At 64.6% G+C, this 85682-nt stretch carries 78 protein-coding genes and 1 tRNA gene; 23 read left to right on the top strand and 56 right to left on the bottom strand.

From position 1 onward, the window contains the following. Positions 1-96: 96 nt before the first annotated feature. The gene (locus B1C78_RS10105) at positions 97-1377 is read right to left on the bottom strand and encodes a nucleotide sugar dehydrogenase (protein ID WP_077279038.1); all 1281 of its coding nucleotides are present in this window, start codon (positions 1375-1377) and stop codon (positions 97-99) included. A 194-nt stretch (positions 1378-1571) separates the two neighbouring features. Here B1C78_RS10105 and B1C78_RS10100 point away from each other — a divergent pair. Both B1C78_RS10100 and B1C78_RS10095 read left to right on the top strand, forming a co-directional pair. Further along, positions 1572-1648: transfer RNA gene (locus tag B1C78_RS10100), tRNA-Arg, on the top strand. 84 nt (positions 1649-1732) lie between these two features. Beyond that, on the top strand, positions 1733-2158 hold the full coding sequence (locus tag B1C78_RS10095; RefSeq protein WP_077279037.1) for a hypothetical protein: 426 nt from the start codon (positions 1733-1735) through the stop codon (positions 2156-2158). A gap of 15 nt (positions 2159-2173) precedes the next feature. On the opposite strand, the gene B1C78_RS10090 is transcribed toward B1C78_RS10095, so the two are convergent. The 3 genes from B1C78_RS10090 to B1C78_RS10080 form a co-directional block, all read right to left on the bottom strand. After that, the gene (locus B1C78_RS10090; protein WP_077279036.1) at positions 2174-4342 is read right to left on the bottom strand and encodes a RelA/SpoT family protein; all 2169 of its coding nucleotides are present in this window, start codon (positions 4340-4342) and stop codon (positions 2174-2176) included. 117 nt (positions 4343-4459) lie between these two features. After that, entirely contained in the window at positions 4460-6955 is a 2496-nt protein-coding gene (locus tag B1C78_RS10085; RefSeq protein WP_077279035.1) for an ABC transporter permease, read from the bottom strand. Further along, positions 6952-7650, bottom strand: coding sequence for an ABC transporter ATP-binding protein (locus B1C78_RS10080; protein WP_077279034.1), 699 nt, complete (start codon positions 7648-7650; stop codon positions 6952-6954). The genes B1C78_RS10085 and B1C78_RS10080 overlap by 4 nt, the downstream gene beginning before the upstream one ends. On the opposite strand from B1C78_RS10080, the gene B1C78_RS10075 reads away from it, so the two are divergent. Further along, the gene (locus tag B1C78_RS10075; RefSeq protein WP_077279033.1) at positions 7649-8314 is read left to right on the top strand and encodes an arylesterase; all 666 of its coding nucleotides are present in this window, start codon (positions 7649-7651) and stop codon (positions 8312-8314) included. The two genes, B1C78_RS10080 and B1C78_RS10075, sit on opposite strands and share 2 nt — an antisense overlap. Before the next feature lie 28 nt (positions 8315-8342). On the opposite strand, the gene B1C78_RS10070 is transcribed toward B1C78_RS10075, so the two are convergent. From B1C78_RS10070 to parE, 5 genes are all read right to left on the bottom strand, one after another. Next, positions 8343-8537: a DUF3330 domain-containing protein gene (locus tag B1C78_RS10070; protein WP_077279032.1), complete on the bottom strand. Its 195-nt coding sequence runs from the start codon at positions 8535-8537 to the stop codon at positions 8343-8345. Between the two features lie 94 nt (positions 8538-8631). Next, entirely contained in the window at positions 8632-9519 is an 888-nt protein-coding gene (htpX, locus tag B1C78_RS10065) for a protease HtpX (protein WP_077279031.1), read from the bottom strand. A 265-nt stretch (positions 9520-9784) separates the two neighbouring features. Further along, the gene (parC, locus tag B1C78_RS10060) at positions 9785-12034 is read right to left on the bottom strand and encodes a DNA topoisomerase IV subunit A (RefSeq protein WP_077279030.1); all 2250 of its coding nucleotides are present in this window, start codon (positions 12032-12034) and stop codon (positions 9785-9787) included. A 123-nt stretch (positions 12035-12157) separates the two neighbouring features. Beyond that, the gene (locus B1C78_RS10055; protein WP_077279029.1) at positions 12158-13087 is read right to left on the bottom strand and encodes an HAD family hydrolase; all 930 of its coding nucleotides are present in this window, start codon (positions 13085-13087) and stop codon (positions 12158-12160) included. A 170-nt stretch (positions 13088-13257) separates the two neighbouring features. Then, positions 13258-15150 carry a DNA topoisomerase IV subunit B gene (gene parE / locus B1C78_RS10050; RefSeq protein ID WP_077279028.1) on the bottom strand — a complete coding sequence of 631 codons (1893 nt, stop codon included), beginning with the start codon at positions 15148-15150 and terminating at the stop codon, positions 13258-13260. 155 nt (positions 15151-15305) lie between these two features. Between parE and B1C78_RS10045 the strand changes: the two genes are divergently transcribed. Further along, positions 15306-18677 (top strand): UvrD-helicase domain-containing protein, encoded by a 3372-nt coding sequence (locus B1C78_RS10045; RefSeq protein WP_077279027.1) that lies wholly within the window; start codon positions 15306-15308, stop codon positions 18675-18677. A 162-nt stretch (positions 18678-18839) separates the two neighbouring features. Continuing rightward, entirely contained in the window at positions 18840-19700 is an 861-nt protein-coding gene (gene trxA, locus B1C78_RS10040; RefSeq protein WP_077279026.1) for a thioredoxin, read from the top strand. Positions 19701-19876: 176 nt separating this feature from the next. Here the strand turns inward: trxA and B1C78_RS10035 are convergent, their stop codons facing one another. The 4 genes from B1C78_RS10035 to B1C78_RS10020 form a co-directional block, all read right to left on the bottom strand. Continuing rightward, on the bottom strand, positions 19877-20602 hold the full coding sequence (locus B1C78_RS10035) for a DsbC family protein (RefSeq protein ID WP_077279025.1): 726 nt from the start codon (positions 20600-20602) through the stop codon (positions 19877-19879). Between the two features lie 211 nt (positions 20603-20813). Further along, positions 20814-21740, bottom strand: a complete 927-nt coding sequence (gene xerD / locus B1C78_RS10030) for a site-specific tyrosine recombinase XerD (RefSeq protein ID WP_077279024.1) — start codon at positions 21738-21740, stop codon at positions 20814-20816. A 113-nt stretch (positions 21741-21853) separates the two neighbouring features. After that, positions 21854-22603: a slipin family protein gene (locus B1C78_RS10025; protein WP_077279023.1), complete on the bottom strand. Its 750-nt coding sequence runs from the start codon at positions 22601-22603 to the stop codon at positions 21854-21856. Then, entirely contained in the window at positions 22600-24084 is a 1485-nt protein-coding gene (locus tag B1C78_RS10020; RefSeq protein WP_245795392.1) for an NfeD family protein, read from the bottom strand. Before B1C78_RS10020 ends, B1C78_RS10025 begins: the two co-directional genes overlap by 4 nt. A gap of 95 nt (positions 24085-24179) precedes the next feature. Between B1C78_RS10020 and mobA the strand changes: the two genes are divergently transcribed. Next, positions 24180-24764: a molybdenum cofactor guanylyltransferase MobA gene (gene mobA / locus B1C78_RS10015; protein ID WP_077279021.1), complete on the top strand. Its 585-nt coding sequence runs from the start codon at positions 24180-24182 to the stop codon at positions 24762-24764. Positions 24765-24878: 114 nt separating this feature from the next. Here the strand turns inward: mobA and B1C78_RS10010 are convergent, their stop codons facing one another. The 3 genes from B1C78_RS10010 to B1C78_RS17630 are packed head-to-tail and all read right to left on the bottom strand — an operon-like array spanning position 24879 to position 28510. Continuing rightward, positions 24879-26207 (bottom strand): sigma-54-dependent transcriptional regulator, encoded by a 1329-nt coding sequence (locus B1C78_RS10010; protein ID WP_077279020.1) that lies wholly within the window; start codon positions 26205-26207, stop codon positions 24879-24881. Further along, on the bottom strand, positions 26204-27652 hold the full coding sequence (locus B1C78_RS17635) for a sensor histidine kinase (protein ID WP_077279019.1): 1449 nt from the start codon (positions 27650-27652) through the stop codon (positions 26204-26206). Before B1C78_RS17635 ends, B1C78_RS10010 begins: the two co-directional genes overlap by 4 nt. A 3-nt stretch (positions 27653-27655) precedes the next feature. Next, positions 27656-28510 (bottom strand): substrate-binding domain-containing protein, encoded by an 855-nt coding sequence (locus B1C78_RS17630; protein ID WP_077279018.1) that lies wholly within the window; start codon positions 28508-28510, stop codon positions 27656-27658. Positions 28511-28894: 384 nt separating this feature from the next. On the opposite strand from B1C78_RS17630, the gene B1C78_RS09995 reads away from it, so the two are divergent. The 7 genes from B1C78_RS09995 to B1C78_RS09965 all read left to right on the top strand — a co-directional run bounded on the left by B1C78_RS09995 (position 28895) and on the right by B1C78_RS09965 (position 36130). Further along, positions 28895-30118 carry a 4Fe-4S binding protein gene (locus B1C78_RS09995; protein ID WP_077279017.1) on the top strand — a complete coding sequence of 408 codons (1224 nt, stop codon included), beginning with the start codon at positions 28895-28897 and terminating at the stop codon, positions 30116-30118. Positions 30119-30132: 14 nt separating this feature from the next. Then, positions 30133-32625 (top strand): molybdopterin-dependent oxidoreductase, encoded by a 2493-nt coding sequence (locus B1C78_RS09990; RefSeq protein WP_077279016.1) that lies wholly within the window; start codon positions 30133-30135, stop codon positions 32623-32625. A 27-nt stretch (positions 32626-32652) separates the two neighbouring features. Further along, positions 32653-33405: a 4Fe-4S dicluster domain-containing protein gene (locus tag B1C78_RS09985; RefSeq protein WP_342745159.1), complete on the top strand. Its 753-nt coding sequence runs from the start codon at positions 32653-32655 to the stop codon at positions 33403-33405. Between the two features lie 17 nt (positions 33406-33422). After that, positions 33423-34625 (top strand): NrfD/PsrC family molybdoenzyme membrane anchor subunit, encoded by a 1203-nt coding sequence (gene nrfD, locus B1C78_RS09980; protein ID WP_077279014.1) that lies wholly within the window; start codon positions 33423-33425, stop codon positions 34623-34625. 113 nt (positions 34626-34738) lie between these two features. After that, complete coding sequence (locus B1C78_RS09975) at positions 34739-35464, top strand: TorD/DmsD family molecular chaperone (protein ID WP_077279013.1); 726 nt, start codon at positions 34739-34741, stop codon at positions 35462-35464. Further along, positions 35448-35651: a hypothetical protein gene (locus tag B1C78_RS09970; RefSeq protein ID WP_077279012.1), complete on the top strand. Its 204-nt coding sequence runs from the start codon at positions 35448-35450 to the stop codon at positions 35649-35651. The genes B1C78_RS09975 and B1C78_RS09970 overlap by 17 nt, the downstream gene beginning before the upstream one ends. Further along, positions 35648-36130 carry an FKBP-type peptidyl-prolyl cis-trans isomerase gene (locus B1C78_RS09965; protein WP_077279011.1) on the top strand — a complete coding sequence of 161 codons (483 nt, stop codon included), beginning with the start codon at positions 35648-35650 and terminating at the stop codon, positions 36128-36130. The genes B1C78_RS09970 and B1C78_RS09965 overlap by 4 nt, the downstream gene beginning before the upstream one ends. Before the next feature lie 207 nt (positions 36131-36337). Here the strand turns inward: B1C78_RS09965 and B1C78_RS09960 are convergent, their stop codons facing one another. The 6 genes from B1C78_RS09960 to B1C78_RS09935 all read right to left on the bottom strand — a co-directional run bounded on the left by B1C78_RS09960 (position 36338) and on the right by B1C78_RS09935 (position 41225). Continuing rightward, positions 36338-37261, bottom strand: coding sequence for a sulfurtransferase (locus tag B1C78_RS09960; protein ID WP_077279010.1), 924 nt, complete (start codon positions 37259-37261; stop codon positions 36338-36340). 256 nt (positions 37262-37517) lie between these two features. After that, positions 37518-38342, bottom strand: a complete 825-nt coding sequence (locus B1C78_RS09955) for a universal stress protein (RefSeq protein ID WP_077279044.1) — start codon at positions 38340-38342, stop codon at positions 37518-37520. Positions 38343-38364: 22 nt separating this feature from the next. Beyond that, positions 38365-39453, bottom strand: coding sequence for an ACR3 family arsenite efflux transporter (gene arsB / locus B1C78_RS09950; protein ID WP_077279043.1), 1089 nt, complete (start codon positions 39451-39453; stop codon positions 38365-38367). A 40-nt stretch (positions 39454-39493) separates the two neighbouring features. Next, positions 39494-39976 carry an arsenate reductase ArsC gene (locus tag B1C78_RS09945; protein WP_077279009.1) on the bottom strand — a complete coding sequence of 161 codons (483 nt, stop codon included), beginning with the start codon at positions 39974-39976 and terminating at the stop codon, positions 39494-39496. Between the two features lie 4 nt (positions 39977-39980). After that, the gene (locus B1C78_RS09940) at positions 39981-40349 is read right to left on the bottom strand and encodes an ArsR/SmtB family transcription factor (protein WP_077279008.1); all 369 of its coding nucleotides are present in this window, start codon (positions 40347-40349) and stop codon (positions 39981-39983) included. Positions 40350-40622: 273 nt separating this feature from the next. After that, positions 40623-41225 (bottom strand): histidine phosphatase family protein, encoded by a 603-nt coding sequence (locus B1C78_RS09935; RefSeq protein WP_342745158.1) that lies wholly within the window; start codon positions 41223-41225, stop codon positions 40623-40625. Positions 41226-41368: 143 nt separating this feature from the next. Between B1C78_RS09935 and mobB the strand changes: the two genes are divergently transcribed. From mobB to B1C78_RS09920, 3 genes are all read left to right on the top strand, one after another. Next, the gene (gene mobB, locus B1C78_RS09930; RefSeq protein WP_077279007.1) at positions 41369-41926 is read left to right on the top strand and encodes a molybdopterin-guanine dinucleotide biosynthesis protein B; all 558 of its coding nucleotides are present in this window, start codon (positions 41369-41371) and stop codon (positions 41924-41926) included. Further along, on the top strand, positions 41923-43182 hold the full coding sequence (gene moeA / locus B1C78_RS09925; protein ID WP_245795391.1) for a molybdopterin molybdotransferase MoeA: 1260 nt from the start codon (positions 41923-41925) through the stop codon (positions 43180-43182). The genes mobB and moeA overlap by 4 nt, the downstream gene beginning before the upstream one ends. 184 nt (positions 43183-43366) lie before the next feature. Next, positions 43367-43618: a hypothetical protein gene (locus B1C78_RS09920; protein ID WP_077279005.1), complete on the top strand. Its 252-nt coding sequence runs from the start codon at positions 43367-43369 to the stop codon at positions 43616-43618. A 142-nt stretch (positions 43619-43760) separates the two neighbouring features. Here B1C78_RS09920 and B1C78_RS09915 read toward each other — a convergent pair whose 3' ends face one another. The 14 genes from B1C78_RS09915 to B1C78_RS09850 all read right to left on the bottom strand — a co-directional run bounded on the left by B1C78_RS09915 (position 43761) and on the right by B1C78_RS09850 (position 58068). Then, on the bottom strand, positions 43761-44537 hold the full coding sequence (locus B1C78_RS09915) for an alpha/beta fold hydrolase (protein WP_175628277.1): 777 nt from the start codon (positions 44535-44537) through the stop codon (positions 43761-43763). 51 nt (positions 44538-44588) lie between these two features. Further along, on the bottom strand, positions 44589-45389 hold the full coding sequence (locus B1C78_RS09910; protein WP_175628276.1) for a universal stress protein: 801 nt from the start codon (positions 45387-45389) through the stop codon (positions 44589-44591). Positions 45390-45489: 100 nt separating this feature from the next. After that, complete coding sequence (locus B1C78_RS09905; protein WP_077279002.1) at positions 45490-47061, bottom strand: AMP-binding protein; 1572 nt, start codon at positions 47059-47061, stop codon at positions 45490-45492. Between the two features lie 55 nt (positions 47062-47116). Further along, on the bottom strand, positions 47117-48556 hold the full coding sequence (gene sauS / locus B1C78_RS09900) for an acylating sulfoacetaldehyde dehydrogenase (protein WP_077279001.1): 1440 nt from the start codon (positions 48554-48556) through the stop codon (positions 47117-47119). Between the two features lie 199 nt (positions 48557-48755). After that, entirely contained in the window at positions 48756-49733 is a 978-nt protein-coding gene (locus B1C78_RS09895; protein ID WP_139349886.1) for a Bug family tripartite tricarboxylate transporter substrate binding protein, read from the bottom strand. 72 nt (positions 49734-49805) lie between these two features. Continuing rightward, a complete protein-coding gene (locus B1C78_RS09890) occupies positions 49806-50255 on the bottom strand; it encodes a tripartite tricarboxylate transporter TctB family protein (RefSeq protein WP_077279000.1) in 450 nt (149 codons plus the stop codon). Then, on the bottom strand, positions 50252-51778 hold the full coding sequence (locus B1C78_RS09885; protein WP_077278999.1) for a tripartite tricarboxylate transporter permease: 1527 nt from the start codon (positions 51776-51778) through the stop codon (positions 50252-50254). The genes B1C78_RS09890 and B1C78_RS09885 overlap by 4 nt, the downstream gene beginning before the upstream one ends. Positions 51779-52115: 337 nt before the next feature. Then, complete coding sequence (gene xsc / locus B1C78_RS09880) at positions 52116-53861, bottom strand: sulfoacetaldehyde acetyltransferase (RefSeq protein WP_077278998.1); 1746 nt, start codon at positions 53859-53861, stop codon at positions 52116-52118. Between the two features lie 309 nt (positions 53862-54170). Then, positions 54171-54992, bottom strand: coding sequence for an IclR family transcriptional regulator (locus tag B1C78_RS09875; protein WP_077278997.1), 822 nt, complete (start codon positions 54990-54992; stop codon positions 54171-54173). Between the two features lie 163 nt (positions 54993-55155). Then, complete coding sequence (locus B1C78_RS09870; protein ID WP_077278996.1) at positions 55156-56337, bottom strand: acetate/propionate family kinase; 1182 nt, start codon at positions 56335-56337, stop codon at positions 55156-55158. 136 nt (positions 56338-56473) lie between these two features. Continuing rightward, positions 56474-56854: a PilZ domain-containing protein gene (locus B1C78_RS09865; RefSeq protein ID WP_077278995.1), complete on the bottom strand. Its 381-nt coding sequence runs from the start codon at positions 56852-56854 to the stop codon at positions 56474-56476. A 129-nt stretch (positions 56855-56983) separates the two neighbouring features. After that, positions 56984-57316, bottom strand: a complete 333-nt coding sequence (locus B1C78_RS09860; protein WP_077278994.1) for a DUF2173 family protein — start codon at positions 57314-57316, stop codon at positions 56984-56986. Next, on the bottom strand, positions 57313-57666 hold the full coding sequence (locus B1C78_RS09855) for a DUF2173 family protein (RefSeq protein ID WP_245795390.1): 354 nt from the start codon (positions 57664-57666) through the stop codon (positions 57313-57315). Before B1C78_RS09855 ends, B1C78_RS09860 begins: the two co-directional genes overlap by 4 nt. 45 nt (positions 57667-57711) lie before the next feature. Further along, entirely contained in the window at positions 57712-58068 is a 357-nt protein-coding gene (locus B1C78_RS09850) for a DUF2173 family protein (RefSeq protein ID WP_077278993.1), read from the bottom strand. Positions 58069-58302: 234 nt separating this feature from the next. On the opposite strand from B1C78_RS09850, the gene B1C78_RS09845 reads away from it, so the two are divergent. Further along, positions 58303-58797 carry an RDD family protein gene (locus B1C78_RS09845; protein WP_077278992.1) on the top strand — a complete coding sequence of 165 codons (495 nt, stop codon included), beginning with the start codon at positions 58303-58305 and terminating at the stop codon, positions 58795-58797. A gap of 112 nt (positions 58798-58909) precedes the next feature. Here the strand turns inward: B1C78_RS09845 and lptG are convergent, their stop codons facing one another. Beyond that, complete coding sequence (lptG, locus tag B1C78_RS09840; RefSeq protein WP_077278991.1) at positions 58910-59968, bottom strand: LPS export ABC transporter permease LptG; 1059 nt, start codon at positions 59966-59968, stop codon at positions 58910-58912. Beyond that, positions 59965-61089, bottom strand: coding sequence for an LPS export ABC transporter permease LptF (lptF, locus tag B1C78_RS09835; RefSeq protein ID WP_077278990.1), 1125 nt, complete (start codon positions 61087-61089; stop codon positions 59965-59967). Before lptF ends, lptG begins: the two co-directional genes overlap by 4 nt. A gap of 150 nt (positions 61090-61239) precedes the next feature. Between lptF and B1C78_RS09830 the strand changes: the two genes are divergently transcribed. The 4 genes from B1C78_RS09830 (at position 61240) to B1C78_RS09815 (ending at position 66693) form a co-directional block, all read left to right on the top strand. After that, complete coding sequence (locus tag B1C78_RS09830; protein WP_077278989.1) at positions 61240-62730, top strand: leucyl aminopeptidase; 1491 nt, start codon at positions 61240-61242, stop codon at positions 62728-62730. Positions 62731-62860: 130 nt separating this feature from the next. Beyond that, entirely contained in the window at positions 62861-63289 is a 429-nt protein-coding gene (locus B1C78_RS09825) for a DNA polymerase III subunit chi (protein WP_077278988.1), read from the top strand. Next, positions 63289-63825, top strand: coding sequence for a hypothetical protein (locus tag B1C78_RS09820; RefSeq protein ID WP_077278987.1), 537 nt, complete (start codon positions 63289-63291; stop codon positions 63823-63825). Before B1C78_RS09825 ends, B1C78_RS09820 begins: the two co-directional genes overlap by 1 nt. A 105-nt stretch (positions 63826-63930) precedes the next feature. Next, positions 63931-66693: a valine--tRNA ligase gene (locus tag B1C78_RS09815; RefSeq protein ID WP_077278986.1), complete on the top strand. Its 2763-nt coding sequence runs from the start codon at positions 63931-63933 to the stop codon at positions 66691-66693. Positions 66694-66843: 150 nt separating this feature from the next. Here B1C78_RS09815 and B1C78_RS09810 read toward each other — a convergent pair whose 3' ends face one another. The 9 genes from B1C78_RS09810 to B1C78_RS09770 form a co-directional block, all read right to left on the bottom strand. Continuing rightward, on the bottom strand, positions 66844-67323 hold the full coding sequence (locus tag B1C78_RS09810) for a hypothetical protein (RefSeq protein WP_077278985.1): 480 nt from the start codon (positions 67321-67323) through the stop codon (positions 66844-66846). Between the two features lie 231 nt (positions 67324-67554). Further along, positions 67555-69150: a peptide chain release factor 3 gene (locus tag B1C78_RS09805; RefSeq protein WP_077278984.1), complete on the bottom strand. Its 1596-nt coding sequence runs from the start codon at positions 69148-69150 to the stop codon at positions 67555-67557. Positions 69151-69407: 257 nt separating this feature from the next. Next, a complete protein-coding gene (locus B1C78_RS09800) occupies positions 69408-69980 on the bottom strand; it encodes a DUF3106 domain-containing protein (protein WP_077278983.1) in 573 nt (190 codons plus the stop codon). Continuing rightward, the gene (locus B1C78_RS09795) at positions 69980-70345 is read right to left on the bottom strand and encodes a hypothetical protein (RefSeq protein WP_077278982.1); all 366 of its coding nucleotides are present in this window, start codon (positions 70343-70345) and stop codon (positions 69980-69982) included. Before B1C78_RS09795 ends, B1C78_RS09800 begins: the two co-directional genes overlap by 1 nt. Next, complete coding sequence (locus B1C78_RS09790) at positions 70342-70905, bottom strand: RNA polymerase sigma factor (RefSeq protein ID WP_077278981.1); 564 nt, start codon at positions 70903-70905, stop codon at positions 70342-70344. Before B1C78_RS09790 ends, B1C78_RS09795 begins: the two co-directional genes overlap by 4 nt. 71 nt (positions 70906-70976) lie before the next feature. Next, the gene (locus B1C78_RS09785; RefSeq protein ID WP_077278980.1) at positions 70977-71423 is read right to left on the bottom strand and encodes a hypothetical protein; all 447 of its coding nucleotides are present in this window, start codon (positions 71421-71423) and stop codon (positions 70977-70979) included. Between the two features lie 186 nt (positions 71424-71609). Beyond that, positions 71610-72077, bottom strand: coding sequence for a ribosomal protein S18-alanine N-acetyltransferase (rimI, locus tag B1C78_RS09780; RefSeq protein ID WP_077278979.1), 468 nt, complete (start codon positions 72075-72077; stop codon positions 71610-71612). A 202-nt stretch (positions 72078-72279) separates the two neighbouring features. Then, positions 72280-72963, bottom strand: a complete 684-nt coding sequence (locus B1C78_RS09775) for a uracil-DNA glycosylase (protein ID WP_077278978.1) — start codon at positions 72961-72963, stop codon at positions 72280-72282. 177 nt (positions 72964-73140) lie between these two features. Further along, positions 73141-74691, bottom strand: coding sequence for a 2-isopropylmalate synthase (locus tag B1C78_RS09770; RefSeq protein ID WP_077278977.1), 1551 nt, complete (start codon positions 74689-74691; stop codon positions 73141-73143). Between the two features lie 670 nt (positions 74692-75361). Between B1C78_RS09770 and B1C78_RS09765 the strand changes: the two genes are divergently transcribed. Next, positions 75362-76024 carry a hypothetical protein gene (locus tag B1C78_RS09765; protein ID WP_139349884.1) on the top strand — a complete coding sequence of 221 codons (663 nt, stop codon included), beginning with the start codon at positions 75362-75364 and terminating at the stop codon, positions 76022-76024. 500 nt (positions 76025-76524) lie between these two features. Here B1C78_RS09765 and pssA read toward each other — a convergent pair whose 3' ends face one another. From pssA to copM, 7 genes are all read right to left on the bottom strand, one after another. Next, entirely contained in the window at positions 76525-77307 is a 783-nt protein-coding gene (pssA, locus tag B1C78_RS09760; RefSeq protein WP_077278975.1) for a CDP-diacylglycerol--serine O-phosphatidyltransferase, read from the bottom strand. Position 77308: 1 nt separating this feature from the next. Beyond that, the gene (locus B1C78_RS09755; protein ID WP_077278974.1) at positions 77309-77944 is read right to left on the bottom strand and encodes a phosphatidylserine decarboxylase; all 636 of its coding nucleotides are present in this window, start codon (positions 77942-77944) and stop codon (positions 77309-77311) included. Positions 77945-78032: 88 nt separating this feature from the next. Then, complete coding sequence (ilvC, locus tag B1C78_RS09750; protein ID WP_077278973.1) at positions 78033-79049, bottom strand: ketol-acid reductoisomerase; 1017 nt, start codon at positions 79047-79049, stop codon at positions 78033-78035. A 109-nt stretch (positions 79050-79158) separates the two neighbouring features. Then, a complete protein-coding gene (ilvN, locus tag B1C78_RS09745) occupies positions 79159-79650 on the bottom strand; it encodes an acetolactate synthase small subunit (protein WP_077278972.1) in 492 nt (163 codons plus the stop codon). A gap of 13 nt (positions 79651-79663) precedes the next feature. Continuing rightward, complete coding sequence (locus B1C78_RS09740; RefSeq protein ID WP_077278971.1) at positions 79664-81358, bottom strand: acetolactate synthase 3 large subunit; 1695 nt, start codon at positions 81356-81358, stop codon at positions 79664-79666. A 335-nt stretch (positions 81359-81693) separates the two neighbouring features. Next, positions 81694-82854, bottom strand: coding sequence for an aldo/keto reductase (locus B1C78_RS09735; RefSeq protein ID WP_077278970.1), 1161 nt, complete (start codon positions 82852-82854; stop codon positions 81694-81696). A 96-nt stretch (positions 82855-82950) separates the two neighbouring features. Next, positions 82951-83334 carry a CopM family metallochaperone gene (gene copM / locus B1C78_RS09730; RefSeq protein WP_077279039.1) on the bottom strand — a complete coding sequence of 128 codons (384 nt, stop codon included), beginning with the start codon at positions 83332-83334 and terminating at the stop codon, positions 82951-82953. Between the two features lie 340 nt (positions 83335-83674). Between copM and B1C78_RS09725 the strand changes: the two genes are divergently transcribed. After that, positions 83675-83992, top strand: a complete 318-nt coding sequence (locus B1C78_RS09725; RefSeq protein WP_077278969.1) for a hypothetical protein — start codon at positions 83675-83677, stop codon at positions 83990-83992. 181 nt (positions 83993-84173) lie between these two features. Here the strand turns inward: B1C78_RS09725 and B1C78_RS09720 are convergent, their stop codons facing one another. Together B1C78_RS09720 and B1C78_RS09715 are read right to left on the bottom strand one after the other, a co-directional pair. Then, positions 84174-84563, bottom strand: a complete 390-nt coding sequence (locus B1C78_RS09720) for a hypothetical protein (RefSeq protein ID WP_077278968.1) — start codon at positions 84561-84563, stop codon at positions 84174-84176. Positions 84564-84571: 8 nt separating this feature from the next. Continuing rightward, positions 84572-85606 carry a lipoate--protein ligase family protein gene (locus B1C78_RS09715; protein WP_077278967.1) on the bottom strand — a complete coding sequence of 345 codons (1035 nt, stop codon included), beginning with the start codon at positions 85604-85606 and terminating at the stop codon, positions 84572-84574. Positions 85607-85682: the final 76 nt, after the last annotated feature.

The raw sequence follows: 85682 nt of genomic DNA, 5'->3' as shown, positions 1-85682 counted from the left end.
AAATATTGGGGCTAGCCCGCCATCCATCTACCGTGGCCGTCGATCTGTGTGCTGTGGCCGAATGTACATACTGCGAACGATGGTTGGAGATGCGCGTTAAAGACTCCAGTATGTGTGGCCGGGCGGCAAGTCTTCCGGCTGCATGGCGGACTTCACATCCACGAACACCCCACCATCCACCAGCATGTCGCACAAACCGCCGGGACCGCGCTCGACGTAGACCCGATGCGGCACAGCCAGGATCAGGCCGTCCAGGTCGTGGGAGGCGTCCAGGGACGTGAGTTCAAGTTCGTACTCGTGACGGGCCTCGTCGGCATCCGCCAGGGCGTCGTGGATCAGCGGCTCGATGCCGAACTGGCGGAGTTCCTTGACGATATCGGGTACGCGCGAGTTGCGCAGATCGGGCACGTTCTCCTTGAAGGTCAACCCGAGGACGCCCACCCTGCCCTGCTTCACGGGGCGGTCCTGCTCGATGAGCATCTTGACGAGCTTCTGGGCGATGTAGGCCCCCATGCCGTCGTTGATGCGGCGCCCGGCCAGGATCACCTGGGGGTAGTAGCCCACGGACTTGGCCTTGGTGGTGAGGTAATAGGGATCCACCCCGATGCAGTGACCGCCCACGAGACCCGGGCTGAAGGGCAGGAAGTTCCACTTGGTGCCCGCGGCGGCCAGCACGTCCTTGGTGCGGATTCCCAGCCTGTCGAAGATCAGGGCCAGTTCATTCATGAGGGCGATATTGAGGTCGCGCTGGGTGTTCTCGATGACCTTGGCGGCCTCGGCCACACGGATGGTGGGCGCCCGGTGAATGCCAGCGGTGACAATCTTTTCGTACGCCCCGGCCACGCGATCAAGCGTCTCGGCATCCTCGCCGGACACCACCTTCACGATGCGCTCAAGGGTATGCTCCCGGTCGCCCGGGTTGATGCGCTCCGGCGAGTAGCCGAGCTTGAAGTCCTTCCCCTGTTCGAGCCCGGACAGCCGCGCCAGTATGGGGCCGCAGACCTCCTCGGTGACACCGGGGTAGACGGTGGACTCGAACACGACGACAGCCCCGCGCGAGAGCACCCGGCCAACGGTCTCGCAGGCGGAGATCACCGGGCGCAGGTCCGGCTGGCGATTATCGTCGATGGGCGTGGGTACCGTGACCACAAAGAAGGTCACGCCTTCCAGGTCGGCGGGATCGGTCGTATAACGGATGGAGACGGCTTCCAGCTCCTCCGGGGTCACCTCACCGGTGAAGTCGTGGCCGCCGCGCAGGGTGGTCACCCGGCGCTCGCTGATATCGAACCCCACGGTGTCCGGGTAATGCCTCGCAAAACCCAGGGCCACGGGCAGCCCCACGTAGCCGAGGCCGATCACACCCACCTTCTCGCTCATTCCATCCGTTCCTTGTGCCGGCTGTGTCGAGGCGAACGATAGCCGAAAGCGCAGGACGGGGCAAAGGCATGGGGCTGGCCGTGCCCGCCACGCCAAGGGCCAGGCTCCCGGGCGGCGGCCAGACCCTCCGCAAGACATGGCCCGACTTTGTCCGGGATGGCCCGAATCGGGTATCCTCCCGCTCTCCTCTACACGCCCCGATAGCTCAGCTGGATAGAGCGTCCCCCTCCTAAGGGGAAGGTCTCAGGTTCGAATCCTGATCGGGGCGCCACCTTCCCCCGTGCTTGTCTGGACCCGCCCTGTTCGTGGCATGATGAATCGGTCCCCGGGAGCCTGTCCGGGGGGAGCGCGTGCCATGAAGGTCACGGAACGATTCGAGATGGGTAAGCCGCTGCGCCGCGAGCCTTCCATGCTCCGGGCCGATACCTACAATCGCGCGCGACTGCTGCTGTCCGAGAGTGGTCAGGAGGCCCTGTTCGTCCCAATACGCCCCATGCAATACCTGGCAGTCATCCAGGCGGGGGAGTTCGTTTTCGTCGACGGCCTGGGCCCCCGAGTGGTGCAATTCATCTGGCACCGGTTTCGCACCGGCGAAAGGCAAGCGCTCACGGACCCGGTCGCGTTCGAACTGGTCTGCTTTCGCCCCGATGCCGGAGAGATCGTGCAACGCCTGCACGTGGAGTTGTCCAGGGCACTGGCCCTGCAGGCATCGCGGCGACGCAGACCTGCCCCGACAGGCACGGTGCTGCCTTTCAGGCGCCAGCCGGTGTCCGACCGGTGAGACTAGTGTCGTGAGTCAGGTGGCGATGCGGCGCACGCTGGTCACGTTGGGCAACGCGCCCAGCTTGTCCATCAGCGCGCTCAACTGCGCGCTGCCCTCCACTTCCAGCGTCAGCTCCATGGTCACGGTCTGGTCCGTGCGGTCGGTGCGCGTGGTGGCTGAAAGCACGTTGATGTGGTCGTTGGCCATGACCCCCGTGACATCCCGCAACAGGCCCTGGCGGTCGAAGGCCTCGATGCGCACGTCCACCGGGTAGGCCCGGGGCTCGGCACCCCATCCCACCTCGACCAGGCGCACCCGCTTCTCCGCCGGCATGCGCAGGATGTTGACGCAGTCCCGCCGGTGGATACTGACGCCCTTGCCGCGCGTGATGAAGCCGATGATGGGATCGCCGGGCACCGGCCGGCAACAGCGGGCGATCTGGGTGAGCAGATTGCCCACGCCGCGGATGTGGATCTCGGACTGGTCGCCGCGGGCCGGTTTCGGGGCACGCTTGCGGCGCCGGGTGCTGACCAGCGATTCCACCGCAGGCGCGACAGGCTGGAGGGCAGCAGCCAACTGGGCCGGACTGATGTCACCGCTGCCGACGGCCACCAGGAAATCCTCCCGGTTGGAGTGATGAAACCGCCGCGCCAGCGCATCGAGATCCGGCTGGCTCACACCCATGCGCTGACATTCCCGCTCCACGATGCCGCGCCCCTCCGCAAGATTGCGGTCATGATCCTGGAGCTTGAACCAGGAACGGGCCTTGGCGCGGGCACGCGAGGTGCGCAGGTAGCCCATGCTGGGGTTGATCCAGTCCCGGCTTGGTCCGCCCTGGCGGGTGGTGAGCACCTCGATCCGCTGGCCCGAGCGAAGCGTGTAGGTCAGCGGCACAATGCGCCCGTCCACCTTGGCGCCCCGGCAGCGGTGGCCCACCTCGGTGTGGATGGCATAGGCGAAATCCAGGGGGGTGGAGCCCTTGGGCAGATCCACCACATCACCCCGGGGCGTCAGCACGAAGACACGGTCCTGGAACAGCTCCGAGCGGAAACTGTCCATCAGCACTTCGTCGTCCTCGCGGTTATCCAGCAACCGGCGCAGCGATCCGATCGCACGCGCCATGGCCAGGTCCTCACGTCCGCCTTCCTTGTAGCGCCAGTGGGCCGCGACACCCAGCTCGGCGAAATCGTCCATCTCCTGGGTGCGGATCTGCACCTCCACCACCTTGGCCTTCGGCCCGATCACGGCCGTATGCAGGGACTGGTAGCCGTTGTCCTTGGGATTGGCGATGTAGTCGTCGAACTCCTGGGGAATGTGCGGCCAGAGACCGTGTACCACCCCCAGCACCGTGTAGCAGGTGGAGATGCGGTCCACGATCACGCGCACGGCACGAAGGTCATACAGCTCCTCGAAATCCAGCTGTTTGCGCTGCATCTTGCGCCAAATGCTGTGGATGTGCTTCGGCCGCCCCAGGACTTTTGCGTCGATTCCTTCGGCCGACAGCGCGGATTCCAGGCGCCCGGTGAAGTCGAGGATATAGGACTCGCGTTCGGTGCGGCTTTCCTCCAGCAGTTTCGCAACCCGGCGGTATTCGTCGGGTTCGAGAATGCGGAAGGAAAGATCCTCCATCTCCCATTTCAACTGACCGATACCCAGACGATGCGCCAGCGGTGCAAACACCTCCAGCGTCTCCCGTGCATAGGCTTTCGCTTCCTCGTCGGGCTCGCGCGCCATCAGGCGCAGGCGCTGCACCCGGTAGGCGAGCTTGATGAGCACGGCGCGGACGTCTTCCACGACGGCCAGCAGCAGCCGGCGCAGGCGCTCGGCCTGCTCCGGGCCTGCCGCCGCGCCGGGGGTTTCCTCCTTGAAGGTGAGCATCCAGTGCACACTGCGCACCAGACCCGCCACCGAGGCCCCGAAACGCTCGCGCATCCCCGCCTCGGAAAGGCGCCCGTGCATGTAGGCGTCCAGCAACAGGGTGGCCACCAGGGTCTCCCGGTCCACGCCCAGCAGCCGCAGCGTCTCGGCCACGTCCAGCGCAACGGGGCGCCGCAGATCGTCGCCACGGTAGGCCGTGGCCAGCTTGAGCGCCTCGGACAACGCCGCGTCCGACGCGTCCCCCTGGGCCGGACCGAAGCGCGCCTCGAGTTCGTGCAGCGGGGCACCGGAGACATGCTTCTTGTGGTAGTGGGAGTGTTTCATAAAAACAGAGCCAAGATACAAGAGCCAAGATACAAGGGGAAATCCAAAGACAAAGGGCGGCTGCGCCACCCCGCGGCCTTTGATTCATCCTTCATCCTTCCACCTTCATCCTTCTGCTCACACGCCCTTGCGCAGGGTGAGCAGCGGCGGTTGACGCAGCACGCCTCTTGCCCCGAGCCAGCCGGCCAGGCCGACGCCGGCCGCACCGCCACCGACGCCGACGATCCACAACCACGGATTGACCGCGAAAGGCAGGTCGAAGATCTGCTGGGCGAGCACGTAGCCTATGAGCGTGGCCCCGGCTGCGGCCAGCACCCCGGCCAGCAGGCCCATGACCATGAACTCGGCAAGCAGCCCGGCCAGCACGTGACGGCGGCCGGCCCCCAGGGTGCGCAACAGCGCCGTCTCCTGCTGGCGCACATCCCGCGTGGCCTGGATGGCCGCGAACAGCATCACCACGCCGGCGAGCAACGTAAACAGGAACACATACTCCACAGCCAGGGAGGCCCTGTCGGTGATGGCGCGCACCCGCTCCATCAGCACGCGCACGTCCAGCACCGTGACATTGGGAAACTGACGCACTGCGGCCGCAAGGAGCCCGTCACCGTCGTCGTCCAGCCGGAAACTGGTGATGTACGTGGCGGGCATTTCGGTCAGCAGCTCCGGTGGCGCCACCACGAAGAAATTCACATTGAACGAATCCCACTGCACCTTGCGCAGGTTGGTGACGGTACCCTCCACCGTCTCCCCGGCAACGCGGAAGCTGAGTGTGTCACCCAGCTCGATGCCCAATGTCGTAGCCAGCCCATCCTCCACCGACCATTGCCGGGGATCGTCCCCCGCCCGCCACCAGCGGCCCTCGACGACGTGGTTGCCCGGCTGGGGCGCATCCCTGAAGGAGAGATTGAACTCCCGGGCGGCCAGCCGCTCGGCGCGGGGGTTGTCGTAGTCCTCCGGATTCACGGCCCGTTCATTGATGGCGATGAGCCGGCCGCGCACCATGGGATGGTAGACCGGCTTTGCCAGCCCGCGGGACTCGAACAGCGCCTGCAGGGGTTCCACCTGATCCGGCTGCACGTTGATCATGAACTGGTTCGGTGCGTCATCGGAGAAGTTCTGCTCCCACGCGGCGAGCATGTCCACCCGCACCAGGGCCAGCAGCAGCAGCGCCATGATTCCGAGACCGAACGCGGAAAGCTGCACCGCGCTGAGGCTGCCGCGGCGGGCCAGGTTGGCCAGGCCGAAACGCAGCGCCACGCCGCCCCGGGTGCGAAGCGGTCTGAGCAGCAGGATCAGACCCCAGGCCGCGCCCCAGAGCACCAGGCCCGTGATCAGCGCACCGCCCAGGACACGCCCCACCAGGCGCAGGTCCCCGATCTGCCACATGAGCAGCACCGCCAGGGTGAGGAACGCAAGACCGAGCACCAGCCACACGGACGGCGGTGGGGCGCCCAGTTCACGGCGCAGCACCCGAAGGGGTGGAACGCGCCCGACGCGCAGCATGGAGGGCAGGGCAAAGCCGACCACCGTGATCAGACCGATGGCCAGGCCCGAGAACACGGGCCACGCGGAGGCCGCGGGCAACCCGCCCGGAAACCACACACCCAGCAGACGCGTCAGCACCGTCTGGGCGGCGAAACCCGCGAGTACGCCGGCCAAGCTGGAGAGGATCGCAATCCACAACAGCCGCAGCGCAAACACCCGGACCACGAAGGCCCGGCTGGCGCCCAGACAGCGCATGACGGCGCCGGCATCGGCCTGACGTTCGCTGTAGTAGCGCGCCGCCACCCCGATGGCACCGCCAGCCAGCAACACCGCCACCAGTGCCGCAAGCCCCAGGAACTGCTCGCCTCGCTCGATGGCCATGCGCAGCTCCGGGCGGGCGTCACGGATCCCTTCCAGGCGCTGGTTGGGTTCGAGGCGCTCCGCGGCCCAGGCCCGATAGGCGTTCACCGCCGGTTCGTCGCCGGCCACCAGCAACCGGTGGTCCACGCGGCTTGCCGGGGTGACCAGGCCCGTGGCCGGCACGTCCTCGACGTTGAACATCACGCGCGGGGCCAGCAGGAACAGGGCGCCGCCCCGGTCGGGTTCATAGGTCAGTACACGGGCCACCCGAAGTTCCGTCTCGCCGACCTGCAGGAGATCCCCCGGTTCAAACTCCATCTGCTGGAACAGCCGTGCCTCCACCCACACCTCGCCGGGGGCGGGGCCCTGCTCCATCTCCTCCTCGGACCCGAAGGGCTGCTCCGAGGTACGCAGCCGGCCGCGCAGGGGATAACCGCCATCCACCGCCTTGAGTTCCGCGAGCTGTGCCGCATCCCCGAACAACACCACGCTCGGGAAGGTGACGAAGCGCGCCGTTTCAAGACCGTGTGCCTGCGCTCCTTCCCGCAGGGCCGGTTCGATGGGTTCGGGAGAGACCACCACCAGGTCCGCGCCCAGCAGTTCGCTGGCCTGCAGCAGCATGGCCCGCTGCACCTTGTCGGCAAAAAAGCCCACCGACGTCACCGCCGCCACGGCAATAACCACGGCCAGGGCCAGCACCTGCAATTCCCCGGCGCGCCACTCCCGCATCAGCGAACGCAGGGAAAAACGAACGGCCCCTGCCTTCATTGGGCCTCCAGGACACCGTCGCGCAGAAACAGGCGGCGGTCGCAGCGTCCGGCCAGTTCCACGTCGTGGGTCACCATCACCAGTGCCGTGCCCAGGGCCTCCTTGAGTTCGAACAACAGCCCGATGATCTGATCACCCGTGACCTGGTCCAGGTTTCCGGTGGGTTCGTCGGCGAACAGTACGCGGGGGTTCGGGGCAAAGGCCCGGGCAATGGCGACGCGCTGCTGCTCGCCACCCGAAAGCTGGCTCGGGTAGTGATGCACCCGCTCCCTGAGCCCCACGCGCTCCAGGGCCTCCAGGGCCGCGCCGCGGGCATTGCCCGGATGCTCGCCCAGTTCCAGCGCCAGCATGACGTTCTCCAGGGCCGTCAGGGCCGGCAGGAGCTGGAAGGACTGGAACACGAAACCCACCCGCCCCGCGCGCAGGCGGGCGCGCACATCCTCATCCAGCGCCCGCAGTGATTCGGACAACAGGCGAACTTCTCCGCCGCTTGGCAGATCCAACCCTGCGAGCAGCCCGAGCAGGGTGGACTTGCCGGAACCCGACGCGCCGAGGATCGCCACCGCTTCCGATGGCGCAACGCGCAGGTCCACGCCCTTGAGGATATCCAGGCGCCCGCCCGGCCCCTGCACGAACTTTGTCAGCCCCTCGGCTTCCACCAGTGCGCCATTGAGCGCGTTAGAATTCGACCCCATGAAACGCCTTCTCCTGTTGCTGATCCTGCTGATTCCGCTACCGGGCCTCGCCTCCGGCGAACGTCCCACGCTGATGGTACTGGGCGACAGCCTGAGCACCGCTCACGGCTTCGCCGAACGCGACGGTTGGGTTGCCCTGCTGGAACGCCGCCTGGCCCAGGACGATTTGCCCTGGCAGGTGGTCAATGCCAGCGTCTCAGGTGAAACCACCCGTGGCGCGCTCACTCGCCTCCCCCGGGCCCTGGAACGCCATGACCCGGCACTGGTGATCATCGAACTGGGAGGCAATGACGGCCTTCGGGGCGTGCATCCGAACCAGATGCTGGCTGAGATGCGCGACAACCTCGCCCAACTGGTCCGCCTGAGCCTGGACCATGGCGCCGACGTGTTGCTGCTGGGAATGCACCTGCCTCCCAACTACGGCAGCCATTTCACCGAGAGGTTCCACGACATCTATCACCAGGTGGCCCGGGAGTTTGACGTGCCCCTGGTGCCGTTCTTTCTGGACGGTGTCGCCGAAGACCGCTCGCTCATGCAGGCCGACGGTATCCACCCCACCGCCGAAGCGCAAGAGCGGATGCTGGAAAACGTCTGGGAGGTGCTGGACGGGATGGTCAGTTGTCCCTCGTCAGTGGTCAGTTGCAGACCGACAACGGACAACTGACTACTGACTACTGACTACTGACTACTGACTACTGACTATCATCAGCCTTGTCATCGTCCAGCTTGATCAGCCCGCGGCGCCAGAGGTCGTAGCACTCGAGGCCACAGAAATGCTGCACGTACTCATCTTCCTCCACGCTGTGGGACTCGTGGGATGGCAATTCGCGCAGGCAGATCTCGCAGGCGATGAGCTCGGGCTCAGTTGGATGCGGCTTGTTGGCCATGGGTGACCCTCACGTCTATCAGGGTTCTCTACAGCATAGAACAAAAAGGCCGCCCGGGGGCGGCCTTGCTGCAACTCATTGAATAAGAGGCGTTTTACCTCTGACCCGTCTTGAGCGCCATGATGCGCTCCTCCAGCGGCGGGTGGCTCATGAAGAGCTTCTTGATGCCCTGTGCCATGCCCCCGCGGATACCGAAGGCGGCAAGCTGGTCGGGCATCTGGCTGGGCTGGTGCACCGCCCGCAGCTTTTCCAGGGCCGAAATCATCTTCTCCCGGCCGGCCAGACGGGCGCCGCCCGCATCCGCCCGGAACTCACGCTGGCGGGAGAACCACATGACGATGATGGACGCCAGGATGGCAAGAATGATCTCCGCCACGATGGTGGTGATCCAGAAACCCGGACCGTGACCGCGCTCGTTCTTGAAGACCACCCGGTCCACGAAATGGCCGATCACCCGGGCAAGGAAGATCACGAAGGTGTTCACCACGCCCTGGATCAGCGCCAGGGTGACCATGTCGCCATTGGCCACGTGACTCACTTCGTGGCCCAGCACCGCCTCCACCTCGTCGGCATTCATGCGATCCAGCAGTCCGGTGCTCACCGCCACCAGCGCGTTGTTCTTGCTCATGCCGGTGGCGAATGCGTTGGGATCGGGCGAGTTGAAGATGCCTACCTCCGGCATGCCGATGCCCGCCTGGCGTGCCTGTCGCTGCACGGTCTCCACCAGCCACTGTTCCGAGCTGTTGCGGGGCTTCTCGATGATATGCACGCGCATGGCCCGCTTGGCCATCCACTTGGAAATGGCCAGGGAGATGAACGAACCGCCGAAACCGAACACCGCCGCGAACACCAGCAGGGCGTTGAGGTTCAGGCCGGTACCGGTCTCATCGAGGATGCGCTCCACACCCAGGATGCGCAGGGTGATGCTCAGCACCACAATGATGGCCAGGTTGGTGGCCAGGAACAGGAAAACGCGCTTCATCGTCTCTCCGATGTATTCAGTTCAGAATCCGGAACCGCGATATTAGATAGGGTCAAAGGTGAAAAATTCAACCTTCGTCCTGTGTCCGGGGACGGGGGAGACTGCCAGGAAAGGCCTTAAGCCACAGAGGGCACAGAGGACACAGAGATAAAGGCCACTTCGTTGGATGTTGCGGTAGATAGCCAGCGGTTCGGACCTTCCGCCGGTGGCGCTTACGGATTTCCTCTGTGACCTCTGTGCCCTCTGTGGCTGACCTTTCGGGTCTTTATCCCTCCACCTTCAGTGCTTCCACCTTCTGGAACCCTCTGGGCAGCTTGCGGCCGCGCTTGCCGCGCTCCCCGGCGTATTCGTCCACTTCGGGGCCCTTCATGGTCTTGAACTTCCTGCCGGCCACCACGGTGAGGGGCTCTCCGTCCTGGACGAGGGTGATCGCGGCCACCCACTCCTGACGGGTCTTGAGCCTTGCGGTGGGCACGTTGATGATCTTGTTGCCCTTGCCCCGCGCCATGCGCGGCAGTTCGGCCAGCGGCGTGACCAGCAGGTGCCCTTCGCTGGTGGCGGCACAAATCCAGTCCTGCTCCAGGTCTCGAACCCTCACGGGCGGCAGCACCCGGGCACCTGCCGGCACCGTGAGCACCGCCTTGCCCGCCTTGGTGCGGCTCTGCATGTCCTCCAGGGAACACACGAAGCCGTAGCCGTGATCGGTGGAGAGCAGGAACAGGTCCGAGGGGGCACCCATCATCACGCCCACGAAACGCGCCCCGTCGGGCGGAGAGAGGCGCCCGGAGAGGGGCTCGCCCTGCCCCCGTGCGGAAGGCAGCGTATGGGCCGGCAGGGTGTAGGTGCGCCCGGTGGAATCGATGAACACCGCCGGCTGGTTGCTGCGCCCGCGGGCAGCCGATAGGAAGGCGTCGCCCGACTTGTAGCTCAGGCCCTCGGCATCCACCTCGTGGCCCTTGGCGGCGCGCACCCAACCCATCTTCGACAGCACCACGGTGAGCGGTTCCGTGGGCACCAGTTCCGATTCGTCCATGGCCTGGGCGGCGGCCCTTGCCACGATGGGCGATCGGCGCTCGTCGCCGAACTTCTCGGCATCGGCCCGGATCTCGTCCCGGATGAGCCGCTTGAGACGCGTGTTGGAGCCGAGCGTCTTCTCCAGTGCAGCCCGCTCCTTCTCCAGTTCGTCCTGCTCGCCGCGGATCTTCATCTCCTCGAGCCTGGCCAAATGCCGCAGCTTGAGTTCCAGGATCGCCTCGGCCTGGGTGTCCGTGAGGCCGAAACGTTTCATGAGCACCGGTTTCGGCTCATCGTTCTCACGGATGATGCGGATCACCTCATCGATGTTCAGATAGGCGATCAGCAGGCCTTCGAGGATATGCAGCCGGGCCAGCACCTTGTCCAGGCGCCATTGCAAGCGCCGGCGCACGGTCTCGGTACGAAAGCTCAGCCACTCCCTGAGCAGCGCAGGCAGGTTCTTTACCTGCGGTCGGCCGTCCAGACCGATCATGTTCAGGTTCACGCGATAGCTGCGTTCGAGATCCGTGGTGGCGAACAGGTGCGCCATGAGCGCCTCCACGTCCACCCGGTTGCTGCGCGGCTGGATCACAAGCCGCGTGGGGTGTTCATGATCGGACTCGTCGCGCAGATCCTCCACCATGGGCAGCTTCTTGGCATTCATCTGTCCCGCGATCTGCTCCAGCACCTTCGAGCCCGAGACCTGATACGGCAGCGCGGTAATGATGATGTCGCCGTTTTCACGCTCGTAGCGCGCGCGCATGCGCAGCGCGCCGTTGCCGGTCTCGTAGATCTTCCGGATCTCGGCCCGTGGCGTGATGATCTCCGCCTCGGTGGGAAAATCCGGCCCCTGGATGTGCTCGCACAACTCCGCCACCGTGGCCTTCGGATTCTCCAGCAGATGCACACAGGCCGCGGCCACCTCGCGCAGGTTGTGGGGCGGGATATCCGTGGCCATGCCCACGGCGATGCCGGTACCACCATTGAGCAGCACGTTGGGCAGGCGCGCCGGCAGCACCTTCGGTTCCTCCAGGGTACCGTCGAAGTTGGGAATCCAGTCCACGGTGCCCTGCCCCAGTTCCGAGAGCAGGAGTTGTGCATAGGGCGAAAGCCGCGACTCGGTGTAGCGCATGGCGGCAAACGACTTGGGATCGTCCGGCGAGCCCCAGTTACCCTGCCCGTCCACGAACGGATAGCGGTAGGAAAACGGCTGGGCCATGAGCACCATGGCCTCGTAACAGGCCGAATCCCCGTGGGGATGAAACTTGCCCAGCACGTCACCCACGGTTCGCGCCGACTTCTTGTACTTTGACGCCGCCGAAAGCCCCAGCTCGCTCATGGCATAGACGATGCGCCGCTGCACGGGCTTCAGGCCGTCGCCAATGTGCGGCAGCGCCCGGTCGAGGATCACGTACATGGAATAATCCAGGTACGCCTTCTCGGTGAAGTCCTTCAGCGGCAGCCGCTCGGCGCCTTCCAGGTTCAGATCAAGACTGCTCATGGTGCCTCAAGTAAAAATCTTTGACAGGATTAACAGGATTTTTGAGGATTCACAGGAATTTAAAGCATTAGGAATTGATCCTGTAGATCCACAAAAATCCTGTTAATCCTGTCCATTAGTTGTTCAGTCCGACAAATGCCGCGGGGCCTTGCCGACCTTGTCGCCCAGAGCACGTTCGCGGTCGGTGACGATGCGTTCGGCGATCTTCTGCACGGCGTCCGTGAGCCACATGCAGGTCTGGGTACCCTGGCGGTAATCCGCGGGGCCGAAGGCCTGAACGCGTCCCTGGCGCTGCAGTTCGTTGACCTGACTGAACTCCTGGCGCTGGCCCGGGTTGTAGACGCCGTAGGTGTAACCTCCGCTGCGCTTGACCACGGAGAATACCGGCACGTCGGACGGACCGTCGGCGATGTAGATCATGTTCTGGAACGGGATGCGCCGCTCGGCCTCCGGTACCGCCGCGTTCACGTCGATCTGCTCCGGGTGCTTGTTTACGCCCTTGTTGATCTCGAACACCGCACGGGTCTTGGTGGTGTTGTCCAGCACGTAACCGACCTGAGCAATCACCGGCGGAGCGGCGTTCAGGTCTTCCAGAAACTCGCAGCCCCACACCCCGTCCAGATACGGCGCGATGGCACTGCCGCGGATGGTGCGCGTGAAACCCGTGCTCACCACGTAATGCTCCAGCGTGATGTCGTGATGGGCGTAGCGCGGCTCACGCTCCACCGTCTCCTTCAACTCGCCGAAGAACTCCGGCAGCCCCGGATAGAACTGGAGGCTCGCGCCCAGCTCGCCCAGTTTCTCGTTGCTCAGATCCTTGAACACGCCGCGACGCACGTACTCGAGGATGTGATTGAGATAGTTCATCTCCCCGGACACCTGCTCCGAACCGCGCTCGCGATAGATCCGCGACAGCTCATTGACCTCGCGCCAGAACTGCCGCTCATCCACCCCGTAATGCTCGAACAGGGGCCCCTGCATGTAGCCCGGGATCAGCGTCTTGTCGAAGTCCCACACCACCGCGATGATGGTCTGGGTGAACAACGTAGCCATTTACCAGTTACCCCGTTTCCGTGAAACGTTGTCTTGGGAGGTTGACGCGGAGGACGCAGAGGCGCAGAGGACGCGGAGTTTGATTTAGGAAAGACGAAACTCTCTGCGTTCTCCGCGCCTCTGCGACCTACGCGTTCCATCACCTACGCCAATCACCGTCGAAATGCCAGTCAAACCTCTACCTCAGCCAGATGCCCCTTGGTCTCGAGCCAGCTCTTGCGGTCGGCGGCTCGTTTCTTGGCCAGCAGCATGTCCAGCAGGGTGTGGGTGTCGTCGCCGGCGTCCACGGTGAGTTGCACCAGGCGGCGGGTGTCCGGGTCCATGGTGGTCTCGCGAAGCTGCATGGGATTCATCTCGCCCAGGCCCTTGAAGCGGGTGACTGACACCTTGCCCTTCTTCTTTTCCGCCTCGATGCGCTCCAGCACGCCCTGCTTCTCGTGTTCGTCCAGTGCGTAGAAGGTCTCCTTGCCCACGTCGATGCGAAACAGCGGCGGCATGGCCACGTAGACGTGACCATGGTCCACCAGCGGCCGGAAGTGGCGCATGAACAGCGCGCACAGGAGCGTGGCGATGTGGGCGCCGTCGGAGTCGGCATCGGCCAGAATGCAGATCTTGCCGTAGCGCAGGCCCTTTAGGTCCGACACACCGGGCTCCACGCCAATGGCGACGCTGATGTCATGGATCTCCTGGGAGCCGAGCACCTGATCCGGCTCCACTTCCCAGGCGTTCAGGATCTTGCCGCGCAACGGCATGATGGCCTGGAACTCCCGATCACGTGCCTGCTTGGCGGAGCCACCTGCGGAATCCCCTTCCACCAGGAAGAGTTCGGTGCGGGCCAGATCCTGGCTGGCGCAGTCGGCCAACTTGCCGGGCAGCGTCGGGCCCTGGGTGACCTTCTTGCGCACCACCTTTCGGCCTGCCCGTGCGCGGCGCTGGGCACTGTTGATGGCCAGTTCCGCGATGCGTTCGCCGGCCCCCGGATGCTGGTTGAGCCACAGGCTGAAGGCATCCTTGACGACACCGGAGACAAACGGTGCCGCCTCGCGGGACGACAGCCGCTCTTTGGTCTGCCCGGCGAACTGGGGATCCTGCATCTTGAAGGAGAGGATGTAGGAGACACGATCCCAGACGTCCTCGGGGGTGAGCTTCACGCCGCGTGGCAACAGATTCCGGAACTCGCAGAATTCGCGTACCGCATCGGTGAGCCCGGTGCGCAGGCCGTTGACGTGGGTGCCGCCCTGCCCCGTGGGGATCAGGTTCACGTAGCTCTCGGTCACCGCCTCGCCGCCCTCCGGCAGCCAGACCACGGCCCACTCGGCTGCCTCGGTCTGGCCGGACATGGCGCCCATGAAGGGCTCCTCGGGCACGCGCTCGAAACCCGACACCGCCTCCACCAGGTAATCCCGCAGACCCGCCTCGTAGCACCAGTCGACGTGCTCGCCGGTAATCTCATCGCGGAAGCTGACAGCGAGCCCCGGGCAGAGCACGGCCTTGGCGCGCAGGATATGCTTAAGGCGGGGCACGGAGAACTTCGGCGAATCGAAATATTTCGGGTCCGGCCAGAAACGCAGGGTCGTGCCGGTATTGCGCCGCCCCACCTCGCCCACGATCTCGAGATCCACTTTCTTGTGGCCGCCGGCGAAGGCCATGTTGTATTCCCTGCCGTCGCGCTTGATCCACACTTCCAGGTGCTTCGAGAGGGCGTTGACCACGGACACGCCCACGCCGTGCAGGCCGCCGGAGAACTGGTAGTTCTTGTCCGAGAACTTGCCGCCCGCATGCAGCGTGGAGAGGATCACCTCCACCCCGGGACGCTTTTCCTTCGGGTGCATGTCCACCGGCATGCCGCGCCCGTCGTCGGCCACGGACAGCGACCCGTCCTTGTGCAGCACCACGTCGATCTTCTTCGCATAGCCTGCAATGGCCTCGTCCACCGAGTTGTCGATCACCTCCTGGGCCATGTGATTCGGCCGGCTGGTGTCCGTATACATGCCCGGCCGCTTGCGCACCGGATCCAGCCCCGACAGGACTTCGATATCAGCCGCGTTGTAGCTGTTGGTCATGGAAGGCGGAGAACCCAAGATAGTGGGGCCAACGGGCCCGGGAGATACAAGATAATGGGCGACATACCCTACAGGATACAAGGCCCTTGAGGTAGGTCCACACCCCCAAAAGCTGTATCTTTACCTTGCCACTTGCCACTTGCCACTTGCCACTGATGTCAGCTACAGATCCCGAACTCAACATCTCCGTCTTCGCCTCGGCCGGCTCCGGCAAGACCTACCTGCTGGTGACCCGCATCCTGCGCCTGCTGCTGGCGGGCGCCCGGGCGGAGGGCATCCTGGCGGTCACCTTTACCCGCATGGCGGCCGGGGAGATGCAAAGCCGCCTCACGGAACGCCTGCTTCACTGGCAGACACTGGACGACAACGCCCTGGACGCTGAACTGGCACGCATGGGGGTGACGGTGGAACCGGCCGTACGGGAACGGGCCCGGCGGCTCTTCGAGACCACCCTGCTGGCCGAGCGCCCCGTGAGGACCACCACCTTCCATGCCTTCTGCCAGGATCTGCTGGCCCGGTTTCCCCTGGAAGCCGACGTACCGCCGGGTTTCGAACTGGTCGAGAACACCGCCGACATCCGGGACCGAGCCTGGGACGCCCTGGTGAGCGAGGCCACCCGGACACCTGATGGCGAACTGGCCGGGGCACTGGAACACCTGCTGACCGCCCTCAACGGTGTGGACAGCGCACGCAAGGCCCTGGATGGCTTCCTCACCCACCGGGAGGACTGGTGGGCATGGACGGAACATGAGGATCACCCGGCGGAATTTGCCCGCTCCCGCATCGCGGAATCGCTGGACGTCAGCCCCGACGCCGATTTCCGTGCCGATTTCCTGACCGACCGGGTCCGCGCCGAACTGGCCGAGTTCGCCGCCCTGCTGGGAAAGGACACCGCCCGGGAAGCCGCGCTTGGACAGGCGCTGGCCGATGCCCTGGCCGGGAATGAGGCGCATGCCATATTCGAGTCCGCCTGCCGCGCGCTGCTGCGACAGGATGGCGCGCCGCGCACGCGCAACCCCACCAAGGCGCGGGCGGGCCGCCTGGGCGGCCCCGAGGCCGAGGCGCGATTCCTGGAACTGCACGGGCAGCTGTGCGAGCACATCCTGGACGCCCTGGACCGGCTCGCGCGCCAGCACAGCCTGCAGCTCAATGAGGCGTGGCTGACCGCCGGCACGCGCTACCTGGCGCATTACGGCAACATCAAGGCGGAACTGCGTACCCTGGACTTCACCGACCTCGAATGGCGCGCCTACCGGTTGCTCAATCACGGCGACCATGCCCTGTGGGTGCAGTACCGGCTCGACAGCCGCATCGAACACCTGCTCATCGACGAGTTCCAGGACACCAACCCCACCCAGTGGCGACTGATCCTGCCGTTGCTGGAGGAACTGGCCGCCCACGGCGACCGCCAGGGGCGCAGCGTGTTTCTGGTGGGCGACACCAAGCAGTCCATCTACAGTTTCCGGCGGGCCGACCCCCGTCTGCAGGTCATCGCGGCAGAGTGGATCCGGGATCGCCTGGGCGGAAGTCCGGAGCACCTGGACCGGTCGTGGCGCTCCAGCCCTGCGGTGATGGATTTCGTCAACCGGGTATTCACGGTCTCCCCGTCCCTGCGATCCGCCCTGGAGGACTTCCAGGAACACGGCACCCACCTCGAGGACCTGTGGGGTCGCGTGGAAGTGTGGCCCCTGATCGAGCCCGATGACCCCGACGAGACGCCGCCCCTCGAGGGCCTGCGCAACCCCCTCACGACCCCCCGCCCCGACACCGGTGAGACCCTGCATGCCCGGGAGGGAGCGCGTATCGCGGCGCGCATCCGGTCCATGGTTGCCGAGGGGCTGGTGGTCGGCCATGGCGAGACGGCGCGGCCCGTGGGTTACGCGGACATCACCATCCTGGTGCGCAGACGAACCCACGTGCAGGCCATCGAAGATGCCTTGCGCGATGCCGGGATCCCCTACCTCAGTGCGGCGAAGGGCGCCTTGCTGGAGTACCTGGAGATCCAGGACCTTGAGGCCCTGCTGCGGGTGCTGATCACCCCCCACGACGATCTGGCCCTGGCCCAGGTGCTGCGCTCACCGCTGTTCAGTATCGGGCACGAGGAACTGGAACGCCTCGCCGAGGCGGGGCGCGGACCCTGGCACGAGCGGCTGGAGGCACTGGCACCCGGCCTGCCTGAAACGCACCCCCTGAGACGCGCCGCGGAAAAGCTGACCCTGTGGCGCACCTGGAGCGGGGCCCTGCCGGTGCACGATCTCCTGGATCGCATCTTTCTGGACGGCAATGTGCTGGCCCGCTATGCAGCCGGCAGCCGCCCGGACCGGGTGCCCACGGTACTGGCCAGCCTGGTGCGCTTTCTGGAACTGGCCCTGGAGGTGGACAGCGGCCGCTATCCGAGCCTGGTGCACTTTCTGGCCCGGCTGCGCGGCCTGCGCGATCAGGCCGAGGGCGCCCCGGACACCCCGCCGGTGCGCGGCTCGGCCGAACGCGTGCGCATCATGACCATCCACGCCGCCAAGGGGCTGGAAGCCCCGGTGGTCTTTCTGGCCGACGCGGCCGCCGTGCCCCAGGACAGGCAGGCCTACGGTACCCTCGTGGACTGGCCCGCGGGGGCGGACCGCCCCCGGTTGATGCAGTTGCTGCCCAGGGCCGCCGACCTGGACCGGACCACCGCGGCCCGCGCCGCCGGCGTCCGGGAAATCCGGGATCGCGAGGACGCCAACCTGCTTTATGTGGCGCTCACCCGGGCCCGGCAGGTGCTGATCATCTCGGCCAGCGGTCGCAGCAACGGCGGATGGTATGCCCGTATCCGCGAGGCCCTTGCCCCGGAGGCCGCAACCGCGCCCGTACCGGGCCGCTTCATGGACGACGGCACCTGGGCCCACGAGGTGGGCACGCCGCCCCCGGTGGCGGCGACGGTCAGGGAACGGCCGCCGCCCGCACCGGTGCCTCCGGAACTCGCTTCGCGTCTTGCCTGCGGCGCACCGGAGGTGGAGATCGCCCCGAGTCGGGCGGCCACCGACACATGGGAGGCCGGTGACGGCGACGAGGATGCCCGTCTGCGGGGCATCGGCATTCACCGCCTGCTCGAGTGGCTGGCAGGGGGATCGGACGATGACGACGATGCATTGCGACGCAGGCTTGCCCTGGAACTGCGTCTGGACCCTGCCCACCCGGAACTGGCAGACTGGCTCGCCGAGGCACGGGCCGTTCTCGCCGCGCCGGCGCTCGCAGACGTGTTCGAACCCCGGGATCGGAGTCTCGATTACTGCGAAGTGCCGCTGCAGTACACGGCCCCGGACGGCCGTACCGTGTACGGCATCATCGATCGGCTCCGCGTAACGCCCGAACACATTCTCCTCGTGGACTACAAGACCCACCGGGTGGCCGACGAGCAGCAGGCCCGTCGGGTGGCACAGGCCTACGCCGAACCCATGGTGCTGTATGCGGAGGGCGTCCGGCGCCTCTGGCCGGGACGCGAGGTGGAATGCAGGCTGCTGTTTACGCACATCCGGGTGCTGGTGTGAACGGATTCAAGATTCAATATTCAAGATTCAAAGGGGTGATGCTCTGTGATTGGTCCTGGACCTTCCCTTTGAATCTTGAATATTGAATCTTGAATCATCCCCAAACCATCCCAACTTGTCTGAATCGACCCATTACATCTCAAGCCAGGAGGAACCCCCCCGATGCCCGATTCCCCTTTCATCATCGACGTCACCCAGAGCAACTTCACCGAGGTGGTGTTGGAGGGGTCGCGGGAACGGCCGGTGCTGGTGGACTTCTGGGCGGACTGGTGCCAGCCCTGCCGGATACTGATGCCGGTGCTGGCGAAGATCGTTGAGGACTTTGCGGGGCGCGTGATCCTGGCCAAGGTGAACTCCGATCAGCAGCAGGCGCTGGCCGCGCAGTTCGGCATACGCAGCCTGCCCACGGTGATGGTCTTCCGCCATGGAAAGCCCGTGGACCAGTTCATGGGCGTTCAGCCCGAGTCCGCCATCCGCACTCTGCTGGAGCGTCACCTCCCCCGTGAGTCGGACAATCTGCGCAGCGCCGCCCTGGAAAAGCTGCGCGCAGGCGATGCCGAGGGGGCTCTGGCCGGTCTGCAGGCGGCGTTCGAGAGCGATCCCGACAACCAGGCCCTCAAGATCGACATCGCGCGGGCACTGGTGGCGTTGGGGCGCGCGGACGAAGCGGACGAGACCCTCAAGACACTGCCCATGGACCTGCACCAGGACGAGGCCGTGCGGCGCCTGGAGGCGCAGGTCCGGTTTGCCCGCGTGGCGGCGCGGGGGGATGAACTCGGGCAACTGGAGGCGGCGGCGGAATCGGGCGACAACCCCGAAGCCATGCACCGGGTGGCCGCGGCGAAGATCCTCGCGGAGGATTACGAGACGGCGCTGCCCCTGCTCCTGCGCCTCATGCAGAAACACCGCAAGTACGGGGACGATGCCGGCCACAAAGGCCTGCTGGCCGCCTTCGAGTTACTCGGCGCGCAGCACCCGCTGGTGAAGGAATACCGGAGGAAGATGGTGAGCCTGTTGTACTGAAAAGGTTGAAGGTTGAATTAACCCGGACGCTCCCCCGTAGGAGCCCGGCCCTCCGGGCGAACGAAACTCCGTGGGAATGTTCGCCCGGAGGGCCGGGCTCCTACGGGAAAAGCATGAAGGGTGAGTTGGAATTGGCTTCCATTCAGCCTTCATCCTTCATCCTTCAACCTTCATCCTTATCTCTTGCTGAGCTGCTCCAGAATCGCAGCCAGTTCATTCACCGGGCGGTAGCCGGGCAGCATCTGACCATTTTCCAGGACCAGGGCCGGGGTGCCCTGCACGCCCAGCTGCTCGCCCAGCGCCATGTGTTCCTGCACAGGATTGTCGCAGCTCTTCGCCGGTATCTCGCGTCCCAGCTTCGCCTCGTCCATGGCGTGATGCTGATCATCGGCGCACCAGATGCTCACCGCCTTGCGATAGCTGGGGGAGTCCACGCCCGTGCGGGGGAAGAGCAGATAGCGGATGGTGATACCCAGATCGTTGATCTCGGGCATTTCCGCGTGCATGCGGCGGCAGAACGTGCAGTCCGCGTCGGTGAACACGGTCACCACATGTCGGGTCTCGCCATTGGCCCCGTAGATGACCATGCGTGATTCGTCCAGATCCGCAACCACCTGTTGCCTGGCCAATGTACGGCTGCTTTCCGTGAGGTTGGTACGGGTCTCGGTATCCACCAGATTGCCCTGGAACACGTACTTTCCGTCCGCGCTCATGTACAGAATCTGCGTGCCGTAGCGTACTTCGTAGACACCGTCCACCGGGGTTTCAACAACGGCATCGGGCACCGCCCCCGGGATCAGCATCTGCATGCGCTCGCGCACGTGCTTCTCGGATGCGGCCACGGCCAGCGACAAGAGGGCCAGCAGCAACACCGGCATGAACACGAGTCGGGTCATTTTCATAAGTCGGGTCCGGAAAGAGCGTAAGGAAATCAGGGTATCGCATGTCTATGACGCGCGATGGTGCAAAAGATTCCATTAGATATGAGATACAAGCCTGGACGGGTGCAGTCCGTCGTCGTGTCGCTACATTTGTTCTTTAGCTTTCAGCATTCAGCATTCAGCATTCAGCGGTCAGCGGTCAGCGGTCAGTGGTCAGTGGTCCTGCGGGTGATCATCCGCGCGGGTGGTGCTGTCCGTGGAGTTCCTTGAGTCTCGCGCGCGCCACGTGGGTGTAGATCTGGGTGGTGGAGAGATCGCTGTGGCCGAGCAGCATCTGTACCACGCGCAGGTCGGCGCCGTGGTTCAGAAGGTGCGTGGCGAAGGCATGGCGCAGCGTGTGGGGAGAAAGGTGTTTGTTGATCCCCGCCTGGTGGGCATAACGGCGAATCAGGTGCCAGAAGGCCTGGCGGGTCATGGCGGCGCCGCGGCGGGTGACGAAGAGGTCATCACTGGCATCCCGACCGCGCAGCAATGCGGGCCGGGCATCGGCAAGGTAGCGGCTCACCCAGGCCGACGCCTCCTCGCCCAGGGGCACCAGGCGTTCCTTGCCGCCCTTGCCGACAGTGCGCACGACGCCATGACGCAGATTGACCTGGTCCACCTTGAGACCAACCAGCTCCGAGACGCGCAGGCCGGTTGCATAGATCAGTTCCAGCATCGCGCGGTCCCGCAACCCGAGGCCCTCCTCCACGGCCGGTGCGGCAAGAAGCGCCTCCACATCGGCCTCGCTCAGGGTGTCCGGTAGCGGCCGACCCAGCCTGGGCGAGTCGATCCGGGCCGTGGGGTCATCCATGCGCCGGCCCTCGCGCACCAGGTGACGGTAGAAACGGCGCAGGCTGGACAGCAGGCGGGCCGTGGAACGCGGACGCGCGCCGGCGGCCACGCGATGGGACAGGTAGGCCAGGAGTTCCGCCCGTTCGGCCTGCTCCACGGCGACACCTCGCCCCTGCAACCAGCGGGCCAGGGCGTTCAGGTCCGCCCGGTAGGCGGCAAGCGTGTGATCGCTCAGACCGTGCTCGGCCCAGATGGCGTCCAGGAAGACGTCAATGGCTCGTGTCGACAGGTCGGCCAATTCCTGATCGTCTGTTATATCAGGCATTCCGAAGGAGGTGGGAAGTTGGAATTGGGAAGCGGGAAAACATCCAAATCCGACTTCTCAAGCTCCTCTTCACATGGCTCCCTTCCAACTTCTCAATTCACACTTCACACTTCTCACTTCGACGAGAGCGCCTTGAATATCTCCGTCAATTCCATGGGCAGCGGGAAGAAGATGGACGAGGAGCCGGTCTTATTGGACATGTCGTTCATGGTCTGCAGGTAACGGAGCTGCAGTGCCGCGGGGTGGCGGGCGATGATCTCGGCGGCCTCGGAGAGCTTCTCCGCAGCCTGCAGTTCGCCCTCCGCATGGATGACCTTGGCGCGCCGTTCACGCTCGGCCTCGGCCTGGCGGGCAATGGCGCGGATCATGCTTTCGTTGAGGTCCACGTGCTTGATCTCGACGTTGGTCACCTTGATGCCCCAGGCGTCGGTCTGGGCATCGAGAATCTCCTGGATATCGGCGTTGAGCTTGTCGCGCTCGGAGAGCATCTCGTCGAGATCGTGCTTGCCCAGCACCGAACGCAGCGTGGTCTGGGCCAGCTGGCTGGTGGCGGCGTAGTAGTCCTCCACCTGGATGATCGCCTTGGCGGAATCCATCACCCGGAAGTAGAGCACCGCGTTGACCCGCACGGTGACGTTGTCCTGGGAGATCACGTCCTGGCTGGGCACGTCCAGGGTGATGATGCGCAGGTCCACACGCACCATCTGTTGAATGCCCGGGATCACGATGATCAGGCCCGGGCCTTTCACCGCCTGGAACCTGCCGAGGAAGAAGATCACGCCGCGCTCATACTCCGGAAGGATCCGGATGGACATGATCAGCAGGCCCACAACCAGGGCCACGGGTACCAGATAGGCAATCATGTGGCAGCTCCTTTGTTTGTGTCGGTTTCTTCAGCCACCGGCTCCACCACGAGCCGCAGCCCCTTCATTCCTGTCACTCTGACCGAATCGCCCTCGTACACGGGGACTGGCGACTCGGCGGACCAGGTCTCGCTGTGCAGCCATACACGGCCCCTGTTACCCGAAAAGTCCTCCTTGGCCGTGCCTTCCAGACCGATCATTTCCTCCTTGCCCGTGACCACCTGGCGCCTTCGGATGCCCACGAGCCGGGTGAGGACCCAGATGAAGAACAGGGCTGAGACCAGCGCCACACCACCGATGAGCGGAATTGAGATTGTCAGCGTAGCTTCGTCCATCAGTATGATCGACCCTATCACGAATGCGGCGATGCCGCCGAAGCCCAATACCCCGAAACTGGGCATGAAGGCCTCCGCTATCATCAGCACAATACCGACGAGAATCAGCGCCAGACCCGCGTAATTGATGGGCAGGACCTGGAAGGCATAGAGCGCGAGCACCAGGCAGATGACGCCCACCACGCCCGGGAAGATGTTGCCCGGATTGGCCAGCTCGAAAATGATGCCGTAGATGCCCACCATCATCAGGATGTAGGCGATGTTGGGGTTGGTGATCACCGACAGCAGACGGCTGCGCCAGTCCGGCTCGATCTCCACCAGCTGCAGATTCTCGGTATCCAGAGTGCGCTCACCGATCTCCATCTTCACGGTGCGACCGTGGATCTGCTGCAACAGATCGTCCACGCTCTCCGCCACCACGTCGATGACGTTCTTCTCCAGGGCCTCGGTGGCAGTCAGGTTGACGGCCTCGCGCACCGCCTGTTCGGCCCAGTCGGCATTGCGGCCGTGGCGCTCGGCCAGCCCGCGGATGTAGGCCACGGCATCCTCGAGCACCTTGCGCTCCATGGGCGTTTCGCCGCGCCGGGGCTCGGCGGGCCGTTCCTCTTGCGCTTCGTCCGCCTCGGCCGATGCATCGCCCTCATTCCGTTCTTCCTCGTTCTTGTCGTCCCTGTCGCGGCTGCGATCCTCACGCTCCGGCTCTTCCGGCACGCCGGGCATGCCGCCGATCTGCACCGGGGTCGCCGAGCCCAGGTTCGTCGCCGGGGCCATGGCGGCGATATGGCTCGCATAGAGGATGTAGGTGCCCGCGCTGGCAGCACGGGATCCGGCAGGATATACGTAGGTGGCGACGGGCACCGGTGAGGACAGAATCTCCTTGATCATCTCACGCATGGCGGTGTCCAGACCGCCCGGCGTGTCCATGCGCAGTACAATGATCTCGGCATTGCGGTCCCGGGCCTCCCGCATGCCGCGCACCACATAGTCGCTGGTGGCCGGTCCGATGGCGCCGGAGATCTCCAGGAGCACCGCGGTGCGCCGCTCCTCTTCCTCGCCCCCCACACCCAGGGCGAGGCCTGCACCCAGCAGCGCGAGAACCCCCCAGAGCCAGAGGCGAAACTTCCTTGCGTGTCGATGCCTGAACATGCCGGTTATCATAGCATTCCATCCAGAATGGGTACCCCGTGGCACCTGCAACGGGGCGTATGGCTCATGTGACCATGTCTGTCCCCAATCATTCAATGTCCCACATCACCGGTGCCGTATTGGCGGGCGGGCGCGGCTCGCGCATGGGCGGAGAAGACAAGGGCCTGCTGCCGCTGGCCGGTACACCCATGATCCTGCATGTCATTCGCGCGCTGAAGCCGCAGGTTGGACAGATCATCATCAACGCCAACCGAAACAGCTCCGCCTATGCCGGGCTCGGTTACCCTGTCGTCGGCGACCACCATGCGGACTTTCAGGGCCCACTGGCCGGCATGGCCGCCGTGCTGCGCCTGGCCACCACCGACTGGGTCCAATGTGCACCCTGTGACACGCCAAACCTGCCTGCAGACCTGGTCGCACGATTATGGCGGGCGGTCGGGGGAACGAACGCCCGCATCGCCCTGCCCCACGACGGCCAACGCATCCAGCCCCTGTTCGCACTGGTGCACCGCGACCTGCTGCCCACCCTCGATGCCGACATTGCCGCCGGACGACTGGCAGTCGGCCGCTGGATGCGGGACCAGCCGCACGTGGAAGTGGATTTCTCCGACTGTCCCGAGGGATTCGTGAACCTCAATACGCCCGAGGAGTGGGCTTCACATCAGTCATGTGGTTCGTAGTCAGTTGTCAGTTGTCAGTTGTCAGTTGTCAGTTGTCAGTTGTCAGAGTCTGATTCCGGCAGAGGGGCTGTCAAAGGGGTTTCCAACAACTGACAACGGACCACTGACAACGGACTAATCAGACATTCCAAGGCGCTTCATGCGCTCCCAGAGGTTCTTCCGGCTGATGCCGAGGTTCGCGGCGGTATGGCCGATGTGGCCGTCGTGCAGATCCAGGGCACGGCGGATGTAGTCCGCCTCGCAGGCCTTGAGGTAATGCGTCAGGCGCCCCCGCTCGTCGGGCTCGGTCCCGGGTTCCGTCCCTGGCTCGTCGAACACGGTCTCTGCCTGGATCAGCGGCCCGGTGCTCAGAATGCAGGCCCGCTCGATGGCGTGCCTGAGTTCGCGGATGTTGCCGGGCCAGGGATGGCGCAGCAGCGCCTGCTCGGCGGCGGCAGTGAGTTGCTTGCGGGGCTCGTTGCGTGCCCGGGCATACTCGTCCAGGAACCGGCCCGCCAGCCACAGAATATCCTCGCGCCGCTCGCGCAAGGGAGGGATGCGCACGTGGATCACGTGGATGCGGTAGTAGAGGTCCTCCCGGAAGCTGCCTTCCCGCACCATCTGCAGGAGATCCCGGTGGGTGGCGCAGATCAGGCGCAGGTTGACGGGGATGGGTCGATCGCCACCGACACGCACCACCTGCCGGTCCTGGATAGCGCGCAGCAGCTTGATCTGCATCACCATGGGCATGTCCCCCACTTCGTCCAGCAGCAGCGTGCCTCCGTGGGCCTGCTCGAACACACCGGCCCGGGAGCGCACGGCACCGGTGAAGGCGCCCTTTTCGTGACCGAAGAGTTCCGCCTCCAGCAGGGTCTCGGTCAGCCCGCCGCAATTGACCGCCACGAAAGGCTGATCAGCGGTGGCCGGGTCCAGACGATGCAGTTCCCGGGCCACGGCCTCCTTGCCCACCCCCGACTCACCGGTAAGCAGTACCGTGCCGGCCTGGGTGGCCAGGCGCGGAAGCAGCGATTCCACCCGGCGCATGGCGGGAGAAACCCCGAGCCGGGCCGTCTGCGCACCGCCCGTCTCACCGCCCTGCACGATCAGCCCGCGGAGTTTCTCAACCAGGGCATCCAGATCGAAGGGCTTGGTGATGTAATCGGTGGCGCCCAGCTTGAGCAGGGCCACGGCCCGGTCCACCGCGCCGTAGCCGGTGATGAACAGCCAGGGGCACGTGACGCTGCCCGCTTCCATCATCTCCTGGAACAGCGCATCACCCTGCCCGTCCGCCAGCCGGATGTCGCTGATGACCGCGTCACACCCGCCCCGCTGAAGGGCCGGGCGGGCCTCGGCCACGCTTTGCAGCCATTGCACGCTGAAGCCTTCCAGTTCGAAACGATCGCACAGGGATTCGCCCATGATGGGGTCGTCCTCGATCAGGCACAGACGCGGGACACCGGTCATGCGGCCTCCTGATCACGCAAGGGGAGGTGCACACGAAACTCGGTCGTCCCGTGCGTGCTCTGCACGTGAATCCGCCCTTCCATCTGCTGCACCAACTGGTAGGTGACCCACAACCCCAGCCCATGACCCCGGCCCGAAGCGCCGAAGAAAGGTTCAAACAGGCGGTTCATTTGCTCGGGCGGGATCGGCACACCCCGATTCCTGACCTCCATGAGCAACCCCCCGTCACGCAGACGCAGTCGACACTTGACCTTGCCCCCGGGTTCGCTGGCCTGGATGGCATTGAGCAGCAGGTTGAGCAGGATCTGGCGCACCTGGGTCGAGGGCAGCGCCAGGGTCTGTGTCACCTGGATATCCCAGACAAGATCCAGCGACTTGGCATGCACGTCCGGCAGGACGAGGGTGTGGATATCATGGAGGTCCTGGGGTGTGAGGGCGTGACCCTCGAGCCTGACCTCCACCAGCAGGGCACCCACCGTTTCCTTGATCTGCAGCAACCCGCGCTCCAGCAGCGAGAGGGTGCGCGCGGTGACGGCGTCCGGATTGCCGTGGCGGCGATAGGTGCTCAGGGCGTTGAGCATGCCACCCAGCGGATTGTTGATCTCGTGGGCAATGCTGGCCGTCAGGCGTCCCACCGCCGCCAGACGCTCGGAGGCCATGACCCCGCGCTCCAGTTCCTGTTTCTGGCGCAGCTCGGAAAGCATGCGCTTGAGCTGCGTTCCGGCACGGCCGATCTCGTCCTTTGACTCGTAGAGCCGACATTCGCTCTCCAGGGGAATCTCGCGCCCGACGCGCCCCATGCACTCAGACAGACGGACCAGCGGATCGGCCATGCGTCGCCCCCAATACCAGGACACGGGCAGCAGCACCACCAGCACCAGCAGCGTGACCAGTGCCGCCCGCCCCACGATGCTGACGAACCGGGGTATGAACAGGGACTTGGGGTACTCCATGACCAGCGTACCCAGATGCACGCCGTCGAACACGATGGGCGCGACCATGTGAAACTGGGCGGCGTTCGGCAGATCGACCGCACGGTGAGTCAGGTCCGGGGCATTCCCCAGCGCCCGGTTCAGATCGGCATAGGCGGGACCCAGTTCATCGAGGGGCACCAGCATGGGATAGTTCCTCGGCTGCGTGGACACATAGACCCGCCGCTGCGTGTCCAGCACCATGATGAGTTCGGCACCGAGCGCGGACTCTTCCCCCTTGAAGGGGGAATCGATGATCTCGTAGGCGCGCCAGACGTCATCGTGCAGAAGGGGTGTAACCAGCGTGTTGGACAGCAGCCTGCCCATGCTCTCGGCGTTCTCGAACAGGTCCCGGCGCACCTGATCATACTCCCGCGCCAGGATCGCACCCGTGATGAGCACGGCGGTAATCAACACGAGCACCGTGGCCCTCAGGGGGATCTTGTAGCGGAAACTGAGGTTACGCAGCAGCACGGGTCAGAGGCGGCCGGTGGCGCGTGCCATCTCGGCGATATCGTCAAAGAGCGCCACGTCGCCTTCGACAAAACCGTCCAGGTTGAGCTTGTGCAACAGCCGCGCCCCGACCTCGTCCCGGGGCATCTCCATGAGCACCGACTGTGCCGCATCGAAGTCCGCCTGTGACAGCGAGACGGACGCCACCAGCGGGGGGAACCCGAACGTCTCGGAACGGGCCACCACGCGAGTCTGCCCGGTGATCTCCGGATGGATCCGTGAGAGCGTGTCCCACACGTAGCCGTCCACCGCCCCACCGTCGGCCATACCCACGGCCACGGCCTCCACCACCCGCCGGTGGGACCAGGTAAAGAACGTCCGGCGAAAAAAGCGTTCCGGGTTCTCCCCGCGCTGCTGCAGTTGATACAGCGTGTACAGATGGCCCGAATTCGAATTGGGATCAGAGAAGGCGAATATCCGCCCTTCCAGATCATCCAGGGAAGCGGACACCCCGTCGTCTCCGGAGACAATGAGGTAGGAGCGATACAGGGGCCGCCCCAGGTAGAGGGGCACCGCCAGCAGGCGCATGCGTGCCTGCTCCCGGACGAACGGGTAGCCGCACACCCAGGCCAGATCGAGCCTGTGCGCCATCACCTCGTCAACGATTTCCCGGTAGCTGGAGCGCTGCACGAAGACCACGGGCCGCCCGAGGCGCGCCGCCAGGTAGTCCCGCCATTCATTGAGAAAGGCGGTCTGATCGTCCAGGAACACCGGTGTCAGGCCGATCCGCAACGGCGCGGCGTCGGCGCCCGCCGGGCGGCCCAGCAGCGTTGTCGCAAGACCAGCGCCCAAGGCGCGCAGGAGCGTCCTCCGATTCATGGTCAGATTACCGAGTCCGTAAAAAACCCCTAAGTAATCTACCAGTTTAGTGCCTGTCAGGTACCGGGGAAAATCAACGCTCCCTAAAGCTTGGGGCGAGTCCGGAACCCGGTCGCCGCATCGGCTCTCGATTCCCGCCACCTACGCACATCCCGTGTGTTACCGATCCGTAACATCAACTGAGCCAGGACCCGCCCGCCGTTACCGTTTGGTAACCACATTTCGGGGCCCCTTGGCTCAGACCCTACGATCCGTGGCGTTTTTGCGCCTCTGGCACAGTGCGTGCAGGCATGAGGTGGAAGAACAGGGGCGGCCTGCAATTCCGTGACGGGCTGCGGGCGCCCTCAAGCGATCAATCGCCGAGCACGGGAGAACGCCAGACAGATGGCCGTGACCGCCACAGTCGAGCCCGTTTCGTCCTATTCGCGCCTTGCCGAAGGGACCGGGCCCTGGGCCAATGAGATGGCCTGCCTCGGCGTGCGCTTCCCGGCAACAGGGTGCCATGCATGCGAAGCCGCCTGCCCCGTATGCATCCTGAAGGTGACACCTCACGGGCTCGAATTGGCCGACGGTTGCACCGGCTGCGGCCGCTGCGCTGCGTCCTGCCCCACCCGGGCCCTCTCCGTTCCTGGTTTCCTCACGGAGCTCCCCGATGGCGGAGGGGAGATCCTTGAGGTGGATTGCGCCAAGGTGCCGGGTGCAGGCGGGTTGGCGGGCGGGTTGCGTGTGCCCTGTCTGGGGGGCCTCAGTCGCAGCCAGTTGATCGCCCTGGTCAGGCTGAACCCGGAACGCACAGTGGTTCTAATGGATCGGGGCTGGTGCAACCAGTGCGCCTCCGGGGGCTGCCCGCATCCCGCCCAGGCCCAGGTCAGCGACGTGAACCGTTGGCTGAGCGCCATCGGCGTGCCCGAGTCCCGGCATATCCGCCATGTATCCCGCCCCCTGCCGCTTCGCCACATGCCTGAGGACATCCCGGATCCCACGGCGTCCCGGCCCATGGACCGCCGGGGCTTTCTGCGCCAACTGGCAGGCCAGTTGGCCATGGCCGCCCAAGGGCCCGAAGACGGACACGACCAAGCCGGCGAGCCGCCGACCCCGGACGGATCCCGCCGGATCCATCCGGCGGAACGGGTGGCCATCCTGACACAGCTTCGGGATTTGGCCGCCGACGGGAACCCGGACCTTCCCGTGGAACTGCTTTACCGGGTCGAGATCGACGACGGGCGCTGCCGTCACCACGCGCTGTGCGCGAGCACCTGCCCCACGGCTGCGCTCAGTGCCTGGGCGGCGGGCGATGAGCATGGCGTCCAGTTCGATCCGGCCACCTGCATCGGCTGCGGGGAATGCGAACGCAACTGCCCGGAGCGGGCCCTGCGGCTTCAAAACAGCGAGTGCCCAACCGAACCGTTTCGCATCCGCATCCTGTCCCGCCATGGCACCCGCACCTGCGCACGTTGCCGCAGGGACTTCGCGGCGCCCAAGGCCGCGCACGACGCGGCGGATTCATCCCTTTGCCCGGCCTGTGCGAAGGACCGGACATTGATGTCGTCCACGTTTGAACATCTGTTTGGTCGAACCCAGCGCTCGGCCGATCCTCAGCAACCCTAGGAGAGAGCAAGCGTATGAATGTCCTGAAGGCACTCATGACACGCCGCCGTTTTCTGCAGGTCAGCGGCGCCGCCGGCGTCGCGGGCGCGGGCGCGGCCAAACTCGTCGGATTCACGGCCGCCACCTCCACACCGAAGACCGCCGGCGCACAGGCCCGCGGGCAGACTCGGGTGACCAAGAACATCTGCCACCAGTGTCCCGCACGCTGCGGCATCAACGTCTACACCACGAACGGGCGGGTCCATGCCATCTACGGCGACCCGGGCAATCCGATTGCCAACGGCAAGCTCTGCCCCAAGGGGCACCTGGGTACCTATTTCCTCTACGACCCGGACCGCTTCAAGGGGCCCATGCGGCGCACCAATCCGCGCAAGGGGCGCAACGAGGATCCGGGCTGGGAGCCGATCACCTGGGAGCAGGCCTACGACGAGATCGCCGGGCGCATTAACGAACTGCGCAAAAACGGCGAGTCCCACAAGTTCGCCCACTTCTACGGACGCGGCTGGGGTCCGAGCGACGCCGGTCTGTACGGCGCCTGGGGCCAGCTCATCGGGACACCCAACTCCGCCATCGGCCACGCGTCCATGTGCGCCGAGGGCTCCAAGCGCGCCAAGGCGGCCACCGACGGCAACAACTCATACAACGCCTACGACTATCGCAACACCAACTGCATGCTGATCTTCGGCGCGGGGTTCCTGGAGGCTTTCCGCCCCTACAACAAGATCATGCAGGACTGGGGACACATGCGCAGCAAGAGCCCCAAGACGCGGGTCACCACCATCGACGTGCGCATGAATCCCACCATGGCGGCCTCGGACCGCTACCTGATGACCAAACCCGGCACCGACGGCGCCATCGCCCTGGCCATCGCCCACCTGATGCTCACGGAAGGCCTGTGGGAGAAGGATTTCGTCGGCGACTTCCGGGACGGGCGCAACCGCTTCCGCGCCGGCCAGACGGTGCGCGCCTTCGAGTTCGAGGAGAAATGGACCCACGGCCTGGTGGACTGGTGGAACAACGAACTCAAGGACCGCACGCCGAGTTGGGCCGAGAGCGTTACGGGGGTCCCGGCGCGGGAGATCATCGAGGTGGCGCGCGAGTTCGGCACCACGCGCCCGGCCATGGCCATCATGGAGCGCGGCCCCACGGCCCACACCAACGGCGTCTACAACGGCATGGCGATCCATGCCCTCAATGCACTGTCCGGTTGCATGTTCGCGAAAGGCGGCCTGTTCTACCAGATGGGCCCGTCCTACGGGCCCGGCCCCGCCAATCCCGCCGATTACATGGACGACATTGCCAACGAAATGAGGGGCAAGTACCCGCGTATCGACATGGCCCGCACGGAGCGCTGGCCGTTCACCGCCCACATGATGCAGGAGTCCGCCCGCAACCATAACGCGGGCGACCCCTACAAGCTGAAGATGGCCATGTTCTTCTCCACCAACCCCATCTGGACGGCACCGGACGCCCCCGAGTGGGAGAAGATGCTGAGCGAGATTTTCGTCATCGACACCTCCCCGTTCCCGGGCGAGACCGCCATGTTCGCCGACATCGTGCTGCCGGAGTCCACCTACCTGGAGCGGCTGCAGGATTCGCCCACCTATCCCTTCGAGGGCTGGCCGATGACCGCCCTGCGGGTCCCGGCCATCGATCCGATCTACGACACCACCGAGTTCGGCAACATGATGATCGAGATCGGCAAGCGTATCGAGGGCCCCACCGGCGAGTACTACCGGCGTATCGACAGCGTCGAGAACCTGCTCCGCCACATTGCCCGGGGGTTTGCCGACAACCCGGGCGACAACGGCGTCAATGACTTCGAGAGCTGGAAGGAGAAGGGCGTCTGGTACAGGAAGCCCTATCACTGGCGCCAGCACCGGGGTGTGTTCTACGAATGGGACGGTGAAGGCTACAACCGGGTGATGAGCGAGGAGGAGGTCAAGGAGAAGCTGATCAAGACCGCTTCCGGGAAGTTCGAATTCAAGTCTTCCCACCTTGAGGGCCACGCCGACTACATCCAGCGTGAACTCGGCATTCCGTCGGCCCGTGTGGGCTACCCCCAGTGGGTGGAACCGAAACACACGGGCGGCAACCGGCCCCTGCATTTCGTCACGCCCAAGACACCGCTCACGGCGGAAGGCCGATCCGGCAACATCCCGCACGCCATCGCGATCCAGCAGCCCATCGTCGGCGGAAACGACCGCACCTACCTGGAGGTGCATCCGCAAACGGCGCGCGATCGGGGCATCCGGGACGGCGACCGGGTCCGCATCCGCTCGGATCTCGGCACCATCGAGGCCTATGTCCGGTTCGTGCCGCAGCACCGCCCGGACACCATCGTCCTGCCCTACGAACACGGCCACTGGGCACAGGGGCGCTGGGCCACCGGGCAGGGCCGCGACCGGACACCCGGCAACCCCAACGAGATCACCGCCAACGTATCCGACCCCATCTCCGGCCTTGCCTGCTACTACACCGGCAAGGTGGATCTGGAGCGGGCCTGAACCGGACTGTCGAGGAGAGATTGAGCTATGGCTAAGTGGGGAATGGTTATTGACCTGGACAAGTGCACGGGCTGTCAGGCCTGCACCACGGCGTGCGGCATGGAGAACAACACCCTCCCGGGTGAGAACTGGCAGGACGTGCTCTTTTACAGCGAAGGCGAGTATCCGAGCGGCCAGATGAAGTGGCTGCCACGCCCCTGCATGCAATGCGAGGACCCTTCCTGCGTGCACGTGTGCCCGACACGCGCCACCTACAAGGACATGAACGCCGGCGGCATCGTGTTCGTGGACTGGAACAAGTGTATCGGCTGCAAGTACTGCATGATCGCCTGTCCGTACGGGGTGCGTTTCTACGCCGACGAGAAGCCGCTGGTGGAGCCTGACCTGAAGAACATCTTCCCCGGCGAGAACGGCCAGCTCTGGAGCCCGCCCTACCAGGGCCCGGACGAGGACTGGCGGCGGGGCATCGGCGTCCAACCCAAGGGCGTGGTCTCCAAGTGCACCTTCTGCTACCACCGGGTCAGCAAGGCACCCGAAGGCGTTGCCGACCTGGACGAGGACGACCCGGAACTCGTGGAGTTCGTGCCGGCCTGCGTGCGCACCTGCCCGCCGAAGGCGCGCTACTTCGGCGATCTGGACAACCCGCAGAGCAACGTCAACCGGCTCATCGGCAACAAGCGCGGCGTGCGGCTCCGGGACGAGACCGGCAACCGCCCGCAGGTCTATTACCTGGGCGCCGGCGCCGGCGTTCCCGCATTCCAGCGCCGTGAGCGCTCCTGACAGGGGGAGAGACGATCATGAACGACGGTAACGTGATGAAAGGCGGCGCCGGCACGGGGCTGCTGGTGATTTCCCTGCTGGTGATGGTGGCCAGCTTCGGCTACGCGGCTTCGAGCCTTGCCACCCATGGCCACGCGGCCTTCAATGCCTCTTCCAACGTGCCCTGGGGCCAGCCCATTTCCACCTATCTGTACTTCGCCCTCGCCTCGTCGGGGCTCGGCCTGCTGGCGGCGATCCCGCTGGTCTTCCGGGTCAAGGCCTACTACCCCATCGCCAAGCGCTGCATATTCCTGGCGTTCATCGTGCTCGTTTCGGGCATGGCGGTGCTGGCCATGGAGCTCGGCCACACCTTCCGCATGCTCTGGGCGATTCCGTTCGGCATGCAGGTCCAGTCGGCCATGTTCTGGATGGGTGTGCTCTACCTGCTGGACCTGCTCTTCCTGATGTGGAAGTTCCAGCGCCTGGAGGGCAAGGACTGGGACAGCAAGGCCGCCAGGCAGATCGGCATCGCCTCCTTCCTGGGCGTGCTGCTGGCCAGCGGCAACCTGGCGCTGATCTTCGGCATGATGAGCATGCGCCCGTTCTGGTTCGACGGCTCGCTGCCCATCTATTTCTACCTGACCGGCATTGCCAGCGGCATGGCCGCCCTGGTCTTCTACACGTACCTGGCCTACGGCTTCAAACGCGAGGCCATGCCGGAGCCGCTGCAGCGGCTGCTGACGGGCAACCTCCCGGTGCTCTTCGCGGCACTGCTCGGCGTCACCCTGCTGTTCGTCCTGGTACGCATGGTCACGGGACTCTACAGCAACATGCCGGAGGTCAGCCTGGTGTGGTCCGACTACATCCTGGCCTCGCCGGTCTATCACCTGTCGCTGTGGGGCGGACTGCTTCTGCCCTTCCTGCTGCTGCTCTCGCCGAATCTGCGGGTGCAGTCCGGCGTCCAGGTGCTGTGCTCGGTGCTGGTGTTCGCGGGGCTGTTCGCCGAACGCTACTTCTTCGTGGTGGGCGGCCAGGTGATCCCGCTGTTCAAGGGGACCTGGGCCTGGGACATCATTCATTACACACCTTCGGCGGCGGAATGGAGTCTCACCTTCATGGGCGCGGCGATGATCTTCGTCCTCTACGTGTTGGGTGAGAAGTATTTCAACCTCTCCGACAGCCCGGTCACCACCGCCGCGCCCGAGACCTCCCGGGCGGCGACGGCCGGGGCGGGTGCATAGCTCAGCATGCTTCACGGTTCCGACGATCGGGCGGAATTGAGGGGCCGGGGTATGCCCCCGGCCCCTCCCTTGTCCGTACCCCTTTATGCCGGTATCCATTCACGGAGAGGAACATGGTGAACCCCGAAAATCAGGATCGTCGCATTCCCGATCCTTCCGAGATCGAGGCCCGCGCCGAACTCCATCTCTGCCTGGGCCACGCGTTTCTCCCCCCCATGGAGGTCGAGACCGAGGAGGCAATGGTGGGCACCCTGCCCCAGGACCTGGAGGCCCTGAACGACCACCTCGACTTCACCGAACGGGGTAATCCCGCCCTGTTCGCCGACGAGGCCCTGGCGGCCTCCCTGCGCCCGGGGGGACTGAAGCGCCTCTACAGCCGTCTCTTTCTCGCCCCGCCCTTCCCGGCCGCCATCAACGCCGGCATTCACCTGGACGGGGCCCTGATGGGCAGGAGCGTGGCCGCCATCGAGGATTTCTACCTGCGCCATGGCCTGGAGAAGGACAAGGCGTTCAAGGACCTTCCCGACCACCTGGCCCTGCAGCTTCAGTTCGTCGGCTTTCTGTTGAGCCGGGCCGCCGAGGCGTTGCGCGGCGGTGATTCCGAAGCGGCCGCGGCCCTGGTGCGGGAAACGGCTGCCTTCGAGTTCCACTATGTGGGCGCCTGGTTGCCGCAGTTCATCGACAGGATGCGTCAGGCGGAAAGCGAGTACGGCTTGCCCGCCCCCTACCGTCATCTGGCGGGCATGACCCTGGACGCGGTTCGCAGCGATCTCGAGGCCTGGACCCGCTGGCCCGGCCCCGCCATCGCCGAGGAGACTCCTCATGCCGCAGCCGGTTGACCAGGTGGCCTGCCGGCGTTGCGGCGCCGAATTCATGCCTGCCGCCGATATCGCCGCCATGGCCGAGACATTGGCCCGGCGCGGCCTGACCACCGACCATCTCGCCCTGTGCCCCGCCTGCCGCGCGTACGAGATGGGCCTGACACCGATGAGCCCGCGGCTGCCGGACAGCGTCCGCCGTCAATGAAGACTCAGAAGGACACCGTGGTCCGCGCGCAATACCGACTGACCACGGAGAGCGATACCGGAACCCCCGGAGAAGAACACGAGGGAGCCATGGTCTATCTCCACGGCTACGGGCAAATCCTGGAAACACTGGAGAGGACCCTGGAGGATGCCCGGCCGGGCGATATCCGCGCCGTCACCGTGCCCCCGGAGGCGGGTTATGGCCAACGCGATCCCAGATTGGTTTTCACGGCGCCTCGCACAAACCTCCCCGAGGGCACGCTCAGGGAGGGCATGATGCTGAGCACCACGGAACGCGACGGTGACGGACGCCGTTTCCCGCTGCGCATCGTGGAACTCACCGAGGACGGTGCCGTGGTGGACGGCAACCACCCCCTTGCCGGCATGACCCTTCACTTCGAGATCACCGTCCGGGAAGTCCGGCCGGCGACTGCGGAAGAGATCCGGCAGCGTCGGGTCATCGAAGGCGGGGCGCCTTAGGCCGCGAGGAGGGACGACCTCAACCACGTCACAGGATCTCTCGCCAAGACACGAAGCACGCAAAGAAACCCTGTGATTCACATCAGTGGTAGGTTGGGGTGAGCGACGCGAACCCCAACGTGCCGGGGCATCCCGATCACCCTTGTTGGGGTTCGCCTTGCTCACCCCAACCTACATAACCTGAATGCGGCGGGACGGACTCCACGGTCATGGAAAATGGGCGGGATCCAGCGGCTCCGGCCCCTCCACCACGGGCAATGAGAGTTCATTGCCCCACTGGGCCCATCCGCCGTTCATGACCCGAACGTCCTCATATCCCAAGGCCTTGAGCTGCATGTAGGCCAGGGTGGAGCGGTAACCGTCGTGACAGTAGGCGTAGATGGTGCTTTCCCGCGGAATCTCCCGGTACATACGCCCCACGTCGGGCATGCCATGCCAGGTCTGGGCGATGCCGTCGGTGGCGTCCAGGCTGACGATGTTGATCGCCCCGGGAATGTGGCCGCCGCGCACCGCGCCGTTGATCACCTCTCCCGTGTATTGTGGCACCGGGCGCAGATCCAGCAGCACCACGGAAGGGTCGCGGCGCGAGTAGACACGGTCATAGACCTCCGTCCACTCGACGATCAGCTCACTGCGGGGTTCGGACAGCGTCACCGTCCCAGGTGTCACCTGCGGGGCCTCCGTGGACATGGGATTGAAGGCCTCCCACTCGATCGTGCCGCCCTCCATGACTTTGACGCGCTCCATGTCGAAGCCGAACAGCGCCATCAGGAAATACAGGCGCGACGCCAGCGCGGTGCGCGAATCATCGTAGATGACCACCAGCGAATCGTCGTTCACACCCCAGGAACGCAGTGTAGCCTCGAAGGCCTCGCGGCCGGGAAAGCGACCGATGGGGGTTTCATGGTCGTGCAGGTCCTTGAAGCGCTGCACCTGTTGCGCGCCGGGAATGTGGCCCACGGTGTAGTAGCGATGGGGATAATAGCGCACCTCGAGCAGGACCAGGTTCGGGTCGTCATGGCGCGCCTCGAGCCACTCGGCGTCCACCAGGAAATCGGGGCGATCTGCCAGGGCCGGATGCGCCATCAGGACCAGCAGGAGCAGGACAGGACTCAAACACTTCAAGAACATGCGCTATACCTCTGAAAGCAGGGACAGGGAGCGTGTCAGAAAAAGCCATCCCCACGTGAAGAGTGGAATAAGGGACGAACCCCAGAGGGCGTCGGCCAGGAAAGGCCCGGGCTGTTGGGGTTCGCGTTGTTCACCCCGGCCTGCAGCACGACATCACCGCGACCGTTCCGCAAACCGGGCACGCATCGGGCGTCCGATGAGCGGGCCCGCGTGGCAATATGACAATCTACCCGTTTCGTCCGTGCCGATCCTTGCCTCAGGTCATATCCGGCACCAGCAGCACGAGTCTGCGGGCGTTGCGGCACACTGCCTCCGCGGTATTGCCCAGCAGCAGGTCCACCATGGGATTGTGGCCGCGCTTGCCGACAATGATGAGATCGGCAGCCCGCTCCTCCGCCACCCGGGCGATCTCCTCCGCGGGCCTGCCCTTGCCGGGCAGCAGGGTCTCGAATGCCCCCGCGGGCACCCGTTCGGCCAGTTCGGCCACATGGGCCTGTATGCGCGCCTGCTCGTCGTCGTGTCCGGAGTGCTCGGCCCACCGTCCCACCGACACGACAAGACCCGGCTGGCAGAGAGACAGCAGATCCAGGAACGCGGCCTCGGCACCGGCTGCGGCGGCGGATCCGTCGGTCGCCAGCAGCGGCCGGCACACGCGCGTACCGGGCAACACCACGGATTCATCGGTGGGGGCCAGCAACAGCGGCCGGTCAGCCTGGCGGGCCAGATCCAGCACGGTACTGCCAAGCAGCAGATCCCGCAGTATGCGATGGCCGTGGCTGCCTGCCAGAATCACACCGGCCTCCCGTTCACGCGCCGCGCGCCTGAGCTCGGCCGCCACCAGCCCTACACAGACCTCGGTCTCCACTTCGAAGTCTCGTTCACGCAATGACTCCGCGACCTGATCGAGGCGCTGCTGATAGTGATCGCGGTGAGTTAATTCCGGTGCCTGCGTGTAACCGGAGGCGATCACGTGCACCAGCGTCAGCCTGCGACAACCCAGGACCCTCAACCGGTCAAGCTGTGCCTTGAGGCGTTCCCAACTCGGAGAAAAGTCCACGGCCACCAGGATATGTTCAAACATGCTCGGCTCCCGGTTCATATGCTCATCCCGGCTGGGGCGCCTCGTGCGCGGGAAACCAGTGCCGCGTGCGGTTGGCGATGCGCACCAGCGCCAGCATCAGGGGCACCTCCACCAGCACGCCCACCACCGTGGCCAGTGCCGCACCCGACTGCAGACCGAACATGGCAATCGCCGCCGCCACCGCCAGTTCGAAGAAGTTGCTGGCACCGATCATGGCGCCCGGCGCTGCCACCGCATGACGTACCTTCCAGGCCTTTGCCCAACGGTAGGCAATATAGAAGATCAGGAAGGTCTGGATGGTGAGCGGCACCGAGATCAGCAGGATGTGCAGCGGGTTGTTCAGGATGGTCTCGCCCTGGAAGGCGAACAACAGCACGAGGGTGACCAGGAGGCCGATGGGTGTGACCGGCGCCAGGCGCTTCAGAAACACGTTGTCGAACCACTCGACGCCCTTGCGCCGGATGAGTACCACCCGCGTCAGGTATCCGGCCGAGAACGGGATGACGATGTACAGCAGGACGGACAACGCCACCGTGTCCCAGGGCACCACGATGTTCGACATGCCCAGCAGCAGCACCACGATGGGCGCGAAGGCAAACAACATGATGATGTCGTTCACCGCCACCTGCACAAGGGTGTAGGCGGCATCGCCGCGCGTCAGGTAGCTCCACACGAACACCATGGCAGTACAGGGCGCGGCCCCGAGCAGAATGGCGCCCGCCAGGTATTCGCGGCCCAGGTCCTCGGGGATCCATGGCGAGAACACCACCATGAGGAAGAACCAGGCGATGACGAACATGGTGAAGGGCTTGATCAGCCAGTTGACCGTGGTGGTGACCGCCAGCCCCTTCGGTTCCCGGCGCACGCCCAGGATGGCGGAGAAGTCGATCTGCACCATCATGGGATAGATCATGGCCCAGATGAGGATCGCCACCGGGATGGACACCGAGGCATATTCCCAGCGCGCCAGGGTCTCGGGAACCACGGGCAGGAACTGTCCGAGCGTCACCCCGGCGATGATGCACAGGGCCACCCACACGGTCAGGTAGCGCTCGAAGAAACCCATGCCCTGGGCCGGGAAGATCTCGCTGTCCTCTTGCATGGCTGTCATGGGCGGATGGCCGGGAACCGATGGGCGGCAGTTGATGCGCTCATGCGTCCCCCAGCCCACCGATGCGGTCCAGTTCCGGTTTCAGGTGTTGCGGGTCCCCCTCAAGTGCATCCAGAGGCTGCTCCAGCAAAGCCTCGATGCGCCGGCGCAGGATCCGATAAGCCTGTTCGAAAGCCGCCTCGATCTCGGCCTCGCTGCCCGTGGCCTTGGCGGGATCCTCGACGCCCCAGTGGGCACGGGTCGCCGAGGCCAGATAGGCGGGGCAGGTCTCCCCGGCGGCACTTCCGCATACGGTGATCACCACGTCGGGGGTCTCGGGGAGATCATCCCAGGACTTGCTGTGCAGGCCTTCCGTGGAGACACCCTCCCGTTGCAGCAGGGCCAGACTGCGGGGATGGACGAAACCGGTCGGCCGGCTGCCGGCACTCATGGCCCGCCATCCCGGCGGCGCCAGGTGGTTGAACACCGCCTCGGCCAGGATCGAGCGACACGAATTGCCCGTGCAGAGAAACAGAACATTCATGGCTTCAGGACTCGCGGGTATGAGGGGATCGGGTCGGGGTCACGTCCTGGCAGCCGGACAGTGCGGGGACGTCGATGCATTGCTCCGGATGACCGGCGCAGCACTCTTCGGTGAGGTAGGCCACCAGGTCGAGCATCGCCGGAAGGTTTGCCCGGTAGCGCTGGAATCGCCCTTCCTGCGTCACGGTCAGCAGACCGGCACGGGTCAGGGTCTTGAGATGGAAGGACAGATTGGTCGGCGGCACATCGAGGGTCGTGGCGATGTCACCCGCCACCATGCCCTCCGGACCCTGGCGCACCAGCAACCGAAAGATGTCCAGGCGCACCGGCGAGGACAGGGACTCGAGCATCCCGATGGCTGCTGTCTGATCCATGTTTCAATGCTACAAGAAGTATTGAACTGATGTCCAGTATTGCAGCAGCAGGAAAGCGGTGACGGTGGCCCGGGAAGAATCGGTGCGCGAATCAACGCAAATGGAGAATCAAAAGCCTTAACGCGAAGGGCGCGAAGGTATGCGCAAAGGACGCGAGGACAATCTCGTTTCAAAATACCCCTTGCGTCCTTCGCGCATACCTTCGCGCCCTTCGCGGTTAGCTTTGCAGACCATCAGGTTGGGTTGATTCGCGTTCATTCGCGGACTATCGAATCAATAATACGACTCCAGTGGGATCTCACCCACCACGTCGAATCCGCCGGTACCGTCGGGCTGAAGGATCACCAGGCTGCCCGCCTCCACGTTCTGGAAGGTGAGCATGTTGATGTTCGGGCGGTGGGTGACCATGAACAGGTTGCCGGGGCCGCGGAAATCGCCGATGCGGTCACGCACGTCTTCCAGCAGGAAATCCACCTCGTCGGCTGGCAAAACATTAAGCAGGTTAAGGGCGTTCCACGTCTCGGCCCCGCCGAAGACCAGTTCCGCCGTCTCCGTGGTACGGCAGAACTCGCCGGTCAGGGCTTCCGCCACCTGCACCCCGTGCTGCCGGATGGCGTCCGCCAGGGCCCGCGCCTGCGCCCTCCCCTCCTCGGAGAGATTCTGTTCCTCACTGCAATCCCCGTGGGCCAGATGCAGGGACCGTTCCGGTTCCGCCTCCTCGGACTCGGTGTGGCGTACCATCACCACCTTGCCGCCCTCGGCCAGGGCCGCCCACAGGGAGTCCTTGGCAAAGGCCGGAGTCGTGGCCAGACCCATGACCAACATGCCCGCAAGCGCGACAGTCACCAAGAGGGGCGTCGTCCGCATCTGTGTCATCCGCATCTTCGTTCTCCTCTGAGGTCGTGTGTCGACGGGAGGCTGTATCAGGTGCCATTCTTATGGATATCCTTATGGAAACTCATGATATCAATCAATCGGACCGGATTCGTCTCCCGGCACCCAGTCGAGACCACAACGCCATGAAACCTGCCCCCGTCCGATGGACGCGCCCCATCCTTGGCTTCGCCGCATGGAGCGGCACCGGCAAGACCACCCTCCTGACGCAATTGATCCCCATGCTGCGCGCACACGGGCTGCGCATCGCCATGGTCAAGCACGCCCACCACGATTTCGACGTGGACAAGCCCGGCAAGGACAGCTACGAATTGCGCAAGTCGGGCGCCAGCCAGATGCTCATTGCATCGAGCCGCCGCATGGCGCTCATGACGGAGTTCGAGCCGCCAGGCGAACCGCGACTGGCCGACCTGCTCAGGCAACTGGTTCCGGAACGTGCCGACCTGGTGCTGGTGGAGGGGTTCAAGGGTGAGCGCTTCCCCAAGATCGAACTGCATCGCCCGGGCCTCGGCAAGCCGCTGATGTTTCCGGACGATCCTGACATCATCGCCGTAGCCAGCGACGCGCCGCTGCCCGTTCCCTGCGACAGGTCGCTCCTGGATCTCAACGACGCCGAGGCGATCTGCGCCTTTGTTCTACAATGGCAGCGCGAATCCGCCAGAGACGACAACCACACACCATGAGCCGCAAACAGCCCGCCACCTGCATGGACGAATTCGACCCGCACGCCCGGACCGTGGAGCAGGCGCTGGCGCACATCCGCGCGCTGACGCAGCCGCTTCGGGGCATGGAACGCGTCTTCCTGCGGGACGCGCTGGACCGGGTGCTCGCCCGGGACGTGCCTGCGCGCATGGACGTGCCGCCGGAACGCAACGCGGCCATGGACGGTTATGCCTTCGCCGGGCGTGATCTGGGCGCCGGGGGCGAAACGCGCCTGAGGCTCGCGGGGCAATCCCTGGCGGGACACCCGTTCACGGGCACCCTCGGCCCCGGGGAATGCGTGCGCATCATGACCGGCGCCGTGGTGCCCGAGGGCGCCGACTCGGTGATCATGCAGGAACGGGTGGAGGTCCGGGGCGAAACGGTCGTCCTGCCCGCCGGTACCGGACAGGGCGAGAACGTGCGCCTGCCGGGGCAGGACGTGCGCCGCGGCGACGTGGTCCTGGCCACCGGGCGGCGCATCAACGCCGCCGACGTGGGCCTGCTGGCCTCCCAGGGGATCGCCGAGGTGGACGTGGTGCGCCGGCCGGTGGTGGCCTACTTCTCCACGGGAGACGAACTGTGCGGTGTGGGTCAGCCCCTGGCACCCGGCCAGATCTACGACAGCAACCGGCACACCCTCTACGCCCTGTTGCGCCGCATGAACGTGGAGATTCGCGACATGGGCGTCATCCCCGACGAACCCGAGGCCATCGTGGCGGCGTTCACCGAGGCCCGCAACACCGCGGACATGGTGATCACCACCGGCGGGGTGTCCGTGGGCGACGCCGACTACGTCAAGCAGACCCTGGAGCAGCTCGGGCGCATCGATTTCTGGAAGATCGCCATGAAACCCGGCCGGCCGCTGGCCTTCGGTCGCCTGGGGGATGCCCTGTTCTTCGGCCTGCCCGGCAATCCGGTGTCCACCATGGCCACGTTCATCCTTTTCGTGCGCCCGGCACTGCAGCGCCTCATGGGCATGGAGCCCCAGGCGCCGCTCACCCTCCGGGCACGCTGCCTCAACCGCCTGCGCAAGGTACCCGGGCGCACGGACTACCAGCGCGGCATCCTGTCCCAGGATGAGACCGGGCGGCCCGTGGTCTCCACCACCGGGCTGCAGGGCTCCCATGTGCTCAGCTCCATGAGCCGGGCCAACGCCTTCATCGTCATCCCGCGGGAGGCGGGGGATGTGGAGGAAGGTGCCGAGGTGGACGTGATGCCGCTGGAGGGACTCCTTTAGCCCGGACTCAACCCCCTCGAATCCGGGCTCTCTTCCTGATTTCTTTTCAATATGTTAGGGACGCGACTTCAAGTTATATCGGCCCAGGGGGACGCCAGCCCCACATGTTGCGGCAGTGCAGCATTTCCGGTATACTGCAGCGCAACAAGCGAGATATCGCGTTTCATTTCTGGAGATTCCGGCCATGTCCCTGAGCTTTCGTATCACCACCCGCAACGCGTCCGAGGCGCGTGACCAGGCCGCACAGCTGGCATGGGCGGCTGCTCAGGAACCGATGCAGGTCAGCGCCGAGGGCGACGAGGTGGTGATCGATGTGCATCACCCCCTGGCGGTGTTGCTGGCCGGTACGGCGCGCCTGGTCTGCTGCGGGTTCGGCCGCGCGTCCCGGCTGCTCTGCCCGGAGAGGGCGGACGACTGCAAGCCTCACGGCGTCTGACCGCCGCCCGCCGGTCGGGTCGTAGGTCGGGCTTCAGCCCGACAGAGGTGCCTGTCGAGGCCGCCCGCGTCGGGCTGAAGCCCGACCTACAGAGATCCAGCACCCCAGCTCACTTCAATTCTGCGCGGCCACCGACTACGCGCTAGAAAGACACACTCATCAGGTGGTCACGCACGATCTCCGACACTTCTCCGACCGCCTTGAAGTGGGCGTCATGCCCCACCCCTTCGATCACGTGCAGGACGCCTCCCAGCTGGGCTGCACCGGCACGCACCCGGGGCAGGAAACCATCCAGGGCGCCCGCGTAGTGACAGGACATCGGCACGCCTCGGCGTGGCGGCAGCGCCGGCCATTCCCGCAGGGCCAGTGACACGGCAGCCAGCGCGCGGGCATCGTTGTCCTGTTCAAAACGCCTGCGAAACACCTGCACGCCGGGTCCTTCCTCGGCCCCGTCCGGGGTGAGTACCCGCCAGAATGCCCCCCAGTCACCCCGGGCCAGCGCCGCGGCCCGGGCCTCCAGGTAATCGGGGCCGTCGTCGTCATCCGGACCGGGGGGGCCTGCGCCGCCGACGATCAGCGAGGCGATACGCTCAGGGGCATGGGCGAGCATCGCCCACGCATTGCGCCCCCCCATGGAGTAGCCCCAGACATGGGCCCGCCCGATGCCCAGCGCATCCAGCACCGCGGTGAAATCCGCGACCCGCCCTGCAGACACGTAGGCGTCCGCCTCCCGGGGACAATCGCTCCCGCCATGACCCAGCGCGTCCACGGCCACGGCCATGAACCCCTCCGGCATCCGGCGGATATAGGGCAGCCAGCTCCGCCCCGAACCGCCGAACTCGTGGAGCAACAGCACGGGCACACCGGTGCCGTGCACTTGGTAACGTATGCGAAACCCTCGGGGGGAAACCGTCTGCATCTGGGGAATCATGCTACGGGAAAAGAAACGACGCGATGCCGCTGGCGCTGCCTATCTAACCACAAGCACCGCGCCGTCAAAATGGCCCACCACCCGCTCCGAGACACTGCCCACCATCAGGCGTGCCAGCCCCGTTCTTCCGTGACTGCCCACCACGATCAGGTCGGCGCCGTGCCGGTTGGCATAGGAGACGATCACCTGATCGGGGCGACCCCGTTCCACGGCGCAGTCGGCCAGCGTGTCGACATCGGCCAGCGCCGTCTTCGCCGCATCCGCCACACGACGGGCACCGGCGGCATCGGGATCGCCTTCCCTGCCGGTGACCACCGCAAGCACCCGCAGCGGAATCTTCAGTTCCTTCGCGAACCAGCCGGCGGTTGCCACGGCGCGCTCGCTGAACTCGGACCCGTCGGTGGCCACCACGATACCGTGCCACGGCACGGACGCACTCTTGGGGACCACCATCACCGGGCACGGAGCGTGGCCGATGACCTTGGCGGTGTTGTCGCCCATCATAAGGCGACTGAGATCACTGCGGTCCCGGCGACCCATGATGATGAGGTCCGCGCCGGTCTCGCCGGCGCGTTCCACGATGACCTGAAACGGGTTCGCGGCAGGTGACACCAGGGGCTGGCACTGGATGCCTTCACCGGCCATGCGCCGGCACAGTTCCGCCATGTGGTCCCGGGCATCCTTTACGGCGGCATGTTCGTCGCCCGGCACCATCAGCGGATAGCCGGTGTCCCCGATCACCGCCTGCAACGCAGACATGCCGGCACCACTTTGTTTGGCAAGCCACGCGGCCGCCGCCTCCGCGGCGCGGCTGTGACGCGTGCCGTCTGTTGCCAGCATGATCCTTTCCAGTCGTTCAAGAGGGGCAGCCATAGTTCACTCCATGCGGATCGCCGTACCGACACCCGGATTCATGCCGCGGGCACGGACGCCGTCCACGTCAGTCCTGGCTCATGTTCGAGGTTTCCGGCGGAGGCGTTGTGCGCAATTCCTCCAGCATATCCGGTATCTTGAGGCGCTGTATCTTGCCGGACGGGCCTTTTGGGACCCAGCGCACCACGCTGACCTGACGGGGCGCCTTGAAGCGGCCGAGCTTCTCAACGCAATAATCCTGCAGCGCCTGCTCGCTCAGTTCCACACCTTCGCTCGGCACGACACAGGCCATGATCTCCTGACCGTAGCGCTCGTCGGGTATGGCGTAGGCCGCGGCTTCCAGTACGCCCGTGTGCTGCAGCAGCACCTCGTCGATCTCGCGCGGCGCCACATTTTCCCCGCCCTTGATAATCAGTTCCTTGATGCGGCCGGTGATGAAGAAGTAATCATCCTCGTCCTGGAAACCCAGATCACCCGTGTAAAACCACCCGTCGCCCTTGAGCGCACCGGCCGTGGCTTCGGGGTTCTTGTAGTAACCGGACATGAGATTGTCGCCGCGCACCGCGAGCTCCCCCACCTCACCGCGGGGCAACTCGTTGCCGTTCTCGTCCACCACGCGTACCTCGTTGCCGTAGGGGATGCCCGGGGAGCCATACTTGCCGGTGGCCGGCGGCAGGGGATTCGAAAGGATCTGCGCCGCCGTCTCTGTGAGCCCCATGGTCTCGACGATGCGGATGCCGAAGGACTCCTCGAAGGCCTTGTGCATCTCCGGCGACAACGCCGACGATGCGCTGCGGCCGAAGCGCACCTGCCGGAAACCTTCGCCGTTCTTCACGTGCTCCGCCGTCTCCGACGCCTTGTCCAGCACATAGGCGATGATGGTGGGCACCACGCTGAACCAGGTACAGTGATAGCGCTCGATCCATTTCCAGAATGCGCTGGTGCTGTACTTGTACGGAATCACCAGGCTGCCGCCGCTGTACAGTGGAGCAATGACCGTGACGATCTCGCCGTTGATGTGATAGAGGGGCAGCACGCACAAGGCCCGATCCTCGGCCGTCAGCGCGTGCGCCTCCACCGTGTAGCGCCCGCCGGCGATTACGCTGCGGTGACTGAGCAGCGCGCCCTTGGGCAATCCCGTGGTGCCCGAGGTGTAGATGAGCAGCCCGATATCTTCGGGTTCAGGCGCTTCGCCACCTGCCTCGGCGGCAGCCTCCCATGGCCATTCGGGCCCCCGCTCCACGTGCGTGGGAATCCGTGTGATGTCCCGATCGATCCCCTGCATGATCGTACCGGCGCGCTCCCGATAGGTTTCCGTCACGAGCAGGACCCGGCTGTCCGAGTGATCCAGCACATAACGCAACTGGTCGTCGCCGGATACCGCGTTGAGCGGGACGATGACACGCCCGCTGGCCATGACACCCACGAACAGAATCGCGGACCAGAGTCCGTTCTCCATCAGGAAGGCGACCTTCTCGCCTCTTTCGATGCCGCCCGCCGACAACCTGCGGTCAATGTCCTCCACATGGGCCAGAAGCTGCGAGAAGCTGACGGTCTCGCCGGTCTCCGGACCGATCAGGAAGGTCTCGTTGCCGCGCTCCTTCGCCCATTTCTCGATGAGTGTCAGAATCGTGCTCATAACAGTGATCCGGTCACTTGATCCGCAGAACTCCGGCCCGCGCGCATCGTCCGCGTCATTCCGGCTCCAGGCCGTGCTTCTTCCAGTACGCTCCGAACAGGTCCTCCATGCTCGGTTCAACCGGAGGAATCGTTCGCGCAATGCGGGTGATGTTCATGTAATGACGGAAATTGAGGTTGTCGGAAATCGGGTTTCCGCCCCAGGTGCCGCAGCCCATGGACAGGGAGAACGGCAGCCCGTTGTCGAAGCTGCCGCCGGTGGCCACGGCATGGGCCTGGTTCACGATCACCCGGCACACGGGCATCTCCAGACCGAGCCGCATGACGTGTGCGTCGTCGCGGGTATGAATGCCGCAGGAGTGTCCCGCGCCCTGGTGCAGGAGGATTTCGTGCACCTTGTCGAATGCCGCGTCGAAATCGGCCACCCGGTAGATGGTCAGCACCGGCGAGAGTTTCTCGCTGGAGAAGGGGTATTCGGGCCCCGCCCCGCTCTCTTCCACCATGAGGATACGCGTATCGTCACGGTCGGCGCGCTCAATGCCCACGGCACGCGCGATCTCCGCGGCGCTCTTTGCCAGCAGCCGGCGGTTCAATGATCCCTGCTGCCAGAGGTTGTCCTGGAGCAGGGCCTTCTCTTCGGCATTGAGCAAGACACCCCCCTGTCCGGCCATCGCTTCAAGCATGGCGTCGTATACGGCATCGACAATGACCAGGCTGTTCTCGGAAGAACAGCTGGTGGCGTTGTCGAAGGTCTTTGAACGAGCGATCTTGGCCGCGGCATCGTGCAGGTCGGCACTGTCGTCGATGATGACCGGAACATTTCCTGTGCCCACGCCAATGGCCGGCGTGCCGCTCGCATAGGCGGAACGCACGTTGTTCTGCGAACCGGTGACCAATACGAGATCCACCTGGCGCATCAGTTCCAGGGTCATTTCCTTGCTGACCGGAGCGGGCAGGAACTGCACCAGGTCCCGGGGGGCTCCCACCCTGTCCAGTTCCTCATGCATGTACCCCACCAGCCGTGCACACACCTCGGCGCCCTTGGGCGACGGCGAGAGGATTACCGCATTGCGGCATTTGACCGCGTTGATGGCCTTGTTGGTCGGTGTCGCGGCGGGATTGGTCGAGGGCACCACCGCACCCACCACCCCCACGGGCCGGGCAATCTCCACCAGGCCCAGTTCGGGCAGTTCGCGGATCACTCCGACCGTGCGCTGTCCGTTGAGGTCGCGCAACAGACCCTTGGTCTTGCGCTCGTTCTTGATGATCTTGTCGCTGACGTTGCCGAGCCCCGTAACCTGCACCGCCAGTTCCGAGAGTTCGCGGTTGCGCTTCGGATGCATCAGCGCCCAGGCGAGTGCCGTCACGGCCTCGTCCACCCGTGCCTGATCGAAGCGCTCAAACACCTGCTGAGCCGCGCGGGCCCGGTCAACTATCCCGGTGACACGTGCTGCAGTCTCGTCGCTTGCCTGATCTTCGACCTGTTGTGAACCCATAAGCCTTGCTCTCTGCCAGGATCCCCACTGTCCGGGAAAGGATTCTGCTCCGGATAGGGAATCCCTTTAAGGACACCGGCCGCGCCGGCACCCGATGATTCAAAATCAGGGGACGGGCCATCCCTGACCCCCCGCTGGCCATCCTTGGCGCACCCCTGTGAAACCAGCCCGTGACGGGTCCAATGGACCTGTCCGGACTTCAGTTTGCCTCCATGCCCTCGAACAGCTGCTCCAGGGTCTGCTGCTGACGATCCCAGAGTGCGCGAGTCTCTTCCCGGTTCATGACGCGCAGCGGTGAACCGCCGGCCGACATGCGGCGCTTGACACGATCGTCGTTGAACATGTTGACGAACGCCTCGGACAGCATCTCGAGGCGGTCGGCAGGCACGCCCTGCGGCGCCATGACACCGCGGAAGTTCACGCTGGTGTCATCCACGTCGAAACCCCGTTCCTTGAGGGTGGGAACATCCGGCAGGAACTCCTCATCCCGCTCCAGATCCGCGATGGCCAGGATCTTCAGGCGATCGCGGGCGCGATAGGCATCTGACAGGTTGTTGAAGCCGGCCATGGACTGGCCGCCCTGCACGAAGCGCATGGCGTCCACGCCGCCGGATGTGGGCACGTAGCGCAGCTCGATACCCGCAGCACGCTCCAGCTGCAGGGTGGCGATGTGATGACCCACGAACTGGCCCGCACCGGAGACCGTCACGCGCCCGGGATTGGCCTTGGCATACTCGACCAGGTCCTCCAGCGTGTCGAACTGGCTGTCCCGCGAGACGATCAGTACCGCCGGATCGGCGCCCCAGTTGGCAACAGGCTCCAGGTTGTCCTTGTTGTACTGAGTGGTGTGCATAATGGACTGGGCGATGAAGTGCGGCACGTTGTAACCGGCCAGTTCAGAGCCGTCCTTGCGGGCACCTGCGGCGAACTGGTTCCAGCCCACCTGACCGCCGGCGCCGGGTCGGTTGATGATCGCCACCGGCTGCCCGAGTTCATCCTCGGAAGGAATCGTCACGATGCGTGCCTGGAAATCCGACGCGCCGCCTGCGGTGTACGGGATCATCATGGTCAGCGGACGATCGGGCCAGTCCGCCTTGACGGTGCCGAGCGCCCCGAGGGCGAACGCCACCGGTACGGCCATCAACGGCATGAGATACTTGCTGAGTCGCTTGATCATGCTTCATTCCTCCTTACATCCCATTGGGTTGGTTTTGGGGCCGGTGCATGGCCGGCCCGCTGTTGGGCTCGTTCAGAACAGCAGGGCTCGCGGCAATTGCACACCAAGCAACAGCACGAACAACAGATACAGACTCACGGTAAAACACGCGGCAATGGCCACCACCAGCGCGATGCGACGTACGCCGAGGCGGTCCGGGCTGAAGACCAGGGCAGTGGCCACGAACACGAGAAACGATGTGGACAGGAAGCCCAGACGCGGTGCGAGATAGGCCATGCCCGCGAGAATGACCAGCATCGGCCAGATGATGCGCATCGGGACCGATTCGATGTCGGCGGGAATCACCACCTTGCCGGGCTTGAAAGCCATCAGCGCAAGCACCGCGGAAAGCACCAGCATGGTCCAGGCCACCATGCGCGGAAACTCGTAACCGGGCCGCGCTTCCGGAGAAGACCAGACGACCAGCCCGGCAGCCACCAGGATGCTCGCAATGGCAATGATCCGTTGCTTCCAGATGGTCATGCCTCGGGCGCCCCCCCGGCTCGCTCACCGGCCCTGCGGCGGCTGCGGATCTTGAGCTCACTGTAGATGCTGTATCCGATCGACATGACGCACAGGCCGATCAGGATCAGGTTGATGGTGCCGGTGAAGAAGTACGGCATCGGGCCGTCCAGCGCGGGCGCGATGATCAGCCCCTGCAGGAGATTCTCCTCCGCGATGGGCCCGAGGATGATGCCAAGCACCACAGGCCCCGGGCTGAAACCGTAACGCATGAAGAAGTACATGCCGGTACCCAGCACGAGCATCACCAGCACGTCAGAGAAGCTGTGCTGCACGCTGTAGGTGCCGAAGATGGCCAGCACGGCCACCGCGCCCGCCATGTACTCCTTGGGAATGCCGATCACGAACCGGCTCAGGGAGCTGATGTACAGGCCGAACACCATGAGCAGTATCTGGGCGCACAGCAGCGCGCCGAGGAAGGTCCACACCACGCTGGCGTGCTGGGTGAAAAGATCCGGGCCCGGGAACAGCCCCTGGATGAGCAGACCGCCCAGCAGTACCGCAGCGGTGGGGCTGCCAGGAATACCCAGGGAAAACATGGGCACGAGCGATGATCCCACCATGGCGTTGTTGGCGCTTTCAGAAGCGATGACACCGTCGGGCTCGCCCTTGCCATACTTCTCCGGATGTCCGCTGAACTTCTTGTCCTGGTCGTATGCCAACAGCCCGGCGATCTGGCCACCCGCGCCCGGTATCAGGCCGACGACGGCGCCCACCACGCTGCCGAGTGAAAGGGAACGCACCCGACGCAGGTTGTAGCGTACGGACTGCCAGATGCTGCGCCCCTCCATCTGGAACTGCTCTCCCGTCTGGCCCCGCCATGCGCTCTCCACCATGTACAGCACCTGGGGAATGGCGAACAGGCCGATGAGGGCGGGGACGATGCTGATCCCGCCCTGCAGGTGACCGGAGAACACGAAGCGTTCGGTGCCGAGGATGGGGTTGAAGCCGATCAGGGAGATCCAGATGCCGAAGGCCCCTGCGATCAGGCCCTTGAGCACCGACGTGCTGCCCAGGGAACCGATCACCGTCACGCCGAGGATGGCCACCCAGAACAGTTCCGACGGCCCGAAGCGCAGTGCGAGTTCCGCCAGCGGCGGCGTGAAGAAGATCAGTACCAGCACACCCAGAATGCCGCCGATGCCGGAACTGATGAAACAGTAATGCAGCGCCTCGGTGGCGCGACCGTTGCGGGCCATGGGATGGCCGTCGAGGATCGTGGCGATGTTGGCGGGCGCACCCGGGATGTTGATCAGGATCGCACTCACCGCCCCACCCGCGACAGTGGAGGCATAGATCACGCCGAGCAGGATCAGCCCGGCAGTGGAATCCATGTGGAACGTAAAGGGGATGAGCAGGGCCACGGCCATGGTGGGGCTGACACCGGGCATGGACCCCAGTAGCAGGCCGATGATGGTGCCCAGCACCAGGATCAGGATATTGACCCCGGAAAACACCTGTGGAAGGTACGTCAGTAACTCCACCCTCACTCCTCCAGCGTATTGGCACCGCCGTCGTCCACCGGCCATGCAGGCTGGTCGACCCGGGGTGCGCTGTTATGCGCGGCCGGATGGCTGCCCCGCCCGGCCCTCTGCAGGGTGTCCGGCGGCGTTCCGGCCTTGCGGATCCGGGGGGCAGTCAGCCCGCCCGTCCGCACATTTGAGTATTGACCTCTTTTCTCCTCGTTGTACGTCCTCTGTTCACTCCGTTACGCCGACACCGAGGGGGCTCCGCCCCGGCTCGATGGTGTGTTCACCCTCTTACCGGACAGGCACCGGTGCGGAACAGCCTTTCGGGAACCCGCACCGGCACCGTCGTCGATCACATGTACTTCTTATACTTGTCCAGCAGGCGCCTGGGTGCCTTGAGCGCATCACGGCGGAACGGATCGCCCAGCTCGCGCGAGACGTTGATCTCGATCACTGTGGTCTTGCCCTGCTTTTGCGCCTCACACGCCGCGGCAAGCGCACCGCCCACCTCGTCGAGCTTGTCGATGGTCACCCCCTCGGCACCCATGGAACGCGCGATGCCCGCCCATGAAGGGCTGTTGAGGTTCGAGCCCACGAAACGCTCGCCGTAGTAATCCACCTGGTTCTTCTTCTCCGCGCCCCACTGACGGTTGTTGAACACCACCGCCGTCACCGGGATGTTTTCCCGAACACAGGTCAGGATCTCCACCATGCTCATCGCCCACGCGCCGTCACCCACGTACGCCACCGCGGGGCGATCCGGCGCGCCCACCTTGCAGCCGATGATCGCCGGCAGCGCGTAACCGCAGTTGCCGAAACTCATCGCCGCAAAGAAACTCCTCGGCTGCTCAAAGCGCAGGTAGGAATTGGACACCGAGCAGATGTTGCCGATATCCGTGGAAACCATGGCGTTGCCCGGCATGGCCTTCTCCAGCTCGCGAAGCACCTGGCGTGGATGCAGTCCGCCATCGCTGTCCGCCACCTTCAGGCTCCACTCGTCACGCTCGTGACTCCAGCCATCGAGCTCCTTCTCCCATTCGGCCTTGGTGGACTCGATGGTGCCGAGGCGTTCGTCGCGGTTCGCGTCGCAGGCCAGCTTGCGATCCTTGAGCCGCGCAAGCAGCGCCCGCGCCACGGCCGCCGCATCACCCAGCAGATCCACGTCCGTGCCCTTGACCAGGCCCAGCATGTCGGGATTGGCATCCACCTGGATGATGCGCGCCTCCCTGGGCCAGTAATCGAGTCCGTGTTGCGGCAGCGTGCCAAAGGGCCCAAGCCGGCTGCCAAGCGCCAGGACCACGTCGGCCTTCGCCATCAACTGCATGCCCGCCTTGGAGCCCTGGTAGCCCAGCGGGCCAGCCCACAGCTTGTGGCTCGCCGGGAAGGAGTCGTTGTGCAGGTAGCTGTTGACCACCGGCGCGCTCAGGCGCTCTGCCAGCGCGACGCAATCCTGAACACCCTCCGAGAGCACTACACCGCCCCCGGAAATGATCACCGGGAAACGCGCCTCCGCCAGCAGCTGCGCTGCACGATCCAGCTCGCGCTCGCCGCCTGCACCGCGCTCGAGACGCTTCGGCCCCGGGATCTCGCACTCGATCTCGCCGTAGAACAGATCCCGCGGAATGTTGAGCTGGGTCGGCGCATTGGCGTTGATCGCCCGGTTAAAGCAGCGCCCCGTAAATTCCGCCATGCGGTCCGAGCGGCTCACGTTGCCCTGGTAACAGGTGATCTTCTCGAAAAACGGCAGCTGCTCCGCCTCCTGGAAACCGCCAAGACCCTGGGAGTTGGTCCCCGTCTCCGGCGTGATCGCCACCACCGGGCTGTGCGCCCAGTACGCCGCGGCAATCCCCGTGACAAAGTTCGTGATCCCGGGTCCGTTCTGCGCGATGCACACCCCGTGGCGACCCGTCACACGCGCATATCCATCCGCCATGTGCGCGGACCCCTGTTCGTGTACCGTGGGAATGAAGCGGATCCCCGCCGGCTCGAAGATGTCCAGTGCATCCATGAACGCCGATCCCACGATACCGAACACGTTCTTCACGCCGTGGGCCACCATCGTCTCCACCAATGCCTCACTCGGGGTCATGCGTTTCATCGGTCTTCTCCCTCGCTAATGGGGTCTGGCGCGCCGCCTGCCGGATCGTTGCACGTCGCTCGCCGACAGGCGCTTCGGGAAGGTGGGCACACCAGACAAATCAACACAAGGGCCCAGTATAGACCATTCCCGAGATATTTCGTCTCATTTTTGTGCGTTTTTGCAATCCTCAGGCAAAATTTTGACGGAAGACGCTGGACCAACGAGCCGGCTCGACGCAGAACACCCTGCACTTTGCCAGCGCGATGAAAGAGTTGCGGGAGAAAGGCAATCCTTTACTCGAATTGCCGGAGGGTCCGGGATGCCGTGTCAGGAGTACATGACGGGTGCCAGAGCCCGCGCGGCTTCACGCAGGTCCGGCAATAATGCGCGCAGATCGTCCAGGGAACGCCGGGGAATGGAGGCATGGATGGATACGGCCACAATGGGCGGGCCCTTGGGCGGGTGGATGGGCACGGCGATACAGGCCATACCTTCGATGAATTCCTCGTTGTCGATACCCACCTCCTCGCGCCGGATGCGGGCGAGTTCCTGCTGAAATGCCTCCAACCCGGTGATGGTGTGAGGCGTCTTGGCCTCCAGCGTCAGGGACGACACCAGCCGATCCCGCACCCGCTTCGGTTGCATGGCCAGCAGCAGTTTACCGGTGGCCGTGCAATGCAGGGGCACGTGGGAGCCCACCTCGAAACGCAGCCTGAGCGGCCAGGCGGAGTCAACGCGGTCCAGGTAGGTGATGCGATCGCCGTCCAGCAGCACGATGTTGCACGCCTCGCCGACCCTTTGGGCCAGCTGCTGCAGGATGAGATGCCGGGGCCCGCGCAGGGCCTCGCACTGAAAGACCCGGTAGGAGAGATCCCGCAGCTGGGGCCCGGGCACGAAACGTCGTCCGGTCTCATCCTTGACCAGGTAACCCTCCTCCTCAAGCAGCGACACGATGCGATGCACCGTGGGCTTGGGCAGGCCCACCAGATCGGAAATCTCGGGAAGCGCCAGGGGCAACCCGGCATGGGTCACCGCACGCATCACCTCGAGCGTGCGGGCCGCCGCCGAACCGGTTTGTCGTTGCTTCCTGACAGTCGTCGCTTCCACCATGCAATACCCTGTGAGGTCGGTACGCCGCGCAGTGGACATGGCGCACCCGGATTTGTCATTCCCGGCGTCTTTGCATCAGCATTTGATCGCATCAGGGGCGATGCCGCAACGCCGGCCTGCCGAACCCGCGCGCATGATTGGCCCCAAAAGGACCATAGCAGGCCCATGTCGACGACGGAAATCCGAGGGCCAGGAGTCCAGGTCAAGGATTCTGCAGACAATCCAGCGTGTGCCGGGCGATCATCAGTTCCTCGTCGGTGGGAATCACCCATGCCGACATCCGGCTCGCCTCAGTACTGATCCGCATATCGCCTCGCGTATTGGCCTCCTCGTCCAGAGACAGCCCCAACCATTGCAGGTGCCTGCAGATGGCGGAACGCACCGGCGCGGCATTTTCGCCCACCCCTGCGGTAAACACGAGGGCATCCAGTCCGCCCATGGCCGCCGCCAGGCTGCCGACCTCCCGCACGGCACGATATACATAATATGACACGGCCTCCGCCGCCGCGGGGTCATTGCTCTCGAGCAACTCCCGCATGTCGGAGCTGATACCGGACAGGCCGAGCAATCCCGATCGGCGGTAGAGGAGATCCTCCAGCTCGGAGGCGCTCATGCCTTCGCTTTGCAGCAGGTAGAGCAGCACGCCAGGATCGATGCTGCCGCAACGCTGGCCCATGGGCAGCCCGTCGAGTGCAGTGAAGCCCATGGTGGTGGCAATGCTGCGCCCGGCCAGCAGCGCACACATGCTCGCACCGTTACCCAGGTGTGCCACCACCGTCCGACCGTGGGTGGCCCGCTCGTCATGATCGGGCAGCACGGACGCGATGTACTCGTAGGACAAGCCATGGAAACCGTAGCGCAGGATGCCCTTCTCCTCATATTCCCGCGGCAAGGCGAAGCGCTGTGCCTCCCTGGGTTGCGATCGGTGTACGGCCGTATCAAAACAGGCCACCTGCGCCAAATCGGGGCGCAGGCGCGCCACCGCGTGGATCGCTTTCAGGTTATGGGGCTGGTGAAGCGGCGCCAGCTGGCTGAAACTTTCAAGCTGCGCGAGGGTATCCGCGTCGAGGCGCACCGGACTGTCAAAGTGCGGGCCGCCATGCACCAGGCGATGCCCGGCGGCCAGCAGCCGCAAACCGCCCAGGTGCTGTTCGAGCCATTGCAATGCGCGATCAAGCGCCTCGTCGTGGTCGGCGCTTTCCCGCAGATCATGGTCCAGCAGGCGGTTGCCGTCAGCGTCGGTGAACCTCAGCCGAGCCTTGCGGCCTCCGAGACCGTCCGCCTGGCCGCGATAGTGAGGAACGAGACTCTGCGCCTGCACCGCGTAGAGCGCAAACTTGATGCTCGAGGAGCCGGCATTGATCACCAGCAGTCCCTGGGTCATGGGGGTCTCTGCATGTCGGTGGAAGGGAACAATCAAATATTCAAGATTCAAGATTCAAGATTCAAGGGAAGGGCACGTGGATCTATCGAGGGGACCCTTTGAATCTTGAATCTTGAATCTTGAATTTGCCCTTCTCTCACTCTCTCCTGAACAACGCGGCAAGGTCCCGATTAAGCAGGGTCTCATCCCCCAGGTTGAGTTCCACGAGACGCTTCAGGTGCTGCGCGCTGTCGAGATCCAGCCGATCTACCACCAGGCCCGTCTCCTCGCCTTCCACCCGCGCCACCCGGGTCTCCATGGAAATGGCGAGGTCCTGCGTCAACGGCACCCTGAGGGTGCAGCGTTGTTGAGGCGCAGGCTGAGCCTCCATTCCCGTCGTGCGAATCAGTGCGCCGTGCAGGGAGAGATCCAGCAGATCGACCTGCGTTTCCGCGCCTCCGTCAAAGGAAACGTAGGCGGATCCCTCGAAACTGATGCGATGAAAACGGCGCTTCTCCGGGTCCTGGATTCGAGTCACTGGCTGATTACCGGGATGATTGAGTGGATTCACTGCATCTTGATCGTCGACGCAGTATAGGAACCCGGATGCGGTTCCAACAAGTTCCTGCCGGAGAACGGGCCGGCAGACCCGCAGACAGGGGCCGGCTCAGAAATGGGACACGTCGTCCAGCTCGCGCATGACCTCATTGAGAGAGGCCTCGGCATTGTTCACCAGGCAGACCAGGTTGCCGATGGAACACACCGAGTGCGCCTCGCCACGCACGATCCAGCCCTTGGGCGGGGTCCAGCCACGCAATCGGGTGAACATGGAGAACTGGTCCGAATTCCCCTGGGTGAAGCGCTTGTAGTCGTGGGCGAAGCGGGCCAGGCGCCACATATGATGCTCATCGAGCAGACCGTAACCCTCCACCAATTGTCCGTCGTCGCGAAAGCGCGCGGCCACCAGGACGCCATCCAGGGCCAGCAACCGCCTGATCATGGACCCTGATCCCCTGCCCCCAGGGCGCGATAGGCGGCTTCCACATCGCCCGAGTCATTGCGCAGAACCACACCATGGCGGCCATTGATGACGGCGGTCCAGTCCATCCCGATCAGGGTGAACCCCTGGATGGGGTAGAAGCCGTTCATGCCCGTCACGCCTTCCCAGCCCCTGGCCTGCATGGATGCCAGGGAGATATTGGCCACGCAGACATGGCTCAGCATGTCCAGGGCCACCGGATCCATGTCCGGGTCCGGCGCCACCGCGTGGCTCACCAGTTCCCCCCGGTCCGAAAACTCGAAGGCCGCAACGGCACCGTTCAACGACATGAGCGTACTCAGTTCGATCATTCCGTCCCCCTTGGAAAATCCCTCACGAACGTGCGTCGACACGTCTCACACCATGTCGATGGCCACCTCGTCCAGGGACTCGTGCATGCATTTGAGGACCGCGTTCATGACACCGTCCCGGTTTTCCAGGATGCAGAAGAAATTGGCCATGACACACACGCTGAAACGCGGCCCCCTCACGGCCCAGCCCCGGGAGGGCACGAGCCCGCAGCCAGGGCAGAACACGCCGAGGATGTCGCATTCCATGTGGACGCCCATATGCGTGGCCCGACACATGATCGAGGCCATGCGGGCCATCTCCCGCGTCAGGTTGCCTTCGTAGGAAAAACGATCACCCCGGTAGGAGTACTCTCCCGCCGCCAGAACACCCGGCTGCGCCATGAGATCGCGGATCAACCCCATGAACCTCCCCCTCTAACATGCACGACCCCGTGACGGCGCCGCACGAATCCGGCAATCTCCTCGCCCTCGGGCGGGGTTGCCTTATAATGTTCCGCCGCGCATGCGGCAGACCTCTGTGTCTGGAATTATTACCACAGGGCCTCCGTACCCGCCATAAAATCCATCGGTGTCATTGAAAAATTTGATAGGGTTCCCGGAATTCTCCCGGGTGCCCCGGCCGCCACAGGACAATCCATGGCCTCCCCCAAGACTGCAACCGCCCCCGTTGGCCTGCCCCGTCGTCTGGCGGCGATGACCTACGACGGTCTGCTGCTGCTGGCCATGATCATGGCAGTCGAGTTTTTCATCGTGGCCGCATTCGGTATCACCGACGAGCACCCGCTGTTTCTGCCGCTGCGCCTGTACATTCCACTGGTGGCCTTCGGGTTCCTGGGATGGTGCTGGACACGCCAACGGGGACAGACGCTGGGCATGCAGGCCTGGAAAATACGCCTGGTGGACATGGCGGGGAAGCAGGTCACCTGGCGACAGGCAGGCATCCGCTTCGGCGTGGCCCTTGGCCAGTGGTGCCTGGTCGTGGCAGCCGCGGCGCTTTACATCCGCGGCTGGTGGATCGCCGCCCTGCCCTTCGTTGCGCTGGTGGCAGCCGGGCTGGCCAGGGCCCAGCGCGATCCCGAACGCCTGATGCTGCATGACCGATTGTCGGGGACGAAGCTGGAGAGGGTTTGAAACAAATTCAAGGTTCAAAATTCAAGATTCAAGGGAAAAGCGGGCGACCCATTACCTTTGAATCTTGAATCTTGAATCTTGAATCTTGAATCTTGAATCTTGAATCTTGAATTCATCTCACTCGCCTCAGCGCCGCCAGCGCCACGCCAAGAAATATGAGCATCGGCAGACTTGCGCTCAGCAGCGGCGGCAATCCGTAGACAATGCCCATGTGATTGAATGTCCGATTGAGCAGGTGGAACCCCACGCCGATGAGCACGCCGATGAACAGCCGCTGCCCCGCGCTGCCCGTGCGCAGCGAACCGAACACGAACGGTATGGCCAGCAGCAGCATCACCAGGCTCGACAGGGGTATGGTGAATCGCATCCAGTAGGCCAATTCATACTGTGCGGATTCCAGGTTGTTCTCGCGCAGGTAATTGACGTACTGGCGAAGCGTCATGGCCGACATCTGCCGCGGCTCCACAGCCAGAACATCGAACAGTTCCGGCGCCAGCAGCCGGGACCAGCGTTCCTCGTCCACGAACTCGCTGGTCACGCCCGCATCGGACAGGCGGCTGCGATGGATACCCGAGAGCATCCATCTGCCGCCCTCATAGCGAGCCGCTTCGACCCTCATGAGGGCGCTCAGGCGCCGGTCGGCATCGAGTTCGTAGATGCGGACATTCAGCAGGCGCAGATCGGGCATCACCGCGCCGACGTTCACGAAACGCTGTCCGTCCTTGGCCCACAGGCCGCGTGTGGTGACATGCATCTCGTCACTGTGAACCATGGCGCGCAGGTTCTGGCCGCGCTGTTCGCCCGCGGGGGCCACCCCTTCGCCGACGATCACAATGCCCACCATCAGGATCAGGCCCGTGCGCAGCGCCGAACCCACGATTCTCGCCACGGACACGCCGGCCGCCCGCATGGCAATGAGCTCGCTGTTGGCGGCCAGTGTACCCAGGCTCAGCAGGCTGCCCAGCAGGACAGCGGTGGGAAACAGTTCATAGGCGCGGCGCGGCACCGTCAGCGCCGTGTACACCAGCGCCTGTACGAGTCCGTAGTGTTCATCCAGGCCGTCGATCTCGCCAATGAAGGCGAACAGGGCGTCCAGCCCCGTGAGCACCAAAAGCACCAGCAGGGTGCCAACCGCCACCTGGCGGCCGATGTATCCGTCGAGCCGCCTCAAGACGGGCTCTCCACGGGGGTGACCCGGCGCCCGAGGCGCAGTCCGCGCTGGCGCCAGAGCAGTACGACGATCACTGCGCCCAAGGCCACGTGTACCCACCACAGCCCCAGCCATGCCGGGGTCTGGCCGCTCTCGTACCAGGACTTGCCCAGAATGAGAAAGTTGGCATAGACGATGTAGATGACGATGGCCGCCGTGAGCTTCGCGAAGCGCCCCTGGCGCGGGTTGGTGGTGTGCGACAGCGGCAGCGCCAGGGCAGCCAGCAGGATCATGGAAATGGGGATGGCGGCGCGCCAGTGCAGTTCCGCCTGCGCCTCGCGTCGATCAGAGCCGATCAGATCCAGGGTCGGCATGCTCCCCACGCCGCCCCGTCGCCGAGCACCTTCGGGGTCAGGCACCCGCATGCCGTGCGTACGGAACTCGATGACGCGGAACTCGCGTCCTCCCGGGTGACCCAGATAGCGGTAGCCGTCGTGAAGCACCAGGTAGCGGGAGCCTGTCACCGGGTCCACCTGGCTGCGTGCGCGCTGCGCGGTGATCACCTCGGTACCCTCCGGTCCGCGCGACTGAATGAACACGTTGCGCATGGACGCACCATCGTCGGTGTAGCCCTCGATGAAGAACACGCGCCTGTCCACGCGGGACTCCATGAACCGCCCGGGCGCCACGCCTGCCAGGTCGGGCCGTTGTTCCGCCTCGGCGCGTACCTGCTCGATGGCGGCGGAGGCCAGCGGGGCGGCCCAGAACACCAGCACCGTGAGCAGGGCCACCATGGGGGCCGTCAACCAGGCAATGCCCCTGTACAGGCGCGCGGGACCCACACCGCAGGCCTGAAGCGCCGTCATCTCACTGTCCTTGTACAGGCGCCCCAGTCCCAGCATGAGCGCCAGAAACAGGGACACCGGCAGCAGCAGGATCAGCCCCTGCACCGAACCCAGCGCCACCAGCGGCAGCAACACATCCGGCGGTATGCGTCCCTCTGCGGCATCGCGCAGGATGCGTGCCAGCGTGCCGCCGACAATGATCAGGAGCAGCACCAGGGTCACCGCCCCATGGGTGCTGAGCATCTCGCGCATCAGGTAGCGATCGAGGACGTCGAAAACCCCCTGCCTCACTGCCATGCGGCCACTCCTTCCCGGACCCGCCCGACGGGGCCCGACACGCGCCGGCGTGGTGATGGCATGGGAACTTGCATAGAATGGGCGTGCCTCATTTATCGATTCTGAACGGCGCCGTCCGGGCGCGTCCCACCAGCATACCCGAGGAGTGGCATGGAATTTTCAGTCAAGAGCGGCAACCCTGAAAAACAGCGCAGTGCCTGCGTGGTCGTGGGGGTCTTCGAGCGGCGCAGGCTCTCAGGCGCCGCCCGCGTTCTGGACAAGGCCAGCGGCGGTATGCTCTCCACCATCCTGCGCCGCGGTGACATGGACGGAGAGAAGGAACAGACCCTCTGGCTGTACAACCTGCCCAACACCCTGTGCGACCGTGTCCTCCTGGTGGGCTGCGGCAAGGAGCGCGAGTTCAACGAGGCCGCCTACCGCAGCGTGACGGCTACCATGGCCCGTACCGTAAACAAGAGCGGCGCCGTGGAGGCAGTGAATTATCTCACGGATCTGCCGGTCAAGGGGCGCGACACCCTGTGGAAGATCAGCCAGGCGGTGACCGTCACCCAGGACACCCTCTACCGCTTCCAGCAGCTCAAGAGCAAGAAGGACGAGGTCCAGCGTCCCCTGCGCCGCATCATCCTGAGCGTGCCCTCCCGTTCGGACCTGTTGCCCGGGGAGGAGGCCGTGCGTGTGGCCTCGGCCATCTCACTGGGCACCCGCTTCACCCGCGACCTCGCCAACCTCCCCGGCAACATCTGCACCCCCACCTACCTGGCCGATCAGGCCCGGCAGCTGAACAAGACCTACAAGTCCGTGAAGGTGGAGGTCATGGAAGAGGCGGACATGGAGAAACTCGGCATGGGCGCCCTGCTCTCCGTGTCCCGGGGCAGCGAGCAGCCGGCCAAGCTGATCGTGATGGAGTATCGGGGCGGAAAGAAGGACAGCAAGCCCATCGTGCTGGTAGGCAAGGGCATCACGTTCGACACCGGCGGTATCTCGCTCAAGCCTGGCGAGGCCATGGACGAGATGAAGTTCGACATGTGCGGGGCTGCCAGCGTGCTGGGTGTCATGAAGGCCATTGCCGAGATGATGCTGCCCCTGAATGTGATCGGCGTGGTGGCGGCCGCGGAGAACATGCCGGACGGCAAAGCCAGCCGCCCCGGTGACGTGGTGACGAGTATGTCCGGACAGACCGTGGAGATCCTCAACACGGATGCCGAGGGCCGGCTGGTCCTGTGCGACGCCCTGTCCTACGTGGAACGCTTCGAGCCGGAGTCGGTGATCGACATCGCCACCCTCACCGGCGCCTGCATCATCGCCCTCGGGCACCAGGCCACAGGCCTCCTGAGCAACCACGGCCCACTGGCCAACGAACTGCTCAACGCGGGCCGGCAGTGCTACGACCGGGCCTGGGAACTGCCGCTGTGGGAGGAATACCAGGAACAGCTCAAGAGCAACTTTGCGGACATGGCCAACATCGGCGGCCGCCCCGCAGGCACCATCACCGCCGCCTGCTTCCTGTCCCGGTTCACGAAGAAATACCACTGGGCGCACCTGGACATCGCCGGCGTCGCCTGGAAGAGCGGCAAGGAAAAAGGCGCCACTGGCCGCCCCGTCCCCCTGCTCATGCAATACCTCCTGAACAAGGCCTCGTGAGAAACCACATGGTCTCTCTCCGCGGAACCATCGACAAACATCGACGTCAGGCTGAACACCTGACCCACGATGATAAATTCCACGGGTTTTCCCTTGTATCTTGCACCTTTGCCCTTGTACCTGCCTTTTCATGACCCGCATCGACTTCTACGTACTCGAGGACGACGACCCGCGCCGACGCCTGCAGACGGCGTGCCGGCTGATCCACAAGGCCTTCGGTCTGGGCCACCGGGTGCACGTGCACACCGGTACTCCGGCGCTTTCCCGACAACTGGACGAACTGCTCTGGACCTTCCGTGACACCGCCTTCGTGCCCCACGAGGTGGAAGGCGACGACCCGCATTGTCCGGTGCAGATCTGCCACGAACGGGAACCGGCTTCGGCCGGCGAGATCCTGGTCAACCTTGACGACGAAGTGCCCCTCTTCTTCAGCCGGTTTGAACGGGTGGCGGAGATCGTCAACCAGGAAGCAAACATCCGCGACGCGGGCCGTCAACGGTACCGTTTCTACAAGGAGCGCGGCTACGCCCTGACCCATCACCGGCTGGGTGCACGCTAATGACCCAGTCCCCCGACGATCCACGCATCCCCACGCTGACCAAGCTGATCAAGGCCGGATCGGGCAAGGGACCAGCCGTTGACGATGCAGCCCCTGCCGATACGACCGCGCCACCGGAGGTGACCGAGCAGCCCACCGGGCCCGACGGGCCTCAGGCAGTCGGACCGGACGCTCCGGCGTCGGACGAGGGTGCATCGCTGGTGGACAAGGCCATGTCGCGCCTCAGCGCCGACGTCCCGCCTGACACCGCGTCTCCGACCATGCCCAACGAACTCGACATCGATCTGCAGCTGGATGAGCTGGACGATCTGCCCTTTCACTCGCTGGAACAGGTGCCGGAGAAAGAGGTGGTGGAGGCGACACCGGCCATGGATGTCGATTCACTGGACGAAGCTCTGCGTGCGCGGGTGGACGCCCTGGCAGAGCAGATCCTCGCCGAGCACCTGCCCGAACTGCGCACGAAGCTGGTGGACGCGGTCATGGCCTCCCTGGGCGATGCGCCTCCCTCCTCCCCGGAAGATTCCGGAAAGGACTGAACACGGCAACTGTACCGCGCCTGAGCCGTTCCGCGCGCAGCCAACACCCCAACCGCTTCCGGTATAATGCCGGCTTTTCGGCCACCGCACCCCGACCCGGATCCCATGGACAAGACCTACGACCCCCGCGCCATCGAACAGTCCCTGTACGAGCAATGGGAGCGCGCCGGTCATTTCAGGCCGAGCGGGAATGGCACCCCCTACTGCATCATGCTGCCGCCGCCCAACGTGACCGGCACCCTGCACATGGGTCACGCCTTCCAGCACACGCTGATGGACACGCTGATCCGGTATCAGCGCATGAGCGGCGCCGACGCCCTCTGGCAGGGGGGCACGGACCATGCGGGCATCGCCACGCAGATGGTGGTGGAGCGCCAGTTGGCGGCCGAGGGTGTCAGCCGTCATGACCTGGGCCGGGAGCAATTCCTGGAGCGGGTCTGGCAATGGAAGGCGGAATCCGGGGACACCATCACCCGCCAGATGCGCCGGCTGGGCAACAGCATCGACTGGGATCGCGAACGCTTCACCATGGACGACGGTCTGTCCAGGGCGGTGCGCGAGGTGTTCGTGCGTCTCTACGACGAGGGACTCATCTACCGCGGCAAGCGGCTGGTGAACTGGGATCCCGTGCTGCACACGGCCGTTTCCGATCTCGAGGTGATCTCGGAAGAGGAACAGGGATCCCTCTGGCACATGCGCTACCCGCTGGCCGACGGCTCCGGACACCTGGTGGTGGCCACCACGCGTCCTGAAACCATGCTGGGCGACACAGCCGTCGCCGTGCATCCGGAGGACGCGCGCTACAACCACCTCATCGGCAGGCAGGTCGAGCTTCCCCTCACCGGTCGCACCATCCCGGTGATCGCGGACGACTACGTGGACCCGGAGTTCGGCTCCGGCTGTGTGAAGATCACCCCGGCGCACGACTTCAACGATTACGCAGTGGGGCAGCGTCACGATCTGCCCGTGATCAACATCTTCACCGTGGACGCGAAGATCAACGACGAGGCCCCGGAGGCCTACCGGGGTCTTGACCGCTTCGATGCACGCAAGCGGATCATTGCCGACCTGGAGGCGCAGGACCTGCTGGAGCGCATCGACGACCACAAGCTCATGGTGCCCCGGGGCGACCGCACCGGCGCCGTCATCGAACCCTTCCTCACGGACCAGTGGTACGTGAAGGCCGGCCCGCTGGCGGAACCGGCCATCGCCGCCGTGGAGGACGGCCGCATCCGCTTCGTGCCGGAGAACTGGAGCAAGACCTACTTCGAGTGGATGCGCAACATCGAGGACTGGTGCATCTCCCGCCAGATCTGGTGGGGCCACCGCATCCCCGCGTGGTACGACGAGCAGGGCAATATCTACGTGGCTCACGACGAGGACGAGGTGCGCGCCAGGTACAAGCTGGACAGCGGGGTGAAGCTCACCCGGGACCCGGACGTGCTGGACACCTGGTTCAGTTCCGCGCTCTGGCCCTTCTCCACCCTGGGCTGGCCGGACGAAACACCGGAGCTGTCCCGTTACTACCCGACCAACGTGCTGGTCACGGGTTTCGACATCATCTTCTTCTGGGTGGCCCGCATGATCATGATGGGCCAGAAGTTCATGGGCGATGTTCCCTTCCGGGAGGTGTACATCACGGGGCTGATCCGCGACTCCGAAGGCCAGAAGATGTCCAAGTCCAAGGGCAACGTCCTGGATCCCATCGACCTGATCGACGGCATCAGCCTGGACGATCTGATCGACAAGCGCACCCGCGGCCTCATGCAGCCGCAGATGGCGAAGCGCATCGAGAAGGTCACCCGCAAGCACTTCCCCGAGGGCATTCCCGCCTTCGGCACCGACGCCCTGCGCTTCACACTGGCCTCGCTGGCCTCCACCGGACGGGACATCAAGTTCGACCTTGGCCGCATCGAAGGCTACCGCAACTTCTGCAACAAACTCTGGAACGCGGCCCGCTACGTGCTCATGAACACCGAAGGGCAGGATACGGGGCTTGGCGACGAGCCGGTGGAACTGTCGCTTGCAGATCGCTGGATCGAGTCACGCCTGCAGGACGTCATCGGCCAGGTGCGCGCACAGCTGAACGCCTATCGGTTCGACCTGGCCGCGCAGGCGCTCTACGACTTCACCTGGCACGAGTACTGCGACTGGTACCTGGAACTGTCCAAGCCGGTGCTGACCGGCGATTCCACCGTCGAGGCTCAGCGCGGGACCAGGCGGACACTCGTGCGCGTGCTGGACACCCTGCTGCGCCTCATGCACCCCGTGATACCCTTCATCACCGAGGCCATCTGGCGCCAGGTGGGCCCGCTTGCCGGAAGCCGGGGCGATACGCTCATGCACCAGCCCTATCCCGAATCGGATGAAGACCGCAAGGACGCGGCAGTCGAATCGGAAATCGAGTGGGTCAAAACCTTCATCCTGGGTATGCGCCGCATCCGTGCCGAAATGGACATCTCCCCCGGCAAGCCCCTGCCCCTTCTGATCGACAACTGGCGGGACAGCGACCGGGCGCGCTACGACGAGGCGGAAGCCTTCATCGGCTTTCTGGCTAAACCCGAGTCCGTCACCTGGCTCGAGCCCGGCAACGAGGCGCCGGAATCCGCCATGGCCCTGGTGGGCGAAATGCGCCTGCTCATCCCGCTGGCGGGCCTCATCGACAAGGATGCCGAAATAGCACGACTCGAGAAGGAACAGGCCAGGGTGCGGAAGAACCTCGACGTGTGCAGCGCCAAGTTGGCCAACCCGAGTTTCGTGGAACGCGCCCCCGCGGACGTGGTGGAGAAGGAACGCACACGCGTCAGCGAGCTGGAAACCACCCTCAAGGAACTGGACGCGCAGCTGGAAAGGATAAGAAGGCTATAGCCCGCATATCTCACCANNGGCGGCCGCAGTAGAAGGGTGGTGAGATATGCGGGCTAAAGGCAAGAGACAAGAGGCAAGTAAGGGCAGCCGGGATCGTTTCCCTATGCCCAAGCGGCCCAAGGTACCGGGCGAACAACCCCGGGGCTTGTCTCAGGGCTGCAAGCGCTCCAGCAGCGCGAAGTCATCAAAATCCACGTCGAGCAACCGAAGGCGCTCCAGCAGGAGCATGCGGCGCGGCGCGTCCAGATCCGGCAACAGGAGCATGAACTGCTGCAGGAGTCTGGATCGGTAGTGGCTGTCCTCGCGCTCCATGTTCTCCAACACTTGCGTCACCGCATCGAAATCCGTGGCGGTCCCGCTCAGGAGCGCAAACAACTCGTGTCTGAGCAATTCCTGCTGCCCGCGATGCCGCTCCTGGCGCACTTGCGCGAACCGGCCGAGGCTGACGAAGCGATAACGCCATTCCGGTTCCGCATCCAGGTCGTCCAGCAGGCGCTGCAGATCACGCACCAGGGCCGCTTCGGGTTGCACCGGCTGCGCCTGCGGCGGCGCCCCCACCCGCTCCGCCAGCAGGTACCCATTCGCAAACAGCGACAGCACCAGCAACCCCGTCAGAATCCATGTCTGCATCTTGCCGCCCCCCCTGAGCCCTGCCGAAGAATCCGTTTAACCACGAAGCACACGAAGATCACGAAGAAAAGAAAAAGAATGTTCTCTCGCGAAGGCGCGAAGCCCGCAAAGAACTTCCAAGAGATCTTTATTCAAAAGCATTTCTTGGCGTGCTTTGCGTCTTTGCGAGAGGAATATTTTCTTGAATCACTTCGTGGCCTTCGTGTGCTTCGTGGTTAAACATACAAGACCTCAACCGCCGGCACCATGCTCCCGGGTGGCGTGGAAACGGACCTCGGGCCATTTTTCCTGGGCCATCTGCAGATTCACGCGGGTGGGGGCGATGTAGACCAGGTCGCCGCCGTGGTCGACGGCCAGGTTGGCGGCGACCTTGTCCCGGAACTGTTCGAACTTGCGGCCGTCGTCGCAGCTCACCCAACGTGCGGTCTGGACGTTGACGTTCTCGAAGCTGGCGTCCACGTTGTATTCGGCCTTGAGCCGATGGGCCACCACGTCGAACTGCAGCACGCCCACGGCGCCCAGGATCAGGTCGTTGCTGACCAGGGGACGGAAGAGCTGCGTGGCCCCCTCCTCGCATAACTGCTGCAACCCCTTCTGCAGTTGCTTCATCTTGAGCGGGTCGCGCAGGTGCGCGCGCCGGAAAAGCTCCGGGGCGAAGTTGGGAATGCCCGTGAAGGACAGCTGCTCGCCCTGCGTGAAGGTATCGCCGATGCGGATGGTGCCGTGGTTGTGCAGGCCGATGATGTCCCCCGGATAGGCCTCCTCCACATGCTCGCGGTCCGAGGCCATGAAGGTGAGCGCGTCGCTGATCTTCACGTCGCGTCCGATGCGCACCTGATGGATCTTCATGCCCTTCCTGAAAGTGCCGGAGCAGACACGCAGGAAGGCGATGCGGTCCCGGTGCTGGGGATCCATGTTCGCCTGAATCTTGAACACGAAGCCGCTGAAGGTCTCCTCGGACGGATCCACGGTGCGGGTCTCCGTCGCGCGCGGCTGCGGTCCCGGGGCATTCTCGACGAAGTCGTCGAGCAGCTCCTGCACACCGAAGTTGTTGATGGCCGAGCCGAAAAATACCGGTGTCTGGCGACCGGCCAGGTAGGCTTCCTTGTCGAAGCTGTGGGAGGCGCCCATCACCAGCTCCAGTTCCTCGCGCAGTTCCGCGGCCTGCCCGCCCAGCACCTCGTCCAGGCGCGGATTGTCCAGGCCCTGGATCACCTCGCCACGCTGAATCTTTCCGCCATGGGTTGGCGAATACAGGTGCACGGCGTCATGGTGGATGTGATAGACGCCCTTGAAGCGCTTGCCCATGCCGATGGGCCAGGTCACCGGGGCACACTGGATCTTCAGCACCTTCTCCACTTCGTCCAGCAGATCGATGGGCTCGCGGCCCTCCCGGTCCAGCTTATTGATGAAGGTCATGATGGGCGTGTCGCGCAGGCGGCACACGTCCATGAGCTTGATGGTGCGCTCCTCCACGCCCTTGGCCACGTCGATGACCATGAGCGCCGAGTCCACAGCCGTCAGGGTGCGGTATGTGTCCTCGGAGAAGTCCTCGTGGCCCGGCGTATCCAGCAGGTTGACGATGCACCCCTTGTACGGGAACTGCATGACCGACGAGGTGACGGAGATGCCGCGCTGCTTCTCCAGCTCCATCCAGTCGGACGTGGCATGACGCGCCGCCTTGCGGCCCTTGACGGTGCCGGCGAGCTGGATGGCGCCGCCGAACAGCAGCAGCTTCTCGGTCATGGTGGTCTTGCCCGCGTCCGGGTGCGAGATGATCGCAAACGTGCGCCGGCGGGCAGTCTCGGTGGCGTGCCTGGAACTCATTGGGGATCTGGTGCTGATGGAAACCGGTTATTGTAACTGATTGGGGGGATAGGGCTGAAGAAAAGGCGTTTTTTGCCACAGAGGGCACAGAGGTCACAGAGAAAAATGAAAAGCGACGTTGCGTAGGTCGGGCTTCAGCCCGACGCCAGGGCGCGCCGAAGTCACATCGCTGTCGGGCTGAAGCCCGACCTACGAAAGTCCATCAAGCCCGCCTTTCACTCTGTGCCCTCTGTGCCCTCTGTGGCAAAAAACGCCTCTCAACCCCCACCCGGACCCGTCTCCATCAGCCTCCGGCGCTCCTCCGGGTCCATCTGTCGGAGCCGTTCGCGCAGGGCCTCGCGCTCGTCCTCGGGCAGGGTCTGAAGGTGTTCGCGCCAGCGGCGGTGGCGTTCGCGGGCGGCCTGGCGTTCCTCCGGGCTCATGGCCTCCCAGCGTTGCCGCAGCCGCTCGCGTTCCTCGGGCGGCAGGGCACGAAAGCGTTCCCAGCGCTCGCGGGCCCGGGCGCGTTCCTCCGGATCCATGTCCCTGAAACGTTCCAGGCGCTCGCGAAAGCGGGCCTGCTCCTCGGGGTCCATGTGCCGCCAGCGTTCGGCGGCGCGCAACAGGCGGTGACGCTGTCCGTCAGGCAGTGAATCCCACGTCTGCGCGTAGGGTGCCAGCAGGGCCCGCTTTTCGCGGCTGAGTTCCGACCAGGCGGGGGCCGGTGCTTCGGCGATCTTCAGATAGCCGTGATGCCCATGCCCCGAACCGTGGTGCCCGTGACCGGCCCACACAGGCGACGCCCCGGCCAGCAGGCAGCACAAGAGGAGACCGGCAACTGCGCTGTGCATCAGCCGTGCTCCTCCACGGCCCAGGCCAGAAACTCGGGATCCAGAACAGCATCCTCTTCTTCCAGGCCCAGCAACAATTCCAGTTCCGCCACCTCCGTCAGCTGCGAAGGGAGGGGCTCGAGACCGCCGGGGCGCAACAAAAGCAAACCGGCCACGAGCACCAGAGACGCTGCCACGGCGATGCCGTAGGCAGGCGCGCGGCGCCGCGTCGCGTGGCGTTGTGCAAAGGCTTTGCGACGGGCCTCGGCGAGCCGTGCCGCCTCCCCGTGCTCCAGGGCGGTGTCCCGTTCAAGGACCGCTCGAACCCGTTCCACGAGGGGGTCGGCACCCGGGGATGCGTCTCGTTCGGGATTGTCCGGTGTCATGCGTATGCCTCCAGCCGTTTCCGCAGGGCGGCCACGGCGCGGTGTACATGGGTCTTCACACTGCCCTCGCTGATGCCCAGGGCGCGGGCCGTCTCCGCCGTGTCGAGGCCTTCCCAGACCCTGAGCAGGAAGGCCTGCTGCTGGCGCAGCGGCAGTGCCGCCAGCGCCGCCTCCAGTGCCGCGCCGAAGCGCGCATCGTTCAGTGCCCGATCGGGCTCCGGTGTGCGGGTGTCGACCCAGTCTTCCGGTTCAGGGCCGTGTCCATCCGGGTCGTGCCCGCCGCCGAAACCGAACAGGGAAACCACACGGTTGCGCACGCTGCGTCGCCGGTGTGCGTCCATGATCCGGTTCTGCAGAATACGCCAGAACAACGGCCGCCATTCCTCGTCGGGTCGATCCGCATAGCGGGCAATCAGCTTCTCCATGGCGTCCTGCACCGCATCCAGTGCCGCTTCACGGTCATCCAGCGCCAGCGCCGCCATGCGAACCGCCCGCGCCTGGACATCCGCCAGGAACCGGTCAAGTCGGGCTTCGTTGTCATGGTGTCCCGTCCGATTCAACCCTGGCCATCCCGGATCCTGGTGAAGGAACGCGGGGCCGGGTCAGAACCCGTCACCCCGCGGATGTCGACTCAATGCCGGTGGTTGCCCCCGCCGCGGCGCTCCTGCATCTTCTCGCGCATCTCGGCGCGCCGTGCCTCGCGTTCCTCGGGGCTCATGGCCTCCCAGGCCGCACGACGCTCGGCCATGCGCTCGCGCGCCTGTTCCTTGTAGGCAGCCCTGTCCTCATCCGACAGCGTGTCCCAGTGCATGCGCATGGCCGTGAAGTGCACGCGCCGTTCCTCGCGGTAGGCCTTGCGCTCCTCGTCACTCATCTGCGCCCGGTGCTCATGGCCGCGCCCCTGGCGGTGGTACTCACCCCCGCGGTGTTCACGGGCCATCATCATGTGGGAATGATGCCCATGCCGGGCCTCCCGGTCACCCGCGTGGCCATGAAACTGACTGGCCAACAGGGGGGCGGACAGCGCCAAGGCGCCGATGATTCCAACGGTCAGCATCGTACGGGAAAGCTTGCTCATGATGTGCTCCTGAATGTCGTGGTCCGGCGGATTGCCGGCCTTCAGGAGTTAGAACGCGCGTGCTGAGGATCGGTTGACGTTGAGGCGATTCAAAATTCAAGGTTCAATATTCAAGGGGGCATGGCCGGGTACCGGTGTGCCACCCCTTTGAATCTTGAATCTTGAATATTGAATATTGAATCTCGACTACTCCACCAGGGCACGGGCCAGGACCAGCGCATCCTCCCGGCCGCGCTCCGCCGGGTAGTAGCGCTTTCTCAGGCCCACCTCGTTGAAACCTTCGCTGAGGTAGAGGTGCAGGGCCGGGGTGTTGGACGGCCGGACCTCCAGGAAGACGGTTTGCGCATTCCGGCCCTGTGCCTGCTCGAGCAGGGCGCGCAGCAGCGTGCGCCCGTATCCCTGCCCCTGGCATTCCGGCCGCACGCACAGATTGAGCACGTGACATTCCCCGACCGCCACCGACATCACACCGTAGCCCACGAGACTGTCCGCTTCCGTCATGACCCAGCAGGAATAGCCCACCCGCATGCAGTCCCGGAAGATACCCTCCGTCCACGGATAGGGATAGGCGCGCACTTCCACGCCCATGATCTCGTCCAGATCCTCGTGACGCATGGGACGAAGCCGCGGATTTGTACTGAGAATGGCACTCAAGGCTATCGGTCCGACCTTTGTCTCCTTGACACTTAGAATGGACAGGATGAACAGGATTAAAAGCGCTTTGAAATCATGTGAATCCTGTTAATCCTGTCTAATTGCCTTTCATCCTGTAAATCCTCAAAAATCCTGTTCATCCTGTCCATTACATTCACTCTGCAACGGACCACCCGCTTCCGCAAGGCACGCAGCAGCGCGATCAGACCCCCATCACACGACGGGCCAGGCAGAGATCTTCCCAGGCCTTGCGTTTGTCGGCGGGCTGGCGCAGCAGGTAGGCAGGATGATAGGTGACGACGAGCGGGATATCCCGATAGTTCAGTGCCTTGCCGCGCAGCCGGGCCAGCGGCTCGCCGGTCTCCAGCAGGTTCTGGGCGGCGATGCGGCCCAGGGCCACGATGACGCGGGGACGGATCAGGTCGATCTGGCGGTCCAGATAGCCACGGCAGGCCTGTGATTCCTCGGGACGCGGGTCCCGGTTGCCGGGCGGGCGGCACTTGAGGATGTTGGCGATATAGACCCCCTGCCCCCGCTTGAGACCCAGGGCAAACAGCATGCTGTCCAGCAGTTTTCCGGCCCGCCCCACAAACGGCTCGCCGCGACGGTCCTCCTCCGCGCCAGGCGCCTCACCGACGAACAGCCACTCGGCCTCGCGGTCGCCGACCCCGAATACCGTCTGTGTGCGCGACGCGGCCAGTTCGGCGCAGCGGGTGCAGGCCGCCACCCTGGCAGCCAGTTCATCCCAGTCGGGCAGGGCAATGTCGTCGGCCGTCGACCGGCCCGCCGGTGCAAGCGTCTCCGGGTACGCTTGAGCCGTCCCCCGGAGAACCCAGTGCTGGATACCCATGGCATCCAGGTAACGCTGTCGCTGTTCGGAAGTCATAGGCAGGTCAGGTGCAACTGGCCGGCCGACAAAACCACCCCCTCCCCGACCCTCCCCCTGAGGGGGAGGGGGAAGCGCAGGGCATGCTTTCCGGAGGGAAAGCTTCGTGGATACGAGCAAGACAACGCCCCCTCCCCCGCTTGCGGGGGAGGGTTGGGGAGGGGGCCCGCCGCGGCCTCAGACATCGCCAAGCTGCGGGTGCGCCCGGGAGTCGGGATCGGCCAGGCGGTTCAGCGCGCTCAGATAGGCCTTGGCAGAGGCAATCACGATGTCCGTGTCCGCGCCCTGCCCGTTGACCACGCGGCCCGCCTTCTCCAGCCGCACGGTCACCTCGCCCTGCGCGTCGGTCCCGCTGGTGATGTTGTTCACCGAGTACAGCAGCAGTTCGGTGCCGCTGGGCACGATGGTCTCGATGGCCTTGAAGGAGGCGTCCACGGGACCGCTGCCCTCGGCGCTGCCACTCTTCTCCTCGCCGTCGACGCTAAGCGTCACGGAGGCCAGCGGCACCTCACCGGTCTCCGAGCAGACCCGCAGCGAGACCAGCTTGAAGCGCTCGTTCTCCATGGCTGCAGCCGCCTCGGTGACCAGGGCCTGCAGATCCTCGTCATAGATCTCGTGCTTGCGGTCGGCCAGATCCTTGAAACGGGCGAAGGCCTCGTTCAGTTCCTCCTCGGATTCGAACTCGATGGCCAGTTCCTTGAGGCGGGTCCGGAAGGCGTTTCGGCCCGAGTGCTTGCCGAGCACGATCCGGTTGGCGCTCCAGCCCACGTCCTGGGCACGCATGATCTCGTAGGTGTCCCTATGCTTGAGCACGCCGTCCTGGTGGATGCCCGACTCATGGGCGAAGGCATTGGCGCCGACGATGGCCTTGTTGGGCTGCACCGGGAACCCGGTGATGCCCGACACCAGCCGTGAGCACGGCACGATCTGGGTGGTGTCCAGGGTCGTGTCACAGGAAAAGACATCCTGGCGCGTCCGCACGGCCATGACGATCTCCTCCAGCGACGCATTGCCGGCGCGCTCGCCCAGACCGTTGATGGTGCACTCCACCTGCCGGGCACCATTGAGCACCGCCGACAGGGAGTTGGCCACGGCGAGGCCCAGGTCATTGTGACAATGCACCGAGAACACCGCCTTGTCCGCATTCGGGATGCGCTCGCGCAGATTGCGGATGAGCTCGCCGAACTGCACGGGGATGTTGTACCCCACCGTGTCGGGGATGTTGATGGTGGTCGCCCCGGCATCGATCACCGCCTCGATCACCCGGCACAGGAAATCCAGTTCCGAACGCCCCGCGTCTTCAGGGGAAAACTCCACGTTGTCGGTGTGCTGGCGAGCCCGCTTGACCGCCTTGACCGCCTGTTCCAGCACCTGGTCCGGGCTCATACGCAGCTTGTGCTGCATGTGGATGGGCGAGGTGGCGATAAAGGTGTGGATGCGTGCCGAGTTGGCGCCCTTGAGCGCCTCGCCGGCCCGATCAATGTCGGTATCCTTGGCCCGGGCCAGCCCGCAGACGGTGCTGTCCTTGACCGCGCGGGCCACCGCCTGCACGGATTCGAAGTCGCCGGGACTCGCGATGGGGAAGCCCGCCTCGATGATATCGACGCGCATCTTTTCCAGCGCCTTGGCGATGCGCACCTTCTCCTCGCGGGTCATGGACGCGCCCGGGCTCTGCTCGCCGTCGCGCAAGGTCGTATCAAAAATATAGAGCTTGTCGCTGCCTGACATGGTTCTCTCTCCTGCCGGCCGGTCCCCCGGCCTGAAATCAATTCACGGATTCTAACGGATTCCGCGCCCGCTACGGGCAATCCCGCCCGGAAGGACGGAACAACGGATTCAGGGTGCGTTTGGCCTCGCCAGGCACAGGGAAGATGCCGCTAGCGCGGCAGTCGCAGGACAAGCAGGGAGAGAGCGCACACACCAACTTCGCCCCGGCGGGGAGAGTTTGAACCAACGAATTGGATGTGGGCGTATGGCATGGATGCCTGTTGGGGGTCAGCCACGTATTAGACTTGGTCTAAAGGTATCAAGGAACTACTCTGAACGCAAGCCAACCTCAGATAGCCACCCATGGTGGCCGTAGCCTCCACCTCGGCCACCAAACACCCGATTCCACCGCCGACGCGGAAAATTGACGGGCTTTCGGGGGGAATGCTAGTGTCCTGAGTCAGAGATTCGTTGCATTTCAGCGGGCCTGTACGGGCGTGGGGCAAGGCGCTCGAGCGAAGGACGGGCAGGCCNNCCTTGCCAAGGGCTTGCCATTGCCTGCGGCCCGCGCCTTGCCTTGGGTCTTGTGCGGGGCTCTGAAATGCAACGAATCTCTGACTCAGGACACTAGCCTCGGGCACCAGAATTGCCGAATGCCCAACTCCCCCGGAGTGGGACAATGGAGGGACCCATGCAACAGAACACATGGAAGGTTGTTTGCTTAGTCGTGTTGCTTCTCTTTACGGCCCACCCATTCTTCGGGGTCATAGCCGGGCCGGATAGTCACTTGTCTATCCCTCAGTGCCGCGGTCCGGGATGTGAGATCGTCGCTGTGGAACGCCCCTGGCCCGAGGCCCTCCAGTCAGGGATGCCATTTCGTCTTGGCGCCTACCGAATGTCCATTCCCTCCGATCCGCTGGAAGTCCAGTTTCAACCCGCGCTCGACCTGGCTGTCATCCGATACAAAGAAGGAACATTGGCTATCGCCCTGAGGCGAATCGATGAAATTGTAGCGACCGTATCGACAAAGGGGGCAGAGCCCCAATCTCTCACTGGAGCCGACTTTCCACGATTGGTGTTCACAATCACCCCGAACGACCCTGAACCCAGCACCCTTGTCGATAAGGTTATATGGCGCTTTGCCATGGACAGTAAGGGTGCATACTTCAAATATACAGAAGAGGCATACGCCTTTGTACACGGACAGGTTAAAGCATATGCCGCACCCGTAAAGTGGGGGCGATTCGATCACCTGATCTTCGTGGCGATGGAAGGGCGTGAGGACTTCCTCGAAATCTCGACCAACGGCATCACGTGGCCAGTCCTCCAATCTATCATCGGCTCCACAAAGTAACGCTGCATCCACGGAAGGGAAAAAGCCAATGGGAATGACGAACGAGGAACAAGAGGCCGTCGTAGAGATCCTCGACGTGCTGTACGACAATCACGCGTCGAACATCGGTTTCAGACCAACGGAACAAACCATACATGAATTGGAGAATTTGCTCCTAGAAATGCAGGAGTGCGATAAGCAACTGAGAACTCTGATAAAGGCGTTGCCATGCTCCACGCTGGCACGGGGATCACTGAGACGATGCTTGATCTCATTGGCGCGAACCCTTCGGCAAAATCGTTCGACGGTCTCCGTCTTTTGTTACAACGCACGTCGTTGGCAGTACAGAACCCGGATATTCGACAGCGGGGCACATTAGAGATGCACGACCATGAGTGCACGGTGGCCAACCCCCTCATGGTGGCGTTCTCGCGAATGCCGGACCTTGCACGAGCCGAGTCACTCGGTATTGGGCCGCAGGAATTCGTCGCTGAATCAGCAGAAAGACGGTTTCATCTTTCTTATTGCTTTCCGCTTTCGTCCTTGTCTTCACCTCCCCTAGTCCGTCGCCGACGCCAACGGATGACGCTGAGCGCCGGACCTGACAGAGCGTAGAGCAGGAATCCGGCCCAGAGCACCTTGGGCGGATCCAGGGCCGCCAGCATCAGGCCCACCAGGATCACCAGCACCACGAAGAAGGGCACCCGGTGACGGAAGTCCATGTCCTTGAAGCTGAAGTAGGTGATGTTGCTGACCATCAGGGCGCCGGCGATCACGGTCACGATCACGGCCATGATGCCCAGATCCGTGCCCTCGAAACCCAACTCGTGCCAGACCCAGACCATGCCCGCCACCAGGGCGGCGGCGGAGGGACTCGGCAGGCCCTGAAAAAACCGCTTGTCGGCCACACCGACCTTGGTGTTGAAGCGGGCCAGGCGCAGGCCGGCGGCGGCGGCATAGAAGAAGGCCGCCACCCATCCCACCTGCCCAAGGTCCACCAGCGCCCACAGGTAGACCACCAGCGCCGGTGCAAGGCCGAACGACACCATGTCCGAGAGGCTGTCGTACTCGGCACCAAAGGCACTCTGGGTATTGGTCATGCGGGCCACGCGCCCGTCGACGCCGTCGAGCACCATGGCGACGAACACCGCGACGGCCGCCGCGGTGAAGTGGCCGTTGATCGCCGCCACGATGGCGTAGAACCCCGCGAACAAGGCCGCCGTGGTGAACAGGTTGGGCAGCAGGTAGATACCCCTGCGGCCTCGCCGGACCTTGGGACTGACCTCGGTTTCGGATTCCGACATGTCAGTTGTCTTCGCTCTGCTTGCGAATCAGTACACCGATAATATCACTGCCCGCCCGCACACGTTGGCCTGCACTGACTTCCACCCGGCTGTTCTGCGGAAGATACGTGTGGACGGGAAGCCCGAATCCCAGAAATCCGCAGCGCCTGCCCTGGCCCATGCGTTCACCCGACTGGATACCACAGCGCAGGAAACGAAAGCGGCTGCCCAGTTCCACGGCGAACACCACATCCTCGCCTTCGTCAGTCTGCACCCACACAGCAAACTCCTCCGGCGGCACGTCGTCCTTCACCCCTTCCTTGCCCGGCCACCAGCGCTCGTGAACCTTGCCTTCCACCGGACTGTGGACATTGAATTCACCGAGAAGCGACTGGCGGATACTCACCCGGCGTGCCGGTCGACCCAGGTAGGGATCACGCGTTTCCGCGACCTCAGTGACCACCCCGTCAACCGGGCTGACCACCGCCAGCGCCTTCGGCGTGATCTCACGGCTGAAGTCACGAAACAGGAACAGTGTGGCCGCCAGCAGTATCCAGCTCGGCCATGCCAGTTGCGGCGCCAACAGGACATGACTGCCCGCAACCACCACCGCCGACAGGGTGACGTAGGGCCGACCTTCAGGAGCAAGGGGAAGCATCAAACAACGATACAAGCGTCAAACCCCAAGAGACAAGAAAGGGCCGAAGCCCCCTCTTGCCTCTTGCCACTTGTATCTTGCCTCTGGATCAGTTCTTCGACTTGTCGACGATCTTGTTGGCCTTGATCCAGGGCATCATATCGCGCAGGCGGCTGCCCACCACCTCGATGGGATGCTCGCGGGCAATGCGGCGGCTGGCCTTGAGCGTCGCGGCCCCGGCCCTGTTCTCCAGGATGAACTCCCGGGCGAACTTGCCGGTCTGGATCTCGGAGAGAATCTTCTTCATCTCCGCCTTGGTCTGCTCGGTCACGACGCGCGGACCGCGGGTGATGTCGCCGTACTCGGCCGTGTTGGAGATGGAATAGCGCATGTCGGCGATGCCGCCTTCATACATGAGATCCACGATCAGCTTCAGCTCGTGCAGACACTCGAAGTACGCCATCTCGGGCGGATAACCCGCCTCCACCAGTGTCTCGAAACCGGCCTGGACCAGAGCGGTAGTGCCGCCGCACAGCACGGCCTGCTCACCGAACAGGTCGGTCTCGGTCTCGTCCTTGAAGCTGGTCTCGATGATGCCCGCCCGACCGCCGCCGTTGGCCGACGCATAGGAAAGCGCAATGTCGCGCGCCCGGCCGGAGGCGTCCTGGTAGACGGCGATCAGGCTCGGCACACCGCCGCCCTGAGTATAGGTGGAGCGCACCAGGTGCCCGGGGCCCTTGGGGGCCACCATGATCACGTCGAGATCCGAGCGCGGCACGATCTGCTCGAAGTGGATGTTGAAGCCGTGGGCGAACGCAAGCACCGCGCCGGACTTCAGATTCGGCTCCACCTGTTCGCTGTAGAGGGCCGCCTGGTGCTCGTCCGGGGCGAGGATCATGACCAGGTCCGCGCCCTTCACCGCATCCTCGATGCCCTGCACCTTGAGGCCGGCACCCTCCGCCTTCTTGGCGGACGCCGAACCGGGACGCAGCGCAACGGTAACGTCCACGCCGGAATCCTTGAGGTTGTTGGCGTGAGCATGGCCCTGGGAACCGTACCCCACGATCGTGACCTTCATGCCCTGAACGATGGAAAGGTCCGCGTCTTTGTCGTAATAAACCTGCATGATGTAAATCCCCGAAAGATTAGGTACAAGGTACAAGGTACAAGGTACAAGGGTTAAAGGCCGGGGATTTTACCCCTTTGCCCTTGTACCTTGTACCTTGTATCTGAATTCAAATCTTTAATGCGACATCGCCCCGGGCGATGCCCATCACGCCGGAACGCACCACCTCCAGCACCTCGAACGGGCGCAGTGCCTCGATGAAGGCGTCCAGCTTGGCGCTGTCGCCGGTCAGTTCCACCACGTAGGTGGCGGCGCTCACGTCGATGATCCGGCCGCGGAAGATGTCGGTGAGCCGCTTGACCTCGTCACGATCGTCCCTGCCGACGCGCAGCTTCACCATCATCATCTCGCGCTCGATGTGCCGATACTCGGTCAGGTCCATGAGCTTGACCACGTCCACGAGCTTGTTGAGCTGCTTGACGATCTGCTCGACGATCTCGTCGGAGCCGCTGGTGACCAGCGTCAGGCGCGACAGCGTGGGGTCGTCGGTGGGCGCCACCGTGAGCGACTCGATGTTGTAGCCGCGGGCCGAGAACAGGCCGGCCACCCTGGACAGGGCGCCGGACTCGTTTTCCATCAGTATGCCGATGATATGTCTCATGATGCGCCCGCCCTCAGACCAGGATCATTTCGTTCTGGCCTGCGCCGGCCGGGATCATGGGATACACGTTCTCGGACTGATCCGTAATGAAATCCATGAACACGAGCCGGTCCTTGAGCTTGAGCGCCTCCTTGAGGGCACCCTCCACATCCCCCGGGTTCTCGATGCGCATGCCCACGTGCCCGTAGGCCTCGGCCAGCATGACGAAATCCGGGAGCGCGTCCATGTAGGACATGGCATACCGGCCCTGGTAGAAGAACTCCTGCCACTGGCGCACCATGCCCATGTAGCGGTTGTTCAGGTTCACCACCTTGATGGGCAGCTGGTACTGCAGGCAGGTGGAGAGTTCCTGGATGCACATCTGAATGCTCGCCTCGCCGGTGATGCAGGCGACCGTGGCGCCCGGGTGGGCCAGCTGCACACCCATGGCCGCGGGCAGGCCGAAGCCCATGGTGCCGAGGCCGCCGGAGTTGATCCAGCGGTTGGGCTTGTCGAACCTGTAGAACTGCGCCGCCCACATCTGGTGCTGTCCCACGTCCGAGGTCACGAACGCGTCACCCTTGGTGGCCTTCCACAGCGATTCGATCACGTGCTGCGGCTTGATCAGCTTGGATTCGCGGTCGTACTTCAGGCAGTCCATGGCGCGCCATTCGTTGATCTGCTTCCACCAGGCCTTCAACGCCTCGGCGTCGGGCTTGCGCGGATCGGCCTTGATTTCCTTGATCATGGCCTTGAGCACGTTGTCCACCTGGCCGACGATGGGCACGTCCACCTTCACGTTCTTCGAGATGGAGGACGGATCCACGTCCACGTGCACGATCCGGGCGTAAGGGCAGAACTTCTCGATGTTACCCGTCACCCGGTCGTCGAAACGCGCGCCGATGGCGATCACCAGGTCCGCGTGGTGCATGGCCATGTTGGCCTCGTAGGTGCCGTGCATGCCCAGCATGCCCACGTTGAGCTTGTCCGTGGCCGGGTATCCGCCCAGGCCCATCAGGGTGTTGGTGATGGGATAGCCCAGCAGGCGCGTGAAATCGGTCAGCGACTTCGACGCGCGCCCCAGGATCACGCCGCCGCCGGTGTAGATGATGGGCTGGCGCGCGGTGAGGATCAGGTCGATGGCCTTCCTGATCTGGCCGGAGTGACCCTTGATCGTCGGGTTGTAGGAACGCATCCGGATGGTCTTGGGATAGCTGAACTCCGCCTTGTGGGCCGTCACGTCCTTGGGAATGTCCACCACCACGGGGCCGGGGCGCCCGGAGGTGGCCACGTAGAACGCCTTCTTGATGACCGTGGCCAGCTCCTTGACGTTCTTGACCAGGAAATTGTGCTTCACGCAGGGGCGCGTGATGCCCACGGTGTCCACCTCCTGGAAGGCATCGTTGCCGATCAGGTGTGTGGGCACCTGCCCGGTGAAGACCACCAGGGGCACGGAATCCATGTAGGCATCAGCGATACCGGTAATGGCATTGGTGGCGCCGGGACCGGAGGTGACCAGGGCCACACCGGGCTTGTCCGTCGACTTGGCATAACCTTCGGCGGCGTGAATCGCCCCCTGTTCATGCCGCACGAGGATGTGTGCAACCTTATCCTGCTTGTACAGGGCGTCGTAAATGTGCAGAACGGCGCCACCGGGGTACCCGAAAATAAGATCGACACCTTCCTCCTGCAGGCAGCGGACAAAGATCTCGGCACCGGTGAGTTCCACGGTCTGGTCTCCTGCTACTGTGAAGGTGGTGAGTGTGGGGGCCCGCACCCCGCCGGAGAGGCGCACGGACCCGCCCCGTCGCATTCGGCGGGGAAAGCGCCCAATACTAATATGAAGCGTCGCAAATTTCACGAAAACCGGAAATTTCGCGCACTTCCTGTGGTTTTCGGCCTCCCACCTGCCCCCGCCGGTCCCCGGGGGTGTGCGAGTGAGCGCCCATCGACGCCATTGAAATTCAAAAGCCGGAACGCGAAGGGCGCAAAGGTATGCGCCAAGGACGCGAAGAAAATCTCCTTGGAGTTAAAACCCTTGTGCCTCTTGCCTCTTGCCTCTTGTCACTCGGCCTTCCTGTACATTGCCAGGTATTGCTTGCGCTCCATGGGCGGACGTTTCGCCACGGCCAGCATGTCGTCCAGGTGCTCGGGCGTGCTCATGCCCACCAGCGACGTGCCCAGTCCGGGGGTAGAGCGGTTGAACTGCATGGCCCGCTGGGCGGCATTGGGCAGATCGGCGAGGCGCTCGGCGACCACGTCCACGGACTGGCTGGCCAGATGGCCCTTGAGCAGGGTGTGCGAGGCCATCATGTAGACCTTGAGCTGGTGGGCCGCCTGGATGGGCGATGCCACGTTGCCCTGCCCCGTGGCGGTGTTGAAACGGGTGAAGCCCTCCGGCATCACCTGGTTGAAGGGCATCATCACGACCCGGAAGTGATGCCGGGCAGCGTCGTTTCCCGACACCTCCCGTGCCGCACGTTCTGCCAGCCCCAGCATGGACGTGATGGACTGGAAGAGCCTGGCGTCCGTCTCCACCCGCAAGCCGTCGAAGGTGGAAATGCCGTAGGCACGGATACGCTGCTCTTCGACGGCCCGCTCCAGCACCCGGAACACGGCGGAGAGCTTGCGATTCGTCATCTCCTTGCCGATCTCCGGGATGTGCACCTCCGGCTGATCCACCAGGAAGGCATCCAGCGTCTCGACGCCCATGAGGCTGCGGGACAGTTCGATCTGATAATTGATGTACTCGGGCGTCAGCAGGTGGGTGCCCTTGGCGAGATCCGCCTTCGTGCCGAGTCCCTGGGCCACGATCTCGGATTCGAACCAGGCGTTCATGTATGCCGGCGGGCCACCGCGCAGGGTCAGAAACCCGCCCTTGGAGAGGAGAAACATGGCCTCCCTCGGCACGCCCGCCGCAAGTGCCGCGCGGACCCCGGCCCCGACGGCCGCCAGCGAACGTCCGTAGCGGTAATGCGCGGCGGTGTCGATCACGTTGATGCCCCGGGTGAGCGCCCGCGTGACAATCGTGCTGATGGCCGTATCCACCTGCGGGCTCGCCTCGCCGCCGAAGGTGCCCACGCCGAGGCTGGAGAGCCGCATGCGCGCGCGCAGGAACTCGCTGTAATGCCCCTCGGCCGCATCGCCCGAAGCCACCCGGGCCTCCGCGTAGGCGCGGGTGGCCCTGGCATTGGCGTAGCCGGGGATCAGGATGACGTCATCCATGGGCCGACTGTTTCATCCGAGGTCCCGAGAGACCGCGGGACTCGCGACCAGCCGGGTGAAACAGTCGGACCTGGATGTGCCGCCAACATGTGCCGATCAGTCGTGACCCCGCTCCGCGAGCCACCGGCGCATCATTTCGATCTCCTCCTTCTGCGCCTCGATGATCTCCTTCGCCAGCTTGCGGATCTCCGGGTCCTCGCCGTACTCCAGGACCACCTCGGCCATGCCGACGGCGCCTTCGTGGTGCGGAATCATGCCTCGCACGAAATCCACGTCCGCGTCACCGGTGAAGGCGATGTTCATGTCGTGGTGCATGCGGTCGTTGACCTCACGGTATGCCTGCACGGAGGGCGGCTCGTCCGCGTCGGCTGCGCCGTGGTGATGATCGTGTCCGTGGTGCTCATGGCCCTGCTGGGCGAGGGCAACGGGCGCGCACAGGATCAGCAGCAGGGGCAGACTACGTCGGACTTGGCTCAGCATGATTTCATCCTCATTCAATGTGTTGTGAGTGGGTTCACGTGATTGGGACCCGTATCGGGCCCAGGGGTTTCGCCGGCCCAAGGGTATCATCTGCGAACGGCGAGGGCCGGGTGGCCCGTCAGGAGCCAGTCCAGCACTTCCCGTACCTCGGGCCTGATTTCGCCTTCACAGGGTGCGTCCAGCCACCGGTCACGCGACGCCCTGATCGTGAGCGCCGTGCGGGTGGGGTGATGGTCATGGGGATCAGAAAGGCCTCGACGCAAAGACGCAAGGCCGCAAAGACTCTAAAATATACCCTGCCCATCCGCCCAGTCATCACCCGGGCCCCGGGGAGTGGAAGATGAAACTGGTCAAGCTCATCAAACTGAACAACCTGCAGTACAACGTCAACCGGGACCCGGAGGCCTATCGGCGCCCGGTCAACGAGGAGTTCCGGCTCCAGGTGCTGCTCAACGGTTCCGGCACCGCCAAGGCCCGCTTCGTAGGCGAAGGCGAGACCCTGGGGGAGACCAACGTAAACCTGCCCGGCACCTTCGAGTGCCGCTTCAGCTACGACACGCCCGGCACCCGCGTAGGCACACTGATCATCGAGGGCAACGACCAGACCTTCCGACAGGACATCCGCATAGACGTCACCGAGCATGCGTGGGTCGGATGATTTTCGGATTGCGGGGCACTGACGCAGAGGACGCGGAGGCGCGGAGAGCGCAAAGAAGTTACAAGAAAGCACCAGTGAGAAAGCAGCCCCGGCCGTTCTCTCGCGCTATGGATCCCGGGATTCTCTGCGCCCTCCGCGCCTCCGCGTCCTCTGCGTTCATGACCGGTGCGCAATCGACCCCCTATTCCCCCCACTGATACTGCTCGAAGAATCTCGGCAGCATCTCCAGCATTTCGTCGCGGCTGAAGAAGCGGTCCGCGCGGGCGAGGCGCATCTCGTCCCGGATGTCTTCGTCGCCGCCAAAGCAGAACACCGGGATATTGATCTGGTGCTCCCGGCGCAGCACGTGGATCACGTCCAGGGGATCGAAGGCGTCGAACTCGTCCAGGTCGATGACCAGGAACCGGTGCAGCAGCACCTCGTTCCACGAGCCCAGCGCCTCCAGGTCCGTCGCCTCCACGCAGGTCCAGTGTGACGGCGTCGCCTCCCGGATGCGCGCGCGCATGTCGGCGTCGGTGGTCATCAGGATGAAGCGGCGCTGCATGCGCGCCTGGATCGTGGGTTCGGCCATGTTTCGGTTCACGGGGGTATGGATTCGTACAGGGCGCAGATACAGCCTGCCAGCCGTTCGGCATGAGCACCAGGCACGCGCCCGGCCAGACGTCCGAGGATTCGGGCCTCCTGCACCGGCTCGCCCACGCAGGCCTGCAGCGCGGCGTGCGCCTGCGGATCGGCGGCGGCCGCGCGCCCGATCCTGCCGTCGTCCAGCAGCAGCCGCAGCCAGCCGCCGTCCAGTGACCGCTCCACCAGATAACAGCGCCCGTTGATGCGGATCCCGTCCGGGACATGACGGCGACCACCGCCCTCTTCCAGCGGTTCGGCAAGTTCCTCGCGGGCCGCCGTGATGGCGTCGCGCGCTGCGTCCGACAGGTTGCCATCGGAGAACGTCCAGCCAAGTCGGTGCCGCGCGGTGTCTCGAAGTCCCGCCTGCAGTGCCCCTGTGTCCGGGTCGATCCCCTGGCTCCGCCAGTCGGTCATGCCCGCCTCCAGTGCCTCGACAAGCCACTGCCGGAAACCCGGACCGGGCGCCCGGATGCACTCGGCGAAGCGCGTGAACGGAAAATGCCTCAGCACGCTGGCACCCAGCACCAGGGCCTTGCCCTCCGTGGCCGCACCGCTGCCCAGGATCTTGCGATCCCCCACCCACAGATCCCGCCCCGCCATCCTTTGAACAGGCAGGCCCATGCCCTGGAACCAGTCCGACACCAGCCCCAGACACAGGTCAAACAGACCCCGGTGCCCCCCGGGCACCCGCCGCGCCGGCACGATGAAGACGAAACACTCCTGATCGCCGTCGAGCCACACCGTCCCGCCCCCAAGGGGGCGCCGGATCACCGGCACACCCAGGGCCTCGCATCGTTCCAGATCCAGGTCCGCATCCGGGTACTGGCTGGCACCGACGCTCACGTGGGCCTGCGCGGGCCGAGCCCAGAGCACCACCGGCCTGTCATCCGGCCCCATGGCACGCGCCACCCCGGTGTACGCGGCATGCAGATCCAGCGGATCCAGTTCGCCCAGATCGAGCCAGTGCCATTGGGTGGGTAGGGTGGGCAATCGTTGGATCCGAATGGACAGGATGAACAGGATTTTTCTGGATTAACAGGATGAAATGCAATCGGACAGGATTAAC

The sequence above is a fragment of the Thioalkalivibrio denitrificans genome (genome assembly GCF_002000365.1).
GTDB classification, from domain to species: Bacteria; Pseudomonadota; Gammaproteobacteria; order Ectothiorhodospirales; family Ectothiorhodospiraceae; genus Thioalkalivibrio_A; species Thioalkalivibrio_A denitrificans.
The sequence above is the reverse complement of the archived record's forward strand: the minus strand, read 5'-3'. Positions and strand labels throughout refer to the sequence as shown.

Bases quoted from the DNA above. Each gene is read 5' to 3' on its own strand.
- B1C78_RS09815 (WP_077278986.1), top strand. From the start codon at position 63,931: ATGGACAAGACCTACGACCCCCGCGCCATCGAACAGTCCCTGTACGAG.
- B1C78_RS09825 (WP_077278988.1), top strand. From the start codon at position 62,861: ATGACCCGCATCGACTTCTACGTACTCGAGGACGACGACCCGCGCCGA.
- B1C78_RS09785 (WP_077278980.1), bottom strand. From the start codon at position 71,423: ATGAGCAAGCTTTCCCGTACGATGCTGACCGTTGGAATCATCGGCGCC.
- B1C78_RS10080 (WP_077279034.1), bottom strand. From the start codon at position 7,650: ATGGGGTCGAATTCTAACGCGCTCAATGGCGCACTGGTGGAAGCCGAG.
- B1C78_RS09855 (WP_245795390.1), bottom strand. From the start codon at position 57,666: ATGATCGAACTGAGTACGCTCATGTCGTTGAACGGTGCCGTTGCGGCC.
- arsB (WP_077279043.1), bottom strand. From the start codon at position 39,453: ATGACAGCCATGCAAGAGGACAGCGAGATCTTCCCGGCCCAGGGCATG.
- B1C78_RS10035 (WP_077279025.1), bottom strand. From the start codon at position 20,602: ATGAAAATGACCCGACTCGTGTTCATGCCGGTGTTGCTGCTGGCCCTC.
- B1C78_RS09955 (WP_077279044.1), bottom strand. From the start codon at position 38,342: ATGTTTGAACATATCCTGGTGGCCGTGGACTTTTCTCCGAGTTGGGAA.
- B1C78_RS10095 (WP_077279037.1), top strand. From the start codon at position 1,733: ATGAAGGTCACGGAACGATTCGAGATGGGTAAGCCGCTGCGCCGCGAG.
- B1C78_RS09775 (WP_077278978.1), bottom strand. From the start codon at position 72,963: ATGACTTCCGAACAGCGACAGCGTTACCTGGATGCCATGGGTATCCAG.
- B1C78_RS09940 (WP_077279008.1), bottom strand. From the start codon at position 40,349: ATGGATCAGACAGCAGCCATCGGGATGCTCGAGTCCCTGTCCTCGCCG.
- moeA (WP_245795391.1), top strand. From the start codon at position 41,923: ATGAGCCGCAAACAGCCCGCCACCTGCATGGACGAATTCGACCCGCAC.
- xsc (WP_077278998.1), bottom strand. From the start codon at position 53,861: ATGAAACGCATGACCCCGAGTGAGGCATTGGTGGAGACGATGGTGGCC.
- B1C78_RS10010 (WP_077279020.1), bottom strand. From the start codon at position 26,207: ATGACCGGTGTCCCGCGTCTGTGCCTGATCGAGGACGACCCCATCATG.
- mobA (WP_077279021.1), top strand. From the start codon at position 24,180: ATGTCCCACATCACCGGTGCCGTATTGGCGGGCGGGCGCGGCTCGCGC.
- B1C78_RS09765 (WP_139349884.1), top strand. From the start codon at position 75,362: ATGCAACAGAACACATGGAAGGTTGTTTGCTTAGTCGTGTTGCTTCTC.
- B1C78_RS09945 (WP_077279009.1), bottom strand. From the start codon at position 39,976: ATGAATGTTCTGTTTCTCTGCACGGGCAATTCGTGTCGCTCGATCCTG.
- B1C78_RS09725 (WP_077278969.1), top strand. From the start codon at position 83,675: ATGAAACTGGTCAAGCTCATCAAACTGAACAACCTGCAGTACAACGTC.
- B1C78_RS10090 (WP_077279036.1), bottom strand. From the start codon at position 4,342: ATGAAACACTCCCACTACCACAAGAAGCATGTCTCCGGTGCCCCGCTG.
- B1C78_RS09845 (WP_077278992.1), top strand. From the start codon at position 58,303: ATGGCCTCCCCCAAGACTGCAACCGCCCCCGTTGGCCTGCCCCGTCGT.
- B1C78_RS09800 (WP_077278983.1), bottom strand. From the start codon at position 69,980: ATGCACAGCGCAGTTGCCGGTCTCCTCTTGTGCTGCCTGCTGGCCGGG.
- B1C78_RS09770 (WP_077278977.1), bottom strand. From the start codon at position 74,691: ATGTCAGGCAGCGACAAGCTCTATATTTTTGATACGACCTTGCGCGAC.
- nrfD (WP_077279014.1), top strand. From the start codon at position 33,423: ATGAACGACGGTAACGTGATGAAAGGCGGCGCCGGCACGGGGCTGCTG.
- lptF (WP_077278990.1), bottom strand. From the start codon at position 61,089: ATGGCAGTGAGGCAGGGGGTTTTCGACGTCCTCGATCGCTACCTGATG.
- B1C78_RS09975 (WP_077279013.1), top strand. From the start codon at position 34,739: ATGGTGAACCCCGAAAATCAGGATCGTCGCATTCCCGATCCTTCCGAG.
- B1C78_RS09895 (WP_139349886.1), bottom strand. From the start codon at position 49,733: ATGATCAAGCGACTCAGCAAGTATCTCATGCCGTTGATGGCCGTACCG.
- parC (WP_077279030.1), bottom strand. From the start codon at position 12,034: ATGAGCAGTCTTGATCTGAACCTGGAAGGCGCCGAGCGGCTGCCGCTG.
- B1C78_RS10020 (WP_245795392.1), bottom strand. From the start codon at position 24,084: ATGTTCAGGCATCGACACGCAAGGAAGTTTCGCCTCTGGCTCTGGGGG.
- B1C78_RS09810 (WP_077278985.1), bottom strand. From the start codon at position 67,323: ATGCAGACATGGATTCTGACGGGGTTGCTGGTGCTGTCGCTGTTTGCG.
- copM (WP_077279039.1), bottom strand. From the start codon at position 83,334: ATGCTGAGCCAAGTCCGACGTAGTCTGCCCCTGCTGCTGATCCTGTGC.
- B1C78_RS09915 (WP_175628277.1), bottom strand. From the start codon at position 44,537: ATGCAGACGGTTTCCCCCCGAGGGTTTCGCATACGTTACCAAGTGCAC.
- pssA (WP_077278975.1), bottom strand. From the start codon at position 77,307: ATGTCGGAATCCGAAACCGAGGTCAGTCCCAAGGTCCGGCGAGGCCGC.
- B1C78_RS09960 (WP_077279010.1), bottom strand. From the start codon at position 37,261: ATGTTCTTGAAGTGTTTGAGTCCTGTCCTGCTCCTGCTGGTCCTGATG.
- B1C78_RS09875 (WP_077278997.1), bottom strand. From the start codon at position 54,992: ATGTCCACTGCGCGGCGTACCGACCTCACAGGGTATTGCATGGTGGAA.
- B1C78_RS09965 (WP_077279011.1), top strand. From the start codon at position 35,648: ATGAAGACTCAGAAGGACACCGTGGTCCGCGCGCAATACCGACTGACC.
- B1C78_RS10070 (WP_077279032.1), bottom strand. From the start codon at position 8,537: ATGGCCAACAAGCCGCATCCAACTGAGCCCGAGCTCATCGCCTGCGAG.
- B1C78_RS09830 (WP_077278989.1), top strand. From the start codon at position 61,240: ATGGAATTTTCAGTCAAGAGCGGCAACCCTGAAAAACAGCGCAGTGCC.
- B1C78_RS09720 (WP_077278968.1), bottom strand. From the start codon at position 84,563: ATGGCCGAACCCACGATCCAGGCGCGCATGCAGCGCCGCTTCATCCTG.
- B1C78_RS09795 (WP_077278982.1), bottom strand. From the start codon at position 70,345: ATGACACCGGACAATCCCGAACGAGACGCATCCCCGGGTGCCGACCCC.
- B1C78_RS17630 (WP_077279018.1), bottom strand. From the start codon at position 28,510: ATGAATCGGAGGACGCTCCTGCGCGCCTTGGGCGCTGGTCTTGCGACA.
- B1C78_RS09860 (WP_077278994.1), bottom strand. From the start codon at position 57,316: ATGATCAGGCGGTTGCTGGCCCTGGATGGCGTCCTGGTGGCCGCGCGC.
- B1C78_RS09985 (WP_342745159.1), top strand. From the start codon at position 32,653: ATGGCTAAGTGGGGAATGGTTATTGACCTGGACAAGTGCACGGGCTGT.
- B1C78_RS09890 (WP_077279000.1), bottom strand. From the start codon at position 50,255: ATGACCATCTGGAAGCAACGGATCATTGCCATTGCGAGCATCCTGGTG.
- B1C78_RS10055 (WP_077279029.1), bottom strand. From the start codon at position 13,087: ATGGCTACGTTGTTCACCCAGACCATCATCGCGGTGGTGTGGGACTTC.
- B1C78_RS09735 (WP_077278970.1), bottom strand. From the start codon at position 82,854: ATGGATGACGTCATCCTGATCCCCGGCTACGCCAATGCCAGGGCCACC.
- sauS (WP_077279001.1), bottom strand. From the start codon at position 48,556: ATGGGTTCACAACAGGTCGAAGATCAGGCAAGCGACGAGACTGCAGCA.
- B1C78_RS09905 (WP_077279002.1), bottom strand. From the start codon at position 47,061: ATGAGCACGATTCTGACACTCATCGAGAAATGGGCGAAGGAGCGCGGC.
- B1C78_RS09970 (WP_077279012.1), top strand. From the start codon at position 35,448: ATGCCGCAGCCGGTTGACCAGGTGGCCTGCCGGCGTTGCGGCGCCGAA.
- htpX (WP_077279031.1), bottom strand. From the start codon at position 9,519: ATGAAGCGCGTTTTCCTGTTCCTGGCCACCAACCTGGCCATCATTGTG.
- trxA (WP_077279026.1), top strand. From the start codon at position 18,840: ATGCCCGATTCCCCTTTCATCATCGACGTCACCCAGAGCAACTTCACC.
- B1C78_RS09920 (WP_077279005.1), top strand. From the start codon at position 43,367: ATGTCCCTGAGCTTTCGTATCACCACCCGCAACGCGTCCGAGGCGCGT.
- B1C78_RS09850 (WP_077278993.1), bottom strand. From the start codon at position 58,068: ATGGGGTTGATCCGCGATCTCATGGCGCAGCCGGGTGTTCTGGCGGCG.
- B1C78_RS10075 (WP_077279033.1), top strand. From the start codon at position 7,649: ATGAAACGCCTTCTCCTGTTGCTGATCCTGCTGATTCCGCTACCGGGC.
- xerD (WP_077279024.1), bottom strand. From the start codon at position 21,740: ATGCCTGATATAACAGACGATCAGGAATTGGCCGACCTGTCGACACGA.
- B1C78_RS09990 (WP_077279016.1), top strand. From the start codon at position 30,133: ATGAATGTCCTGAAGGCACTCATGACACGCCGCCGTTTTCTGCAGGTC.
- mobB (WP_077279007.1), top strand. From the start codon at position 41,369: ATGAAACCTGCCCCCGTCCGATGGACGCGCCCCATCCTTGGCTTCGCC.
- B1C78_RS09870 (WP_077278996.1), bottom strand. From the start codon at position 56,337: ATGACCCAGGGACTGCTGGTGATCAATGCCGGCTCCTCGAGCATCAAG.
- ilvC (WP_077278973.1), bottom strand. From the start codon at position 79,049: ATGCAGGTTTATTACGACAAAGACGCGGACCTTTCCATCGTTCAGGGC.
- B1C78_RS10085 (WP_077279035.1), bottom strand. From the start codon at position 6,955: ATGAAGGCAGGGGCCGTTCGTTTTTCCCTGCGTTCGCTGATGCGGGAG.
- ilvN (WP_077278972.1), bottom strand. From the start codon at position 79,650: ATGAGACATATCATCGGCATACTGATGGAAAACGAGTCCGGCGCCCTG.
- B1C78_RS10105 (WP_077279038.1), bottom strand. From the start codon at position 1,377: ATGAGCGAGAAGGTGGGTGTGATCGGCCTCGGCTACGTGGGGCTGCCC.
- B1C78_RS10025 (WP_077279023.1), bottom strand. From the start codon at position 22,603: ATGATTGCCTATCTGGTACCCGTGGCCCTGGTTGTGGGCCTGCTGATC.
- B1C78_RS10045 (WP_077279027.1), top strand. From the start codon at position 15,306: ATGTCAGCTACAGATCCCGAACTCAACATCTCCGTCTTCGCCTCGGCC.
- B1C78_RS09995 (WP_077279017.1), top strand. From the start codon at position 28,895: ATGGCCGTGACCGCCACAGTCGAGCCCGTTTCGTCCTATTCGCGCCTT.
- B1C78_RS09935 (WP_342745158.1), bottom strand. From the start codon at position 41,225: ATGACACAGATGCGGACGACGCCCCTCTTGGTGACTGTCGCGCTTGCG.
- parE (WP_077279028.1), bottom strand. From the start codon at position 15,150: ATGACCAACAGCTACAACGCGGCTGATATCGAAGTCCTGTCGGGGCTG.
- B1C78_RS09820 (WP_077278987.1), top strand. From the start codon at position 63,289: ATGACCCAGTCCCCCGACGATCCACGCATCCCCACGCTGACCAAGCTG.
- B1C78_RS09755 (WP_077278974.1), bottom strand. From the start codon at position 77,944: ATGCTTCCCCTTGCTCCTGAAGGTCGGCCCTACGTCACCCTGTCGGCG.
- B1C78_RS09910 (WP_175628276.1), bottom strand. From the start codon at position 45,389: ATGCTGGCAACAGACGGCACGCGTCACAGCCGCGCCGCGGAGGCGGCG.
- B1C78_RS09805 (WP_077278984.1), bottom strand. From the start codon at position 69,150: ATGAGTTCCAGGCACGCCACCGAGACTGCCCGCCGGCGCACGTTTGCG.